At 61.6% G+C, this 87,218-nt stretch carries 87 protein-coding genes, 2 tRNA genes, 3 pseudogenes and 1 other annotated feature; of the genes and pseudogenes, 33 read left to right on the top strand and 59 right to left on the bottom strand.

The window, feature by feature from the left end; all coding sequences use genetic code 11:
- From Q0X85_RS11765 to cysS, 3 genes are all read right to left on the bottom strand, one after another.
- The coding region (locus tag Q0X85_RS11765) for a squalene/phytoene synthase family protein (protein WP_297772186.1) at window positions 1-630 on the bottom strand (630 nt) is incomplete at its 3' end.
- On the bottom strand, window positions 627-2,243 hold the full coding sequence (cimA, locus tag Q0X85_RS11760) for a citramalate synthase (protein WP_297772185.1): 1,617 nt from the start codon (window positions 2,241-2,243) through the stop codon (window positions 627-629). The genes Q0X85_RS11765 and cimA, both read right to left, overlap by 4 nt.
- 199 nt (window positions 2,244-2,442) lie before the next feature.
- Window positions 2,443-3,885, bottom strand: a complete 1,443-nt coding sequence (gene cysS, locus Q0X85_RS11755) for a cysteine--tRNA ligase (protein ID WP_297772184.1) — start codon at window positions 3,883-3,885, stop codon at window positions 2,443-2,445.
- A 388-nt stretch (window positions 3,886-4,273) separates the two neighbouring features.
- Between cysS and Q0X85_RS11750 the strand changes: the two genes are divergently transcribed.
- The 3 genes from Q0X85_RS11750 to Q0X85_RS11740 all read left to right on the top strand — a co-directional run bounded on the left by Q0X85_RS11750 (window position 4,274) and on the right by Q0X85_RS11740 (window position 8,230).
- Window positions 4,274-5,812, top strand: coding sequence for a trimethylamine methyltransferase family protein (locus tag Q0X85_RS11750; RefSeq protein ID WP_297772183.1), 1,539 nt, complete (start codon window positions 4,274-4,276; stop codon window positions 5,810-5,812).
- A gap of 232 nt (window positions 5,813-6,044) precedes the next feature.
- Window positions 6,045-6,752 carry a hypothetical protein gene (locus tag Q0X85_RS11745; protein ID WP_297772181.1) on the top strand — a complete coding sequence of 236 codons (708 nt, stop codon included), beginning with the start codon at window positions 6,045-6,047 and terminating at the stop codon, window positions 6,750-6,752.
- A gap of 32 nt (window positions 6,753-6,784) precedes the next feature.
- A complete protein-coding gene (locus Q0X85_RS11740) occupies window positions 6,785-8,230 on the top strand; it encodes a tetratricopeptide repeat protein (RefSeq protein WP_297772180.1) in 1,446 nt (481 codons plus the stop codon).
- Between the two features lie 72 nt (window positions 8,231-8,302).
- On the opposite strand, the gene ychF is transcribed toward Q0X85_RS11740, so the two are convergent.
- Window positions 8,303-9,400: a redox-regulated ATPase YchF gene (ychF, locus tag Q0X85_RS11735; protein WP_297772179.1), complete on the bottom strand. Its 1,098-nt coding sequence runs from the start codon at window positions 9,398-9,400 to the stop codon at window positions 8,303-8,305.
- Between the two features lie 127 nt (window positions 9,401-9,527).
- Between ychF and trpA the strand changes: the two genes are divergently transcribed.
- From trpA to Q0X85_RS11720, 3 genes are all read left to right on the top strand, one after another.
- Window positions 9,528-10,319, top strand: coding sequence for a tryptophan synthase subunit alpha (trpA, locus tag Q0X85_RS11730; protein ID WP_297772178.1), 792 nt, complete (start codon window positions 9,528-9,530; stop codon window positions 10,317-10,319).
- 314 nt (window positions 10,320-10,633) lie between these two features.
- Window positions 10,634-11,797: an alpha-hydroxy acid oxidase gene (locus tag Q0X85_RS11725; protein WP_297772177.1), complete on the top strand. Its 1,164-nt coding sequence runs from the start codon at window positions 10,634-10,636 to the stop codon at window positions 11,795-11,797.
- A 158-nt stretch (window positions 11,798-11,955) separates the two neighbouring features.
- Window positions 11,956-12,603 (top strand): 50S ribosomal protein L25/general stress protein Ctc, encoded by a 648-nt coding sequence (locus tag Q0X85_RS11720; protein ID WP_297772175.1) that lies wholly within the window; start codon window positions 11,956-11,958, stop codon window positions 12,601-12,603.
- A 61-nt stretch (window positions 12,604-12,664) separates the two neighbouring features.
- On the opposite strand, the gene Q0X85_RS11715 is transcribed toward Q0X85_RS11720, so the two are convergent.
- Window positions 12,665-13,345, bottom strand: a complete 681-nt coding sequence (locus Q0X85_RS11715) for an FkbM family methyltransferase (protein WP_297772174.1) — start codon at window positions 13,343-13,345, stop codon at window positions 12,665-12,667.
- 72 nt (window positions 13,346-13,417) lie between these two features.
- Here Q0X85_RS11715 and pth point away from each other — a divergent pair, with 72 nt between their 5' ends.
- Window positions 13,418-14,113, top strand: coding sequence for an aminoacyl-tRNA hydrolase (pth, locus tag Q0X85_RS11710; RefSeq protein WP_297772173.1), 696 nt, complete (start codon window positions 13,418-13,420; stop codon window positions 14,111-14,113).
- A 75-nt stretch (window positions 14,114-14,188) separates the two neighbouring features.
- Window positions 14,189-15,352, top strand: a complete 1,164-nt coding sequence (locus Q0X85_RS11705; RefSeq protein ID WP_297772172.1) for a serine hydrolase — start codon at window positions 14,189-14,191, stop codon at window positions 15,350-15,352.
- 36 nt (window positions 15,353-15,388) lie between these two features.
- Here Q0X85_RS11705 and ileS read toward each other — a convergent pair whose 3' ends face one another.
- Window positions 15,389-18,358 (bottom strand): isoleucine--tRNA ligase, encoded by a 2,970-nt coding sequence (ileS, locus tag Q0X85_RS11700; RefSeq protein WP_297772171.1) that lies wholly within the window; start codon window positions 18,356-18,358, stop codon window positions 15,389-15,391.
- 297 nt (window positions 18,359-18,655) lie between these two features.
- On the opposite strand from ileS, the gene Q0X85_RS11695 reads away from it, so the two are divergent.
- Window positions 18,656-19,066 carry a group III truncated hemoglobin gene (locus Q0X85_RS11695; RefSeq protein ID WP_297772170.1) on the top strand — a complete coding sequence of 137 codons (411 nt, stop codon included), beginning with the start codon at window positions 18,656-18,658 and terminating at the stop codon, window positions 19,064-19,066.
- Between the two features lie 9 nt (window positions 19,067-19,075).
- Here the strand turns inward: Q0X85_RS11695 and Q0X85_RS11690 are convergent, their stop codons facing one another.
- The 5 genes from Q0X85_RS11690 to recA all read right to left on the bottom strand — a co-directional run bounded on the left by Q0X85_RS11690 (window position 19,076) and on the right by recA (window position 24,294).
- Window positions 19,076-19,621, bottom strand: coding sequence for a histidine phosphatase family protein (locus Q0X85_RS11690; RefSeq protein WP_297772169.1), 546 nt, complete (start codon window positions 19,619-19,621; stop codon window positions 19,076-19,078).
- Window positions 19,622-19,804: 183 nt separating this feature from the next.
- On the bottom strand, window positions 19,805-20,092 hold the full coding sequence (locus Q0X85_RS11685; RefSeq protein WP_297772168.1) for a DUF1330 domain-containing protein: 288 nt from the start codon (window positions 20,090-20,092) through the stop codon (window positions 19,805-19,807).
- 20 nt (window positions 20,093-20,112) lie between these two features.
- Window positions 20,113-20,397 (bottom strand): DUF1330 domain-containing protein, encoded by a 285-nt coding sequence (locus Q0X85_RS11680; RefSeq protein ID WP_297772167.1) that lies wholly within the window; start codon window positions 20,395-20,397, stop codon window positions 20,113-20,115.
- Window positions 20,398-20,414: 17 nt separating this feature from the next.
- Entirely contained in the window at window positions 20,415-23,081 is a 2,667-nt protein-coding gene (gene alaS / locus Q0X85_RS11675; protein ID WP_297772166.1) for an alanine--tRNA ligase, read from the bottom strand.
- 130 nt (window positions 23,082-23,211) lie between these two features.
- Window positions 23,212-24,294, bottom strand: coding sequence for a recombinase RecA (recA, locus tag Q0X85_RS11670; RefSeq protein ID WP_297772165.1), 1,083 nt, complete (start codon window positions 24,292-24,294; stop codon window positions 23,212-23,214).
- A 191-nt stretch (window positions 24,295-24,485) separates the two neighbouring features.
- Here recA and Q0X85_RS11665 point away from each other — a divergent pair, with 191 nt between their 5' ends.
- Window positions 24,486-25,136: a gamma-glutamyl kinase gene (locus Q0X85_RS11665; protein WP_297772164.1), complete on the top strand. Its 651-nt coding sequence runs from the start codon at window positions 24,486-24,488 to the stop codon at window positions 25,134-25,136.
- A 10-nt stretch (window positions 25,137-25,146) separates the two neighbouring features.
- Here Q0X85_RS11665 and Q0X85_RS11660 read toward each other — a convergent pair whose 3' ends face one another.
- Window positions 25,147-27,375, bottom strand: coding sequence for an ATP-binding protein (locus Q0X85_RS11660; protein ID WP_297772163.1), 2,229 nt, complete (start codon window positions 27,373-27,375; stop codon window positions 25,147-25,149).
- 173 nt (window positions 27,376-27,548) lie between these two features.
- Complete coding sequence (locus Q0X85_RS11655; protein WP_366129874.1) at window positions 27,549-28,505, bottom strand: RsmB/NOP family class I SAM-dependent RNA methyltransferase; 957 nt, start codon at window positions 28,503-28,505, stop codon at window positions 27,549-27,551.
- 517 nt (window positions 28,506-29,022) lie between these two features.
- On the opposite strand from Q0X85_RS11655, the gene ppk2 reads away from it, so the two are divergent.
- From ppk2 to Q0X85_RS11635, 4 genes are all read left to right on the top strand, one after another.
- Window positions 29,023-29,940, top strand: coding sequence for a polyphosphate kinase 2 (ppk2, locus tag Q0X85_RS11650; RefSeq protein WP_297772161.1), 918 nt, complete (start codon window positions 29,023-29,025; stop codon window positions 29,938-29,940).
- A gap of 73 nt (window positions 29,941-30,013) precedes the next feature.
- Window positions 30,014-30,658 (top strand): DUF1007 family protein, encoded by a 645-nt coding sequence (locus Q0X85_RS11645; RefSeq protein WP_297772160.1) that lies wholly within the window; start codon window positions 30,014-30,016, stop codon window positions 30,656-30,658.
- Window positions 30,640-31,536 (top strand): hypothetical protein, encoded by an 897-nt coding sequence (locus Q0X85_RS11640; protein ID WP_297772159.1) that lies wholly within the window; start codon window positions 30,640-30,642, stop codon window positions 31,534-31,536. Before Q0X85_RS11645 ends, Q0X85_RS11640 begins: the two co-directional genes overlap by 19 nt.
- A gap of 42 nt (window positions 31,537-31,578) precedes the next feature.
- A complete protein-coding gene (locus Q0X85_RS11635) occupies window positions 31,579-32,934 on the top strand; it encodes an MATE family efflux transporter (RefSeq protein ID WP_297772158.1) in 1,356 nt (451 codons plus the stop codon).
- Window positions 32,935-33,173: 239 nt separating this feature from the next.
- Here the strand turns inward: Q0X85_RS11635 and Q0X85_RS11630 are convergent, their stop codons facing one another.
- On the bottom strand, window positions 33,174-33,578 hold the full coding sequence (locus Q0X85_RS11630) for a hypothetical protein (protein WP_297772156.1): 405 nt from the start codon (window positions 33,576-33,578) through the stop codon (window positions 33,174-33,176).
- Between the two features lie 8 nt (window positions 33,579-33,586).
- Window positions 33,587-34,789 carry a pyridoxal phosphate-dependent aminotransferase gene (locus tag Q0X85_RS11625; RefSeq protein WP_297772154.1) on the bottom strand — a complete coding sequence of 401 codons (1,203 nt, stop codon included), beginning with the start codon at window positions 34,787-34,789 and terminating at the stop codon, window positions 33,587-33,589.
- Between the two features lie 85 nt (window positions 34,790-34,874).
- Between Q0X85_RS11625 and Q0X85_RS11620 the strand changes: the two genes are divergently transcribed.
- The 3 genes from Q0X85_RS11620 (at window position 34,875) to Q0X85_RS11610 (ending at window position 36,144) form a co-directional block, all read left to right on the top strand.
- Window positions 34,875-35,276 carry a helix-turn-helix transcriptional regulator gene (locus Q0X85_RS11620; protein ID WP_297772153.1) on the top strand — a complete coding sequence of 134 codons (402 nt, stop codon included), beginning with the start codon at window positions 34,875-34,877 and terminating at the stop codon, window positions 35,274-35,276.
- Between the two features lie 52 nt (window positions 35,277-35,328).
- Window positions 35,329-35,553, top strand: coding sequence for a succinate dehydrogenase assembly factor 2 (locus Q0X85_RS11615; protein WP_297772187.1), 225 nt, complete (start codon window positions 35,329-35,331; stop codon window positions 35,551-35,553).
- A gap of 90 nt (window positions 35,554-35,643) precedes the next feature.
- Window positions 35,644-36,144: a winged helix DNA-binding protein gene (locus tag Q0X85_RS11610; RefSeq protein ID WP_297772152.1), complete on the top strand. Its 501-nt coding sequence runs from the start codon at window positions 35,644-35,646 to the stop codon at window positions 36,142-36,144.
- Here Q0X85_RS11610 and Q0X85_RS11605 read toward each other — a convergent pair.
- The 4 genes from Q0X85_RS11605 to Q0X85_RS11590 form a co-directional block, all read right to left on the bottom strand.
- Window positions 36,138-36,866 carry a DUF1194 domain-containing protein gene (locus tag Q0X85_RS11605; RefSeq protein WP_297772151.1) on the bottom strand — a complete coding sequence of 243 codons (729 nt, stop codon included), beginning with the start codon at window positions 36,864-36,866 and terminating at the stop codon, window positions 36,138-36,140. The two genes, Q0X85_RS11610 and Q0X85_RS11605, sit on opposite strands and share 7 nt — an antisense overlap.
- Window positions 36,833-37,261 carry a VOC family protein gene (locus Q0X85_RS11600; protein WP_297772150.1) on the bottom strand — a complete coding sequence of 143 codons (429 nt, stop codon included), beginning with the start codon at window positions 37,259-37,261 and terminating at the stop codon, window positions 36,833-36,835. The genes Q0X85_RS11605 and Q0X85_RS11600 overlap by 34 nt, the downstream gene beginning before the upstream one ends.
- Window positions 37,262-37,354: 93 nt before the next feature.
- The gene (locus Q0X85_RS11595; RefSeq protein WP_297772149.1) at window positions 37,355-38,740 is read right to left on the bottom strand and encodes a hypothetical protein; all 1,386 of its coding nucleotides are present in this window, start codon (window positions 38,738-38,740) and stop codon (window positions 37,355-37,357) included.
- Window positions 38,712-39,833, bottom strand: coding sequence for a hypothetical protein (locus Q0X85_RS11590; protein WP_297772148.1), 1,122 nt, complete (start codon window positions 39,831-39,833; stop codon window positions 38,712-38,714). Before Q0X85_RS11590 ends, Q0X85_RS11595 begins: the two co-directional genes overlap by 29 nt.
- A gap of 207 nt (window positions 39,834-40,040) precedes the next feature.
- Between Q0X85_RS11590 and thyX the strand changes: the two genes are divergently transcribed.
- Window positions 40,041-40,946, top strand: coding sequence for an FAD-dependent thymidylate synthase (thyX, locus tag Q0X85_RS11585; protein ID WP_297772147.1), 906 nt, complete (start codon window positions 40,041-40,043; stop codon window positions 40,944-40,946).
- A 163-nt stretch (window positions 40,947-41,109) separates the two neighbouring features.
- On the opposite strand, the gene Q0X85_RS11580 is transcribed toward thyX, so the two are convergent.
- The 5 genes from Q0X85_RS11580 to Q0X85_RS11560 all read right to left on the bottom strand — a co-directional run bounded on the left by Q0X85_RS11580 (window position 41,110) and on the right by Q0X85_RS11560 (window position 42,900).
- Complete coding sequence (locus Q0X85_RS11580) at window positions 41,110-41,454, bottom strand: VanZ family protein (RefSeq protein WP_297772146.1); 345 nt, start codon at window positions 41,452-41,454, stop codon at window positions 41,110-41,112.
- A 44-nt stretch (window positions 41,455-41,498) separates the two neighbouring features.
- Complete coding sequence (locus Q0X85_RS11575; RefSeq protein WP_297772145.1) at window positions 41,499-41,741, bottom strand: zf-TFIIB domain-containing protein; 243 nt, start codon at window positions 41,739-41,741, stop codon at window positions 41,499-41,501.
- Window positions 41,742-41,810: 69 nt separating this feature from the next.
- Window positions 41,811-42,218: a universal stress protein gene (locus Q0X85_RS11570; RefSeq protein WP_297772144.1), complete on the bottom strand. Its 408-nt coding sequence runs from the start codon at window positions 42,216-42,218 to the stop codon at window positions 41,811-41,813.
- A 77-nt stretch (window positions 42,219-42,295) separates the two neighbouring features.
- Window positions 42,296-42,583 carry a DUF5665 domain-containing protein gene (locus Q0X85_RS11565; RefSeq protein WP_297772143.1) on the bottom strand — a complete coding sequence of 96 codons (288 nt, stop codon included), beginning with the start codon at window positions 42,581-42,583 and terminating at the stop codon, window positions 42,296-42,298.
- Window positions 42,580-42,900, bottom strand: coding sequence for an antibiotic biosynthesis monooxygenase family protein (locus Q0X85_RS11560; protein ID WP_297772142.1), 321 nt, complete (start codon window positions 42,898-42,900; stop codon window positions 42,580-42,582). The genes Q0X85_RS11565 and Q0X85_RS11560 overlap by 4 nt, the downstream gene beginning before the upstream one ends.
- Before the next feature lie 112 nt (window positions 42,901-43,012).
- On the opposite strand from Q0X85_RS11560, the gene Q0X85_RS11555 reads away from it, so the two are divergent.
- On the top strand, window positions 43,013-43,672 hold the full coding sequence (locus tag Q0X85_RS11555) for a hypothetical protein (protein ID WP_297772141.1): 660 nt from the start codon (window positions 43,013-43,015) through the stop codon (window positions 43,670-43,672).
- A gap of 11 nt (window positions 43,673-43,683) precedes the next feature.
- Here Q0X85_RS11555 and Q0X85_RS11550 read toward each other — a convergent pair whose 3' ends face one another.
- The 4 genes from Q0X85_RS11550 to fabD all read right to left on the bottom strand — a co-directional run bounded on the left by Q0X85_RS11550 (window position 43,684) and on the right by fabD (window position 48,363).
- On the bottom strand, window positions 43,684-45,972 hold the full coding sequence (locus Q0X85_RS11550; RefSeq protein WP_297772140.1) for a glycosyl hydrolase family 28-related protein: 2,289 nt from the start codon (window positions 45,970-45,972) through the stop codon (window positions 43,684-43,686).
- 208 nt (window positions 45,973-46,180) lie between these two features.
- Window positions 46,181-46,414 carry an acyl carrier protein gene (locus Q0X85_RS11545; RefSeq protein ID WP_037243286.1) on the bottom strand — a complete coding sequence of 78 codons (234 nt, stop codon included), beginning with the start codon at window positions 46,412-46,414 and terminating at the stop codon, window positions 46,181-46,183.
- Between the two features lie 230 nt (window positions 46,415-46,644).
- Window positions 46,645-47,382: a 3-oxoacyl-[acyl-carrier-protein] reductase gene (gene fabG, locus Q0X85_RS11540; RefSeq protein WP_297772139.1), complete on the bottom strand. Its 738-nt coding sequence runs from the start codon at window positions 47,380-47,382 to the stop codon at window positions 46,645-46,647.
- Window positions 47,383-47,415: 33 nt separating this feature from the next.
- Window positions 47,416-48,363, bottom strand: a complete 948-nt coding sequence (gene fabD, locus Q0X85_RS11535; RefSeq protein ID WP_297772138.1) for an ACP S-malonyltransferase — start codon at window positions 48,361-48,363, stop codon at window positions 47,416-47,418.
- Between the two features lie 160 nt (window positions 48,364-48,523).
- Here fabD and Q0X85_RS11530 point away from each other — a divergent pair, with 160 nt between their 5' ends.
- Window positions 48,524-49,738 (top strand): cytochrome b/b6 domain-containing protein, encoded by a 1,215-nt coding sequence (locus Q0X85_RS11530; RefSeq protein ID WP_297772137.1) that lies wholly within the window; start codon window positions 48,524-48,526, stop codon window positions 49,736-49,738.
- On the opposite strand, the gene Q0X85_RS11525 is transcribed toward Q0X85_RS11530, so the two are convergent.
- The 5 genes from Q0X85_RS11525 to Q0X85_RS11505 form a co-directional block, all read right to left on the bottom strand.
- Entirely contained in the window at window positions 49,735-49,929 is a 195-nt protein-coding gene (locus Q0X85_RS11525; protein WP_297772136.1) for a Trm112 family protein, read from the bottom strand. The genes Q0X85_RS11530 and Q0X85_RS11525 overlap by 4 nt on opposite strands.
- On the bottom strand, window positions 49,926-50,573 hold the full coding sequence (locus tag Q0X85_RS11520; RefSeq protein ID WP_297772135.1) for an LON peptidase substrate-binding domain-containing protein: 648 nt from the start codon (window positions 50,571-50,573) through the stop codon (window positions 49,926-49,928). The genes Q0X85_RS11525 and Q0X85_RS11520 overlap by 4 nt, the downstream gene beginning before the upstream one ends.
- Window positions 50,574-50,599: 26 nt before the next feature.
- Window positions 50,600-51,526, bottom strand: coding sequence for a co-chaperone YbbN (locus Q0X85_RS11515; protein WP_297772134.1), 927 nt, complete (start codon window positions 51,524-51,526; stop codon window positions 50,600-50,602).
- 55 nt (window positions 51,527-51,581) lie between these two features.
- Window positions 51,582-52,370 carry an exodeoxyribonuclease III gene (locus tag Q0X85_RS11510; RefSeq protein ID WP_297772133.1) on the bottom strand — a complete coding sequence of 263 codons (789 nt, stop codon included), beginning with the start codon at window positions 52,368-52,370 and terminating at the stop codon, window positions 51,582-51,584.
- Between the two features lie 296 nt (window positions 52,371-52,666).
- Window positions 52,667-53,353: a response regulator transcription factor gene (locus tag Q0X85_RS11505; protein ID WP_297772132.1), complete on the bottom strand. Its 687-nt coding sequence runs from the start codon at window positions 53,351-53,353 to the stop codon at window positions 52,667-52,669.
- A 156-nt stretch (window positions 53,354-53,509) separates the two neighbouring features.
- Here Q0X85_RS11505 and ribA point away from each other — a divergent pair, with 156 nt between their 5' ends.
- Window positions 53,510-54,601: a GTP cyclohydrolase II gene (gene ribA, locus Q0X85_RS11500; RefSeq protein ID WP_297772131.1), complete on the top strand. Its 1,092-nt coding sequence runs from the start codon at window positions 53,510-53,512 to the stop codon at window positions 54,599-54,601.
- A 14-nt stretch (window positions 54,602-54,615) separates the two neighbouring features.
- Here ribA and yidD read toward each other — a convergent pair whose 3' ends face one another.
- From yidD to rpmH, 3 genes are read right to left on the bottom strand one after another with little or no spacing between them, the layout of a single operon-like run.
- A complete protein-coding gene (gene yidD / locus Q0X85_RS11495; RefSeq protein ID WP_297772130.1) occupies window positions 54,616-54,849 on the bottom strand; it encodes a membrane protein insertion efficiency factor YidD in 234 nt (77 codons plus the stop codon).
- The gene (gene rnpA, locus Q0X85_RS11490; protein ID WP_297772129.1) at window positions 54,846-55,256 is read right to left on the bottom strand and encodes a ribonuclease P protein component; all 411 of its coding nucleotides are present in this window, start codon (window positions 55,254-55,256) and stop codon (window positions 54,846-54,848) included. Before rnpA ends, yidD begins: the two co-directional genes overlap by 4 nt.
- 21 nt (window positions 55,257-55,277) lie before the next feature.
- Entirely contained in the window at window positions 55,278-55,412 is a 135-nt protein-coding gene (rpmH, locus tag Q0X85_RS11485; protein ID WP_012177012.1) for a 50S ribosomal protein L34, read from the bottom strand.
- 296 nt (window positions 55,413-55,708) lie between these two features.
- Between rpmH and Q0X85_RS11480 the strand changes: the two genes are divergently transcribed.
- From Q0X85_RS11480 to Q0X85_RS11465, 4 genes are all read left to right on the top strand, one after another.
- Window positions 55,709-56,440, top strand: a complete 732-nt coding sequence (locus tag Q0X85_RS11480; RefSeq protein ID WP_297772128.1) for a VTT domain-containing protein — start codon at window positions 55,709-55,711, stop codon at window positions 56,438-56,440.
- Between the two features lie 2 nt (window positions 56,441-56,442).
- Window positions 56,443-57,861, top strand: coding sequence for an FAD-dependent oxidoreductase (locus Q0X85_RS11475; protein ID WP_297772127.1), 1,419 nt, complete (start codon window positions 56,443-56,445; stop codon window positions 57,859-57,861).
- Window positions 57,862-57,887: 26 nt separating this feature from the next.
- Complete coding sequence (locus tag Q0X85_RS11470; protein ID WP_297772126.1) at window positions 57,888-59,279, top strand: HAMP domain-containing sensor histidine kinase; 1,392 nt, start codon at window positions 57,888-57,890, stop codon at window positions 59,277-59,279.
- A 56-nt stretch (window positions 59,280-59,335) separates the two neighbouring features.
- Window positions 59,336-59,412, top strand: a tRNA-Arg gene (locus Q0X85_RS11465).
- 120 nt (window positions 59,413-59,532) lie between these two features.
- On the opposite strand, the gene Q0X85_RS11460 is transcribed toward Q0X85_RS11465, so the two are convergent.
- From Q0X85_RS11460 to Q0X85_RS11450, 3 genes are read right to left on the bottom strand one after another with little or no spacing between them, the layout of a single operon-like run.
- Entirely contained in the window at window positions 59,533-60,546 is a 1,014-nt protein-coding gene (locus tag Q0X85_RS11460) for a TIGR01620 family protein (protein ID WP_297772125.1), read from the bottom strand.
- Window positions 60,543-60,986, bottom strand: coding sequence for a GNAT family N-acetyltransferase (locus Q0X85_RS11455; protein WP_297772124.1), 444 nt, complete (start codon window positions 60,984-60,986; stop codon window positions 60,543-60,545). Before Q0X85_RS11455 ends, Q0X85_RS11460 begins: the two co-directional genes overlap by 4 nt.
- Window positions 60,986-62,398: a YcjX family protein gene (locus tag Q0X85_RS11450; protein ID WP_297772123.1), complete on the bottom strand. Its 1,413-nt coding sequence runs from the start codon at window positions 62,396-62,398 to the stop codon at window positions 60,986-60,988. Before Q0X85_RS11450 ends, Q0X85_RS11455 begins: the two co-directional genes overlap by 1 nt.
- 193 nt (window positions 62,399-62,591) lie before the next feature.
- On the opposite strand from Q0X85_RS11450, the gene Q0X85_RS11445 reads away from it, so the two are divergent.
- The gene (locus Q0X85_RS11445) at window positions 62,592-63,212 is read left to right on the top strand and encodes a thiamine phosphate synthase (RefSeq protein WP_297772122.1); all 621 of its coding nucleotides are present in this window, start codon (window positions 62,592-62,594) and stop codon (window positions 63,210-63,212) included.
- Between the two features lie 25 nt (window positions 63,213-63,237).
- Here Q0X85_RS11445 and Q0X85_RS11440 read toward each other — a convergent pair whose 3' ends face one another.
- The 3 genes from Q0X85_RS11440 to Q0X85_RS11430 form a co-directional block, all read right to left on the bottom strand.
- Window positions 63,238-64,071 (bottom strand): lysophospholipid acyltransferase family protein, encoded by an 834-nt coding sequence (locus tag Q0X85_RS11440; RefSeq protein WP_297772121.1) that lies wholly within the window; start codon window positions 64,069-64,071, stop codon window positions 63,238-63,240.
- Window positions 64,068-64,835, bottom strand: a complete 768-nt coding sequence (locus tag Q0X85_RS11435) for a GNAT family N-acyltransferase (RefSeq protein ID WP_297772120.1) — start codon at window positions 64,833-64,835, stop codon at window positions 64,068-64,070. The genes Q0X85_RS11440 and Q0X85_RS11435 overlap by 4 nt, the downstream gene beginning before the upstream one ends.
- 108 nt (window positions 64,836-64,943) lie before the next feature.
- Window positions 64,944-65,126: a DUF3553 domain-containing protein gene (locus Q0X85_RS11430; RefSeq protein WP_297772119.1), complete on the bottom strand. Its 183-nt coding sequence runs from the start codon at window positions 65,124-65,126 to the stop codon at window positions 64,944-64,946.
- A gap of 29 nt (window positions 65,127-65,155) precedes the next feature.
- On the opposite strand from Q0X85_RS11430, the gene Q0X85_RS11425 reads away from it, so the two are divergent.
- Entirely contained in the window at window positions 65,156-65,758 is a 603-nt protein-coding gene (locus Q0X85_RS11425) for a histidine phosphotransferase family protein (RefSeq protein WP_297772118.1), read from the top strand.
- On the opposite strand, the gene Q0X85_RS11420 is transcribed toward Q0X85_RS11425, so the two are convergent.
- The 8 genes from Q0X85_RS11420 to Q0X85_RS11385 all read right to left on the bottom strand — a co-directional run bounded on the left by Q0X85_RS11420 (window position 65,755) and on the right by Q0X85_RS11385 (window position 72,714).
- Window positions 65,755-67,020 (bottom strand): glutamate-5-semialdehyde dehydrogenase, encoded by a 1,266-nt coding sequence (locus Q0X85_RS11420; RefSeq protein ID WP_297772117.1) that lies wholly within the window; start codon window positions 67,018-67,020, stop codon window positions 65,755-65,757. The genes Q0X85_RS11425 and Q0X85_RS11420 overlap by 4 nt on opposite strands.
- Before the next feature lie 24 nt (window positions 67,021-67,044).
- Complete coding sequence (proB, locus tag Q0X85_RS11415; protein ID WP_297772116.1) at window positions 67,045-68,151, bottom strand: glutamate 5-kinase; 1,107 nt, start codon at window positions 68,149-68,151, stop codon at window positions 67,045-67,047.
- Window positions 68,139-69,176, bottom strand: a complete 1,038-nt coding sequence (gene obgE / locus Q0X85_RS11410; RefSeq protein WP_297772115.1) for a GTPase ObgE — start codon at window positions 69,174-69,176, stop codon at window positions 68,139-68,141. Before obgE ends, proB begins: the two co-directional genes overlap by 13 nt.
- A gap of 38 nt (window positions 69,177-69,214) precedes the next feature.
- Complete coding sequence (locus Q0X85_RS11405) at window positions 69,215-69,754, bottom strand: GNAT family N-acetyltransferase (protein WP_297772114.1); 540 nt, start codon at window positions 69,752-69,754, stop codon at window positions 69,215-69,217.
- A gap of 178 nt (window positions 69,755-69,932) precedes the next feature.
- Window positions 69,933-70,202 (bottom strand): 50S ribosomal protein L27, encoded by a 270-nt coding sequence (rpmA, locus tag Q0X85_RS11400; RefSeq protein ID WP_297772113.1) that lies wholly within the window; start codon window positions 70,200-70,202, stop codon window positions 69,933-69,935.
- Window positions 70,203-70,213: 11 nt separating this feature from the next.
- On the bottom strand, window positions 70,214-70,861 hold the full coding sequence (locus Q0X85_RS11395; RefSeq protein WP_297772112.1) for a 50S ribosomal protein L21: 648 nt from the start codon (window positions 70,859-70,861) through the stop codon (window positions 70,214-70,216).
- A 201-nt stretch (window positions 70,862-71,062) separates the two neighbouring features.
- Window positions 71,063-71,866, bottom strand: a complete 804-nt coding sequence (locus tag Q0X85_RS11390; protein WP_297772111.1) for a DUF2059 domain-containing protein — start codon at window positions 71,864-71,866, stop codon at window positions 71,063-71,065.
- Window positions 71,867-71,868: 2 nt separating this feature from the next.
- Entirely contained in the window at window positions 71,869-72,714 is an 846-nt protein-coding gene (locus Q0X85_RS11385) for a DUF2059 domain-containing protein (protein ID WP_297772110.1), read from the bottom strand.
- Window positions 72,715-72,842: 128 nt separating this feature from the next.
- On the opposite strand from Q0X85_RS11385, the gene Q0X85_RS11380 reads away from it, so the two are divergent.
- Window positions 72,843-72,932: transfer RNA gene (locus Q0X85_RS11380), tRNA-Ser, on the top strand.
- Window positions 72,933-73,132: 200 nt separating this feature from the next.
- Window positions 73,133-73,708, top strand: a complete 576-nt coding sequence (locus Q0X85_RS11375) for a hypothetical protein (protein ID WP_297772109.1) — start codon at window positions 73,133-73,135, stop codon at window positions 73,706-73,708.
- Between the two features lie 128 nt (window positions 73,709-73,836).
- Here the strand turns inward: Q0X85_RS11375 and Q0X85_RS11370 are convergent.
- From Q0X85_RS11370 to Q0X85_RS11335, 8 genes and pseudogenes are all read right to left on the bottom strand, one after another.
- Window positions 73,837-74,613: pseudogene (locus tag Q0X85_RS11370) on the bottom strand (IS3 family transposase); the annotation flags it as partial.
- Window positions 74,173-74,286: a sequence feature (AL1L pseudoknot), on the bottom strand. It overlaps the preceding pseudogene by 114 nt.
- Window positions 74,614-74,773: 160 nt before the next feature.
- Window positions 74,774-74,851: pseudogene (locus Q0X85_RS11365) on the bottom strand (protocatechuate 3,4-dioxygenase subunit alpha); the annotation flags it as partial.
- A gap of 2 nt (window positions 74,852-74,853) precedes the next feature.
- Window positions 74,854-74,985 (bottom strand): annotated as a pseudogene (locus Q0X85_RS11360) (protocatechuate 3,4-dioxygenase subunit beta); the annotation flags it as partial.
- A gap of 11 nt (window positions 74,986-74,996) precedes the next feature.
- Window positions 74,997-76,883 (bottom strand): sugar phosphate isomerase/epimerase and 4-hydroxyphenylpyruvate domain-containing protein, encoded by a 1,887-nt coding sequence (locus Q0X85_RS11355; protein ID WP_297772107.1) that lies wholly within the window; start codon window positions 76,881-76,883, stop codon window positions 74,997-74,999.
- A complete protein-coding gene (locus tag Q0X85_RS11350; protein ID WP_297772106.1) occupies window positions 76,880-77,731 on the bottom strand; it encodes a shikimate dehydrogenase in 852 nt (283 codons plus the stop codon). Before Q0X85_RS11350 ends, Q0X85_RS11355 begins: the two co-directional genes overlap by 4 nt.
- A complete protein-coding gene (locus Q0X85_RS11345) occupies window positions 77,728-79,236 on the bottom strand; it encodes a tripartite tricarboxylate transporter permease (RefSeq protein WP_297772105.1) in 1,509 nt (502 codons plus the stop codon). The genes Q0X85_RS11350 and Q0X85_RS11345 overlap by 4 nt, the downstream gene beginning before the upstream one ends.
- The gene (locus tag Q0X85_RS11340; protein ID WP_297772104.1) at window positions 79,236-79,811 is read right to left on the bottom strand and encodes a tripartite tricarboxylate transporter TctB family protein; all 576 of its coding nucleotides are present in this window, start codon (window positions 79,809-79,811) and stop codon (window positions 79,236-79,238) included. The genes Q0X85_RS11345 and Q0X85_RS11340 overlap by 1 nt, the downstream gene beginning before the upstream one ends.
- 130 nt (window positions 79,812-79,941) lie before the next feature.
- A complete protein-coding gene (locus Q0X85_RS11335; protein WP_297772103.1) occupies window positions 79,942-80,946 on the bottom strand; it encodes a tripartite tricarboxylate transporter substrate binding protein in 1,005 nt (334 codons plus the stop codon).
- 97 nt (window positions 80,947-81,043) lie between these two features.
- Here Q0X85_RS11335 and Q0X85_RS11330 point away from each other — a divergent pair, with 97 nt between their 5' ends.
- The 3 genes from Q0X85_RS11330 to Q0X85_RS11320 are packed head-to-tail and all read left to right on the top strand — an operon-like array spanning window position 81,044 to window position 84,304.
- Window positions 81,044-81,793, top strand: a complete 750-nt coding sequence (locus Q0X85_RS11330) for a TetR family transcriptional regulator (protein WP_297772102.1) — start codon at window positions 81,044-81,046, stop codon at window positions 81,791-81,793.
- A 1-nt stretch (window position 81,794) separates the two neighbouring features.
- Window positions 81,795-83,480 (top strand): FAD-dependent oxidoreductase, encoded by a 1,686-nt coding sequence (locus Q0X85_RS11325; RefSeq protein WP_297772101.1) that lies wholly within the window; start codon window positions 81,795-81,797, stop codon window positions 83,478-83,480.
- Window positions 83,477-84,304 (top strand): sugar phosphate isomerase/epimerase, encoded by an 828-nt coding sequence (locus Q0X85_RS11320; RefSeq protein ID WP_297772100.1) that lies wholly within the window; start codon window positions 83,477-83,479, stop codon window positions 84,302-84,304. The genes Q0X85_RS11325 and Q0X85_RS11320 overlap by 4 nt, the downstream gene beginning before the upstream one ends.
- A 311-nt stretch (window positions 84,305-84,615) precedes the next feature.
- Here the strand turns inward: Q0X85_RS11320 and Q0X85_RS11315 are convergent, their stop codons facing one another.
- Window positions 84,616-86,460: a sulfotransferase gene (locus Q0X85_RS11315; protein WP_297772099.1), complete on the bottom strand. Its 1,845-nt coding sequence runs from the start codon at window positions 86,458-86,460 to the stop codon at window positions 84,616-84,618.
- Window positions 86,461-86,723: 263 nt separating this feature from the next.
- On the opposite strand from Q0X85_RS11315, the gene Q0X85_RS11310 reads away from it, so the two are divergent.
- On the top strand, window positions 86,724-87,218 hold a 495-nt coding region (locus Q0X85_RS11310), incomplete at its 3' end, for a tail fiber protein (protein WP_297772097.1).

Genomic DNA, 87,218 nt, shown 5'->3' with positions numbered 1-87,218 from the left:
CGCACGCGACACGCCCCCGCGCCCGGCCCGCGCCTTAGCCAGCCGACTTAGCCCCTCACGCGCCAGAGCGCGCACCGCATCCGGCCGACCGTCGGGCAAGGGCTTTCGCCCCGCCGCCTCCAGCGCCGGGATTGCCCGGAACCAGTTGGCCAGACCAAGGGCAAAGCCCGCATCTATCAGAACCGCCTCATCGGCAGGCCCAAGCGCCCGCGCCGCCGCGCGGATCAGATTGCCCGATGTGGCCTCGATATAGCGCATGAAATCCGCCTCGTCCTCGAACGGCGCACGCTCGATATCCCACCTTCGCGCCTCGATCAGATCAATGAGCAGCCCGGCCCCATCCGCATCCAGCACATGCGCCAGCGGGGTGACCACCTCGTGCCGACGCACGACACCGCCCGCGCGGATCTCCTCCAGCGCATCAACCCACCATTGCAGGCGCATCTCGGCGATCATCGGCTCGGATGTCACCCAAGGCGCGCGCGCCACCTCGACATTGAAGGCATAGAGCGGAAAGAGCACCGACCGCGCCGCCACAGGCGCCGCCATCGCCGCCTGAAACCGAGGCGCATCGGCGCGCCGCACCAGATCGGCACAGGCGGTCACATCGGCGTCGAACGCAGCGCTCAAACCGCCCCCTCATGCACCAGCTTCCAGTTGATCGCATCGAGCAGCGCCTCAAAGCTGGCATCAACGATGTTCGGGCTCACGCCCACCGTCGACCAGCGCCGCCCGGCACCGTCCTGACTGTCGATGATCACCCGCGTCACCGCCTCGGTGCCGCCTTGGGTGATGCGCACCTTGAAATCCACCAGGTGCATGTCGGCGATGTGATCCTGATAGGGCCCGAGATCCTTGGCAAGGGCCCGCGCCAACGCATTGACCGGCCCCCGGTCGCAGCCCTCGGCATCCATCGACTCTGACACCGACAGCTTTTTCTCACCATCGACCTTCACGACGACCACCGCCTCCGACAGGCTCACCATGCGGTCATACTTGTTCTTGCGCCGCTCCACCGTGACCTTGTAGCGCTTGACCTCGAAGAATTGCGGCATCTGCCCCAGTTCCTTGCGCGCGAGAATTTCGAAACTCGCCTGCGCGCTGTCATAGGTATAGCCCTGATCCTCGCGCTCCTTGATCACCTCCAGCAGTCGCGCCAACCGCGCGTCGCCCGGTGCCACCTCGATACCCGCCTCCGCCAGACGACGCCGCAGGTTCGATTGCCCGGCCTGATTGGACATCGGGATGATGCGCGCATTGCCCACGGTCTCGGGGTCGATATGCTCGTAAGTGCTGGGATCTTTCAGGATCGCGCTCGCATGCAGCCCGGCCTTGTGGGCAAAGGCCGAGGCCCCGACATAGGCCGCCTGCCGCAGCGGCACACGATTGAGGATTTCATCCAGCTGTCGGCTCACCGCCGTCAGGTTCTTCAGCCCCTCGCGGCTCACCCCGATCTCGTAGGCGTCCGCATAGGGCGGTTTCAGCATCAGCGTCGGAATGAGCGTGGTCAGGTTGGCATTGCCACAGCGCTCGCCCAGCCCGTTCAGCGTGCCCTGCACCTGCCGCGCGCCCGCATCGACGGCGGCAAGGCTTCCTGCCACGGCATTCTCGGTGTCATCATGGGTGTGAATGCCCAGACGGTCGCCGGGGATGCCCGCCGCGATGACCTCGCCCACGATGCGCCCGATCTCGGTGGGCAGCGTGCCGCCATTGGTGTCGCACAGCACGACCCACCGCGCGCCCGCCTGCATTGCGGCGCGCAGGCACGACAGAGCGTAATCGGGATTGGCGCAGTAGCCGTCAAAGAAATGCTCGGCATCGAACAGCGCCTCGCGCCCCTGCCCCACCAGATGCGCGACGGATTTGGCGATGTTCTCGACGTTTTCCTCCAGAGTGATCCCGAGCGCCTCGGTGACGTGGAAATCATGGGTCTTGCCAACGAGGCAGACGGCTTGCGTGCCCGCATTCATCACCGCCGCCAGAACGTCATCATTCTCCGCCGAGCGCCCGGCCCGCTTGGTCATGCCAAAGGCTGTCAGCATGGCGCGGGTCTGCGGTACGGCGTCGAAAAAGGCGCTGTCCGTGGGGTTCGCCCCCGGCCAGCCGCCCTCAATATAATCCACGCCCAGCCGGTCGAGCGCTTCCGCGATCTGGATCTTCTCGGGTGTGGAAAAGCTGACGCCCTGGGTCTGCTGCCCATCCCGCAGCGTGGTATCGTAGAGATAGAGGCGTTCGCGGGTCATACGGCACCCCGCGCGGAATCAAGGTGCCGCAGGCACCGCCGCGCAGCGCCCGACCGCCCCCCGGGCGGGCGCTTCTGCAACGTCGCAACCCGAACACTCGTCGAAGTAGACTTCACCATAAAGCGCGCCCCACAACCCGAGTAGCGCCCCCCCGCGGTCGGGCGCTGCGCGGCAGGCAGGCGGTGTGCGGACAGGCGCATTACTTCAACGCCTCCAGCTTGGCAGGGTCAAAATCGGGACCAACATCCCACTCGGGGCCTTGCGGTGTATCGCTTACCACAACTCCAGCTGATGTTAGCAAATCTCGAATTTGATCAGCACGAACAAAATTTCTAGATTTCTTGGCATCAACTCTTTTCCTAAGCATTGTAGCAATGAGCGCTTGTTGATCGATGGTTAATTCTGCGGTCTTATCGATCCAAAATGAGCGGGGAGTTTTGCCAAAATGCTCATTCCAGATTCCCAAGAATTTCAGATCGTGCGCTAGTTGAAGTGCCATAGCTCCATTGTCGGAACTACCGGCGTTTTTCGCGTCTAACGCGAGTTCGTGCAACCGAGAAAGAGCCAAGTGCGTGTTAAGATCGTCACTTAAAGCTTCGAGGATTGGCATGCTCACTTTTTTTTCATTAGCGAGTTCTGCATCGGCGTAGTCAGATATTATTCTGTTGTACTCCAGAAGGCGGAACTCTGCTTGCTCCGCCTTCTCCGCCGTCCAGTCCATCGGCTTCCGATAGTGCGTCGACAAAAACACGAACCGGATCACCTCCCCCGGCACGCCCTGATCCAGCAAATCCCTTACCGTAAAGAAATTGCCCAAGCTCTTGGACATCTTCTTCCCCTCGACCTGCAGCATCTCGTTGTGCAGCCAGTAGCGCGCGAACTCCCCCTCCGGATGCGCGCAGCAGCTTTGCGCGATCTCGTTCTCGTGGTGCGGGAACATCAGGTCGTTGCCGCCGCCGTGAATATCAAAGCTCTCGCCCAACAACTCATAACTCATCGCCGAGCATTCGATATGCCAGCCGGGCCGGCCCCGGCCCCAGGGGCTCTCCCATCCCGGTTGCCCCGCATCCGACGGCTTCCACAAAACGAAATCCATCGGGTTGCGCTTGTACGGCGCCACCTCGACCCGCGCGCCCGCGATCATGTCATCGACCGACCGGCCCGACAGCTTGCCATAGCCCTCGCGCCAGCTATCCACGGCAAAGAGCACATGACCCTCAGCCTCATAGGCGTGGCCCTTGGCGATCAGCCCCTCGATCATCGCCACCATCTGTGGGATATACTGCGTCGCGCGCGGCATGTGGTCGGGCGGGAGCGCGCCCAGTTCCGCCATGTCATCCAGAAACCACTGCGTCGTCTCCGCCGTGATCTCACCAATCGCGCGCCCGCTCTCCGCCGCGCGCGCGTTGATCTTGTCATCCACGTCGGTGAAGTTGCGCACATAGGTCACGTGCTCGGCCCCGTAGACATGCCGCAACAAACGATACAAAACGTCGAATACCACCACGGGCCGCGCATTGCCCAGATGCGCCCGGTCATAGACCGTCGGCCCACAGACATACATCCGCACGTCGTCCTGATCGAGAGGCGCGAACACCTCCTTCTGGCGGGTCTTGGTATTGTGCAGCTTGATCGTCGTCATCTTGTCCTCGCGCGCGGTCCCGCGGCGGGCTTAGCAACTTCGTGATCGCTTGGAAACACAAGACCGGCCCGCCTGAGAAAACTCAGCGGATAATGCAGCAAATAATGAAGCAGTCAGGTCTCATGAGATGGGCTTAGCCCCATACAACGCAGCGGTCAAGCACGGCACACCACAGCCCGTTTGCGACACGCGTCGGAAACGGAACAGACAGCGTCAACAGAATCGGGGTTCCTTTGACATGTGCCTGAGGAGACCACCATGCACCCACGCAGCAAGATCACGCTCATTGTCCGCACCATAGGCGCGGAACGGGGTCTGGCGGCGCGCGGTCGACCGGAGATTGGCTGACACGCCACCCTCCGACAATTTCTCCACAGGATATCATGACATGACAGAGACCAAAACGCGCCGCGCCGGTGGCCGCGCCGCCCGCCGCGAAGCCCGCTCCAACCCGCTTGCCGCGAACATGCGCCCGATCCGCCCCGGGCTTGAGGGCGGCACCTACCGCCCGCTCACCACTTTGCAGATGGACCGCATTCACGCAGCCGTGCTCGACGCGCTGGAACAGATCGGGCTGGCCGATGCGCCGCCCTCGGGCGTGGCCTACCTGACCGGCGCCGGGGCCGTGCAGGGCGAAGACGGGCGCCTCCGCTTTCCCCGCGCCCTGATCGAATACACCATCGCCTCGGCCAATCGCGCGCTCACGCTCTGCGGTCGCGACCCGCAGCACGATATGCTGTTGCAAGGCACCCGCGTACATTATGGCACAGCCGGCGCGGCGGTGCATCTGGTCGAGCCGCATGCCCGCACCTACCGAGAGAGCACGGTACAGGATCTGCATGACGCCGCCCGCATCGCCGATCAGCTGGACAATATCCACTTCGTCCAGCGCCCGATGGTCTGCCGTGACATCCCCGATAACCGCGAGATGGACCTCAACACCCTCTATGCCTGCTGTGCCGGGACCACCAAGCATGTCGGCGTGTCTTTCACAGAGCCAGCCTTTGTGCGTGATGCGCTCGAGATGTTGCATCTGATCGCAGGTGGCGAGGAAAAATGGCGCGCGCGCCCGTTCATCAGCAACTCCAACTGCTTCGTCGTCCCGCCGATGAAATTCGCCACCGAATCCTGCCTCGTGATGGAGGAGTGCATTCACGGCGGCATACCCGTCCTGCTGCTCTCGGCAGGGCAAGCCGGGGCCACCGCCCCTGCCCCCATCGCCGGGGCCATCGTTCAGGCCATGGCCGAATGCCTCGCCGGTCTCGTCTATGTCAACGCGGTCAAACCGGGGCATCCGGCGATCTTCGGCACATGGCCCTTCGTCAGCGATCTGCGCACCGGCGCGATGTCGGGCGGATCGGGCGAACAGGCGCTGCTGTCGGCAGGCTGCGCGCAGATGCACAAATTCTACGGCCTGCCCGGCGGTGCTGCGGCAGGCATCGCCGATGCCAAGCTGCCCGATATGCAGGCCGGGTGGGAACAGGCGATGTCGAATGTCATGGCCGGGCTCTCGGGCCTCAACATGGTCTACGAGGCGGCGGGCATGCATGCCTCGCTTCTGGGCTTCTGCCTCGAATCGCTCATCCTCGGCGATGACCTGATCGGTCAGGCCCTGCGTTGCACGCGCGGCATCGAGGTAGACGAGGACACGCTCAGCCTTGATGTGATCCGGTCCACCTGCATCGGTGGGCCCGGGCATTATCTGGGGGCGGCGCAAACCCTCGGTCGGATGCAGACCGATTATGTCTATCCCAGCCTCGCCAACCGCGTCTCGCCCAAGGAATGGGACGAGTTGGGCAAGCCCGACCTGATCGAGAAGGCCACCGAGAAGAAGATGAAGATTCTCTCGGAACGCTCGGCGGCGCGGTTCGACCCGGTCACCGACCGTGCCATTCGCGAGCGGTTTCGGATCCATCTTCCGGCGTGAGGCATGAGATGCGGTTGGGCGTGTCGAGCTTGCACGAAATGGCCTTGAACCGCCCTTGCACTCAGCCGCGCAGCGTCGCGCCGCGACGATGCGCGGCGGCCCGTTGGGCCGCGTATCGCGCGGGTGCATCAATCAAATGTCCACAACAGACCAGCCCCCCACCGCATACCCCGCACAACCCGGTTGACGCTCCAACGCAGTTGACTAATGTCCTCTACCGGAGGGTGCGGTGATGGTGGAAAAGGTATTGCACGCAGGCAACATCGCGGTTGCCTTTTCCTCGGTCGCCATGGCGGCGGACCTGACGGTCACCGGCGGTGCCGGGGCGGCGATCAGCGCCTCTCTTTCCGCGACGGATTTGTTCAAGCGCAGCAGCGACAAGGACGCCAGACCGCTGGCCACGAAAATGGCCGACCACATGCAGGACGTCCTTGACCGCAGCCATCTGAGCGCGGACCGCAAGAAAATCGTTGTACAGATGCTGAAGCGCTTTGCGCCCAGTGAAGACGAGCTTTCCGACGGAAACCGGGACGCCAGAACGATCGCGGCATACATGGCCCAGAAGATCAGGGAGTTATTCAAAGACCCGGACTGCGAGGAAGACCCCGCATTCGCCACCGCAACGGCGCTGGACGATTATACCCGCATCCTCGCCGATACGTTGGCGCCTTTCGTGGAGCCACAAGACCGGAAAGATGCGGATAACCGCGTAGCACTGAGGCGACTGGACGCGCTATTACAACAACAATCTAACGGGCAAACAGAACAAGATCGACGCCAAGCCGAAGCGAGGCAACTAATGATGCGTCACCAGTTTGAAGAAACCATGGATGAGATGAACAGCAGCTACACTGAAGTGACACAGCTTCTAATCTTGCTAATAGATGAAAATGTTTCTGTCCAAGAAGCTCGGCACATCATAGTGAGGCAAGCAAAATGAACGAACCTCTAGATCGTAGAGTCCGAGCCCTATTGCGCGCCGCCAGTCAACCCGGCCAATCCGACCGCCTCCGCAATGAAGGCATCACCGAAACCGCCATCATCCGCCTCGCACAGCGCATCGCGCGCGAGACCGACGATCTCGGCCAGGCCTGGCTCGACCTGCAGAACGCCATGGACATCGCCGTGCGGGTGCAGCAAGAGGGGCGCGTGCCCTCCAACCATGGTGATTTCGTGGATGAGGTGCTGACCCGCGTGACCGGATTGGCGGCCGAGGGCGAATATACCGCCGCAAGCGATGCCATTGCCGCCGCGCTGGAGGCGGACACCGCCCGTCGCGCCCGCCTGCTCGACAGCGGCATAAAGATCGCCATGCTCGAGGGTAACAGCGCCACCGCCGCCGAGTATCTGATCCGCAAGGCCGATCTGGAGGCGGGCGGCCGCGCCGGGTTCGGGGCGCTGCGCGCGCTACAGGACACCCATTATGTCGATGGCCGCGACAAGGGCATCGCGATCGACCTCGAGATCTCCATGGCCCTCGCCCGATTGGTCCTCACCCGCGCCCGCACAGCGGACGAACGCGGCACCGCGCTCAATGATCTGGGCGTGTCGCTGCGAATCCTCGGGGAACGCGAGAGCGGCACCGCCCGGCTCGAAGAGGCCGTCACCGCCTATCGCGCCGCCCTCGAGGAATCCAGTCGCGACCGCGTGCCGCTCGACTGGGCCAGGGCACAGATGAACCTCGGCAATGCGCTGCGCACCCTCGGGGACCGCGAGAGCGGCACCGCCCGGCTCGAAGAGGCCGTCACCGCCTACCGCGCCGCCCTCGAGGAATCCACCCGCGACCGCGTGCCGCTCGAATGGGCCAAGACCCAGATGAACATCGGCAATGCGCTGGCAACAATCGGAGAACGCGAGAGCGGCACCGACCGGCTCGAAGAGGCCGTCATCGCCTTTCGCAGCGCCCTTGAGGAACACACCCGCGACCGCGTGCCGCTCGACTGGGCCATGACCCAGATGAACCTCGGCACCGCGCTGGCAACAATCGGAGAACGCGAGAGCGGCACCGCACGGCTCGAAGAGGCCGTCACCGCCTATCGCGCCGCCCTCGAGGAATCCACCCGCGACCGCGTGCCGCTCGAATGGGCCAGGACCCAGATGAACCTCGGCACTGCGCTGGCCATCCTCGGGCAACGGGAGGTCGGCACCGCACGGCTCGAAGACGCTGACACCGCCTATCGCCATGCCCTCGAGGAATGGACCCGCGACCGCGTGCCGCTCGACTGGGCCATGACACAAGCCAACCTTGCCGATCTGGAGCGCGCCTTCTTCGACAAGACCGGCGAGGCCGCACACCTCGAGCGGGCCGAGGACCATGCGCGCGCCGCGCAGAAGGTATTCCATTCCGCCGGGGCCCGCCATTATGAAGAAATTACAGAGCGCACCCTCAGCGCCATTGCCGCACGGCGGGGCGGCTGAGGGGCGTTTTGCGCCACCGACGCGATACCGATAGAATACCGACGTGATACAGACCGCCGAAAATCGCCCCGCTCAGGTGTTGAAGAGGAAGTGCAGAACGTCGCCATCCTTGACGACATAGCCCTTGCCCTCGGCCCGCATCTTGCCCGCATCCTTGGCCTTCTGCTCGCCCCCAAGGCTCACGAAATCCTCGTAAGCGATTGTTTCCGCGCGGATAAATCCCTTCTCGAAATCGCCATGAATGACCCCCGCCGCCTTCGGCGCAGGCGTGCCGCTCGGAATGGTCCAGGCCCGCGCTTCCTTGGGCCCTACGGTGAAGTAGGTCTCCAGATGCAACAGCTCATATCCGGCCCGGATCAACCGATCCAGCCCCGCCTCTTCCAGCCCCATTTCCTCAAGGAAAACAATAGCTTCCTCAGGTTCAAGCTGGCTGATCTCTTCCTCGATCTGAGCCGAGATCACAACGCTGCCCGCCCCCTGCGCAGCCGCCATCTGAGCCACCGCTTGACTATGAGCATTGCCCTCAGCGGCATTGCTTTCCTCGACATTGCAGACATAGAGCACCGGCTTTGAGGTCAGCAATTGCAGCATCTTCCAAGCCTTGAGATCGTCATCGTCAACCTCGACAGTCCGCGCCGGATTACCCTCTTCCAGCGCCGCCTGCGCGAGCGCCAGAAGCCGGTCCGCCTGCACCGCCTCCTTGTCCCCGCCCTTCAGCTTGCGCACCAGACCAACCCGCCTTTTCTCAATGGAATCAAGGTCCGCCAGCATCAATTCGGTCTCGATCACCTCGGCATCCGCCACCGGATCGACGCGCCCCTCGACATGGGTCACGTCACCATCCTCGAAGCACCGCAGCACATGCGCGATGGCATCGACCTCGCGGATATTGGCCAGAAACTGATTGCCAAGCCCCTCGCCTTTTGACGCGCCTTTGACCAGCCCCGCGATATCGACAAAAGTCATCCGCGTCGGGATGATCTGCTTGGACCCCGCAATCGCCGCCAGCTTGTCAAGCCGGGCATCCGGCACCGCCACCTCGCCGACATTAGGCTCGATCGTGCAGAACGGAAAGTTCGCCGCCTGCGCGGCAGCCGTGCGGGTGAGCGCGTTGAAGAGCGTGGATTTGCCGACATTGGGCAGGCCCACGATTCCCATTTTAAAGCCCATGACAGCCCCTTTCCTGCGGTGAATTGCGCGCATCTACGGGTTTGCGCGGGGCAAGGTCAAGCCGGGCATTGATTTCCCGCCCGCTTTGCGCCAAACCCGCACGGACCCATTCGAAGGACAGGCCCGCATGACACGTATCGACGCGAAATTCGCAGAGTTGAAAACCGCCGGCAAAAAGGCGTTCGTCTCCTACATCATGGCGGGTGACCCGGACTACAAACGCGCGCTCGACGTGATGAAGGGGCTACCCAAAGCCGGTGTCGATATCATCGAACTGGGCGTGCCCTTTACCGATCCGATGGCCGACGGGCCGACCATCCAACTGGCCGGTCAGCGCGCTCTCGCAGGCGGCATGACGCTGGAAAAGACGTTGCAAATGGCGCGCGAGTTTCGTGAGGGTGACGACACCACGCCAATCGTGCTGATGGGCTATTACAACCCGATCTACAATCGCGGCGTGGAGCGGTTTCTGACCGACGCCAAATCCGCCGGGATCGACGGCCTGATCGTGGTCGATCTGCCCCCCGAGGAAGATGACGAGCTGTGCATTCCGGCCTCAAATGCGGGGCTCAACTTCATTCGCCTCGCCACCCCCACCACCGATGACAAGCGCCTGCCCAAGGTTCTCGAGAACACCAGCGGTTTCGTCTACTACGTCTCGATCACCGGCATCACCGGGGCCGCAGCGGCAGAGGCGGCGGACGTAGGCCCGGAAGTGACCCGCATCAAGGCGCAGACCGACCTGCCGGTGATCGTGGGCTTCGGCATCCGCAGCCCCGAAACCGCCCAGACGATTGCAAGCGTCGCCGACGGCTGCGTCGTGGGCTCGGCCATCGTTGGCGAGATCGCCAAGGGCGCGCCGGTCTCCGGCGTGCTCGATTTCGTGCGCGGGCTCGCGGAGGGCGCGCACCGGGCGTGACAGGCCTGAGGCTGCCGTTGTCGTAAGCCGCGCATCGACGGGCCGTGGTGCGGCGATCCAACGCGTGTTCGGCAGAATTTTATCTCTGCCAAGTCAGTAAAACATCCACGCGATGCGCAAGTTACGGCCAAATCGCCGTGCCGTCGGGGCGGCCCGTCGATGCGCGGCGGTCTTCGACCGCGTATCGCGCGGGTGCTTTGATCCAGTGGCAGCTCCAGGCCAAACATTCCCCCCACCCCTGCGACACCGCCAATGATTGCACGTGCGTGCCGGGGTTGGTAAAGCATATTTACCAATTTCCCGGAGTGTCGCCCATGCCCGTCATCACCAATATCTACGATCTCAAAAAGATCTACCGCCGTCGCGTGCCCAAGATGTTCTACGACTATGCTGAGTCGGGCAGTTGGACGGAACAGACCTTTCGCGAGAACACTTCCGATTTCGACCGTATTTACCTGAAACAGCGCGTTGCCATCGACATGACCGGGCGCAACCTGTCGACAAAGATGATCGGGCAGGATGTGGCGATGCCAGTGGGTCTCGCCCCCGTAGGCCTGACCGGCATGCAACATGCCGATGGCGAGATCAAGGCGGCGCGCGCGGCCGAGAAATTCGGCGTGCCCTTCACCCTCTCGACCATGTCGATCTGTTCCATCGAGGATGTGGCGGAGCACACCACCAAGCCGTTCTGGTTCCAGGTCTATACCCTTAAGGACGACGACTTCATGCAGCGCCTGTTCGACCGGGCAAAGGCGGCGAACTGTTCGGCGGCGATGATCACGGTCGATCTGCAGATGCTGGGGCAGCGGCACAAGGACCTCAAGAACGGCCTCAGCGCACCGCCCAAGCTGACACCCGCCAGCGTCGCCAACATGATGACCAAGGTGCAATGGGGGCTGGGCATGCTGGGCACCAAGCGGCGCAGCTTTGGCAATATCGTGGGCCATGCCAAGGGCGTCTCTGACCCGTCCTCGCTCAGCACATGGACGTCGGAGGCGTTCGATCAGGCGCTCGACTGGGACCGGATCCGGGTGTTTCGCAAGATGTGGGACGGGCCGCTCATCATCAAGGGTATCATGGACCCGCGCGACGCGATGGAAGCGCTCAATGTCGGCGCCGATGCAATCATCGTGTCAAACCACGGCGGGCGACAGCTCGATGGCGCACTCTCGGCCATTCGCGCCCTGCCCGCGATCATGGATGCCGTGGGCGACAAGATCGAGGTGCATCTCGACAGCGGCATCCGCTCTGGGCAGGACGTGCTCAAGGCGCTGAGCCTGGGTGCCAAGGGCACCTATATCGGGCGCGCCTTCGTCTACGGGCTTGGCGCCATGGGCGAGGCGGGCGTCACCAAGACGCTGGAGGTGATTCAAAAGGAGTTGGACACCACCATGGGCCTCTGCGGGCGGCGTGATGTGCATGATCTCGACCGCGACGTCCTGATGGTGCCCAAGGGGTTCTCGGGCGAGTGGGAGTGACGCCCGGTAGCCTGCGGCGGATTCGGGTTTTTTACCAAGAAGAAGCCTGCCACGTACCATTTGACCCTTTTCAAGGGCTCTGGCGTGGTCTATAGGCGCAGCTTCATGCGGGGCTACAGCCTTGGAGGAGCCCCGCTCTAACCTATGGAGAATTCAAAATGGCTGGAGAAATTCCTGATCTTCACGCCCAGGAACGCACGGGGACGGGCAAGGGCGCCGCTCGTGCGGTGCGCCGTGCGCACCTGGTTCCGGGTATCGTATTCGGTGGCGACAAAGAGCCGCTGCCCATCCAACTGCCCTATAACGCGCTGATCAAGCGCCTGAAGGCGGGACGGTTCAAGTCCACGCTCTTCAACCTCAAGGTTGATGGCCAAGAGGATGTGCGCGTGATCTGCCGCGACGTGCAACGCGATATCGTCAAGGACCTGCCGACGCATGTCGATTTCATGCGCCTGCGCCGGACCACCAAGATCAACCTCTTCATCCATGTCGAGTTCGAGGGCGAGGAAGAGTGCAAGGCGCTGCGTAAGGGCGGCGTTCTGACCGTCGTGCGCCCCGAGGTCGAGCTGGTGGTGACCGCCGGGGACATCCCCGAGAAGATCACCGTCGACCTGACCAAGATGGAAAATATCGGCGACACGCTGACCATTTCCATGGTCGACCTGCCCGCCGGATCAAAGCCGACCATCGACCGCGACTTCGTGATCTGCAACATCTCGGCTCCTTCGGCGCTCAAGAGCCAGGAAGACGACGAGGACGAGGATGAGGTCGAAGAGATCACCGAAGAGGCTGCGGCTGAAGAGTAAGCCCGGCCCGATTTCGGCAAAAAATCAAGACGCGGCCCCGGAAACGCGGCCGCGTTGTTCGTCAGCGCCCGCGCACTCTGCGAAAGCACAGGATGCGGCCGCGTGACGGTCCGGGATCATACGTCAATCCAGAGGCGGACATGCAATCGACGATCCGCTTGATGACGGTATCGGGGTAGCGTCCCGGATGAAGCTCCATCATCACAGAGCGGACATGTGCCGGCCAGGCGGCGGCAAAGAGGTGTTCCTCGGCACCCTCGATATCCATGATGACAAACTGAGGACGCACCGTTTGCAATAACGCATCAAGGCCAAGATCCGGAACCGTGACCGTGGTTGCGCCCGCCTTCTCCCGGTTTGCAAGCCGCGCCGCCCAAAACGCCTTGCCCGCATCGAAGGGCACGCTGGCCTGCCCGCCTGCCAGACCGCCAACCGCGCCATGCAAAAGCGTCGCCGCGCCAAATCCATTGCGGTCGAGATTGGCCCGGATCACTTCGAGCATCGCGGGATTGGCCTCGACTGTGGTGACATTTTCTGCCCCCGTCACACGCGCGCAGATTGACGCAATGAAACCGATCCCAGACCCCAGTTCCAGCACGCGCTGCCCCTCGCGCAGGCGCATCCGCGCGGCATTGGCCTCGTCGGCCTCATAGCCGCCCGATGCGAGCTTGGCCCTGATCCGCTCGTTCAACAGCGCGTCGGGCACCGAGAAGTGCAACCCGTCGATCTCGAAATCCGCCATTCCCGCTCGTCCCCGTTGATTCCGGGCGCTCGAAGCCCTAGACCATCCTCGACCAAGATGGGGGCATGGGCAATGCAGCTCTTTGTAGGGCTCGGCAATCCGGGCGCGAAATACGAGAGAAACCGGCACAATATCGGCTTTATGGCGGTGGAGCAGATCGCCGAGGATCACGGGTTCGGCCCTTGGCGGAGCAAATTTCAGGGCATGATAAGCGAGGGCGTTCTCGACGGTGAGAAGGTCATTCTGCTCAAGCCCATGACCTTCATGAACCTTAGTGGCCAGTCAGTCGGAGACGCCCTGCGGTTCTACAAGTTGACCCCCGCCGATGTGGTTGTCTTTCACGATGAGCTGGATCTCGCGCCAGCCAAGCTGCGCGTCAAGCAGGGCGGCGGCCATGCCGGCCATAACGGGCTCCGCTCGATCCATCAGCATATCGGCGAGACCTATGCGCGGGTTCGGTTGGGCATCGGCCACCCCGGTCACAAGGATCGGGTGGCGCAATACGTGCTTCAGGATTTCGCCAAGGCCGACCGCGATTGGCTCGATGACCTGTTGCGCGGGATCGGCGATGGTGCGCCCTGGCTCGCGCAGGGCAAGCCGGATCGCTTTCAGAACGCCGTGGCACAGCGCACCGCCCCCGCGCGCCCGGACAAGCCCGCCAAGCCACGGCCCGAACCGACGCAAACCGCCCGACAAACCAAATCCGCCGCGCCGCCACAAGACGAAACCCGCTCTGCTCTGCAAAAGCTTGTGGATCGTTTTCGCTGAACCAGATCCCCACGTCACGCTTGATTCCCTCACAGGCCAGTGGTGTTCTGGGCTGAGGCTGGGCAGGAGGGCAAGATGAATGGCGTTTTCAAATGGCTGGGGCGCATCGCTTTGGCCCTCATCCTTGCCGCGATTGCGGTCGGCCTATGGAAGCGGGACGAGATTACACGCCTCTGGGCGGTCAACAGCCTCTTTGATAAGGGGCGTATCGTCCAGAATTTCTCCAACATGGAGCACGCCTTTCTGACGGTGCCGGTGCCGCGTGGGACGGGACCGGTATCAAGGTTGCCGCGAGGGCCTGTGATGACCTTGCCCGAGAGGGCCGTGGACTGGATCGAGGCGCGGACCCTGACCTCGCTGATGGTGTTGCATCAAGGGGCCGTTGTGCATGAAAGCTATCATTTGGGGACCGGGCCACAGGACCGGCGGATCAGCTGGTCGATGGCCAAGAGCTTTGTCTCGGCCTTGTTCGGGGTCGTGGTGGAAGAGGGCGCAATTGAATCGTTGGACGATCCTGTGACCCGATATGCGCCCGGCCTCATCGGCAGTGCCTATGACGGTGCACGCATCCGCGACGTATTATTGATGATGAGCGGTGTCCGTTTCGACGAGGATTATCTGGACTACGACTCTGATATCAACCGCATGGGCCGCACGCTCGCGCTCGGCGGGGCGATGGATAAATTTGCCGCAGGCCTCAACGCGCGCATCGCGCCGCCCGGAAAACGCTGGCAATACGTCTCTGTCGACACCCACGTTCTGGCCATGGTGCTCAGGGGGGCCACCGGGCGCAGCTTGCCGGATCTCATGTCCGAAAAGATCATTCAGCCACTCGGGCTGGAGGTCGAGCCCTTCTTCATCACCGATGGCGAGGGCGTGGCCATTGCGCTTGGCGGGCTGAACCTGACCACACGCGATTACGCGCGGTTTGGCTTGATGGCTGCCGGGCTTGGCTCTTATCGGGGAACGCAGATCGTACCAGAGGCCTGGATGCGTGCAGCAACGGTGCCGACCGCGCCGACAGAGCCCGGCGAGCTGAAATACGGATACCAGTGGTGGATGCCGAGGGATGTCAGGGACGGCGAATATTTCGGGCACGGGATCTACGGACAATACATCTATATCGACCGCGCCAAAGACGTGGTGATCGTTGTGACCGCTGCCGATCGCGGGTTTCGTGAGGATGGCGTGCGTGATCGCAACATCGCCATGTTGCGTCGTATTGCACGCGCGCTGTGACAGGCGCGGCCCCGGAGCCGCGCCTCGCAGCGAGCGTCAGCCAAGCGCGACATCACAGCGTTTGCACGTGCCTGCATGGGCATGGTTGCCCACATCCGGCAAGATCTTCCAGCAGCGCTGACATTTCTCGCCATCCGCCTTGGCAAAGACCACACCGACCGTCTCGACCTCGGGCAGGCGAAACGCCTCATCGGGGCGCGGTACGTCGGTGAGCGTGATATCGGATGTGATGCAGATATCCTCGAAATTGACCGACTTGAGCGCCGCGAGCATATCCGGATCCCGCACATGCACGATTGGCGCTGCTTCCAGCGAGGCCCCGATCACCTTGTCGGTACGCTGCACCTCCAGCGCTGCCGTGACCACGCGACGCGCCTGACGCACCTGCGCCCACTTCGCCGCCAGCGGCTCGTTCAACCAGTCAGCGGGCGTGGCGGGGATATCGGTCAGATGCACCGAACTTTGCGTGCCGGGGAAGCGCTCCAGCCAGACCTCTTCCATGGTAAAGACCAGCACCGGCGCGAGCCACGTGGTCAGCCGGTGGAACAGAAGATCGAGCACCGTGCGCGCTGCTCGACGCCGCGCCGTGTCGCCGTCGCAATAGAGCGCATCCTTGCGGATATCGAAGTAGAAGGCCGACAGATCGATCGTAGCGAAGTTGAAAATCTGCTGAAATACCCCTTGAAAATCATAGGCTTCATAGCCTTTCTTCACCTTGTGATCGAGCTCTGCCAGCCGGTGCAGCACCCATTGCTCCAGCTCCGGCATCTCGTCAGGAGCGACCCGATCCGCCTCGCTGAAATGGCTCAATCCCCCCAGCATGAATCGCATCGTGTTGCGCAAGCGACGATAGCCATCCGCCACCCCCTTGAGGATCTCCGGCCCGATCCGCAGGTCGGCGGTATAATCCGCCTGCGCCACCCACAGCCGCAGGATATCGGCCCCATATTGCTTGGTCACATCCTCGGGGGCCACGGTATTGCCGAGCGATTTGGACATCTTGTTGCCCTTCTCGTCCAGTGTGAAGCCATGGGTCAGCACGCCGCGATAGGGCGCGTGCCCGATGGTGCCGCAGGCCTGCAGCATCGAGGAATGGAACCAGCCGCGATGCTGATCGGTGCCTTCGAGATAAAGATCGGCCATGCCGTCGTCTGACCCATCCTCGCGGTCGCGCAGCACGAAGGCGTGGGTTGAGCCGCTGTCGAACCAGACGTCGAGGATGTCATCGACCTGTTCCCAGGCCGCCGGATCGACGATTCCGTCGAGGAACCGCTCCTTGGCACCCTCTTTATACCAGGCATCCGCGCCCTCGGCCTCGAACGCCTCAAGGATGCGGGCATTCACGTCTTCATTGCGCAAAAGATATTCCGCATCAGTAGGTTGCGCGCCTCTCTTCACAAAGCACGTGAGCGGCACGCCCCAGGCACGCTGACGGCTCAGCACCCAATCCGGCCGCGCCTCAATCATCGAATAGAGCCGGTTCCGCCCGGTCTTGGGCGTCCATGTCACCAGCTCATCAATTGAGCGCAGCGCGCGCTCGCGGATGGTGGTACCATAAGCATCCTGCCCGTCGCCCACCGCGCGGTCAATGGCGGCGAACCATTGCGGGGTGTTGCGATAGATCACCGGCGCCTTGGAGCGCCAGCTATGCGGGTAAGAATGCTTGATCTTGCCGCGCGCCAGCAGCCCGCCGACCTCCACCAGCTTGTCGATGACGGATTTGTTGGCATTGCCCTCCTTGCCCTTGCGGTCAAGGATGAACGTGCCGCCAAAGAACGGCAGATCGGGGCGGAAGGAGCCATCGTCGAGCACGTTGTAGGTGATGACCTTTTCCAGCATCCCGAGACCGCGATAAAGCTCGTATTCCTCCATCCCGTGGCTCGGCGCGCAATGGACAAAGCCAGTGCCCTCCTCGTCGGTGACGAAATCGGCGGCGCGGAAATCGCGCAGGTCGTCCCATTCGCCTTTGCTGCCTTCGGCATTGGCCAGCGGGTGTTGCAGCGACAGGCCCGCCAACTCATCGGCGGTCACGTCGCGCAGGCGGGTGTACATCCCCTCCTCCAGCCGCGCGCGCGTCATCACATCACCAGCAAGCTTGTCGGCGAGGATGAATTTTTCTCCCACTTTGGCCCAGCATTCCTTAGGCGCGTCGGTGACTTCGTAGAGGCCATAGGCGATACCCTCGCCGTAAACGACCGCCTTGTTCGACGGGATCGTCCACGGCGTGGTGGTCCAGATCACGACAGACGTGTCGTCGAACTCAGAATTTGGTGCTGCACCCGGTTTGATATCCACCAGCGGTCCGCCGACCACCTCGAACTTCACCCAAACCGTAAAGCTTTCCTTGTCGTGATACTCCACCTCCGCCTCGGCGAGCGCGGTCTTCTCTATGGGCGACCACATCACCGGCTTGGAGCCCTGATAGAGCACCCCCGACATCAGAAATTTCTGAAACTCCTCCGCGATGATCCGCTCGGCGCGGAAATCCATCGTCAGATACGGCTTGTCCCATGCGCCGGTGATCCCAAGGCGCTTGAACTCGTCGCGCTGCACGTCGATCCAGCCTTCGGCGAACTTGCGGCATTCCTGACGGAAATCGACGGTATCGACCTTGTCCTTGTCCATGCCCTTGGCGCGGTACTGCTCTTCGATCTTCCATTCGATGGGCAACCCGTGGCAATCCCAGCCGGGGATATAACGCGCGTCGCGGCCCATCATCTGCTGCGAGCGCACCACCATGTCCTTGAGGATTTTATTCAGCGCGTGGCCGATATGCAGGTGCCCGTTGGCATAAGGAGGGCCGTCATGCAGGGTAAACGGCGCGCGGCTTTCCTGATTTTCGCCCGTCCGGGCGAGGGCAGCCCGCTCGCGCAGCCGGTCATAGATCCCGATTTCTTCCCAACGGGCGAGCCATTCCGGCTCGCGCTTGGGCAGGCCCGCGCGCATCGGAAACTCGGTCTTGGGCAGGTTCAGGGTGTCTTTGTAGTCGGGCATGTCAGAACACATGGGTGACGTCCTTTGTCACTGGAGTGTTGGAAATCAGGGGGTCTGGGGCGGCGCGATGGCTCAAACGCCTGTGATCCCGGCGGCTCGAGGGGGTCAGAGCGCCGGGCATGTAATTCGAATAATGATCGCTATGCGTCTCATCATGCTTCGCCTTATAGGCGCGGACCCGGCAGGCGTCCAGAGGGCGCGCGCCCGCTTTCTTGAAAAGAAAGCGCTCCGAAATCTTTTCAAGATTTCGGCCCCACCCAGCCACAAGAGGGGATTGCCTCGGCCCGCGTCCCGCGCCACATAAAGACCATGAGCATCACCCTGCCCCCACGCTTCGACATCACCCGACCCGAGATAGAGCGGGTCGTTGCCACGTTCTACGAGGCCGTGCGCAACCATCCCGGCTTGGGCCCGGTCTTTGCCGTGCATGTCGAGGACTGGCCCGCGCATGAGGCCAAGGTCGCCGATTTCTGGGCCAATTCGATCCTGCACGAGCGGGTTTATGACGGGAGTCCGATGGCGGCCCATGTGAAGGCCCGCAACGTTCAGCCGGGGATGTTCTCGACTTGGCTGGCGCTCTTTGACGCCGTAGTCGCGCGAGAGCTGCGCCCCGAGCAGGCCGCCGCGTGGTCGGCGCTGGCACATCGGATCGGCCGCAGCTTGCGCGCGGGCGTCGTCGATCGCAGCACACATGCCGACGGTGTGCCGAGACTGCGCTGAGCCGCACGTCTACGGGGCAATCAGATGACGACCGATCACATCGAGCACGTCAGATCCCCTGCGCGTTATGATGATCTCCCCAGAGCTCACGCCCCGTCCCGTCAAGGCTGTAATATTGACCTGATGCGTGACAATCAAAAGCCGCGTCTGCTCGGGCAAAGCCTGAATGAGATCGAGCGTTGCTGCAGTCTGGTCTTCCCGGTCGCCGCGCCCTGCAAAAAAGGAGTCGAGCGCGGGCTGCTCGATCACCTTACCCATCTCCATCAACTCGGCGGTATCACGCGCGCGGCACCAACGACTGCTCCAGACCTTGTCAAACGCGATCCCGGCTTCACGCAGTGCCGCGCCGGTACGACGCGCCTGCGCTCGCCCCCGCGCATCAAGATTGCGCTGCGTGGAGCAGTCCCTCAATTCAAACCCGCCCGGGTCACCCGTACCCGGCGCCAGCGCATGACGCATCATGGCAACGACACCGTCTTGGTCCAAGGCCTCTATATCTTGAGCCGCCGCAAAACTCGCGTAACTGCTCAAGATAAGCGTTAGCAATAGTCTCATGGCGCTCCCCTTTCGCGACAGGAAATAGGGCTGACCCGCGCGTTGACGAGCCCAGACGCGGCAATGAGCCTGTTTCTACTTTGAGCACCAAATGGAAACGAAGATACGAGAAGGGCGGTACTGTTTCATAGATAGTGAGCGGAAAATGAATTGGCAAACACGTCTGAGCTCAAGAATTTGCGTTTATTCACTTGTCTCTACGATTATGAGTTCCCGCTCGGACGCCCCGCGCGCGTGATCGAGCGCCTTTTGATATTCAGGGCTATGATAGCACGCCTCGGCCGCCTCAAGGCTCGGAAAACGCGCGACAACATTGCGCGCTCGTTCCTTGCCTTCGAGCTGCACATAGCGTCCACCCCGCGCAATGAACGTGCCGCCGTGCTCGGCGATGGCAGGCCCCGCGAGGGCTGCGTAGCGTCCGTACGCCTCGTCATCTGTAACGGTCACATGTGCAATCCAGAGGGCTGGCATTGTTGAATCTCCTCAAACTTTCAGATGCCGTCGACGACAACGATATCACGTTCGCTACTGCTGAGCGCAATTGGCAGGATGCGGCGGTAGGCGTCTGAATTGTACCACTCCAGCGCCGCCTCCCGGCTCGGAAACTCTATGATGACATGCCGCTCGGGGCAATTGCCCTCAAGCACGTCCTGAGACCCGCCTTTGACGAGAAACCGCCCGCCAAACCTTTCGGCCAGAGCCACAGTCTGGCTTGCATAAGCTTGATAATCTTCCGGACTCGTCACTGTGATCCGGCCAATGATATAGGCGCTCATCCAGTCTCCTCAGGCGGTCATGACCCATCGACCACGTCTGACGCAGCTGCGATGGCCGCCTCCGCAGCGTCAATGTTACTGCCGCCGCCCTGCGCCATGTCAGGACGACCGCCGCCTCCCTTGCCACCGAGCTCAGCCACGGCAGCCCGCACCATATCGACGGCCGAGAGTCGATCGGTCAGATCGGTTGTTACACCGGCCGCGACTGCCACCTTGCCGCCAGTATCCGCAATAAGCAAGACCGCACCCGAGCCGAGCCGAGCCTTCATTTCGTCAATCAGCGACGGCAAATCCTTGCCTTGCACCCCGGAAAGGACCTGCGCGATCACCTGAATGCCGCCAATATCGCGAGGTTCCGCCCCCGCTCCCTGCCCTGCACCACCCGACATCGCCAACTCGCGGCGGAGCTGGGCCACCTCATTGACCAGTGAGCGGCGCTCTTCCAGCAGAGCGTGCACGCGCTCTGGCACATCCTCGGCGCGCGCCTTCAACTCGGCAGCAGCGCGCACCAGCCGCGCATTCTGCCCGTTGAGATAATCGAATGCTGCCGCACCGGTCAGAGCCTCTATCCTGCGCACGCCCGCGCTCGACGCGACGTCGCCGAGGGCCACGAACATGCCGATGTCGCCGGTGCGGCGCACATGCGTGCCGCCGCACAATTCGATAGAATAGGTCTGACCATCAGTGCCCTTGCCAGAGCCCGCATCCTGCCCCATCGACACGACGCGCACCTCATCGCCATATTTCTCGCCAAAGAGCGCCTGCGCGCCTAGGGCCCGGGCTTCATCCGGTGTCATGATCCGGGTCTCGACCTGCGCGTTCTGCCGGATAAACTCATTCACCTCGCGCTCGACGCGTTCAAATTCCGTCGCGCTAAGTGCCTTGGAATGACTGAAATCGAAACGCAGCCGATCTTCGGCATTGAGCGAGCCCCGCTGCGCCACGTGATCGCCAAGCGCCTTGCGCAGCGCCTCGTGCAAGAGGTGTGTGGCCGAATGATTGGCGCGGATCGCACCGCGCCGATCATGGTCGACCTCGAGCTGCGCCGATTGCCCGGCAGAAATCTCGCCATCTTCGATCTCTGCATAATGGATGAACACGCCCGCAATCTTGCGGGTATCCGTAACCCGGGCGCGCCCCGTCTCGCTGCGCAAGATCCCAGTGTCCCCGACTTGCCCGCCGGACTCGGCGTAGAAAGGTGTCTGGTTCAGTACGACCTGTACGGTCTGTGCCGCCGGCGCGGCATCAACCCGCGTCCCATCCTGCACGAGAGCGACAATCTGCGCCTCGGCCACCTCCGTATCGTAGCCGAGGAAATCCGTCGTGCCCGTTTCCTCCGCGATATCGAACCAAACCGCCTGATCAGCAGCCTCACCCGACCCCGACCAGGCCGCACGCGCCTTGGCCTTCTGCTCGGCCATGGCCGAATCAAAGCCCTCCGTATCCACGTCGCGTCCACGCTCGCGCAACGCGTCTTGGGTCAGATCGAGCGGAAAACCGAATGTATCATAGAGCTTGAACGCCGTCTCGCCGGGGAGCGCAGCATCCTCTGGCAATTCCGTCAATTCATCATCGAGCAAGCGCAGCCCGCGGTCCAAAGTCTGCTTGAACCGCGTTTCCTCGAGTTTAAGCGTTTCCTCGATCATCGCCTGCGCCCGGCCAAGCTCTGGAAAGGCCTGACCCATCTGTGCGACCAGCGCCGGAACGAGCCGATGCATCACAGGGTCCTTTGCGCCCAGCATATGCGCGTGCCGCATCGCCCTGCGCATGATCCGGCGCAGAACATAGCCACGTCCCTCATTTGACGGCATCACACCGTCGGCCATCAGAAAGGATGTCGAGCGCAGATGGTCGGCAATCACCCTGTGATGGACTTGTCCCGGACCATCTGGGTCCGCGCTCGTCGCATGGGCGCTTGCCTCGATCAGGCTGCGCATGAGATCGGTATCGTAATTGTCATGCTTTCCCTGCAAAAGGGCGCCAATCCGCTCGAGCCCCATGCCGGTGTCGATCGACTGCATGTCGAGATCACGCTGCGTGCCATCCTCGAAGCGCTCATTCTGCATGAACACGAGGTTCCATATTTCTATGAAGCGATCACCGTCCTCTTCCGCGCTGCCCGGTGGCCCACCCCAGATCCCGGGTCCATGATCGTAGAAAATCTCGGTACATGGGCCGCACGGGCCTGTGGCCCCCATCGACCAGAAGTTATCGTCGGTGGCGATGCGGATAATGCGGTCATCCCCCAGACCCGCGTATTTTTTCCAGATTTCCGCCGCTTCGTCATCGGTATGATAGACTGTGACGAGCAGCTTGGATTTGTCGAGACCGAAGTCCTTGGTCAGAAGGTCCCATGCGTAAGGGATCGCCTGTTCCTTGAAATAATCGCCAAAACTGAAATTCCCCAGCATCTCGAAAAACGTATGGTGCCGCGCCGTGTAGCCGACGTTGTCGAGGTCATTGTGCTTGCCGCCCGCGCGGACGCATTTCTGACTGGTCGTGGCACGGGTATAGTCACGATGCTCCACACCTGTAAAACAGTTCTTGAACTGCACCATGCCGGAATTGGTGAACATGAGCGTCGGATCATTGCGAGGAACGAGGGGCGAGCTGTCGACCACGCGGTGATCGTTGCGTTCGAAAAAATTCAGGAACGTAGAACGAATTTCATTCAGACTGGGCATGCGTGTCTCTTTCCCGAGCGTGTGTTTGGCCTGTATCCTGTTGATGTAACGGGGCCACCGGATCATGTCCACCGCAAGAAAAAGGCCCGGACAATCGCCGGGCCTGATCACGTGTGATAGGATTATTCCTCTACGCCTCTAGAACGCCACCTTTCTCGGAGCCGTCAGAGCCCTCGGGCAGATCAAAATCGAGCCCGTGCGAGGCCCTGATCTTATCCTCGATCTCCAGTGCCATCTCAGAATGTTCGCGAAGGTATGTTTTCGCATTCTCCCGGCCCTGCCCGATCCGCTGATCGCCATAGCTGAACCAACTGCCCGACTTTTCAACAACCCCGGCCTTGACGCCAAGATCGAGCAACTCACCCATTTTCGAGATTCCTTCACCGTACATGATGTCGAATTCGACTTCCTTGAACGGAGGTGCCACCTTGTTTTTGACGACTTTCACGCGCGTCGCGTTACCAACGATCTCATCGCGATCCTTGAGTGAGCCGATACGCCGAATGTCCAGTCTGACGGAACTGTAAAACTTGAGGGCGTTTCCGCCCGTCGTGGTCTCGGGGCTACCGAACATCACGCCGATCTTCATGCGAATCTGGTTGATGAAGATCACCGTGCAATTGGTTCGACTGATCGACCCGGTCAGCTTGCGCATGGCCTTGCTCATCAGGCGCGCCTGCACACCAACGCTGCTATCACCCATTTCACCCTCAAGTTCCGACTTCGGGGTAAGAGCAGCGACCGAATCCACGACGACCAGACTGATCGCACCAGACCGCACCAGGGTGTCGACAATCTCAAGCGCCTGCTCTCCCGTGTCGGGCTGAGAAATCAGCAATTCATCAAGATCGACGCCCAGCTTGCGCGCATAAACAGGATCCAGCGCATGCTCGGCATCAACGAATGCGCAAACGCCGCCCTTCTTTTGCTCTTCAGCCACACAATGCAAGGTCAACGTCGTCTTGCCCGAACTTTCAGGGCCATAAATCTCGACGACACGGCCCTTGGGTATGCCTCCGATACCGAGGGCGATATCAAGGCCTAGGGAGCCCGTCGATGTAGATTCGATATCCCTGACGGGGTTGTCGCCGCCCATGCGCATTATCGAGCCCTTGCCAAACTGCCGTTCGATCTGAGCCAACGCGCTATCGAGCGCTTTCTGCTTGTCCGCGTTTCGCTTGTTATCCATGGATAGAAGATCTGCCGTTGCCATTTGTCGGTCCCTTATTTCACACCCTGCCGCGCGCGGCAATGATTGGCTGTGTTCCTTTTTTGTTCCCAGTTCGTTATGAAGACAAAGCACGAACACTTCAAGTAAATTATGGTATCTCCACTTTCGCCCGCAAAGATTAAGAAGTAGTTTCAGCCAACGAGCGGATCGAAGATGACATTCGAAAGGGGCGCATGCTGATTTTCTCCCAAGCAAGGCTAGTTTTGTTGTCGGTTCCCAAGACTGGCAGCACGGCATATGAGGCGGCTCTCGCACCTTTTGCGGCAATTGCGGTTTCAGCGCCGCCAGAGCTCAAGCATGCGCCTTTATTTCGATACAATCGGTTTTTCAGACCTATGGTCGAGCGATTTTTCGAGGGTTCCTTTGATGTCGCCGCGGTCATGCGCGAACCGGTTGATTGGCTTGGCAGTTGGTACAGGTATCGCCGCCGCCCCGAAATGGCTGGACATGTGAACAGCACGCAGAAATTGAGCTTCGATGCTTTCGTTGCGGCGTATTGTGCCGGCGATCAACCCAGTTACGCCAATGTCGGCAGGCAGGCTAAGTTCCTAGAACCACAGCGCAATGGCGTCCGCGTCACCCATCTGTTTCGTTATGAGGATCAAGCCGGACTCCGACAGTTCCTCGAAGCACGGCTCGGAGTGACTGTTGCGCCTGAAAGCGTCAATCGGTCACCGGTCCTGCCTCTAAATCTTTCGCCCGAATCTGCGGCGAGGCTACGCCGCAAATACGCCGACGATTTCAGCCTTTGGGGTGGGATTGGCGCAGACGGCACTTATCAGGCCCAGCCACCGAAGCCGCGACCGGAGGACCGTGCTGATTGACGTACCCCACTCACAAAATCTGGCGTTGTACGATTTCAGTCAGCTCGTTAAGTGAAAAGGGTTTTGCGAGGAAAACGGAATTTGGAATGCGCGACTGTGCGGGTCCAAATGTTTCTTCGGCATACCCGGACATAAAAACAACCCGTGCATCGGGCCGCTGCTCCAAGGCCTTCTGCACCCAGCCCGGTCCATCAATCCCCGGCATGACGACATCTGTCACGAACACATCTACGTCCAAAGTTTCATCCGTCAGCATATCCAGAGCATCTTCGGCAGAGTCCGCCTCGAGCACGGTGAACCCGCGCAACTGCAATGCGCGGCTGGCAAAGGCACGCACTGGCGCCTCGTCCTCTACCAGCAAGACCACGCCAGTTGCCGGCGCCCGCGAGGTGGCCTGCGAAGGCGGTTTGTCAAGCGGCACATAGTCCCCAAGATATGCCGGAAAGAGCAGCTTGAAGCATGTGCCCTCGCCCAGCGTGCTATCGGCGAAGATAAAACCACCGGTTTGTTTTACTATGCCGTAGGCCGTCGAAAGTCCGAGCCCAGTGCCCTCACCGGTACGTTTTGTTGTAAAAAAAGGCTCGAATACCTTTTGCAACTTGTCCGGCGCGATTCCGACGCCATCATCGCAGACTTGGACACACACATATTGTCCCGCAGCCACAAGGGCGCGATCACGGCTTAGAGGCGCGTCCAATATCAAATTCTGGGTCTCGATTCGAATATCGCCTCCCTCGGGCATGGCATCACGGGCGTTCACGACGAGGTTCATCAATACCTGTTCAAGCTGCCGCTTGTCGGCGCGGATGGGGGCCAGAGTCGGATCCTGGCGCAGGGACAAGGACACTTTCTCGCCTACCAGCCGGTTGAGGAGATGCGTCAGATCCGACAATGTGTCACGCAAGTCGATGACTTGAGGACGCAGTGTCTGCTTGCGCGAATAGGCAAGCAATTGGCTGACCAATGCGGCGGCGCGATTGGTGTTTTGATTGATCTGCATAAGGTCGCCAAAATCGTCGTCTCCCTGATCGTGCCGCAGGAGCAATAGATCGCAATGACCGGAAATAGCGGTGAGAAGATTGTTGAAATCGTGCGCGACACCGCCAGCCAGCTGGCCGATTGCTTGCATCTTCTGGCTCTGCACGAATTGGGCCTCGAGCGATTTCAGCTTTGTCGCGTCGTTCAGCACGGCAATAAGAACGACCTCTCCCTGGTCAACCGCTCGATTGAGGGTCACCTGAACAAAAACCTCGCGATCCTCGCGTTTCACACGCAAAAACTCGGAATGAACGGTACCACGTGCTGCTGCAGCGTCATCGATCCAATCGGCGATCGATCGACCGAGCCCTTCAAGCGCGTCACTCAGTCCAAGCCCCGCACGAGTTTCAATACCGAGCAGGTCTCGCGCCGGACGGTTCGACAATTCGATCATGCCGTCCCTGGCGAGTTTCAAGAGCGGCACCGGCAAGTCATCGAAAAAGGCCCAGCCATCCGGCTGGCATCCCAGTCCGACAACTCCAGGAAGCAGATAGATCTCCCGCCGTCCCGCCATGCACTCGCGCTCGGCCACCAAACAAGATAATGGACCATCCGCCGTGGTAATGGCGTTCACCTCTCCCGAACGCAGGGGCATTTCTTGACACAGCTTATCAAGCGAGCGCACGCGCTCGCCAACCAGGTCCCGCGCGGCCGGATTCATGAAAAGCACAGCATCGTTGCGCCCGACCGTGAGCATCGGCAACGGGTGCGACTCGGTATCGCGCGGCAACTGATCGGAGGCCTTCTCGATCCTCCACAACAACCACTTGTCTCCGCAGCGATGGACACTGAGCCGCAGCGCACCTGCACGGGTCAGCAGATCCTCAACCGCCGAACCTTTGGCAAGCGCGCGGGTCTCCATCCGGTAGAGAACGGCACCAGGATTGGCCAGCACCTGTCTCAGCGCACCCGCCAGCGTCGTCTCCCGATCCGCCCCGAGATCACGCGTCGCCGCAATATTGCGGTAGACAAGCTGTCCATCGATACCGGTGACTAACGTCGGGACCGGATCAGCCTCCAGCAGGTGCGCAGCCTCTGCCTCAAAATCTGAAGTCTGCCGCGCGACGCGCCGACCTATGGCCATGACCAAGACGGCAACACTTCCGATCGTGGCGGCGATCAACCACAACAACCATCGCGCATGATCTTGGGGCACCAGAAGGGAAGCCGCCCAGAAAGCGAATGCTGCGACCGAGAGCATGCCTGCTCTCGGGCCCAGACGCGTTGCCGCCTTGCCTATGGGACCGCCTGGATGGGTGGTGAATGCCACGTCGCGCGCCCTCGCCTCACGATACCTTCACCCTCTTTTTGACCACACACTTCTTAATCTAGGCTTAATGCGCGCCGGCAACTCCCGTCAAGGTTGACGATAAATCAACTATATCGCGAAAGCTCTGCGAAAAAGAAACCATCGCTCTGATCCGAGATAGGCCAATTGCGGGATTGCAGCTTGGACCACGCTGGAAAATCACATAAGAACCGATCAACAGATTCTTGATTTTCCTCAGTTAAAATGGAGCATGTTGTATAAATCAACCGCCCTCCCGGCGCGACGAGGCTGGCAGCTTCGGACAGGATTTGGCGCTGCAACTCGGTAAGCTCTCGCAGTCGCTCGGGTGTTAACGCCCATTTGGCCTCTGGATTACGTCGCCATGTTCCGCTTCCGGAACACGGCGCATCGCACAAGACCATATTGAACGGAGCCATACGTGGTAACGCAGATCCATCCAAGATCTCCACGTCAATCCCGGCCCGGCGCGCGCGCGGCGGAAGATCGGCGAGACGGGGAACAGAAATGTCATGTGCAAACCACGCGCAATCGGCAAGAGCCGCCATGGCCAGAGTCTTTCCGCCACCGCCAGCGCAATAGTCAAGGACCCGCGCGCCATCCCGCAAGTCCATGGCCTCTACCGCAGCTTGACTGCTTGCATCCTGAAGCTCAACACCACCTGATTTGAAAAGTTTTGAACTAGAAATTTTTCTCTCACCTGCAGTAACTTGCAGGGCACTCTTTGCCGTTTCCATTGGCTGCGTCATGATCCCGTCATCGACAAGGCCCGAGATCGCCTGCGCCCGGGTACAGTGCCGTAAATTGACCCTCAGAACAATGGGCGCACGGTTGCGTAGCACTTGCGCTGCGGCTTCGGCCCCCGGGCCAAGTGCTTGTTTGAAACGGGGCCAAAGCCAATCCGGCAGATCCCGCGCCGACGCGGCGTCCGGTGCTTCCCCCGCCTGCTGTTCCGCGTCGCTCAACACCGGCGGTGCATGGCCTGTGCCCGTATAAAACTCGGTTGGATCAAGCTCTTGATCGCGCAGAAGGCCAAGAAGCAAGGCTCGCCCCGTGTCGCCGCCTCCGAGTGCGGCACAGCTCCGCCAACGGCGCAAAACCGAGAAAACATGATCGCGCACAGCCGCTCGGTCGCCAGATCCCGCGTATCGGGCGCTCCTTGCCCAATTGGTCAGGGCCTTCTCTGCGGCTATCCCGGTGCGGGTCGTTTCCAGCACCGTAATCGCCGCTGCAACGCGCGCGCCCGGAGTCATGCTCTCACCTGAGATAAACCTGTCAAAATCAGAAAACTATGCTTCATAAATGACATTCTACACTTCCCCAGCTTGTTGAATCTGAAGCCGCATTCTTGCGACGTCTGCCTTGGCACGCTCTGCGCAATGGAGCAGCTTGGCCTCGACGATCAGGATAATAACAGCGCCTGTTTGACTGTGTCGGCCATAGCGGGGTGACACATGGCCGGTCAAGCCGTCCGACAGTCTATTGACACGCATCAAGGCGGCCTGCTTCGAAAAAGTGTAACCTTGGCGTCATCAATCCAGAACACCAAGGAACAGCCAATTGACAGAGACACCCGACGCCGCACAAGCGACGCCCCCCACAGCGCAGAACACAACAAGGAACCTTGAAAAAGCGACGCTGCGCCGCGCCTTCGAGACGGGTGAATATCCCTATGAAACCAAGATCAGTCGTCGCAGCTACGAGGCGCAAAAGGCCAAACTTCAAGCTGAATTGCTCAAGGTGCAGCTCTGGGCGCAGGAGAGCGGCGAGAAATTTGTGCTGCTTTTTGAAGGGCGTGACGCCGCTGGCAAGGGTGGCACGATCAAGCGCTTCACTGAGCATCTAAACCCGAGGACCGCTCGGGTCGTGGCGCTGAACAAGCCCACCGAGCAGGAAAAGGGCCAGTGGTATTTCCAGCGCTATGTCGAGCACCTGCCGACCTCAGGGGAGATCGTGCTCTATGATCGCTCATGGTACAATCGCGCCGGGGTCGAGCGCGTGATGGGCTTTTGCGAGCCGTGGGAATATCTCGAATTCATGCGCCAGACACCCGAGTGGGAGCGCATGCTGGTCCGGTCGGGTATCCGCCTCTACAAGTACTGGTTCTCGGTCAGCCAAGGCGAGCAGCGTGCCCGATTTGCCAGCCGCGAGACCGATCCGCTGAAGCATTGGAAGCTGAGCCCGATTGACCGCGCCAGCCTTGACAAATGGGAGGACTACACCGAGGCCAAGGAGGCGATGTTTTTCTACACCGACACCGCCGATGCCCCTTGGACGGTGGTGAAATCCGACGACAAGAAGCGCGCGCGTCTCAACTGCATGCAGCATTTTCTGAGTTCGCTGGATTATCCAGACAAGGACGTCAAGATCGCCCGCGCGCCTGATCCGCTGATCGTTTCGACCGCGCAGCACGTGCTGCACAAGAGCGATCATATCCTGGGCAAGTCGCTGCATCCCGACGATCGCAGGCCGCGCTGATTTTCGCGCATTGCGGGCGCGGGTGTGGCTTGCGCGCTTGCCCGTATGCCGTGACCTGCGTAATCATGCGCCCATGATCCGGACCCGTAGCACCGCGCTTGCCTTTTGCCTCTGCCTGCCCGTCGGCAATCTTGCCGCGCATCCGCATGTCTTTGTCGATGTGGCGCTGGAGTTTACCGGCGACGATCAGGGTAATCTCTCCCGCGTCGAGGTGACGTGGACCTATGACGATTTCTTCTCATTGCTCATTCTCAGCGACATGGGGCTCGACGCCGATGGCGACGGGGTGCTGACGGATGACGAACTGGCGCAGCTCAAGGGGTTTGATCTGGTGGAATGGCCCGAGGGGTTCGAGGGCGATCTCTATATGCATCACGGCGATGACAAGGTTGCGCTCGATCATCCGGTGCCGACTGGAATCGCGCTGGAGGAGGGCCGCATTGTCGCCACGCATGAGCGCACGTTTGACCCGGTACCGGGCGATGGGCTCAAGGTCGCGGCCTATGATCCGACCTATTATGTGGAGCACACGCTGACCGGCCCGATCGGCCTGCCGAAGGGGTGCAGCTACACGATCCGCGAGCCGGATCTGGACGCCTCGCAACGCGCCTTCCGCGAGCTGCTGGGCCAGCTCAGCGCCGAAGAGCAATATGAGGGCGTCGAGGTCGGCAATCTCTTTTCGCAGGCGATGGTTCTGTCATGCGCCGCCCCGTCCTGAGCTTTGCGGCCCTTTGTCTGCTGGCTCTGGTAGTCTGGCTTTGGGGGTTCGGCGGGGCCGGTGCGGTGTCAGCCTGGGCCAATGCCGGGCAGGCCGAGACGCAGCAGGCAATGGCGCGGCTGTTGCGCAGCCTGCGGGCGGGCGATCCGGGGGCTCTGACCGGCCTCATGGCGCTGTGCTTCGCCTATGGCTTTTTCCACGCCGCCGGCCCGGGGCATGGCAAGCTGTTGATCGGCGGCTATGGCATGGCCGCGCGCGTGAGCGCGCTGCGCCTGTCGAGGCTGGCGCTCGCCTCGAGCCTGGCGCAGGCGGCATCGGCGGTGGTTTTGGTTTATGCCAGCGTCTTCCTCTTTGATCTGACGCGGCAGCGCATGACCGGGCTGGCCGAGGATATCATGGCCCCCGCCAGCTATGCCGCCATCGCGGCTGTGGGCGCATGGCTCGCGCTGCGCGGGTTGCGGAGACTGCGCACTGCACGGTCGGTCAATCACACCCACGACGGCACCTGTTCCAGTTGCGGGCACAAACATGGACCCACGGCGCACGAGGCGGCATCGGTCACCGGCTGGCGCGATGCGCTGGCGCTGATTGCCGCCGTGGCAATCCGGCCCTGCACCGGGGCGCTGTTCCTGCTGATCCTGACATGGCGCATGGGGCTGGAGATGGCGGGCATCCTCGGCACCTTCGCCATGGGATTGGGCACCGCCAGCGTGACGCTTGCGGTGGCGCTGGCCTCGGTCACGCTGCGCGAGGGGGCGTTGGCGCGGCTCACCACCGGTCAGGCGGGCGGCCTTGCCCGCGCGCTGCCACTGCTGGAGCTTGCGGCGGGTGTGGTGATTGCGGCGCTGTCGCTGCAACTCATGCTGGCGGTGCTCTGACGGGGCTTGCGCGCGAGGACCGCCCCGGCTAACGCCAATTCCATGCAACCGCGTCTTTCATACCGCCAGCACGCCCGCGCCGTGATGGGGCTTGGCCTGCCGCTCGTCGGCAGCCACGTGGCGCAATTCGCCATCACCCTGACCGATGCGCTCATGCTCGGCTGGTATTCGGTCGAGGCGCTGGCCGCCGAGGTGCTGGGCGGCACGATGTTTTTCGTACTCTTCATCATGGGCTCGGGCTTTGCCTGGGCGGTGATGCCGATGGTCGCCTCCGCTGAGGCGAGCGGCGAAGGCGCGCAGGTGCGGCGCATCACCCGCATGGGGCTTTGGGTGTCGGTGCTGTTCGGCCTTGTCACCCTGCCGCTGATGCTGGGCTCCGAGACGGTGTTCGGCCTGCTGGGGCAGGCCCCGTCCACATCGGCGCTGGCCGCCGATTACCTGATCATCGCCGGTTGGGGCATCCTGCCAGCGCTGATGGTGATGGTCCTGAAATCCTATCTCGCGGCGCTCGAGCGCACGGCGGTGGTGCTGTGGATCACTCTGGCGGCGGTGGCGATGAACATCGTGGTCAACTACCTGTTGATCTTCGGCAATCTGGGCTTTCCCGAACTCGGCGTGCGCGGGGCGACCATCGCCTCGCTCACGGTGCATATCGGCTCCCTTCTGGCGCTCATGCTCTATGTGCGCCTCGTGGCCCCCGAACACGCGCTTTTCACCCGCCTATGGCGGCCTGACTGGGAGGCGCTGACAAGCGTCTTCCGCCTTGGCTGGCCCATCGGTATCACCAATCTCGCGGAGGTCGGGCTTTTCGCCGCCGCCTCTGTGATGATGGGCTGGCTGGGCACGCTGCCACTGGCCGCGCATGGCATCGCGCTGCAGGTGACATCGGTGGTGTTCATGGTGCATGTCGGCCTGTCGAATGCCGCCACGGTGCGCGCCGGGCAGGCTTACGGACGCGGCGACGGGCAGGGCTTGCGCGACGGGGCACGGGTGGTGCTGGGGCTGTCGGGGGCGGTGGCGCTGGTGACGATGACGCTGTTTCTGGCTCTGCCCGACGCGATGATCAGCCTGTTTCTGGACCCCGACGACCCGGACCGCGCGGCGGTGATCGAGATCGGGCGCGGGCTGTTGGCGGCGGCGGCGCTGTTTCAGCTGGTCGATGCGGCGCAGGTCATGGCGCTTGGCCTCTTGCGCGGGGTGCAGGATACCCGCGTGCCGATGGTGATCGCGGCGCTGAGTTACTGGGCCGTCGGCGTGCCGGTGAGCTACGTGCTGGGCTTTACCCTCGGCTATGGCGGGGCGGGCATCTGGCTTGGCCTCGCGGCCGGGCTGGCACTGGCGGGGGTGTTCATGCTGTTGCGCTTCTGGGGCTGGTCGGCGCGCGGCGTGGCGGCGTGACGGGGAATAACGGCTTCTGAATAAAGTACCCTGCGCGAATCGCGACCGTTAGGCCGCCGCGCATCGTCATGCCAGAGGCATGCCTCCGGCATGACGCCGCCCCGACGGCACGGCGATTTGGCTGCAACCTGCGCATCGCGTGAATGTTTTCCCAACTTGGCAGAGATAAAGGTCTGCCGAACGAGCGTTGGATCGCCGCACCGCGGCCCGTCGATGCGCGGCTCACGGCGACTTCCCCCTCACCCGTCCTTCAGCAATCGGTCCGCCTTCTTGCGCACCAGCACGGTGCGCAGGTCGTGCATGGCCAGCAACAGCGCATCCGTCACCTGCTCCAACTGCTCATCGGTCGCACGCGACTGCGCCCAATGGGTGGTGGTGTTGAGATAATCCACCGCCCGCAGGATATCGTCGATATCTCGATGCTCGAGGATCGTCTGCCGCTCGGTCATCCATTCGGTGATCGCGGCGATATCCGCCTCGCTCAACTCGCGGTCGCCATGCGGCTTGATCTCGGACTTGCGAATGTTGACGACGGCGATCTGGTCCATGTCTATGCGGCGCTGCCGGTTCTCGGTATCGACCCGGAACACGAAGGCCCCGTTCTCGCGCACCCTGAAGTAATAATCGGGGAGATCGCCCGCCATGTTTGTTCCTATCTCAGCCCTTCGCAGAACGCCTGTATCCGCCCGCAGGCCTCTTTCAGCGCCGTGTCGGAGGTAGCGTAGCTGACCCGAAAGTTCGGGGAAAGCCCGAAGGCCGCGCCAAAAACCACGGCGACACCGGTCTCTTCCAGAAGGGCGGTGGCGAAGGCCTCGTCATCCTCGATCAGCGCACCCCCGGCACTCGTCTTGCCGATCAGCCCCGCAATCGACGGGTAGACATAGAAGGCCCCGTTGGGCACCGGGCACTCCAAGCCGTCGATCTCGTTCAGCATCGACACGACCAGATCGCGGCGGCGCGTGAAAACGGCGTTGTTCTCGGCAATGAAGGCATGGCTGCCATTCAGCGCCTCGACCGCCGCCCATTGGCTGATCGTGCAGGGGTTGGAAGTGCTCTGGCTTTGGATCTTGCGCATGGCGGAAATCAACCGCTCCGGCCCCGCCGCATAGCCAATCCGCCAGCCGGTCATGCAATAGGCCTTGGAGACGCCATTGCAGGTCAACGTGCGCCCGTAGAGCGCCGGTTCCACCTGTGCGGGGGTGCAGAACTGAAAATCGTCATAGGCGAGGTGTTCATACATGTCATCGGTCATCACCCATACTTGGGGGTGGCGCAGCAGCACGTCGGTCAGGCCCTTCAACTCGTCCCATGTATAGCCCGCCCCGGTGGGGTTCGACGGCGAATTGAAGATGAACCAGCGGGTTTTCGGCGTGATCGCGGCCTCGAGCGCCTCTGGCGTCAGCTTGAACCCGGTCTCGATGCCCGCAGGCACCACCACCGGCTCGCCGCCCGCCAGCAAAACCATGTCGGGGTAGCTGACCCAATAGGGCGCGGGGATCACCACCTCATCGCCTGGATTGAGCGTCGCCATAAGCGCGTTGTAGAGAATCTGCTTGCCGCCCGAGGCGACGCTGACCTGAGACGGCGCATACTCCAACCCGTTGTCGCGCTTGAACTTGGCGCAAATCGCCGCCTTCAATTCGGGGATGCCATCGACGGCGGTGTATTTGGTCTTGCCCTGCTCAATGGCGAGAATGCCCGCCGCCTTGATATGGTCGGGCGTGTCGAAATCCGGCTCGCCCGCGCCAAGGCCGATCACGTCGCGCCCCGCTGCTTTCAGTTCCTGCGCCTTCGTCGTCACCGCGATGGTGGGCGATGGCTTTACGCGAGATAATGTCGCGGACAGATCGGACATAGCCGCCCCCGGTTTGAATTCACCTGACAAATCTCATAAGTTGCCGCCAAAGGTTGATCAAGGACGATCGCCGGAAAGGGATGAGATGACAACAGACACCAATGAAAGCTGGTTTGACCCCGATGCCACCACCTTCGGCGACCGCGTGGCGGGTGCCCGCGAACGCTCGGGCATGACGCAAGGCGACCTTGCCAAGCGCCTCGGCGTAAAGCTGAAGACGCTCAAGGCCTGGGAAGACGACCTTTCAGAGCCCCGCGCGAACAAGTTGTCGATGATGGCGGGGCTTCTTAATGTCTCGCTCTTGTGGCTGCTCTCCGGCGAGGGTGAAGGGCCGGGCGCACCCGAGGCTGGGGAATTATCTCCTGATGTCACTGAAATGCTGACAGAAATTCGCGATATCCGCACACAGTTGACACGGTCTACAGACCGTCTCGCGCGTCTGGAGAAGACCCTGCGCGCCAAGCTTCGGGAAGAAGCCGGTGAATGAGGCACCTGGCGCGGCACATGAGCCGCATGCGCATCGCGTGAAGCGCTTGCATATGCGGGCGATGCGCCGGGGCATCAAGGAGATGGACATCATCCTGACCCGCTTTGCCGATGCGCGGCTTGCCTCTATGGACAACGAAGCACTTGATCGGTTTGACGCGTTGCTGTGCGAAAACGATCAGGATCTCTATCAATGGGTGACGGGCCAAACGGCCCCACCTTCCAATTTCGTCGCGCTCATCGCCGAGATCACCGAGCGAGCACACGGCGAAAACTAGTGCGTATTTTAGGGGATTTCGTCAGGGTTTACCTAATGTTCGGGTTTGTCGCTCAGGTTCGGCTGCGAGCAGTATCGCACGGAGACGGACATGAGTTTTCACAGCCCCCGGAACACGCCGCCTGTCAATGATGGCTTCATAAGTGGCTATTTGGACGCGCTGTCATTGGTCGAACGGTTACATCGGCTCTTGCTTGATGTGATCAAGGACGAATTCGAGCGCGTGGGCGTGCTCGAGATCAACGCGGTACAGGCGCTCTTGCTGTTCAATATTGGCGATAACGAGGTCACCGCAGGTGAGCTCAAGACGCGTGGCTACTATCAAGGCAGCAACGTCAGTTACAACCTCAAGAAACTGGTCGAAATGGGCTATATGCACCATCAACGCTGCGAAGTGGATCGCCGATCCGTTCGGGTACGACTGACCGAGAAGGGCCGCCACATTCGGGATGTCGTCGCAGGTCTCTTCGCGCGTCATGCCGAAGGGTTGAAGGGGCGCGGAGTTCTGGGACCAGATGGCATAGATCAGATCACGGCGTCGTTGCGCCGGGTCGAAAGATACTGGGCGGATCAGATCCGCTATATTTACTGACGTGGCGCCGCCTCGGATGGTGCAAGCGCACCCAACTGGATATCGCTGATTTCACGAAATAGCTTGCGCGCCATCGCCTCTTGGAAATCTTCAAAACCCTGCGCAACCTCCAAGAACGCTCCAGGGCCGCGCAGAACCTCGCGCCGGTAATGCGCGACCACCTCGGCATCATGCCCGAGAATCACAAGCCCGTTGACGGTGACGCCATCAAAGGGAAAGTGCCTGTAGGCCAGCGCCGGCGCGAACCCCTCATTGTTGATCCCGTCACCCGAGACGTCAATCACCCGCCGGTCACAGGCAGGCGCCTGCGTCAACACTTGCGCCCCATACCCCAATGCCGAGCCAAGCGCCGTAGGGTAATCCGAGGTCGAACGCTCCATCTCCGCAAGCACCGCGACCGCGCGGTCGATATCCCCATCAGAGCGCAGGACGCTCCAATCCAGATGCCGCTTTTCCTGAAAGCGGCCACTCCATTCATAGACCGCCAACGCGACATCGCCCTGCCCACCTTGCAGTACGGCATGCCGGATTTCGGGCGCGTCGAGCGCAGCGGCCAACCCGACCCGTTGCAGCGCGTATTCCTCGTCGTCCACAGAGGACGAGACATCAAGCGCCAGTACCAGCGCGAGGCGGCAGGCCGCCTGCGCCGGGGAGGCTGCAACCGCGATCAACAATGCCGCCGCGAGCCTCACCAATGGCCGATATTCTCCATACTCGTCCATGGTTCCTTGGGCGCAAGGGCCTCCCCCTCTTGTAACAGTTCCACCGAAATATTGTCGGGGCTGCGCACAAACGCCATCCGCCCTTCTCGCGGCGGGCGATTGATTTCCACACCATTATCCATAAGATGCTGGCACATCTCGTAGATATCGCCGACAGAATAGGCCAGGTGCCCGAAGTGACGGCTATCCGACGGCAGCCCCTCGTCGCCATCCCAATTATAGGTCAGCTCGACCGGGCATTCTTCTTGCCCTTCGGGTGCCATGAAGACAAGTGTGAAACGCCCTCCATCGTTGTCCCAACGGCGCGTTTCCTTGAGCCCCAGCAGGCCAAAGAACCGCATTGTCGCTTCAAGGTCCTTTACCCTGACCATCGTGTGCAAATATCTAATGCGCATCACTTGCATTCCTCCGTCGTTGCATTTGTCCTGAGGATAGAGGCACTCGCGCGAGTGTCGAGGCAAAAACCAGAGCAAACCACCCTGCCCGTCTCAGAATTCGGAACGAATTCCGAGGCTGACTGACGTCTCTTCAACATCGAACCGGCTGATATTGGACCGGCTGCGCTCGCTCGTCACGGTGAGCGTGGGCACAAAGCCCATGTAACCCCAGTCGTTGAACGTGGCCGTCACACCACCGAACACCGACTCGTCATCGCGCCCCCCGGGCACGTTGATGAACCCCACCTGATAGCGCCCGTAATCCAGCCGGCTGACCCCAAGGGAAAACTCCAGGCTCGCCGGCCCGAGCTCGCGACCGAGGGCATAGGTTGCAATGCCGGTCCATTGGTCTGACGTGCGGTTGACACCGCTGCTGTCAGCATCTCGATATTGCAGCCGAAACCCGACACGCCCGCCCCCCTCAAGGCTCATCCCGATCCCTGCAAAGGCTCCGGAAATGGTACTGTCCGCGCCGCGCGCGGCCTCGTCCTGCTGCTCCTCCAGAGAGCCGCCAAAACTGAGCAGAAATCGCTCGTCCAGGCGCTGATACCGGGCAACGCCAAGGCGCGCGAAATCATAGAGGGGATCGCCGCCGTACCAGACGCGACCACCATCGAGATCGAATTTCCACGTCACGGTTTCACGCGAGCCGCGTAAATATTGGGTCACTCCCAGCTCTACGAGCGTCGACGACAGGTCGTCCCCGCTTAGACCGACCACGCGGTCGGAGATGTCCACCCGTCGTGCCGTGACCCGACCGCGCAGGCGGGTTTCACGCCCCTCGCTCTGCGCGATCCTGTAAGACAGCGAGCCATGCGCCTTGGTGATCACGCCAGAGAGCGCTCGTGCCGATGGGCTGAGATTGCCGACCACTGGCACGCCGTCAATCACATTCAGTGGGCTGTTTGAGCCATTATTCACGTTGTCCGAGGGTGCGGTCGACACGCGCAAATCAAAGCGCAAGGGGTTGCGCGCGCGTACATTCTGGAACGCACTGACAGTCCGCGCGCGTGCAACCTCATCGGGCGCATGATCGACCGCTCGCCGCAGCCAGAACTGCGACCCTGTCAGTCGTTCGTCGGCAAAGCTCAGCTGTGCCGCGAGATTGGCGGCCTGATAGCGCTGCTCTTCGGTGTTTGAATGCCAATAGGCGAGCGCCGCCTTCCTTTCGGCCGGACCAAACGCACGCGCCTGCGCCAATGCAAGCGCCTGATAGTAATGGGCGCGCGGATTGTCCTTGCCGGCCTCCAAGAGCCCCTTGCTGAGATCGTAGGCCAAACGCGACTCGCCCGCAGCCAAGGCCTGCGCTGCCAACGCATCCGCTTGCGCAAGAGACAGCCGGGCGGACTCGGACAAAGCCGATCCGCCCGCCATCAAGGCGACCAGAGCCGCCCCGAAAAAGGCCCGCTCAGGGCGAGGCAACGTCAGGATTGACAAGGTTGCAAAGCTCGGCATCTACGGTCTGCCCACATTGATCGAGAACGAATATGCCGGTCTCCAGCAGCTCGCCGTTCAGACCCAGATCTTCAAGCTCTGGCCCGCCACCGAGATCGTCAAGATTGATAATACCAGCCACGGCGTCGGCATTCGGCCCGCCGAACACGCCGCCATATGACCCCAGGACCGTACGCGAACCATCCGCTATCCCGTCCTCGTTAAGGTCTTCTCGGCTATCAATTTCAACGTCACCGTTGAAAGTGCCATTTCCAGCAATCGGCGAGGTCACGAGAACGACCGACGGAAGCCGGGTGTTTGTCTCCACCAAACGGCGGTCAAAGACATTACCCTCGACACTGTTATCCGCGAAATCGGCGTTGATGAACACCTTGCCATCCACTGAAACCGCCTGTGTCGGACGCAACTCTTCGGGGAACGCTTCGCTGGTCAACAGATCGACCGGGATCTCCGCCAGATCCGACCCGTTCGTGACGCCGATATTGCTGATCCCGACATAGCGCCCCGCATAGCTGACAAGACCTGTCGTTTCGCTGACCTCAGGCGGCGTGTAATCACCGTCGCGCTCGAAAAACCCGCCACGGAACCCGATATTGCGAGGTCCGCCGCTTCCGACCACCGCGGCGCGCACGGAATTGCTGTTGGACGATTCCTTGGCGAAGGCGGTGAAATGCCGGTCAAGCGGGTCATTCTGTACGCTGAACCCAACATAGCCATTCCTGTCCAGCCCCGGACGACGCCGGTAGACTGCCCTTACAGGCACATCATCGAGGTTCAGCGCTTCGACGACCAATGTCTGAGTCGCTGCGTCAAAGCTGACACTGCGCACGTTACCGGCCAGTTCTTCGGGCACCGCAACTTCTGTGTTGACCGTGGGCGAACTGTCACCATCGGTGTTGGTTTCGCCGTCTGTGCTCCCGTCATCGGTCGTCCCGCCGTCCGTGGTCCCGTCATCGGTGGTGCCACCGTCGGTTGCGCTCTCGTCTTCGGTCGCCGATCTCTCGAACGGATTTGATCCGCCTCCACAGCCGCCCAAAAGGGCAGCGGCCATAAGGCCTGCCACGATTTGTTTCATGATGAGACTGCCCTCAATATGTCATTTGTTTCTTGTTTTTCAGAAACTTCCCGCTTTAGCCTTCAAAAGTCAATCACCGATGCAGGCAGCGGTTGTAGAAAAATACACTCTGTGGCGCTCTCGCACATACTCTCTATCGGCTTTCCTCAGGGGGCATCCCCAAGATATAGTGGACTGCGACTCGCTATAGTGATGAAAGGCTCCGCTATGCCCCTCAGCCCCGAACAACAGGCCGAAATTGACGCGCAACGCGGCCAAACGCATGAAACCCGGCGTACGACATCAGCCGGGATGGAGGCGCATCTCTACACGGCCCACCCCGTGCTCGATCACGGATTTGTCCGGGTAATAGATTACATGGGCGACGATGCCGCTATCGTTCAGGCGGCGCGGGTGAGTTATGGTGCCGGCACTAAACATGTACAGAACGACGAGGGGCTGATCCGCTACCTGATGCGTCACTGGCATTCGACACCCTTCGAGATGTGCGAAATCAAGCTCCATGTCAAACTGCCCGTCTTCGTCGCGCGCCAGTGGATCCGGCACCGCACCGCCAATGTAAACGAATACTCGGCGCGCTATTCGATCCTGGACCGCGAGTTCTACATCCCGGCCCCCGATGCGCTCGCGGCGCAATCGACAACCAACAATCAGGGGCGCGGTGCGGCGCTTGAGGGCGACGAGGCGCAGCGTGTGCTGCGCATCCTGACCGAAGATGCGATGCGCTGCTATGACCACTACGAAGAGATGATCGGACAGGACGGCCAGCAAGGGCTCGCGCGCGAGCTGGCACGGATGAATCTGCCCGCCAATATCTATACGCAATGGTATTGGAAGGTCGATCTGCACAATCTTCTGCATTTCCTGCGCCTGCGCGCCGACGCCCACGCTCAATATGAAATCCGGGTCTATGCCGACGAAATCTGCCGTCTTGTCGCCGATTGGGTGCCCTATGCCTATAAGGCGTTCGAGGATTACCGGATGGGCGGCGCGACGCTCTCGGCAACGGCGCTCGAATGCGTGCGACGGATGCTAAAAGGCGAAGAGGTCACGCAGGATACCTCCGGCATGTCCAAGGGGGAATGGCGTGAATTTCAGGGGGTGATTGGATAACTGAACGCTTGCTGCGCGGCGCAAATCGAGTGATTGCGGCGCCGCGCCTTGGTTCGTTTCCGCTTGGAATAGGAACGATGGCTTCATGCCGCTGGTGCAGAGCCTTCTGCAACGGCAAGCCCTTTGCATTCCGAAACGGACTTGGCATACGAGCTGACCGCGGTCAACGCATCACATCCCCGGACGTCCAAACAAGCCTGCGTGCAGCCAGTGCCAGAGCAATCCCAATCGCCACCCCCACGCCATCGGCAAGCAGGTCCGCCCACTCAGCGCTGCGCCCGACATGCGGTTGCACGATCTCGATCAGCGCGCCATAGCACATCGCCCATAGACCGACGATGCGCCATTTGCGCGGGCGCGTGACCGATATCGGAAATACCAGCAGCAAAAACGCCACTGAATGCGCCAATTTGTCGACCCCAGGAAAGCCCGGCGGCCCCGGCATTTGCGGAGTGAGGGTCAGCAGGGCAATCAGCGCAGCAATCAGAGCGGTCAGCAAATAGGCCATGTGCGGCCCCTAGCCCCGACATGCGCCGCGATCAAGCCTTTAGCTCAGAAATCGAACAATTCCTCTAGAAACCCGCCACGCTTCTTGCGGGGCTTTTGTCCGCGCCCGTCATGGCCCCGGTCGTCGGGATCGGGCGCCGGTCCGCCGACTGCCCCGGCAGAGCGGTCAATGATCTTGTCCAGCTCGCCCCGGTCCAGCCAAACGCCACGGCATTGAGGGCAGTAGTCAATCTCGACCCCCGCACGCTCCGCCAGAACGAGTTGGGCACCATCGATTGGGCATTGCATAGGCACTCTCCTTTTGTTCACCTTTCAAGGGATGTGGGGAGTGCCTGCCCGATCCGCAACACTTGCCAATCACCGAATGACATGTACCGCGCAATTTGCGTGTCGCACGACTTTGGCCGCAGTCGACCCGAGCAGCAGATCCTGCATGCCCGGACGATGGCTGGCCAGCACGATGCAATCGGGCCCGTTCGCCTCTGCCCAGTCAAGGATGGTGCGCCCGGAATGTCCTTCGATCACATGCGAGCTGCCGTTCGGCAAGGTCGCAGCCATGGCGGCCAGCTCGGCCTCAACGGCTTTGTGCGCCTCCTTCAGATACCCCTGTGGCAAATAGGAAATCGCATAATCAGGCACGTGTTCGATAACATGCAGCAGGCTGATCTTACCGGCGTCGCCCGCCAAGAGACGCGCCGCGCTCAGCGCGCCTGCTGCGTCTCGGTCCGTATCGAAGGAAATCGGGACCAGAACGTGTTTGTACATGGGATGTCCTTTCGCATTTTGTCCACCAATACTGACGCGATGCTCGACGCCCTGCCTTGATTCAGATCACGGGCGCGTCACTCCTGCGCTGTCTGCATCTGTTGTGCGATCTGCGCCGCCCATTCACCAATGATCGGCAGAAACTCGATCTGGCTAAGCGCCCAAACCATGACCGACAACAGCACCGTAGCCCCCATCACCGTGCCAAGACCCACGGCCAGCCCGCGCGCAAAGTTGAACGCCAGCATGCGCGGCATCGAATTGTGAACCCGGATGAAGCGGTGTGCATTCAGTCGGGTCAACTCGCGTCGAAGCCCCGCCACCTCCTGCGTCAAATCTTCCGGTTGCTCGATATCTTTTTTCATCCAAAGCTCGCCACAACGTCATACATCACGGGCTCAAAGCTCTTGCACAACTCATTGATCTCGCGGTTCCGCTCCCGCATCTCGCTGCTCCGAAGCATCGCCTGAAAATCCTCGCGCGCACGCCACTTCGAATAATTGGCGATCCTGGTCTGGGCGTCATTGACATGCAGGCTGGCGGAAATAAAGCCGGGCTGTTGCGAGATGAAGTCGCTGTAAGCGGCGTTCAGCAAATCGAGGAGGTCCTCGCAAGTTCCCGGGGTCACTTCGAACGTCGTTATCACGGTCTGGTGAGCCGTGTCTGTGGTGATTTGCGGCATGACAAGCCTCCTTTGCTCCACAAGCCTAACACGCGGGCCATGCACGGTAAATTCCCGAGGGCTCTTAACCACCGCTTTACTCTTTTTAACGAGTGTTAAGGCAGAGGTAACCATGTTGAGATGCCTGCTTGTCCTTGTGATCTTGTCACCTTGGCTCGTCCTGGAGGCGCGTGCGGGGGCATGGCCGCGCGAGAAGGGTCAGGGGTTCCTCTCGGTGTCGGGCCAGATCGACCAACCGGATGACTTCGGCTTTTACAACCATTTCATTGGTCTCTATGCCGAATATGGCGCGACGGATCGCCTGACGCTCGGGCTTGATCTGGGGGGTGACACATTGCGCATGACAAAGGGAATTGCCTTTGCCCGCTGGCCACTTGGGCAGCTGGAGCGCCCGCTCAAACTCGCCGTAGAAATCGGCCTGGGTCAGGTCGATGGCCAAAACGCGCTGCGCCCCGGTCTATCGGTCGGACAGGGCTTTACGATCTGGGACCGCCACGGATGGGCGGCAGTCGATGGACGGCTCGTACTTTTCAAAAGTGGCGGCCATACTCTCGAAAGCGATATGACAATCGGTCTCAGCACCTCTCGACGCAGCAAGACCATCCTGCAAATCCAGACGGGCCGCCCGGCACACGGGCGGCCCTATACACGGCTGGCACCTTCTTTCGTCTACAGGATGAGACCCGGCGCATATCTCGAGTTTGGCCTGATCGCGCCGCTTAGCGGCAGTGGGAAACGCGGGCTCAAGTTAGGGATCTGGCGAAAGTTCTGAACGCGCAGCTCTCAGAGCGGATCGTCAATCCGCACCCGCAGGACCACCGTACCCGAAACAGGTACAGGCCAACGCAGGTTGATCCGGTCATTGTCTGGTCCCTGTTTGGCCTGAAAATAGGGCAGGACATGCGTCACCGCATCATTACCATCGCGTAAGGGCCCTGAGGGTAAAACCGATTCCACGACCTGTGCCCAAGCGCCAAACGGCAAACGCGGCGCGGGCCGAACGATCCAGGTGTTGTCCGCGCTTGCCTCTGTGTGCTGCATCAGCAATGGGTTCGCCACTGGCGTGCCGATATTGTGAAAGCTATTGTCGGCAAACGTGACATTGCGCACATTTTCATAGTTTAGATCGGCAAAGCTGGTATCGACTGTCTCGACCCGGTCCATCTCACCGATCGCCCGGAAGGTATTGCCCGTCACGATCATGCCGTTTAGAAAATGTCCCGCGCCATGCGGTTTGACAGTGATGAACGTGAACCATGGTGCCATGTCGCTGGCCAGAAAAACGTTGTCCGTGATGCTCAGAGCGCTGAACGAGAACTCGCTGGCAAATTCCGGAGCGGAGTCATGCTCGTTCGCCCATTCAATGAAACAATTATCAATGTAGTTTCCGGTGATCGTGCCCCGGTTATTTGTACGTGTCAGAACAAATCCTGCCGCGCGCACTCCATTCACCGCACTGTCTCCCTGAAACACGTGATTGCCGGAGATGATCGAGCTGCTTCCCGCAAGCACCGCGAAATGTCGAAACAATACCACCCGGTTATCGCGTATCTTGACGTCGTTGGCATTTGAATTGAGTGCTATGCTGGCACGTTCAGTCGACAGGAGCGGCCCCTCATCGGACAGGAATTGGCAGCGATCCACCATCATGCCCTGATCACCTTCGCCGTGGCTCGTGATACCACGATCCCGTGGCCGAGTGACAAAGCAATCGCGAAAATGGTTTGCAGAGCCCTGAGGCGGAAGCAAGACACCGCTGCAATCGCCCGAACATTGGAAATCAACCTCGGAGAACACCATCCTAGAGACGTCCTCGAAGCCACTGAAGTCGAGCATGTATTTGAACCGCCGGAAGGTATATGTCTGCGTGCCGGCCGCGTCAAAGAGAGGCTGGCTGATGTCGAGCCGTTGCGCACCGACATTTCGTGCAGTCACGTAAACTTCACGCCCTACGCCATTACCCTCGACCAATGATCCTACCGGAATATTGGCAACGTTGGCGACGTTGGTCAGCCGCTTGGCATTGTCCGGATCATAGCTCGCCTGGGCGGTCACCACGTCTGTTGCCCAGGCCGCGCCGGAAAACACCGAGAACTGACCGTTCTGAATGACGTGGCGCTGGTTGTAGGTGCTTCGATTGCCAACGGTGGCAGCCATGTCGACAGGCTCGCGCAGTGCCACCTTGCGCCCTGCCATGTCGAGCGTGACATGACCGGGATTGTTCAAGAGCGCCTGATAAGCTTTCTTGAACGCCAGCTCGCTATCGCCAAAGGCGTCGATATAGCTGGGCAGATCGTAATTCTTTGTCAGGGCCAGAATCGCCGCATCGGGCATCACGACGGTCCCCTCAAAGCGGATGCGATTCTGGATCGTTGTGCTTTCTCCGAGACGGTACGACCCGGCTGGCACAATGATTTCGCGGCCCTGCGCGGCGGTATCCGCCGCCTCGAATGCGCCATGGTCATCCGTGACACCATCGCCAATCGCGCCGAAGTCGCGCACGTCCACTGTGCTGATCACATCTCGCAGGAAAAAGCGGCTGACATCCTCGATCACGATGTCATCAATCCGCACGACTCCACCGCTCGGGCCGGTGAGGTCTAGACCGAAATGCCCAAAGATCGCCGCGCGCCCCCAAGGCATGTCAACGCCAACCCGCGTGCCGGTGCCGACGATTGCTTGCACCTCCAGAACCTCGCCATACGTCGTCAGCGTGGTTTGCGGGCCTGTCACTGTGACCCCAGGCAGAGGCTCTCCCCCTGCCCCACCCGCGAACGCCGCGATCCGCACATTCGGCAGATTGCCGGAGATCGCCTTGATCCGTGCGCGGATCTGCAAATAGCAGCCCGGCAGGATCGGTGTTTCGCCCATGTAGCGCAAACGCTGAACGGGTTCGGTTTTTTGCAACTCCAGCGCACCGCCAAAATCCTGATCCGCAGGCACGAATGCAGCATTCGCAGCATTCTCATAGGTGTCAGAGTTCGGTCTTCCGTCACCGCTCGACCATTGGCCCAAACCCGCCGAGAAGGGCTGGGGCATGAAAACGATGTCATCGGTAATTGCCTTGTTCATGGATATCCCTTTCCTGATCCCGCGCGGTGCGGGCGCCGCCCTCGGCTGGAGCGATGGAAAGGGGAGATATCAACAAGGCGTTAACCGCCTCTCATAGCACCGTAACGGAGCGGTGCAGGAATACGCAACGCCGTGGTCGCGCAGAGCCTAGAACCAAAAAGGCCCCGCCGAATACGGCAGGGCCCTGATGTGTCGCTGTCTGACGATATCAGGACGCGTCGGTGATGAACTTGACAGCATCGCCGAAGGTCTGGATCGTATCCGCAGCGTCGTCGGGAATCTCGATGCCGAATTCCTCCTCGAACGCCATGACCAACTCTACGGTGTCCAGGCTGTCCGCGCCGAGATCGTCAATGAAAGACGCCTTGTCGACAACTTTGTCTTCCTCGACACCCAGGTGCTCCACAACGATCTTTTTCACGCGGTCTGCGATATCGCTCATGTCTTGTTCCTCATTTTGTCTTGGGCAGTTTCGCCCGTTGTCTGCCCCCGCCCGGCCCGGGAAGCGGCGTGGATTATGCCCCATCGGGCGGTTCTCGATTGCCTGAACGGACAGGCCACCGGGAGAATCCGCAAGTTCCTCCGGCTAATCTGCGTGGCCTATAGCATATGCGAGGGCAATGGCAAATGCTTTCACTCCGCCCACTCACACCGATCTGACCCGGCGTAAACTCACAACATCGCCATGCCGCCATTGACGTGCAGGGTGGCTCCGGTCACATAGCCTGCCTCCGGGCTTGCGAGGTAGAGCACCGCGGCGGCGACCTCTTCGGGGTTGCCCATGCGCGCCATCGGGATCTGCGCGTTGAGCGCACTTTTCTGCTCATCGGTCAGCTTCTCGGTCATCGGAGTGGCGATAAAACCCGGGGCGACCATATTGGCGGTAATGCCCCGGCTCGCGACCTCGTGGGCGATGGATTTCGTAAGCCCCGTCAGCCCGGCCTTGGCAGCCGCATAATTGGCCTGCCCAGGGTTTCCGATAGCCCCCACCACAGAACCCACATTCACGATCCGACCCCAGCGAGATTTCATCATCGGGCGAACAACCGCACGGCACAGTCGCATCGCCGAGGTCAGATTGACCTCAAGCACATCATGCCAGTCACTATCTGACATCCGCATGAACAGCTGATCACGGGTAATGCCGGCGTTGTTCACCAATATGTCAAGGCCGCCCATCGCGGCGATCGCCGCCTTCGGCAACGCCTCGACAGCCTCCGCGTCGCCCAGATTGCAGGGTAGAACATGCGCACGCTCTCCCAACTCCGAAGCAAGCGTCTCCAACGGCTCCACACGCGTGCCGCTCAGCCCGACCGTCGCACCGGCACCGTGCAGCGCACGCGCGACCTCTGCCCCGATACCCCCCGACGCGCCAGTGACCAGCGCCGATTTTCCTGTCAAATCAAACATGCCTTGTCCTCTATCCTGTATCTTGTGCCGGAATCAGGCCCCGGCCAGCGCGTCTGCTGCCGCCTTGACATCGTCGGGCGTCCCGACGTTACGACAGCCTACTTCACGGTCAATGCGACGCACCATGCCAGACAGGGCCTTGCCCGCGCCAATCTCCCAGATCTCCGACACGCCCTGCGTCTTCATGTAAATTACTGCCTCGCGCCAGCGAACAGAGCCCGTTACCTGCTCGATAAGCAGCCTGCGGATCTCCGTGGGGTCTGTCACGCCACTTGCACGTACATTGGCCACGACAGGCACAACCGGCGCGCCAATCTCGACGTCGTTTAGCGCCAAAGCCATGGCCTCTGCGGCAGGTGCCATCAGAGCGCAGTGGAACGGCGCGCTCACCGGCAAGAGCATCGCGCGCTTGGCGCCTTTGGCCTTGGCGAGATCCACGGCGCGTTCCACCGCCGCTTTGTGGCCAGAGACCACGACCTGCGCTGGATCGTTGTCATTCGCCGCCTGACATACCTCGCCCTGCGCTGCGTCTTCCGCAACTGCGCGGACAGCATCAAGCTCGAGGCCAAGGATAGCCGCCATCGCGCCGACGCCCACAGGGACAGCCTGCTGCATGGCTTGGCCCCGGATACGCAGCAGGCGCGCCGTGTCTGCCACGCTGATGGCTCCGGCCGCCGCCAGAGCGGAATACTCGCCAAGAGAATGTCCCGCGACATACGCGGCCACCTCAGCCAGTTCAACGCCCTCGGCCTTCAACGCACGCACGGCCGCAAGCGAGGTCGCCATCAAGGCAGGCTGCGCATTCTCGGTCAGGGTCAGCGCCTCTTGATCGCCCTCCCAGATAAGCGCGCTCAGCTTTTCGCCAAGCGCCTCGTCCACCTCGTCAAACACCGCGCGCGCGGCCGGATAGCTCTTGGCCAGATCGGCCCCCATGCCGATCACCTGAGCGCCCTGGCCCGGAAAAACGAATGCTCGGCTCATCTACTCACCTCCCTCGAAAAGTGCCCCCGGATACATCGCCGTGCCTGCCATGGCAACGGCTTTGAAACCTCGCGCAAACATGCAGGCTCGCTGTGCGCCGGCAATCATTGCGCAGCAGTCACATCCGGCTACATTGCGTGCACCAGACGGGAGAACTTCGATGCCACTCACCAATTCCGTAACAACCTATGGCCGCGTGACCAAGAGTTTTCATTGGCTCACGGCCCTCTTGATTTTAGCGAACCTGCCGATTGGCTGGTTGGCGACGGAACTGGCCCACCAGGTCGAGGCCGCCCCGACAGAGACCCTGATCGCGCGTGCGGCATTTCTTTTTTCACTGCATAAGACGCTTGGCGTTGGGATTTTCTTTGTGGCGCTTGCCCGCATTCTGTGGGCGATCACGCAACCAAAGCCGGGCCTGTTGAATGGCGACCGCCCGCTTGAGGCATGGGCCGCAGAGACGGTGCATTGGCTGCTCTATGGCTCGCTCGTTCTCGTCCCGCTGTCCGGCTGGGTCCATCATGCGGCAACCTCGGGGTTTGCCCCGATCTGGTGGCCCTTCGGCCAGACCCTGCCTTTGGTACCCAAATCAGACTCCTTGTCTCAGATTGCCTCGACCTTGCATTTCATTTTCATGCTCGTTCTCGGCGGTGCCGTGCTTGCGCATGCGGCCGGCGCTGCCAAACATCATATTCTCGACGGGGATGCCACCCTGCGCCGCATGTTGCCCGGTCAAACCCCCGCCACACCGACCGCCCGCCAACCCGGGCATGCCTTGCCCCTCATCGCGGCCCTCATCGTTTGGGGAGGTGCTATGGGTGGAGCGACGGCGCTTGGCTGGTTCGCGGAGTCGGAGACAGCAAGCGGCGCGAAACTGGCCAGTGTCGAGAGCGACTGGCAGGTCGAGAGCGGTCAGTTGCAGCTTACGATAGAACAGATGGGCTCATCCGTGACCGGAAGCTTTGGCGAATGGACCGCCGACATCACCTACTCCGAAACACCTGACCCCCAAGGAAAACATGGCACCGTCGATGTGACTGTCGGCATTCAATCCCTGACGCTCGGCTCGGTCACAAAGCAGGCCATGGGTGCGGATTTCTTCAAGGTGAGCGAATTTCCGACAGCGACATTCACTGCTGACATTCTGAGCACGCCAAACGGCCATGTCGCCAAAGGCTCTCTCTCCATACGGGCACAATCCGTTCCTGTAGAGATGCCCTTCGATCTGAAGATCGAGGACGGCACTGCGCAGGCGAATGGCTCACTTACGCTGGACCGACGCGAGTTCAACATCGGAAATGGGGTGAGCGATGAAGGATCGCTCGCCTTTGATGTCGATGTCGGTTTTGAATTGACCGCGACACGCGCGAACTAATCCAACTTCCGCGCCTCATCTATCAACATGACAGGAATACCATTGCGGATAGGATAGGCCAGGGCCGCTGACCTGCTGATCAGCTCCTGCGTCGCGGCATCATATTCCAGAGTGTTTTGGCTCTGCGGACAGATCAACGCTTCCAGCATGCGCCTGTCAAACGCCGGAGGTGTCTGCGCATCCTCCCTCATTGCATGATATCCTCGTTGTCTCCACCGCGCAGCGCATACTCGATCAGCGTCACAAGCGTCTCGCGGCGGGTGCTCAGCGATGGCGCCTCGAGCAAGGCCTGCTTGTCTTCCGGCTCGAACCCGAGAAGCATCGAGAGGGAATTGATCAATAGCTCGTCCTCGGCCTCTTTCAGAGAATCCCAATCCGTCTGCAATTCACGGGCCTGAAAATAACGCGCGAGTATGTTCATGAAGGCGGAGCGGTCAAACCCGGGATCGCCGTCCGCCGGTCCCATGTCCCGCTCGAAGCCCGCCCAAGACACCTTGGCACGTCGGTAGGGCGTAAACCCCTCCACCTCGTCCGCGATCCGATACCGCGAGAGACCGGTCAGGGTGATCATGTAACGTCCGTCCTCAGTCTCGGAGAACTGCGTCACACGGCCTACGCAGCCTATGCTGTGCAGGCCGGTGCCACCTTCGCGCCCCGGCACACGGTTGGGCTGCACCATGCCTATGAGTCGACCGGGCGTTTTCAGCGTATCGTCAAGCATCGCAAGATAGCGCGGCTCGAACAGATGCAACGGAAGGCAAGAACGCGGCAAAAGCAGCGCGCCCGGCAAAGGAAAAATCGGAATGATCTCAGGCAGATCGAGATTGTATGTCATGATGCTGAATTAGCCCGACACGCGGCTCAGGCAAATATCATCGAACTAAGTTTGCGCCGCCCGCTCAGCAGCACCGGATCGTTCGGCTTGAGCGCCTCGAAAATCGTGAAAAGCTGCGCCTTGGCGGCCCCGTCATTCCACTCGCGATCCCGGCGGAACAACTCCAGCAACTCGTCCACCGCCTCCTGCGCGTGGCCGCTGGCATAAAGCGCCTGCGCCAGATCGAACCGCGCCTGATGATTGTCCGGATCGGCCTCCACGGCGGCGCGCAAATCACCAACGGGCCCTGCGTTTTCAGCTTGCCGCGCTAGTGCAAGCTGCGCATGCGCAGCTTCGATTTCCGGCGCCTTGCTAATCTCCGCCGGAGCCCCGTTCAGAATCGCCTCGGCCTGATCGAGATCACCCGCCGCGATCTGCGCGCGCGCCATGCCGGCAAAGGCGCGGGCGTTCTGCCCGTCCTCTTGCAGGATCGCGGCATAGGTCTGCGCGGCATCCGTCACCGCCCCCTGATCCAGCATCTCGTCGGCGGCATCGAGCGCCTCGTCCAGACCACCACCTTCGCCCTCGGCCGCGCCGCCCGAGGCCTCGACCACGCGGGCAACAAAGGCGTCGATCTCCGAGGGCGGCAACGCCCCTTGAAAGCCGTCAATCGGCTGGCCTTGCCAGAACGCATAGACCGTCGGCAGAGATTGCACCCGCAACTGACCCGCGATCATCTGGTTCTCATCGACATTGACCTTGGCCATCTTGACGGCCCCGCCAGCCTTGCTCACCGCCGCCTCTAGCGCCGGACCAAGCGTCTTGCACGGGCCGCACCACGGCGCCCAGAAGTCCACGATCACCGGCACGCTCTGCGACGCCTCGACGACCTCGGCCATAAAAGTGGCCTCCGAGACATCCTTGACCAGTTCGCCTGCCGCAGGTTTGTTCTGTCCTTGACCCAATTCAAGCATTGTCACTATCCTTCATCCTTGTGTTGGCCCCTATATGAGGGGCTGAGGCGCGGATTCAAAGGTCGAATTGCGCGAAAACCGGCGCGTGATCCGACGGTTTTTCCCAGCCGCGCGCCTCGCGCAGGATACGGCTGCCATGGGCGGCGGCGCGGATGTCGCCACTCGCCCAGACATGATCCAGCCTGCGGCCCTTGTCGGCGGCGTCCCAGTCTCGCGCGCGGTACGACCACCAGCTGTATAGCTGGCCCTCGGGAATGTCGGCCCGGGTCACGTCATGCCAGCCGCCCGCCTCCATCGCGTTGCCCAGATGCTCGACCTCGACCGGCGTGTGGCTGACGATCTTCAACAGCTGCTTGTGCGACCAGACGTCATCCTCGCGTGGAGCGATATTGAGATCGCCCACCAGGATCGCCTTTTCCGGGCGGCTGTCGCGAAACCAGTCGCGCATCCCGGTCAGGTAATCCAGCTTCTGGCCAAATTTCTCGTTCTTCTCGCGGTCGGGCACGTCGCCGCCCGCAGGCACATAGAAATTATGGATGGTGACCCCGTTCTCCAGCCGCCCCGCCACGTGGCGGGCATGACCCAATGAGGCGAAATCCATGTCGCCCGCATCCTCGATCGGCAGTTTCGACAGGATCGCCACGCCGTTATAGCCCTTCTGCCCGCGCGCAACCATGTGGCTGTAGCCAAGCGCCTGAAACTGCTCCAACGGGATCTTGTCCACCGGACTCTTGCACTCCTGAAGGCACAGGATGTCGGGCCTCTCCTCCTCCATCAGCCGCGCCACAAGCCCCTCGCGCAGGCGGACCGAATTGATGTTCCATGTGGCGAGGGTAAAGGCCATGCGTGCTCTCCTGTCTGCGTTCTCGCAGACCCTAAAGCGAGGCGCGCCGCGTTTCCAGCCGCGATTGCGCGGCGCCGCGGTTTCTTCTGGCCATAAATATCCCCGGGGGAGTCGCCGCCCCGCGGCGACGGGGGCCGCGCCCCCAAAATCCCGAGCCCGGACAGAAAAAAGCCCCGGCGCGAAGCCGGGGCCAGTCCAACAGGGAGGTTCGTGTATTAACCGTACACAATAGTATAATAGCAGATTAATCCTGATCCGCAGATACGACTTTGATACAGGTCAACAAACCGTGGCCATTACACCACAAGGCGATATCCACCCGATTCGGTTACCAGAAGGCGAGCGTTGCCCGGATCGGGCTCGATCTTCTGCCGCAATCGGTAAATATGCGTCTCCAGCGTATGCGTTGTCACCCCCGCATTATAGCCCCAGACCTCGTGCAATAGAACGTCACGCGGTACCACACCCTCTGTAGAGCGATAAAGATACTTCAGAATATTCGCCTCTTTTTCGGTCAGCCGCACCTTGCGCTCATCTTCGGTGATGAGCATCTTCATGGCTGGCTTGAACGTATAGGGCCCAAGCTGAAATACCGCATCTTCCGATTGTTCATGCTGACGTAATTGAGCGCGGATACGCGCCAGAAGCACCGGGAATTTGAACGGCTTGGTGATATAATCGTTGGCTCCCGCATCTAGCCCGAGGATCGTGTCGGCGTCGCCGTCATGGCCTGTCAGCATCACAATGGGCGCCTTGACCCCCTGCTTGCGCATCAGACGACACAGTTCGCGCCCGTCCGTATCCGGCAAACCCACATCAAGGATCACAAGATCGTAGATCATGTCCTTGATCTTGCCCATCGCAGAGGTGCCGTTCGACGCCTCGAACACATCGAAATCCTCTGTCACGACAAGCTGCTCACCCAATGCCTCGCGCAGATCATCATCGTCATCCACGAGAAGAATTTTCTTGACTTGTGCCATTGTGGTTTTCCTTCCTTTGCCGGAACATGCGCCACCGGATCGCTTGCGGCAAGATGTGCAACACGACTTTCACGCCCACGTGTTGCTGCGAGAGCGTTTCTTTTCATTCGTTACAAAAAGCTCTAGATATAGCGCATCTCACGAAATGGTATCCGCATGACACTTGCCCCCGATATAACAGAACTCACCGCGCGCGCCCGGTCCGATCTGCGAATGGGCGTGCCAGTCGTACTCTCCGGATCAAGGGGGGCCGCACTTGTCATGGCCGCCGAAACACTCGATGCACAACGGCTCGCGGATCTGCGTGCACTCGGGCACAGCCCTGTCCTGGCAATCACCGCGCGGCGGGCTGCGACACTCAAGGCGCGCGCCTATGACGGAGACCTTGCACGGGTCGTACTCCCACCGGACGTGTCGCTGGGCTGGATTCTGGCAGTGGCAGATCCGTCAGACGATCTCAAGACACCCATGAAAGGGCCGCTCACGTCCGAACGCGAAGGAGCTGCGGATCTGCACAGGCTGGCTCTTTCACTGGTCAAATCCGCCCGGCTTCTGCCCGCCGCGCTTGTTCTGACATTGCCTGACGGCGTGGAATTTGCGCGGCGCAACGGACTGACCCAGCTCGACGCGCGCGACGTCGCCCCCGAGCTTGAACAGTCCAGCGCACTGCACCCCGTGGTCAGTGCCCGACTGCCTCTCGAAGTGTCCGAGGCCGGGCGGCTGCATATCTTCCGGCCCGAAAATGGCGGAGAGGAACATTATGCAATAGAGATCGGGCAACCAGACCGTCACGCGCCGGTTCTTGCAAGACTGCATTCAGCCTGTTTCACCGGTGATCTGATGGGTAGCCTGAAATGCGATTGCGGCCCGCAATTGCGCGGTGCACTCGCCCAGATGGGGGCTGAGGGCACCGGCGTCCTGCTGTATCTCAACCAGGAGGGGCGCGGCATCGGCCTTGCCAACAAGATGCGCGCCTACTCCCTTCAGGATCAGGGGTTCGACACGGTCGAGGCCAATCACCGCCTTGGCTTTGAGGATGACGAACGGGATTTCCGCATCGGCGCCCGCATTCTCACGCTGATGGGGTTTTCTGCGGTGCGGCTATTGACCAACAATCCAGCCAAGATCGCGATGATGGAACAAAATGATATCGAGGTGGTCGAGCGCGTTCCCTTGAAGCTGGGCGAGAATATTCACAACCACGCCTATCTTGCCACAAAGGCCGCCAAATCCGGTCACCTGCTCTGAGGAAAACGGGGGGCTCACTCGTCCTTTCTGTCGGGAACCGGGTCATACCCGCATCGCCCCCAAGGATTGCAGCGCGCGATGCGTTTGAGCGCGAGCCACCCGCCCCGGACAGCACCATGACGCTCCAACGCGTCCAGTGCATATTGGCTGCATGTCGGCTGATACCGGCAATGCCAGCCAACCCAAGGGCTCAGAATCATGCGATAGCCCTTGATGGGCAAGGCCATGAACCGCGCCAGCGGGCTCACGCCCTGCCCCGCAGCTTCTTCAACGCGTGTATGAGATCTTCCCGCAACGCCCCGTAGTCCCGGGCTGCGGTCTCAACCGGACGACCGATCAGCACATAGTCCCAGCCGGGTTGCCCGTGGATGTGCAAGACCTCGCGCGCCACGGCGCGCAGACGGCGCTTGGCCCGGTTGCGCGCGACCGCGTTGCCGACCTTCTTGGAGCAGGTAAAGCCCACGCGGATCGAAGGGTCATCATCTCGCCGGTCGCGCCCCTGCACCATCATCGCGGGCGTGCCCTGCCGGCGCGCGCGGGCCGCGGCAAGAAAGTCGGCGCGTTTGCGCAGCACCTTTAATCCACCATGCGCGCATGACGAAACCGCCGGGGGCGTGTTCCCTGGCTTGCGGTCAGGGGCCTCCGGCGGTGTCATGATCGTCACAATGTGCTGCGCTTACGCGCTCAGCGACTTGCGGCCACGCGCACGACGTGCGTTCAGGATCTTGCGGCCGGCCTTTGTGGCCATGCGCGCGCGAAACCCGTGGCGGCGTTTGCGAACCAGGTTCGAGGGTTGAAAGGTGCGTTTCATCGCTCCGTCTCCGACTTTGGGGTCACGCCGCAATCGGAATCGCGCACGGCCCTGATGTATCCGAAGCCCGCTCTATAGTAGCGGTCCGCAGCCAAGTCAAACCCCTGCAACGCGTATCTGCAACAAAATCCTGCGGGATCTGTGCGATGATGTTACAAGCGATGCGAAATATCCGCGCAAAGAGGTCCCGGTCATCACCCCCGTTCACCCCCACGTGAGGCCACTGGTAGAGCGGCAAGCGACTGTGCAAGTAGAAGACAACGCAGTCAAACCCGAGCAGGATCATGGATAGCAGCATGCAGCATTCGACCGAGCAGAAATCCGGAGGCTGGGCGCGACACGCGCCGCTTGCCATCATTCTCACCGTGGCCGTCATCGGCTATTTCACCCTGCGCGACTACATCACCTTCGACACGCTGCGCGACAACCGCGAGGCGCTGCTGGCCTTTCGCGACGCCAATTTCGGGCTGATGATGCTGAGTTTCATCGCGATCTATTTCGTGATCGTGGCGTTTTCGCTGCCCGGCGCGGCGGTGGCCTCGGTCACAGGCGGGTTTCTCTTCGGCCTCGTGTCGGGCACAGCGTTCAACGTGCTCGCCGCCTCGCTCGGGGCCTTCGCGATCTTTCTGGCCGCCCGTTGGGGTCTGGGGCAGACGCTCGCCGCCCGCATCGAGACCTCCGAGGGCACACTCAAGCGGCTCAAGGCCGGGCTGCACGACAACGAGATCAGCGTTCTGTTCCTGATGCGCCTCGTGCCCGCCGTGCCGTTTTTTGTGGCCAATCTCCTGCCCGCGCTGGTGGGCGTGCGGTTCGTCAATTTCGCGATCACCACCGTGCTGGGGATCATCCCCGGAGCCATTGTCTTCACCTGGATCGGCGTTGGCCTGGGTGAGGTGTTCGACCGTGGCGACAGTCCCGACCTGTCGCTCCTGTGGGAGCCGCAGATCATCGGGCCGATCCTGGGCTTGTGCGCGCTCGCAGCACTCCCCATCCTGATCAAGAGCATTCGTGGCAAGAAGGACATTTGAGCATGCAAGAGATTAAGACGGATCTGCTGGTCATCGGCGCCGGCTCCGGCGGGCTGTCCGTCGCGGCGGGCGCGGTGCAGATGGGGGCGAGCGTGGTCTTGCTCGAAGGGCACAAGATGGGCGGCGATTGCCTGAATTACGGCTGTGTGCCCTCCAAGGCGCTGATCGCCAGCGGCAAGGCGGCCTATGCGCAATCGCATGCCGCGCCATACGGCGTGGCGAATGTGACCCCGGATGTGGATTACGCCGCCGCCAAGGATCATGTGGCCGGTGTCATTGCCCAGATCGAGCCGGTGGACAGCCAGGAACGGTTCGAGGGGCTCGGCGTGCGGGTGATCCGCGACTACGGCGCATTCATCTCGCCCAAGCAAGTGAAGGCAGGCGATCACCTGATCACCGCGCGCCGGGTGATCATCGCCACCGGCTCGTCGCCCTTCGTGCCGCCCATTCCGGGGCTCGACACGGTGCCCTATGAGACCAACGAAACGATCTTTGAGCTGCGCGAAAAGCCCGGTCACCTGCTGATCATCGGCGGCGGCCCGATCGGCATGGAAATGGCACAGGCGCATCGGCGGTTGGGTTGCGACGTGACGGTGATCGAGGGGGCCAAGGTGCTGGGTCAGGATGACCCGGAACTGGCACAGGTCGTGATCGACCGGTTCAAGGCCGAGGGAATCGGCATCGAAGAAAGCGCCATGGCCTCGGAAATTCGCGGCAAGGCGGGCGCGATCGAGGTCGAGGCCAAGGACGGGCGCGTCTTCAAGGGCACGCATCTGCTGATGGCCGTAGGTCGCCGCGCCAACACCGACAGCCTCAATCTCGACGCCGCCGGGATCGAGACCACGAAACGCGGCATCAAGGTCGACGCCTCGATGCGCACCACCAACCGTCGGGTCTACGCCATCGGCGACGTGGCGGGCGGGCTGCAATTCACCCATATGGCGGGCTATCACGCCGGGCTGATCATCCGGCAGGCATTGCTTGGCCTGCCCGCCAGGGAACGTACCGATCACGTGCCTTGGGCCACCTATACCGACCCCGAGATCGCGCATGTCGGCCTCACCGAAGAGGCCGCGCGCAAGGAACATGGCGGCAATCTCGACGTGGTGCGCTTTCCCTACACCCATAACGACCGCGCCATTGCCGAGCGCAAGACCGACGGGCTGATCAAGGTGATGGTGGTGCGCGGGCGGCCCGTGGGGGCGTCGATTGCCGGCGCGCAGGCGGGCGAGCTGATCAACCTCTGGGCCTTCATCCTCGCCAACGGGTTCAAGATGAAGCACGTCGCCAACATGGTGGCGCCCTATCCCACCTTGGGTGAGATCAACAAGCGCGTCGCCGGGGCCTATTTCTCGCCAAAGCTGTTCGACAGCCCTACGGTGAAACGTGTCGTCGGCTTCGTTCAGCGCTGGTTGCCCTGAGCGCTGCGGACCAAAGGAGGAAACGCTTGCTCAATACGCTTTCCGGACGGCTACTGATCCTCACGGCCATCTTCGTGATGCTGGCCGAAGTGCTTATTTTCGTTCCCTCCATCGCCCGCTTTCGAGAGGATTTTCTTCTAACGCGTCTGGAGCGGGCGCAGATCGCGTCGCTCGTGCTGCTGGCCGATGAAGAGGTGAACCCCGACCTGCAAGAGGAGCTATTGCGCAACGCGGGCGTGTTCAACGTGGTCCTGCGCCGTGACGAGGCGCGCCAACTTGTGCTGTCCTCGCCGGTCCCGCAACCGGTGTCCAAAACCTATGATTTGCGCGACGTGCCCGCCTTTACCCTCATTCGCGACGCGATGATGCGGCTTGCCACCCCCGATTCGCAGGTTATCCGCGTGATCGGCCAGCCCGTCCGCATGGGCGGCCTGCTCATCGAGATCACATTGCAAACCGGAGAGCTTCGTGCCGCGATGATCGACTACGGCCTGCGCATTCTGTGGCTGTCACTGGTCATTTCGGTATTTACCGCCGTCTTGCTCTTTTGGGTGGTTCAATGCTTTCTTGTGCGCCCCATCCGTCGGGTGGTGGGCAATATGCAAGCCTATGCCGATGCCCCCGAGGATGCCCGGCGGGTCATTACCCCCTCTTCCGGTATCCTTGAACTGCGAGAGGCGGAAGAAACGCTACAATCCCTGCAAACCCAACTTACAGGCTCGCTCAAGCAAAAAGAGCACTTGGCGCAATTGGGCGGCGCAGTCGCCAAGGTCAGTCATGATCTGCGCAATATCCTTACCTCGGCGCAACTCTTTACGGACCGGATCGAAACCAGTGAAGACCCTACCGTAAGACGCCTCGCACCCAAGCTGGTCAACTCGCTGACCCGTGCGGTGCACCTGTGCGAAGCGACGCTTGCCTACGGCCGCGCCGAAGAGCCCGGCCCGACCCTGTCACGCCTGCGCCTCGCAGAGCTTGTCTCGGACGTTGTCGAAAGCGAGCGGCTCGCTGCGGGGGATGCCGACGTCAGCTTTGCCGAAGATGTGCCGGGTGACTTGATGCTGCGCGCGGATTCCGAACAGCTTTATCGCGTCATCGGCAATCTGGTGCGCAACGCCCGTCAGGCAATCGTCAACAGCGGCGCACCCGGCGAGATCGACGTGATCGCGGATGAAGATGCTGACGCATGGATCATTCGCGTTGCCGACACTGGGCCCGGCCTGCCCCCCAAAGCACGCGAGCACCTCTTCAAGCCCTTTCAGGGCGGCGTCACAAAGGGCGGCACCGGCCTTGGCCTGACCATCGCGGCAGAGCTGGTACGGGGTCACGGCGGCTCGCTCTTGCTCGAGCACACTGACGAGACCGGCACCATGTTTTGCATCACTCTGCCCAAAGGAAATTTGGGCGAACCGGTCTGATTTCTGCCAAAACGCCCTTGCAATGCTCTGCGCCAGAGTCTAGATGCTGGCCTCACGGACCGATAGCTCAGCTGGATAGAGTACTTGACTACGAATCAAGGGGTCGGGGGTTCGAATCCTCCTCGGTCCGCCACTTACCCCCTTGATCCAGTTGACACTTTCCCGATCGTCTTGAATCGCACCTGCTGCGTCTTTCACTCTACGGACGCGGGTAAAGAGACAGGCAATCTTGCAGCCGGGGAGCAGGTCTCACTTAACCTTGAGCAAAAAGCCCCGTCAGCGCGCGCCGAACCACCCCTGTGACAGACGGCCGTTGGCCGCGGACATAGGGCAGCGGCCGACAAACCTCTATCGCGGCCACACCGACCCGCGCGGTCAGAGCGCCATTCACGATACCTTCGCCAAAACGCCGCGACAGCTTGGACAGGACACTGCCACCTGCGACGCTGCTGATCATGTCATCTCCCACCGCGACGGCCCCCGTGGCCAGCAAATGCGTCATGACCGCGCGTGCAAGCCGCCAACTGCCAAGAACACCCGCGCGTCCGCCGTAGATCTCGGCAACGGCACGTATCATCCGCAGGTTGGCCAGTGCCGCACCGATTACATCGGCCAACGCCAGAGGCACAAGCGCGGTCACCATGGCGACTTGCCGTGCGGCCAATTCCACCTCTCGCACCGCCAACGCGTCGAGGGGCGTCAGCACCTCTGCCTCTGCCAGACCTAACAAACCCTCCGTATCGAATTGCTCGACCTCTCGGGCCGACAAACGCTCCAGCCCCCACCGCGCCTCGGGGCGCGCCTCATAGAGGGCGCGCAGCTTGCTCACGACGGCGCGTGCGGCGCCCAGATCCTCGCCGCTGCGCGCCGCTGTTGCCTCGCGGCGCAAGGCATCGAGCCGCCCAAGCCTTGCAAACCCCGCGACTTCACGAAGGCCAATGACCAACGCAACGATCACCAACCCCGCTCCCATTGCCGCGACAACATATCCCAGCATCGGCATGCGTGCGATGAGCCCCATGGCGAAATCCCAGGTCGCCACCGACACAGCCACGCTGACCAGACCCAGAGCAAGCCCCCAAAACAGCCGTCCCAACCGCGACGGCGCGCGCCCCTGACCCGCGCCCCGCGCGATCACCGTCTGCATCGCCCCGCCCTCGGGGGCGTCGGCCATGTCCGGTATCGGCGGCGCGCGATCGGGGCCCTCATCCACGGCCTCATCCATCTCGATCAGCACCGGCCCTTTCGCCTTGCCCTCGCCACTCATGCGCGCTCTCCTTCGCTGCGCCAGATCATCAAAATATCCGGGAGCCCCTCGTCATTGCCCAAGCCCTTGCTGCGCGCGGTCTCGACAAAGCCTTGCCGCTCATAAAACGTCCGCGCAGCCGCATTCGCCTCCAGTACCCATAGCCGCAACGCATCGGTCTCAGCCTTGGCTTCCGTCAACAGCGCATGGCCCAGGCCCCGCCCGCGGTGCGCAGGACGTACATAAAGCGCGTGCAGCACGTCGCCGTCCCGCACGATGAACCCTGCCACACACCCGCGCTCGCGTATCACACGCACCCAACCCCAGCGGATCACGCGGGATAGGGCACGCAGATCATCTCTACGGCTGCGCACCAGGGGTAACCAAGGTGTCGCGCGGGTAAAACTCCACAGGATCACCGCCAGACTAGGCAAATGCCACAACTGTGCGCGCGCGGTCATCACACCCTGTCCCCGATCAGGAATTGCGCGGCCCGGTCAAGCCGGATATGCGGCGGCCCCTCGCCGGGGCGCAGGCTCAGGGGCGCGGGCGCAAATCGCATAACGCGATAGTCACGCCCGAGCCATTCGGTAGCCCCTGCCCTCGCCGGCGACAAAAGCTGTCCCGGATCCTCGGGCAACTCGCCCGCATGAAATGCTGCCTGACGACCAGTCTCCAACAGCTGCCCACGCACGCAATCCAGCATCTCGCCTTCATGGCGCACCTGCTCTTCGACAGTGGCGCGCAATGCGGCCAGTGCCATGGACTGAGTCGTTGCCCCGGCAAATTCCGCCCGGTCCCGTGCGTCGCGCAAGAGTGCGGCCATGATGCCTGTCAATCGCCCGTGTTGCGCATGGTGCAAGTGATCCGCCTTGGTCGCGGCGAACAGAATGCGCTCCACCCGTTTTCCGAGCAACAGCTGCGTCAGGAATGCATTGCGCCCGGGTCGAAACGTAGAGAGGATCTCGGCCATCGCGCGGCGCATGTCTTCCACGGCCTGTGGCCCCTTGTGGATCGCGTCCAACGCGTCAACCAGCACCACCTGCCGGTCAATCCGCGCAAAGTGATCCCGAAAGAACGGGCGCACGACTTCACGCTTGTAGGCCTCATAGCGCCGCGCCATCTCGGCGCGCAGGCTGCCACGGCCCGCCGCGCCTGCGCGCAGTGGTGCAAAGGTCACAACCGGAGAACCGGCCAGATCGCCGGGCAGAAGGAACCGCCCCGGCGTGCAATCGTAAAACCCGGCCTTTCGCGCCGCGTGCAGATACGCGGTAAAGCTTTCGGCCAGCCCTTGCGCCGCAGGTTCTTGCAGCGCGGCGGCACCATCAACCTGCGCCTCTTGCCCAAGATATGCCTCTGCCTCTGCCCGGCCCGCGATCCGGTCCAGAACCTCGCCCGACCATTGGTCATAGCTCTTGTCGAGAAGCGCCAGATCCAGCAACCACTCGCCGGGATAATCGACGATATCGAGATGCACCACGCGCGGCCCGGTCATCCCGGCCAGCAGCCCGGCAGGTCGCACCCGGAGCGACAGCCGCAATTCCGAAACCGCGCGCGTACTTTCGGGCCAATGTGGCGCCGGTCCCGTCAACGCCGCCAAATGCGACTCGTAGTCGAACCGCGGCAAGGTCACATCGGGCTGAGGCTGGAGATATGCCGCCAAGATCCGGCCCTCGGCCTCGGCCAAAAGGCCGGGCATCCGGGCGCGATCCAGCAGGTTGGCGACAAGGGAGGTGATGAATACCGTCTTGCCCGCCCGCGCAAGCCCGGTGACCCCGACCCGGATCACCGGCTCGAAAAACGCCTCGCCCACGCGTCCGCCCAACCCCTCGATGCCGCGCACCAAGTCATCTGCCATGCCTGCTATCGCCAAGACCTGCCCCTTTGCCCGCTTTCCCCCAAGATAGAGAGCCGCTCACAGGCTTTCTAGGGGCCAATTATGCCTCAGCCGCCCCGACGGCGGGCCGATTATCAGGATCTTTCAAGCAAGCAAAAGACCGCGCTTAGGCGATGGTAAAACCATGTCTTCCGCGTTATATGGGCAAAATCAATCAGGAGAGCCCAAAATGGCCGAGACAGAGCAGCCACAGATATATCTCGTCACCCCACCTGATTTCGAACTCAGCACGTTTCCAGACGCTCTGGCGCGTGTGCTCGACAGCCATGACGTCGGGTGCATCCGTCTTGCCCTCACGACCCGCGACGAGGATCGGATCGCGCGCGCCGCCGACGCCTGCCGCGAGGTGGCGCATGCCCGCGACGTGGCCCTCGTGATCGACAGCCACCTGATGCTCGTCGAACGGTTGGGGCTCGATGGCGTGCATTTGCCCGACGCCGCCCGCTCGGTGCGAGCCGCGCGCAAGGAACTGGGCGAAGATGCCATTGTCGGCTGCTTCTGCGGCACATCGCGCCATGATGGCATGACAGCAGGCGAGGCTGGCGCCGACTACGTCTCGTTCGGACCCGTTGGCGCGACCGCGCTTGACGATGGCAACCGCGCCGGGACTGACCTTTTTGACTGGTGGTCAAAGATGATCGAGTTGCCGGTCGTGGCAGAGGGTGCGCTAACCGTCGAGCTGGTTGCGCAACTCACGCCCGTGACGGACTTTTTCGCTTTCGGCGAGGAGATCTGGCAAGCGGATGATCCGGCGGCGGCGCTTGCCCGTCTTGTCGCCGCGATGCGCTGAGGTTGTCCGGGTCCGCAAGCGGCGCTCACTGCCCCTGACACGTTTCGGGCATACCCGTCCTTACCCGGCTCTCAGCCCAGGCCGCAAGCGTCTTTCTGTTTCCGAATTCCTCAACCTTTGCAGGGGAATGGTAGACAATCCTGACACGTCCCTGTCGCCGCACGGCCAAGACCCGTAGCAAGTGAGAGCCAAAATCCATATCGCCCCACCAGCCGTAAAACCTCGGATCTTGATCAGGTGGTGCGACGTAAACGACCGATACGGGTTGTACTTGAATATCGTGCTTAAGATGTTCGCTGAAGAACGCCTGAAAAAGCGTTGATTTAAAAGAAAGAACTCTCATTCCATCCGTTGAGCTGCCTTCCGGAAAAAACAGCAGTTTATGCCCTGCCAAAAGACGCGCTTCAAAGACATCAGTCTGCGTCCTCGCCTGTTTTGGGTCTCGCGCGATGAAAACCGTCCCGGTCAACCGCGCCAACGCCCCGATGCCGGGCCAACCCGCGACCTCTGACTTGGAGACGAAATACACGCGCTTGCACGCGTTCAGCGCAAAAATATCCAGCCACGACACGTGGTTCGAGACGACAGCACCCGCCGAGGTCATGGGCGTTCCGATCACCTCACGGCGCAACCCGAGGATGCGGAAAAAGGCCCGACAGACCGCTTGAGTGACATACGGTGTCCATGGTCTGTTCAACCCGTACAGCGGCTGTTCCACAAGCCGCAACACGAGGCTCGCAACGGCCCCGATGAGGATCAGCGCAAAAATCGCGCTGCCCCGCAGAGCAATGCGAAGCCACCCACAGGGCGAGATGTGGAATTCGGGCGGATCAGCCTCTGATCTCCACGTGAAGTTCAAACGCCAACCCCTTGTTGATAAATTATTTTTTGCTTTTCCGTCAGGCGGTCCATGTCGACAATGAGACAAATGTCCGTCGTATTGAATTGATGGTCCACAAAGGCCCCGTCGCCGACATACCCGCCAAGCCGAAGATAGGCCTTTATCAGGGCCGGTACTTGTTTCATGGCCGCGCGGTGATCCAGATCGTCATTCGAAACCAGGTCCATTCGTTGAAAATGCTCGGCACGCGCCCGAACACGGAGCGCCTCTGGCGCCAAGTGACGCGCATGCAGCAAGCTGAGTGGTTCGGAGAGAAGGGCAACATCCGTACCGTGAAAACTGGCGACCCCAAAAAGGATTTCAATCCTGTGATCGGTCACATAGCGCCCCAGACCACTCCATAGGTGGTACATGCCCGGCCCCCCGCGATAGGTTTTGGCCAGGCACGATCGCCCAAGCTCCATCAACCGCCGACCACTGGATTTGAGCGCCGCGAGGTCATATTCATCCTCGGAGTAAAACTGACCGATACGGGCCGCTTGGTCGTCACGTAGCAGCCTGTAAACCCCTACCACACAATCATTTTTAGACTGATCCAGAAGCAGGAGATGATCGAAGAACGGATCGAACCTGTCGCACTCCAGCCGCGCCTGATGATCAACAAGCGGTCCATCGCCACCCAACTCTTCCACAAAGACCTCGTAACGCAATCGTTGTGCTGCGCGTAACTCTTTGTCTGTTTCCGCCAGCTTCACTCGAAAGGTAGGTGGGCTATGGGTCATTGGCCTCGTCTCCGCACTCTCGCGCGGTTGTAGGCAAGCCTGATACAAAGTGCAACGCTGGGGGACGCGACGAAGCCTTGGCAGATCTTTAGAATTTGATAACCTAGATCATGGATCAAGTACGGGGACGAGTTCAACACGTCCGCCGTCGATGACAACCTTGCCCTCTTCGCGAAAGTTGACCGTGATGCGCCCGCCGATATTAGACTGCACCTGCCCGACACCCCAATCCGGGCGCTCGGGATGTTCAACCAGCATCCCCGGCTCGAGGAATGAATTCATGTCCGTCATCTTTCCCCCTGACGCGGAGGCCCGACCCGATGTCACAGGATGATACCGCAATCGCCACGCTCGTAGGCTCTCGCATATGTCACGATCTGGCAAGCCCCATTGGTGCAATCGCCAATGGTCTCGAACTCCTCGCGCTCTCCTCGTCGGGGAGAAGCCCGGAACTCGCCCTTGTCGAGGACAGCCTGCGCGGCGCAAGGGCCGCGCTCGACATCTCCCGCCTTGCCTTTGGCTACGCGAGTGGCGCCGAAAATGTCAGCGCCGAGGGGCTGAATGCCGTCTTGTCCGCGTATTATGCGGGCAAACCGCGCCTCACCCTTGATTGCCGTCTGTCTGGCAGCCTCGCGCGCGCCCACGCGCGGGTCATCACGCTTGCCTGTCTCGGCATTGAAACGGTCCTGCCGCGCGGTGGGGGGCTGAGCATTTCAGGCACCCCAGAGGCGACCACGATCACGGCAACGTCTGAGCATCTCGTCGCGGACACCGCACTTTGGGAAGGTCTCCAACGCGACGCGCCCCTGCCCGCTGACGATCCACGTCACGTTCAGTTTCACATGCTGCGCCACTGCCTGGCCGCGCGGGGCATGGTCCTAGAGCATCGCGTTACGGCGAATGCCTTTACCATCACCTTCTAGGCTCGCGTCGCGCCATCGCCCTCGACCAGATACTTGAAACTCGTAAGTTGCGCCGCGCCCACCGGTCCGCGCGCGTGCATCTTGCCGGTGGCGATGCCGATCTCCGCCCCCATCCCGAACTCGCCGCCATCGGCGAATTGCGTCGAGGCGTTGCGCATCAGGATTGCGCTGTCGAGCCGGGCAAAGAACGCCCCTGCCGCCGCGTCATCCTCGGTCACGATGCAATCGGTGTGGCTGGAGCCATAGCGCCGGATATGGGCAATCGCGCCGTCGATGTCGTCCACCACCTTCGCCGCGATGATACTGTCCAGGTATTCGCAGCCCCAATCCTCGGGGCTTGCGGGCACGGTGCCGTCGATGCCCGAGAGCGCCTCGTCGGCGCGCACCTCGACGCCCGCGTCGATCAGCGCCCGGATCACCCCCTGCCCGAGGGTCTCCACCAGATCGCGGTGGATCAGCAGGCATTCCGCCGCGCCGCAAATCCCCGTCCGCCGTGTCTTGGCATTGAGCACCACGCGCAGCGCTTTTTCCGGGTCAGCCGCCGCATCGAGATAGATATGCACAATCCCTTCGAGATGGGCAAAGACCGGGACCCGCGCCTCGCGCTGCACAAGACCGACCAGCCCCTTGCCGCCACGCGGCACGATCACATCAATCGTGTCGGTCATGGTCAGCATCTCCTGCACCGCGGCACGATCCCGGGTCGGCACGCGCTGAATCGCGTCCTCGGGCAAACCGGCGGCGCGCAGCCCCTCGACCAGACAAGCATGGATCGCGCCCGAAGAATGAAAGCTCTCGGAGCCGCCGCGCAAGATCACCGCATTGCCGGATTTCAGGCACAGCGCACCGGCATCCGCCGTCACGTTGGGGCGGCTCTCGTAGATCACGCCGATCACACCGAGGGGCGTGCGCACGCGGCGGATGTGAATGCCCGAAGGCTGATCCCATTCCGCCAGAACCTCGCCCACCGGGTCCTCCTGTGCCGCGACGGCGCGCAGCCCTTCGACCATGGCCGTGATGCGGGCCTCATCGAGCGCCAGCCGGTCCATCATTGCCGCTGACAACCCCTTGTCGCGGCCAAGCGCCAGATCCTCGGCATTGGCGGTCAGGATCGACTCGCGCCCCTGCCAGACCGCATCGGCGGCAGCCTCCAGAGCGCGGCGCTTGGTGGCGGGATCGGCCACGGCCAGCTCAGCGGCGGCGGCGCGCGCCCGCGCGCCGATCTCGGCCATCAGCGCGGCAATATCGGTCTGGTCTTTCATGGTCTCGCCCCCTGCAAACACGTCTCAGATTGCCATATCGTCGCGGTGGATCAAAGGCCCGCGCGCCGGATAGCCCAGCACATCCTCGATCTGGTCCGAACGCAGATGCTTGATCCGGTCGGCATCGCCCGCGTCATAGCGGGTCAGCCCTTGCCCCAGAACACGGCCCGTCTCATCGGCGACCTCTACCGGATCGCCCCGACCAAAGACACCTGAGACCTGCACGACCCCGGCGGGCAACAGACTGCTGCCCTTGGCCAGCGCACCCGCCGCCCCAGCATCGACGGTAAACCGCCCCTTGGGCTTCATCGCCGCGATCCAGGCCTTGCGCTTTTGCTGCGGATCGCCCTGCGCCAGGAACCACGTCGCCGCCGCACCCTCTTCCAGCGCGCGCACCGGGTGCAGCACGCCGCCTTGGGTGATCGCCATGTCGCAGCCCCCCGCCGTGGCGGTCTTGGCGGCCATCAGCTTGGTCTTCATCCCGCCCTTGCTCAGCCCCGACCCGGCATCGCCCGCCATCGCCTCGATCGCCGGAGTGATCGCCTCGATCACGTCGAACCGGCGGGCGTCCGCGTCCTGCATCGGGTTGGCGGAATAGAACCCGTCGACATCCGACAACAGGATCAGCTGATCCGCCCCCGCCGTCACTGCCACCTGCGCCGCCATCCGGTCATTGTCGCCATAGCGGATCTCGTCCGTCGCGACGGTGTCATTCTCGTTGACGATCGGCACCGCCCCAAGGCGCAACAACTGCTCCAGCGTGGCGCGGGAATTGAGATAGCGGCGGCGGTCGGCGCTGTCTTCCAGTGTCACCAGCACCTGCGCCGAGGTCAGCCCATGGCGGGCGAGCGCGGCGTCATAGGCGCCGGCAAGGCGGATTTGCCCCACGGCAGCGGCGGCCTGGCTTTGCTCCAGGCTCAGGTCGGTCGCAGGCAGGCCCAGCACCCCGCGCCCGAGCGCGATGGAGCCCGACGACACAAGGATCACATCCGTCCCGCGCGCCCGCAGCCGCGCCACATCCTCGGCCAGTGAGGCCAGCCAATCGGCCCGCAATGCGCCGCTTGCCCGGTCCACCAAAAGGGCCGAGCCGATCTTGATCACCAGCCGTTTCGCGTCTCTTACGGTTGCCACGGCGCGTCGTCATCCTCTGCCGATCTGTGCCTTAGACGATCCGCGTCGATCCGCGCGCGCAGCGCCCGCAGCACCTCGGTCACGCCCTCGCCCGACACGCCCGACATCAGCATCACCGGCGTGCCACAGGCGGCCTCCAGCTCCTCGCGCAGGAACACGCGTTCCTCCTCGTCCATCGTGTCGATCTTGTTGAGCACGGTCAGGCGCGGCTTTTGCGCCAGCCCCTCGCCATAGGCCTCCAACTCATGGATGATGGTCTGATAATCGGCCACGAGATCGCCCGAGCTGCCATCCACCAGATGCAACAGCACCGCACAACGCTCAACATGACCAAGGAAAAGATCGCCCAGGCCCCGCCCCTCGGACGCCCCGTCGATCAGCCCGGGAATATCGGCCACGACAAATTCGACATTGTCCACGCCCACAACGCCCAGATTGGGGTGCAGCGTTGTAAACGGGTAATCCGCAATCTTGGGCCGGGCATTGGACGTGGTGGCAAGAAAGGTCGATTTGCCCGCGTTAGGCAGCCCCAACAGCCCCACATCGGCAATCAGCTTGAGCCGCAGCCAGATCGTGCGCTCGACGCCCTCCTGCCCGGGGTTGGCGCGGCGCGGGGCCCGGTTGGTCGAGGTCGTGAACCTCAGATTGCCCCAGCCGCCATTGCCACCCTTGGCGAGTTGCACCTTCTGGCCAATCTCGGTCATGTCAGCGATGACCGTTTCCTCGTCTTCGTCGAGAATCTCGGTGCCCACCGGCACCCGCAGAACGATATCATCACCGGTATGACCGGTGCGCTGACGCCCCATGCCGGGCCGACCGTTATCGGCAAAGAAATGCTGCTGATAGCGAAAATCAATCAACGTATTGAGACCGTCCACCGCCTCGGCCCAGACCGAACCGCCATGCCCGCCATCGCCACCATCCGGCCCACCATATTCGATGAACTTCTCGCGGCGAAAGCTGACACAGCCCGCACCACCCGAACCGGAGCGGATATAAACCTTTGCCAGATCGAGAAATTTCATGTGTCGTCCTTACGCAAAGGCCACGCCCCGGGCGGACCTCATATCATTTTCTTGCTATAGGTCCAGGTCGGCACATTGGCCGCGCGCGCCACGCAATAGCTCTCGGCATCCCCAAGATACTGAAAGCCGCAATTCGTCAAGACCCGGGCCGAGGCTGCATTCTCCTGAAACACGCTGGCGAAAATCGCCTGCGCCTCGTGCGGATTGGCGGCAAGAACCGCCTCTACCGCCGCCGAGGCGACGCCGGTATTCCAATAGGCAGGCGCCACCCAATAGGCGATTTCCGAGCGGCCCACATCGACACGGGTGAGGCTCAAGAGCCCCATAACCTCGGCGCGGCCCGATTTGGTGCCGTCAATCACCCAGATATCCTCGACCCGGTCCTCGGATTGCGCCCGCGCAATCAGCGCCTCGGTGCTGCCCGGCGGCAGAGGGTGCGGGATCGAGGACGTGGCCCGCGCCACCCGCGCGTCGCCCGCATTATGCGAGATCAGCCCCGCATCCGACACGCGCAATGGCCGCAAGTCGAACCGCTCGGCTTCGATAACCGGCTGATTGACGATGATCTCCAATTTCATGCGTTCCTCCTCATGCTCCTCGCGCGTCGCGTGCCTCATCCAGATGGGGGCACCGATCCGCGTCACAAGATGGCGTACTCCTCCGCGCACCGCATTGTGACGCATCCTTGACCGGAAACGGAAAAGGGGACCGGCCGCTTCGCCGATCCCCTCATGTCATTGACCTGTCAAGGACGGCTTATTCTGCGGCCTCCGCCACTGGCAGAACCGAAATGAACGTGCGGCCCTTGATCCCCTTGTGGAACTTCACGGCACCCTCGGCAACGGCAAAGATGGTGTGATCCTTGCCCTGCCCCACGCCCGCACCGGGCCAGAACTTGTTGCCGCGCTGACGCGCGATGATGTTGCCAGGATTGACGGCTTCGCCGCCATATTTCTTGACGCCAAGGCGGCGACCGGCAGAGTCGCGACCGTTACGGGATGAACCGCCTGCTTTTTTATGTGCCATTTGGTCTCTCCTTAGCCTTTGGTCAGATCTTTGGCCTGGTCGATCCAGCCTTCACGCTCGATCCGGCCCTTGAACGACAGTTTTTCGTCCATATCAGCAACGTCGGCCTCCGTCCATGCCGCGATCTGGGCAAAGGACGTGATACCGGCTTCGTGCAATTTCTTCTCAAGCGCGGGCCCGACGCCCGACAGCTTCTTGAGATCGTCACCACCCGCATCGGCTTTGGCGGCCTCCGCTTTGGGTGCGGCAGCTTTCTTGGCAGGTTTCTTCGCCTCGGTGGCGACGACAGCAACGGCTCCGACGGAACCCGCGCCAACGGCGGCCTTTACGCCCGACTTGTCCGCGCCATCGGCGAGGATCTCGGTCACACGCAGCAGCGTGAGTTGCTGGCGGTGGCCACGTGTGCGCTGCGAGCCGTGCTTGCGGCGGCGCTTGACGAAGTTGATGACCTTGTCACCCTTGACCTGATCGACGACCTCGGCCTGCACGGCAGCCCCATCGACAAGCGGGGCACCGATCACCGGCGCGTCACCGCCCAGCATCAGCACTTCATTGAATTGAACTTTTTCACCGGCATCCGCTGCAAGCTTTTCGACACGGAGCATGTCACCCGACTGCACCTTGTACTGCTTGCCACCGGTCTTGAGGACCGCAAACATGGGCTCTTCCTTTTTCATCCGCGCTCTGTGGTCCCTGCCTTGGCAGGCGTTTCCGGCCCCTTGGCCACCTCGAACGGCGCACCCTCTGTGGGTGTCTTTCAAAGACAAACCCGGCAAGATCATCCCGCCGGGTTGCGTGCACATGCCGCAATAGCCCCGCGAAGTCAAGAGGGCGACCATGCGAAAAAGTCACGCTGCGGGCTACAAATCCTCGCCTTTCATCTGCAAGGCGACCGCGCGCCCCAACTGATAGGAAAGTTTTTCATACATCGCATCGAAAGCCTCGAACAATCCATTGTTGAGGGCCCGCCCTTCAGGGCTTTGGTAAAGCTTGATATAGGCATCAAGCAGTTCTGGCGGCATCGGCTGGTAGGCCATGGTCAGATATGCCTGCATCCAGTCCCGGGTCTGTGTCCGCATCTCCTCTTCCTGTGCCCAGATATCTGCAAGGATCTCGCTCTCGCTCAGATCGAGCCCACCCTCTACTGAAAGACCGCGATAGAAATCCAGGTTGGCGTTCAGTGCACCGGACACATTGCGCTCGACGAGGTCACTATCCGAGATCAGCCGTTCGACCTGATCGACCAGCCGCGCACCTCCCGCGGCGAGCTCTGCATAACGCGCTTCTGCGGCTGTCTCGACCTCATCGTCCAGAAGCGCGCGGCGCGCGGCGATCTCCAGTGTCACGATCTCAGCACCCTGCCCCTCGAAAAACGCCAGCAGAGGCGCCGTGTCGACCCCATCCATCGCCTCTGTGAAATTGGCCCGAACAAGCGACAGCATCGCCTCGGCCTCATAGACCCTCTTTAGCACACGGTCCCAACGCCCGCGCTCGGCGGCACTCAGCATCTCGTCACCGACGTCTCCACCATAGCGCAGCCCTTCGGCGCGCATGATGTCGACCGTGGCAGACAGCTGCAATGCCGCCATCAAACGATCAATATCAGCCGCCTTGAGCGGCAAGGCGAGCACGAGAAGCGTCAGAGTCGCTGCCAGAAAGCGCATCCTCAGAGATCCTGCGCGGGCTGCATATCGGCCAATCGCGCGGCCAGAACCTCGAACCGGCTGGCCATGATCTCGTATTGAACCGCATTCATCAACTCATAGACACGTGCCATCACAGGGTGCTCGAGGGCCTCGACATAGGCGCGCAGGTTCTTTGTCGAGATGGATGCATAGGTCGCCGCAGCCCCGGCCAGAGCGGACGCCCTTATCTCGGCGCGCAGCGCGTCCTCCCCCTCGGCCAGCAGCGCCCGCAACGCGCCCTCGTCCAATTCCTGATCGAGCATTCCGGCATAAGACGCGGCAAGCAGAAAGCGCAGCTGAATCTCCTGCACCGCGCGCACAGCCGTACCGGTGGTGTCAATGGCACGGTTCATGTCGCGCAGCACCGAGCGCCGCTCGGCACTCATATCCGCCAACAGGTTCAGCCCCTCGGCCCGCTTGGCCGCATCGTCCTCCTGCATGTGCGATGCGTTCTCGACTGCGACCAGTCTCTGACCGAGATCAGAGGCATAAAACTGCGCAGCATGTGCAAGCATCTCGTCACTCAACGTCTCGGATAGGATGTCGAGCGCCGTGTCGCGCATCCTGTCGGTATCAAAGACCTCTTCGGCAACGCGCTCCCAATCCGCACCGAAATCACTGGCCGACAGGCCGAGCATGGCCGGCGCGTCAGTCGCAGCCAACGCGATGCTGTCCAGCGCCACACCAAACCCCGTGACATCTAGAAACGCCTGCAATCGGTCCGTCTCGGCTGCGCGTGGCGACGCGGCGGCGAACAGCAGGACACACAGCGCCATGACGGCACCGACCGAGACCCGTTTGAACAGCGAGGCTGGCATCGTCATCATGAGGGATCACCCTTTCAAAACGCCTTCAGGGACACGCAAATCAACCTAATGAATTTATCTTGCGAAACAATGCAAAACCCCTTGCCCCCCTCGGCAAAGACAATTAAACGCCACCTCCAGACCCCCGCGGAGAGGTGCCGGAGTGGTCGAACGGGGCGGTCTCGAAAACCGTTGACCCTTCACGGGGTCCCAGGGTTCGAATCCCTGTCTCTCCGCCATAATACCATTTAAGTTATTGTTTCTACTGCATAAACCTGGGGTCGATTGTCGATTTGCATGTTGCGTTGCATGTCGTGGGATTGACTGGAAACAGCGACGCTCCAAACCGAACCGCTCACGCATTCGTGAACCTTCGGCTTGCCCTGCGCGGCTATTGCGCTGCGTAGTCGGGCGAATTATTGGTCGAAGGATTGTTGAAATGTGGTTTGAAAATGCCGTCGCGTGGTTCACCGAAGCGGCAAACATCCTTTCCTTTGCGCAATTGGTTGCCGCGTTCGTCACAGCTATCGCAACCTTTGCCCTTTGGCGTGTAACTCGCGTTCTTGCCGTCGAAACGCAGACCCTTGCCGCAATGACTTCCCGGCCTTTCGTCGTTTGCGGCATTGAATCCAGCCTCGCAGATGCAACTGCGCTAAACTTGGTTCTTCGAAACACTGGCAACGCGACAGCCTTCGACGTTAAGGCGAAAATTACGCCGCCATTGCCAAAGCCCAACGGACAGCCTGTCGAAAACGCAACGGAAACCTTGCTAGACGTTTCGTTCCTGCCACCCGGCCTAGTTCTTCCGCGCAAGGGTGTCATGTCTAGGGACATTCCAGAAACAACGTTTAGCGTTGAAGTTAGCTGGTCATTGATGCCCGGCGCGACCAATCGCGAAACCCTAACCTATACGATGGAAGCTAAAGACGGCTTTCGCGGCGGATGGGGCGAAAAGGGGCTGCACCAAATTGCACAAGAACTTGAAAAAGTTCGGAAGTTGCAGGAAAAGAACTAAAAAAGACCCCCGAAACATCGCAGTAACCGGGGTCAGTAGGCTTCCAAGTGGCCCAAGGAAGATCGTTAGAAACAGGCTGCGGGAATACCCACAATCAAGCGGTCGGCGTCGGGGTCAACGCCCGCAACGTCGCTGACCCAGGGCAGGTTCGGGGCTGGTGCCCGGAACACGCGGTTCAACTTGTCACGCGGACAGGGGGCTGACGTGTCAGGGATCGTTGTCTTGACCACCTTTCCACGCACAGCGCCACGGATGCCGATCTGTTTCATCAGGCGCTCCTCGGTGCAACGCGCGAGCGTAAAGCCCTCACGCTTCAGCTGGTGCCATGCCTTGCGCACCCCGTAGACCTGATAGTTTTCATCCCAGACACGCTTGATCTCCGGGCACAGCTCCGTATCCCGCTGATGCCGGGCCGAAGCTTTGGCCGGATCGGCTTGGCACGCCAATCGGTGGTCGTATGTCGACGGCGCAATCGGCAGAACCCTGCAGATCGCACAGACGCCATAGACAACGCGCTGATCTTCAATGAAGGCGATCATCGCTTCAGTGGGCGGTCGAGTTCCGCCTGCGCAAAGTCGAACCTGTCACGCCATCGGTCCGAGTGGCAGGTGAGACGCGCTCGCCTTGCGCAGGATCTCATTCGCCTGGCGCAACTCGCGCACCTCACGTTCCAGGGCTTTGATCCGGTCCCTTTCGTCGGTCGTGACACCGTCGCGCATGTAGCTGTCTTTCTCGGCCGGCTTGACCCATTCGCGCAGGGTCTGGGGAATACAGCCAATCTTGGGTGCAATGGCCGCAATCGCGCCCGCCTGCGTCTCATAAGAGCCTTGATGCTCAAAAACCATCCGGACCGCACGTGCGCGGACCTCGGGCGAGTAGCGATTTGCCATTTTGCTTGTCGTCACAACCATCATCCTTACTTGAGTTGATGGTCTCCGGTAAACTCGGGGCGATTCAGGTGACACCGTAGGCGGTGGTGCCGTCCTGAGCCTCCCACTGGCTCTGACGGATCGTCCCGCGCGCGTGGACGATATCGCCAGGGCGGACGTTGGCCTTGGCCCAGGCCGGCGCAAGCCCGATATGGACATAAGGCCCTGCCGTCTGCGAGGCGGATTGCTTGAGGTAGTTTAATGCCTGCACCATGATCAATTCCCCTCCGGACGGTTCTCGAAAAAGGTCGAGCGATGCCCGCGCAACACGATGTCGAACTTGTAGGCGATGGCATCGAGCGGCACCGTCGGGTTGAGATCGAGCGCCGCGACCAACTGATCAACCGAGCGTTGGTCGGTCATCGCTTGGGTATCCCCTTCTGGCGCATCAGTCGTTTCTGCGCGGCTATGCGGAAGGGCGCATTGGGCGCGCCATAGCCCGCATAGCCGCCGCGCCGCTCGACGATCTCGAAGAACATGCCGCCCGCATAGGGGCACGAATAAAGCTGAAAGAACGCGCCCTGCGCGTCCTCGTCATAGAGGATGTTGCCGTCTCTGAGCCGCGCCAGCATGTCCGGGGCCAGATCGAAGCGCGCGGCAAGATCGGCATAGTAATTATCCGACATGGGCAGGGGGGTGAACCCGCGTGCGACAAGTGCGTCCGAGGTGGCGAAGATATCATCGCTCGCCAGCGCGATATGCTGCACCGAGGCCCCGAAACTGTCGGCCAGGAAATGCCCCGCCATGGTGCGATGCGTTTCCGCGCCGTTGAGCGTGATCCGGAACGCGCCATCCCGGGCCTCGAGCGCCTGACTGCGCACCAGACCATCGGGATCGACCACATCGACCATCGGCGATTTGCGCATCTCGAACAGCGTGGTGTAGAACAGCGACCAGCTGAGCATTTCGTCATAGCTCATGGTCTGCGCCAGATGGTCGATCCGCCGCAGCCCCGCATCCGTGCCACCGGTTTGCGTCTTGGTGAATTCGACGGACCACACATCGCTCAGCCCGCTGGCCTCGTCGATGAAATGCAGCACGCTGCCGCTGAGGCCCCGGATTGCCGGGATATCCAGCTCTCCCGGGCCGATGGGCTGCCCGAACGGATCGGCCCCGAGCCGCCCTGCCCGGTCCACCGTATCCGCCGCGTCCTCGACCGCGATCCCTACGTCGCAAACCGTGGTGCCGTGCATGGCATAGGCGCTGCTGGCAAAGCCGGTGGTCTCGCGGTTGACCAAGATGCGGATTTCGCCTTGGGTCCAGAGCGTGAGCGCCTTGGCGATATGCGTGCCGGAGTGCCGAAATCCGAGCGTTTCCAGCATGCTCTCCAGCGCCTCGGCCTCGTCACCGCGCGTGGCGAATTCCACGAAGGACACGCCGCCCACCCGTGACCGTGCCGGTATCGGAGGCAGATCGGAGGCAATGGAAGGCTCCGCGCGGCGCACGTCGTCCATCATGGCGATCAAAGAGCGATATCCGTCGCGGGCGATACCACGCGGCAACCCGCCCCGGAACTGATCGTTGAAAATCTCAAGGCTGACCGGCCCGGCATAGCCGGTGGCCATCACCGCCATCATGAACCCGGTCACATCGAGATCGCCCTCTCCGGGCATGTTGCGGAAATGCCGGGACCAGTAGAGCAGGTCCATGTCGATGCGCGGCGCATCGGCGAGTTGCACAAAGAAAATCCTGTCACCGGGGATGCGCCGGATGGTATCGGGGTCAATCCCGCGCCCGAGCGTGTGAAAGCTGTCGAGGATCAGCCCGACATTGGGCTGATCGGCGCGGCGCACGATTTCCCAGGCGTCGCGGTGATCGTTGACGTGGTGCCCCCAGGCCAGCGCCTCAAACCCGACACGCAGGCCCCTTTTCGCCGCCCGTTCGCCCAGTTCGGCAACGTCGGCCGACGCGCGGTCGATCCCGCCTAACGCCTCCGGGTGGCAGGACGAGCAGACCAGCACCAGATCGGTGCCCAGCTCCTGCATCAGGTCGAACTTGCGCTCGGCGCGCTCAAACGCCTTGGCGCGCAACCGCTCCGGCAGGCCCTCGAAATCGCGGAACGGCTGAAACAAGGTGATATCGAGCCCCATGGAGCGGATCAACTCACCCACCTCGCGCGGGGTGCCGTCATGGGCGATGAAATCCTGCTCGAAGATTTCGATCCCGTCGAACCCGGCGGCGGCAATCGCCTCCAGCTTCTCGACGAGGTTGCCGGAAATCGACACCGTGGCGATCGAGGTTTTCATTGCTCGTCCTCCTGAATGGCGGCGCGCAAAGCGGCATGATCGAGCGGAGTACCGGTAAAGATGTCCCAGGCGTCGACGCCCTGCCCGAGGAACAACTCGTAGCCGGAGATCACCGTCAGCCCGGCGCGGGCGGCGTCTTGCAGAAATGGCGTGTCGACGGGGGTGTAGACCGCATCGAACACCCATTTCGCGCCTGCCATCGCCCCGAAGTGCAGGGGCGAGCCGCCGATGCCAACCATACCCAAAGGTGTACAGTTGATGATCCCGTCAACACCGGCCGCAGCGACAGCGGCCTCGCTGGCCGTTTCGACTTTGGTGTCCGAGCCAAGGGCGCGCAGGGCGTCTGCCAATGCTTCGGCCTTGGCAGGGTCGAGATCGACGCAGCGGATGACGTCGGCCTTCAGCCCGATCAGACCGAACGCCACCGCTTTGCCCACACCACCGGTGCCGATCAGGCAGACAATGCCCGGCGGCGCATTGCCGCGCACAGTTCGATAGGCTCTTATGAACCCGGTGTAGTCGGTGTTGAACCCCTTGGCGCCACCCGCGTCGAAAACCACCGTGTTGACCGCCCCGATGGCACGCACCAGCGGATCGTCGACAGTCACTTTTGACGCCACATTCTCCTTGTAGGGATAGGTCACGTTGATGCCGCGAAAGCCCGAGGCGCGGGCCTGCTCGAACACCTCGTCAAAGGTCAGGCCCATATCCTTGGGGATCAGCCGGTCGTAGGTCACATGTTGCCCGGTCAGGCGTCCGGCGGTGCGATGCAGGCGCGGAGATTTCGACCGGGTGATATTGTCGCCGATCAGGCCAAGCTTTACCTGGCTGGTTCCAATGGCGGTCATGACGTTGCCTTTCTGAAGACGCGTTTCTTCATGGTGGTCCAGAGCGGTGTCTGGCTGACGAAGATCAGGATCACCGCGAGGAAGAGCGTCAGCGACAGCGGGCTGGCGACGATGCCCTCAAAGAAGCGCCCAAGGTCTTCGCGCTCCGAGATGATGGCGCGCCGCCAGTTGTCATCCAGCAGCCGCGACAGGATCACGCCGAGGATGACAGGCCCGAGCGGGTAGCCGTAGTGGCGCATGAAATAGCCGAAGACGCCGAAGCCGAGCATCCAGTAGACATCTGACACCCGGTTGTTCACCGCGTAGGCCCCGACGATCGACAAAAGCAGGATCAGCGGGATGATCACAGAGCGCGGCATCTCGACGATCCTGGTGAAAATCCTGATGCCGGTCAGGCCAAAGATCAGCATGAACACATTGGCCGTCAGAAGCGCGCCGACGATGAACCAGAACATGTCCGGCTGCTCGATCATCAGCATCGGCCCGGGGTTCAGCCCGTGGATAAACAGCGCCCCGATCATGATCGCGGTCACCGCATCGCCGGGAATGCCCAGTGTCATCATCGGGATAAAAGCCCCGCCGACGGCGGCGTTATTGGCGGTCTCGGGGGCGACAAGCCCCTCCATCGCGCCTTCGCCAAAGGGCACTGCGGGGTCTTTCGTGATCCGCTTGGCATGATCATAGGCCATCAGCGCGGCGATATCCCCACCAGTGCCCGGAAGCGCGCCGATGATCACCCCGATGGAGGAGGTTTGCAGCGACAGCGGCAGGTATTTGCGGATGGTCCCGAATGAGGGCACGATCTTGTCGATCTTCTGGCGCACCGCCTTGAGCCCGACATTCTGAAGCTGCAACAGCGCCTCGGAGACACCGAACATCCCGATCATCACCGCGATGAAGGAAATCCCGCCCTCCATCAGTTGCAGGTCAAACGTGAACCGCTCGGTAAAGGTCAGCGGATCGCGGCCCACGACCCCGATGGCAATGCCGAGTGCCCCGGCAAATATCCCCTTGACCAGCGACCCGGTAGAGAGCGAGCCGACCAGCAAGATGCCAAGCACCGCCAGCAGCATGTAGTCGCGCGGCTGGAAGGTCAGCGCGAAATCCGCCACGTAGGGCGCTGCCAGCGCCAGCACCAGAATGCCGATCAGCCCGCCAAAGAACGACATCACCGTGGTCACGCCGATGGCCTGCCCCGCCTCGCCGCGCTGCGCCATCGGATAGCCGTCCATCGCCGTGGCGATGGCCGAGGGCGCGCCCGGGATGTTCAGCAGGATCGCCGTGCGCGACCCGCCATAGACGCCGCCCATGAAGATGCCGACCATCAGCGAAATCGCCGGATAGACATCCCATGAGAAGGTAAAAGAGATCAGGATCGACACCGCCATGGTGACCGACAGTCCGGGGATCGCCCCGATATAGATGCCCGCGAAGGTGCCCGCGCCGACAAGCAGCAGCAGTTCGGGTTGCGTGAAAATCGTAAGAATGGCAAGCAGCGTGTCCATCACGACGCCCCTCCAGAGAGAAGGCCACGGAAAAACTGGATGACTTCAGCCTCGGGCAGGATGCCGGCGGGCAAGAGAACCGTGAAAACGACCCGGAACACGATCCAGATCACGATCAGCGAGCCGAGCGCCACCGCAAGCGTATAGCCCCAGCCCCGGTGCGCCAGCACCTTGATCGCCAGCGTCAGGAAAAGCGCCGCCGTCGGCACGAAACCAAGCGGTTTCAAAAGCAGGCCGAAAAGGATCAGAAAGCCGGTGAAGAGGATCACCATCGGTGGCAGGATATCGCGGCTCAGCGTTTCAGTAGTGATCCGTGGCAGACGCCAGGTGCGCAGCGTCACGATCCCCGCCGCCACCACCATGACAAAGGTCGTGGCCATCGGCACCGCTCCGGGACCGGACAGGGCAGTGAACCCGGAAATGCCATAGGCACTGTAGAGCAGGCAGAGGCTGGCCGCGGTGAGAATGATGGCAAAGCCCAGTTCGCCGGGTCTGCGTCCTTGGGTGTAGCCGCCGGGCGTCGCATCCGATGTGCCATCGTGATGGTCGCTGTCGCCTCTGAAATCCGGGTCCATGATGCCCTCCTCCGTTTGGGATGATCCGGGTCTCCTCTCCCGGAACGCAAAGCGCCGCCCAGCCATTTTTCGGCGCGGGCGGCGCCATGTTCGCCGGGCCCGAAGACCCGCACTCGACAGGTTCTAGGCGTTACTCGCCCGGACGCGCGATGCCGAACTCTTCCGGCGAGGTCTTGGTCAGCCCGGCATCGTGCAACAGCCACGCGGTGCCCTGCTGCCATTTGCTCAGAAACGCCTCGGCCTCGTCGCCGCTGATCGCCATCATGGTGAACCCGCGGCTGTCCATCAGGTTGACGAAGTCGGGATGCTCCGCGCCTGTGGCATAGGCATCGCTCAGCTTGGCCACCACGTCATCCGGCGTGCCCTTGGGGACAAAGACGCCAAAGAACGGGCCCCACGGCAGGTAGGTGGCATAGTCCTCGTTGAACGACGTGACCGCAGGCACCTCGGGCAGCTTGTCGCTCGGCGCGGTATCGAACAGCACCAACGGCTTCATCGTGCTCCCGCGAATGCCCTCGATGGCGGCCCCCAGAACGGCGGGCATCACGTCGATCGCCCCGCCCTGAAGCGCGGTCAGCGCCGGGCCGTCACCGTCATAGGGCACGGCGATCACATCGAGATCGCCCTCGACCGTGTTCATCATCGCGGTCACCACCGACGGCACGCCGCCCGGCCCGGTGGAGCCGATGCGCAATTCGCCGGGGTTCTCGGCGATATAGGCCATCATGCCGGCATAATCGTCGAACGGGGCCTCGTTGTTGGCCACCAGGATCGGCGTGCCCCGCGCCAGGATGTTGATCGGCACGAATTCCGAGTAATCCTTTTCGCCCAGACCCATGATCTTGTAGAGCATCGGGTTTTCCGCGCCCATCAGCAGGGTATAGCCGTCGGCGGGCGCGCTTGCGACATGGTTCAGCGCGATGGCTCCCACGGCCCCGGTCATGTTCTGCATGACGACGGTGCCGCCAAGCGCGTCCTCTGCATGCGGCGTGACCGAGCGCATGACCGTATCGGTCGAGCCGCCTGCGCCCCACTGGATGATGCCCTGAATTTCCTTGGCTGGGTAGTCCTGAGCCATTGCGACGCTTGCGCTCAGTCCGAACGCAACGAATGCGCCAATCAGTTTGCGAGACATTTCTGTCCTCCCTTGGTGTTTGTTCGACCAACGATTCGCTCCTCGCATCGCCAGCCCTGTGGCGTTATGTACCCTGAGGTTAATTCAGTCAATAAAAATGTACCGCTGGGTTAATTATGTGCTATTGGGGGAGGGAAAACAACCAGAATCATGGGGAACAGCCATGGACGGAGCCGCAGAGCGTCCAAAGAAAACCCGTAAGACGTCGTGGAAGAAGGACCCGAAAGCGGTCCGGGAAGACATCCTCACCATCGCCACTGAAGAGTTCGCGGCGCACGGGCTTTCGGGGGCGAATATCAACGAAATCGCTCGGAAAACGTCGACCTCCAAGCGCATGATCTATTACTACTTCGAGGATAAAGAGGGCCTTTATTGCGCGGTGCTCGAAAGGATCTATGCCTCTTTGCGCCGCAGCGAGGAATTGCTGGATGTTGCAGGCTTGTCACCGGTTCAGGCGTTGCGTTGTCTTGTCGAAGCCACCTTTGAAGCCCACGCGAACGCGCCGCATTTCATCCGGCTGGTGATGATCGAGAATATTCACAACGGCGAATACCTGCAAAAGTCGGAATTTATCCCCAAGCTGAACCGCTCCATCATCGACAAGCTGGAAGATGTCTGCGCGCGGGGCAAGGCAGAAGGGGTGTTTCGAGACGGTGCGGATGCGCTGGAACTTCACTGGCTGATCAGTTCCTTCAGTTTCTACAACGTGTCCAACAGGCCGACCTTTTCGGCGTCTTTCGGCGAGGCCATCTTTTCCGAGCAGCGTCAGGCGGACCTGAAAGAACGCGCAACGGATATGGTTCTTGCGGCGGTTGTCATCGGTCATGACCCGAAATCCTGGAACTGACATGGCTGCGCAAGAGACCTGCGACCTCGTCGTGATCGGCTCCGGTGCCGCCGGCCTGTCAGCGGCGGTCACGGCGGCCCATCAAGGTCTGAAGGTGATTGTTCTGGAAAAAGCGCCGGTTCTTGGCGGCACCACGGCATGGTCCGGTGGCTGGATGTGGGTGCCGCGTAATCCGCTGGCGGTCAGCGCAGGGATTGTCGAAGACATCAGCGCACCGCGGACCTACCTGGAACACGTTCTCGGCAACAATTTCGATGCGGCCCGGGCCGATGCCTTTTTGCGCGCAGCGCCCGAAATGGTCGGTTTCTTTCAATCGTCAACTGCATTGCAGTTCGAATGCGGCACGCAAATCCCTGACACCTATGGCAATCTGCCCGGCGCGGGACAAGGCGGGCGATCCGTGATTGCCGCGCCGTTTGATGCCCGCGCTCTGGGCACGGACATCGCCAACCTTCGCAAACCGTTGCCAGAGACGACGTTCATGGGAATGACCATTCAGGCCGGGCCCGATCTGCGGGCTTTCATGTCAATGACCCGTTCACCGAGAGCCTTTGTGCATGTAACCAGACGGTTTGCCCGGCATCTTTCGGATCTGGTGCTTTACCGGCGCGGCATGGACTTGCGGAACGGCCTCGCTCTGGTGGCGCGATTGATGAGGTCGGCACGGGATGCCACCGTCGATCTCAGAACGTCTGCGGTGGTCACTGCGCTTATGTCAGACGCAGACCGTGTGACAGGCGTCGAGATCGAAACCGCCGCCGGTCCCGCGACAATCAAGGCGCGCTGCGGTGTCATCTTGGCGACCGGCGGCGTGCCGCACGAGGCCGCGCGCCTCGATCCGCTCTCGCATGGAAACAGGTCCCCCAGGTCACTGGCGACGCCTTTCAGTACAGGCGCAGGTGCGTCACTTGCCGAATCTGTCGGCGCGGCTTTTGACACCACGTCCGCCTCGGCATCCGCCTATTGTCCGGTGTCCGAAGTTCCAAACAAGACCGGCACGACGACGTTGTTTCCGCACATCATAGAACGCGGCAAACCCGGCATCATCGGTGTCTTGCAAAATGGCCGCCGGTTCTGCAACGAAGGCAACGGCTATCATGACTACGTCGCCGCCATGTTGGACGCCACGCCCCAAGGCGAGGACCCGCAATCGTGGCTGATCTGCACCGGGGCGTTCCAGCGCCGCTACGGATTGGGGATGTCGCGGCCCAGCCCGGTGCCGGCCGGGCCTTACCTGCGCTCGGGGTACATCAAATCCGGAAAGACCATTGCGGACCTCGCCAAAGCCTGCGGCATCGATCCCGACGGGCTTGGCCAAACGCTCCAAACCTACAACAAGCACGCAAAATCGGGCGAAGATCCGGAATTCAGCCGGGGCGAAACGCCCTACAACCGGCTTCAGGGCGACCCGACGCAAAAGCCCAACCCCTGCGTCGCGCCCATCGAGACCGGGCCGTTCTTTGCCGTCCGGGTCATCCCCGGCAGTTTCGGCACTTTCGCCGGCCTGAAGACCAACGAACATGCGCAGGTCCTGCGCGCGGACGGCGCGGCGATTGATGGCCTCTATGCGGCGGGCGCCGACATGGCGAGTGTCATGGGCGGATTTTACCCGGCGGGTGGTATCAATCTTGGGCCGGCGATGACCTTTGGCTACATCGCCGGACGCCATGCCGCGGGGCAGTCATGATGCCGCCGCTTTCCCTTGCGCATCTCAGCTTCCTGGATCTGCCGCCGCCGGAGTTCATACAGGTCGCTGCTGAAGCCGGGTTTGCCTCGGTCGGACTTCGGCTGATCGCGGTGACAGAGACGACGCCCGGATACGCCTTGATGACAGACAGCCAGATGATGCGCGACACCTTGAAAGCGTTGAAGGCCACGGGCATCACCGTCAACGATATCGAGTTTGTCACATTGACGCCGGGCTTTGACGCCGGATCGCTTGATCCGTTTCTTGCCACCGGGGCGGAGCTGGGCGCGAAATACATCATCACCGCACCTTATGATCCGGACCTCAGACGCATGACCGAAAATCTCGACGCGTTCGGAGCACGCGCCGCGAGTTTCGGCCTGTCCCCTGTGCTTGAGTTCTTTCCGTGGACCAATGTGCCCGATTTCGCCGCGGCAATGGACATTGCGACCGCGACCGGAGATCCGTCCATTGGCGTATTACTGGATACGCTGCATTTTGACCGGTCCGGCAGTGATTTGAGGGACGTTGCAAAGGCCGGCAAATCGCGACTTCCCTTTATCCATCTTTGTGACGCGGACGTCAGGCCCACCTATTCCGAGGCCGAGTTGTTGCACACCGCGCGGGCCGCCCGGTTGTTGCCGGGCGAAGGCGGGATCGCGCTGACGGAAATCCTCGCACTCTTGCCCGGTGACGCCGGGATTGCGCTGGAAATCCCGCAGCTTGCGCAGCCGGGGCGTTTGCCGGCAGAGCAACGCGCGCGGCGCATGTACGACGTCACCCAAGACTATCTGAACCGCGCGTATGAGAAATTATTGAACTGACCGAGGCTTGAGAATGCTGAATATCGGATTGTTCGAATGCGGCGAATTCGAAAATCAAAATCGTCGGAAAAGTAGCGCGGCCAAGAGCCAGGGCTGAGCGCCGACGCGTTGACCGCGCCCTTTGGGCAGGGCAGACAAATGAGCTGGGCCGCGTAGGGAGATCATTCCATCCGAAGAATGGAGTGCGCCCCTGGGGGTGGACTCCAGCGGCGGCGCAAAACCGGGCCAGTGGCGGGACGCCACGCGCCAGGGCGCGCGCCTGAGGGTGCGGCAAATCAAAGGGGCACGAGGTCACTCGGGGCTGAACAGGCCTAATTCACGCCGCAATAGGCCAGATCATCGTCCGAAAGGTAATCAGACAATGGCGCAGCCAGCCCTTTCAGGTTTGTGCCGTAGTTTTTCCAACGCGCCACGGCACGCGTATAAATCGGCTCACGCACCTGCGCCATCGAGGCTGTGTTCACCTGCCGCGACGACGATTTGTAATTCAAGACCTCCGGGTCCCAGTCCAGTCCGACCCACTCCAGCACATTGCGCATCTGGCCTTCGACATCGGCGGTGACATCCTCATAGTTCACCACCCGCACCCTTTCGGGGATCACCTCGCTCCAGTAGTTCACCATGGTGTCGAACTCGCGGTAGACCAAAGCCAGATTTTGGAAATCCGTGCTGAACGGCTGGTTCTGTCCGAAATGCTGCATGTAATTCGACAACAGACAATCCAGCGGATGCCGCCGCATAAAGATGATCTTGGCCCGGGGCAGTGCCAGAGAGATCATCCCGGCATACAGGTAATTCGACGGCATCTTGTCCGACACGTATTCCGACTTGATACCCTCGGCGCGCACCCCGTCCATATACGTCTCACCCAACCGCGTGAAATCATCCGGCCCGATCTCTTCTACAGGGCGCTCCTCCTGAAGCGCGTCGCGCAGGCGGCTTGCCTGATGCATCGCGGCGGGCATCGCCCGCAGCTCGCCACCCGCCATCACCCTGGGATGGCGGGAAAACATCTGATCCATCAAAGTCGTTCCCGACCTCGGCATGCCGCTGATGAAGATCGGGGCCAGATCCTTGACGCCCGCGCCGTCGCAGCGTTTCAAGAGCGCCGGGCTGGCAAATTCGCGCAGCCGCTCGGCACGCGCGACATAGGCCTCCGCGTCAAACGGATAAATCTCTTTGCTGATTTCGTTGGCCTTGTGAAAATGTTCGAAGGCCGTGTCATACTCGCCGAGGTCGTCAAATGCCTTGCCTGCGGCGAAATGCACCGTCGATCGCGCCTCGTCCGCAAGGCTGTCGACCCGGCTCAGATACTGGTCGAGGATCTGCATTTCCGGCGCATCCGCCTTGGTCTTGCGCAGGTGGATCAACCGCGACATCGCCGGCACGCCAACCGGCGGACGCCCCGCCACGGACAACAGGGCATCGGCGGCCTCATCCATCTTGCCCGCCGACCCGAGGGCATTGCCCAGGTTCAGATAAGCCTCGGCCGCCTTGGGTTCCAGTTCGATCGCCCGACGGGCATGGTGCTCGGCAGTGTCATGGCGTTCAATCCGGTAAAGCGCCGCTGACAGCTGGATATGCGCCCGCACACTCAGTGGATCGATCGAAAGCGCCTTGTACAGGACCTCGACTGCCTTTTTGTGCTGATTGGTCTGACTATACGCGATACCCAGATTGGTGTGCGCATCAAGCAGGCTGCCTTCCAGCTCAATGGCCTTCTCAAGATGGTACACCGCCTCGCCGAATTTCTTTTCCAACACAAGCGCGCCACCCAGATTGGAGTGCGCCACGCCAAAATTCGGGGCCAAATCTACGGCCTCGCGGAAATGATGGATGGCATCATCCAAACGGTTCGACTGTGCCAGCAGCACACCAAGATCAGCATGCTGAAGCGGGTCTTCGGGCGCCTTGTCCAGCCCCTCCCGCATCAGCTTTTCGGCCTCCTCGCGCTGACCGGCCATTGCCAGGTTCAGACCCTTGTAATGCAGCAGCCGCGGCATCTCTCCGCGCTCTTTGATCAAGCCGTCCAGCAGTTTGCGCGCCTCGTCCAGCCGCCCCGCGCTCTGGTGTCGTGCGATGCGGTCCAGTACCTCTTGCGTGGCGTCCTTGCCGTTGCTGCGCTGCGCCGCTGCCTCTGCCTGACCGTTTGCCATAAAGGCCTCCGTTTCGCCTTGGTTACCCCACTCGCGTCGCGGCGCCGCCAGAAATCCCGGCCCACCATCGACACGCCGCAACGTTAACGACATCCCGTCCCGCACCACAAGCGCGACGACACTGCAAATGCAAAATATGACTAAAGATGCTAATTTACTTTGCGATAGTGTCGTGATGTGTCATCAATTACTCGTTGTATTTCATAGTACCAGTTTTTTGGCGCCCGTCGCGCCCAACGACACTCATTGATCAAGGACAACGCATGTTAAAATCCACCACGCTTCTCGCAACTCTCGCAGCCGCGACAATCGGCTTTCAATCAGCCCCGGCCAAGGCTCAGGATTTTTGGCTCGGCCAGATCGTCTTAGGCGGCTGGAATTTCTGCCCCCGCTTCACCACGCCGGCCAGCGGTCAATTGTTAGCGATTTCCCAATTCTCAGCGCTCTTCTCGCTTTACGGCACCCAGTACGGCGGCGATGGCCGGACCACCTTCGCCCTGCCCGATCTGCGCGGGCGTGCGGCGGTCAATAATGGCACCGGCCCGGGCCTCTCCCAGGTGAGAATTGGTGAAAGAACCGGTCGCGAATCCTTCACGCCCAGCATCCCCACCATGGCCAATCACACGCACAGCATCGTCAACAACACCTCGGCCTCGGCCTATGTCGGCCCCGGTGGCAGCGGCACGTTCGACGCGGGCGATCATCTGGCCGCCAGCGCGTCCGCCTATTCGGCAACCGGCGCGCCCAACCAGGCCCTT

The organism is uncultured Roseovarius sp., assembly GCF_947259555.1.
Taxonomy (GTDB): Bacteria; Pseudomonadota; Alphaproteobacteria; order Rhodobacterales; family Rhodobacteraceae; genus Roseovarius.
Note: the sequence above shows the minus strand (reverse complement) of the source record. Positions and strands in the feature narration are given on the sequence as shown.

Coding starts and splice junctions, on each gene's coding strand:
- cimA (WP_297772185.1), bottom strand. CDS start 2,243: ATGACCCGCGAACGCCTCTATCTCTACGATACCACGCTGCGGGATGGG.
- cysS (WP_297772184.1), bottom strand. CDS start 3,885: ATGACGACGATCAAGCTGCACAATACCAAGACCCGCCAGAAGGAGGTG.
- Q0X85_RS11750 (WP_297772183.1), top strand. CDS start 4,274: ATGACAGAGACCAAAACGCGCCGCGCCGGTGGCCGCGCCGCCCGCCGC.
- Q0X85_RS11745 (WP_297772181.1), top strand. CDS start 6,045: ATGGTGGAAAAGGTATTGCACGCAGGCAACATCGCGGTTGCCTTTTCC.
- ychF (WP_297772179.1), bottom strand. CDS start 9,400: ATGGGCTTTAAAATGGGAATCGTGGGCCTGCCCAATGTCGGCAAATCC.
- trpA (WP_297772178.1), top strand. CDS start 9,528: ATGACACGTATCGACGCGAAATTCGCAGAGTTGAAAACCGCCGGCAAA.
- Q0X85_RS11725 (WP_297772177.1), top strand. CDS start 10,634: ATGCCCGTCATCACCAATATCTACGATCTCAAAAAGATCTACCGCCGT.
- Q0X85_RS11720 (WP_297772175.1), top strand. CDS start 11,956: ATGGCTGGAGAAATTCCTGATCTTCACGCCCAGGAACGCACGGGGACG.
- Q0X85_RS11715 (WP_297772174.1), bottom strand. CDS start 13,345: ATGGCGGATTTCGAGATCGACGGGTTGCACTTCTCGGTGCCCGACGCG.
- pth (WP_297772173.1), top strand. CDS start 13,418: ATGCAGCTCTTTGTAGGGCTCGGCAATCCGGGCGCGAAATACGAGAGA.
- Q0X85_RS11705 (WP_297772172.1), top strand. CDS start 14,189: ATGAATGGCGTTTTCAAATGGCTGGGGCGCATCGCTTTGGCCCTCATC.
- ileS (WP_297772171.1), bottom strand. CDS start 18,358: ATGTGTTCTGACATGCCCGACTACAAAGACACCCTGAACCTGCCCAAG.
- Q0X85_RS11695 (WP_297772170.1), top strand. CDS start 18,656: ATGAGCATCACCCTGCCCCCACGCTTCGACATCACCCGACCCGAGATA.
- Q0X85_RS11690 (WP_297772169.1), bottom strand. CDS start 19,621: ATGAGACTATTGCTAACGCTTATCTTGAGCAGTTACGCGAGTTTTGCG.
- Q0X85_RS11685 (WP_297772168.1), bottom strand. CDS start 20,092: ATGCCAGCCCTCTGGATTGCACATGTGACCGTTACAGATGACGAGGCG.
- Q0X85_RS11680 (WP_297772167.1), bottom strand. CDS start 20,397: ATGAGCGCCTATATCATTGGCCGGATCACAGTGACGAGTCCGGAAGAT.
- alaS (WP_297772166.1), bottom strand. CDS start 23,081: ATGCCCAGTCTGAATGAAATTCGTTCTACGTTCCTGAATTTTTTCGAA.
- recA (WP_297772165.1), bottom strand. CDS start 24,294: ATGGCAACGGCAGATCTTCTATCCATGGATAACAAGCGAAACGCGGAC.
- Q0X85_RS11665 (WP_297772164.1), top strand. CDS start 24,486: ATGCTGATTTTCTCCCAAGCAAGGCTAGTTTTGTTGTCGGTTCCCAAG.
- Q0X85_RS11660 (WP_297772163.1), bottom strand. CDS start 27,375: ATGCTCTCGGTCGCAGCATTCGCTTTCTGGGCGGCTTCCCTTCTGGTG.
- Q0X85_RS11645 (WP_297772160.1), top strand. CDS start 30,014: ATGATCCGGACCCGTAGCACCGCGCTTGCCTTTTGCCTCTGCCTGCCC.
- Q0X85_RS11640 (WP_297772159.1), top strand. CDS start 30,640: ATGCGCCGCCCCGTCCTGAGCTTTGCGGCCCTTTGTCTGCTGGCTCTG.
- Q0X85_RS11635 (WP_297772158.1), top strand. CDS start 31,579: ATGCAACCGCGTCTTTCATACCGCCAGCACGCCCGCGCCGTGATGGGG.
- Q0X85_RS11630 (WP_297772156.1), bottom strand. CDS start 33,578: ATGGCGGGCGATCTCCCCGATTATTACTTCAGGGTGCGCGAGAACGGG.
- Q0X85_RS11625 (WP_297772154.1), bottom strand. CDS start 34,789: ATGTCCGATCTGTCCGCGACATTATCTCGCGTAAAGCCATCGCCCACC.
- Q0X85_RS11620 (WP_297772153.1), top strand. CDS start 34,875: ATGACAACAGACACCAATGAAAGCTGGTTTGACCCCGATGCCACCACC.
- Q0X85_RS11615 (WP_297772187.1), top strand. CDS start 35,329: ATGCGGGCGATGCGCCGGGGCATCAAGGAGATGGACATCATCCTGACC.
- Q0X85_RS11610 (WP_297772152.1), top strand. CDS start 35,644: ATGAGTTTTCACAGCCCCCGGAACACGCCGCCTGTCAATGATGGCTTC.
- Q0X85_RS11605 (WP_297772151.1), bottom strand. CDS start 36,866: ATGGACGAGTATGGAGAATATCGGCCATTGGTGAGGCTCGCGGCGGCA.
- Q0X85_RS11600 (WP_297772150.1), bottom strand. CDS start 37,261: ATGCGCATTAGATATTTGCACACGATGGTCAGGGTAAAGGACCTTGAA.
- Q0X85_RS11590 (WP_297772148.1), bottom strand. CDS start 39,833: ATGAAACAAATCGTGGCAGGCCTTATGGCCGCTGCCCTTTTGGGCGGC.
- thyX (WP_297772147.1), top strand. CDS start 40,041: ATGCCCCTCAGCCCCGAACAACAGGCCGAAATTGACGCGCAACGCGGC.
- Q0X85_RS11580 (WP_297772146.1), bottom strand. CDS start 41,454: ATGGCCTATTTGCTGACCGCTCTGATTGCTGCGCTGATTGCCCTGCTG.
- Q0X85_RS11575 (WP_297772145.1), bottom strand. CDS start 41,741: ATGCAATGCCCAATCGATGGTGCCCAACTCGTTCTGGCGGAGCGTGCG.
- Q0X85_RS11570 (WP_297772144.1), bottom strand. CDS start 42,218: ATGTACAAACACGTTCTGGTCCCGATTTCCTTCGATACGGACCGAGAC.
- Q0X85_RS11565 (WP_297772143.1), bottom strand. CDS start 42,583: ATGAAAAAAGATATCGAGCAACCGGAAGATTTGACGCAGGAGGTGGCG.
- Q0X85_RS11560 (WP_297772142.1), bottom strand. CDS start 42,900: ATGCCGCAAATCACCACAGACACGGCTCACCAGACCGTGATAACGACG.
- Q0X85_RS11555 (WP_297772141.1), top strand. CDS start 43,013: ATGTTGAGATGCCTGCTTGTCCTTGTGATCTTGTCACCTTGGCTCGTC.
- Q0X85_RS11550 (WP_297772140.1), bottom strand. CDS start 45,972: ATGAACAAGGCAATTACCGATGACATCGTTTTCATGCCCCAGCCCTTC.
- Q0X85_RS11545 (WP_037243286.1), bottom strand. CDS start 46,414: ATGAGCGATATCGCAGACCGCGTGAAAAAGATCGTTGTGGAGCACCTG.
- fabG (WP_297772139.1), bottom strand. CDS start 47,382: ATGTTTGATTTGACAGGAAAATCGGCGCTGGTCACTGGCGCGTCGGGG.
- fabD (WP_297772138.1), bottom strand. CDS start 48,363: ATGAGCCGAGCATTCGTTTTTCCGGGCCAGGGCGCTCAGGTGATCGGC.
- Q0X85_RS11530 (WP_297772137.1), top strand. CDS start 48,524: ATGCCACTCACCAATTCCGTAACAACCTATGGCCGCGTGACCAAGAGT.
- Q0X85_RS11525 (WP_297772136.1), bottom strand. CDS start 49,929: ATGAGGGAGGATGCGCAGACACCTCCGGCGTTTGACAGGCGCATGCTG.
- Q0X85_RS11520 (WP_297772135.1), bottom strand. CDS start 50,573: ATGACATACAATCTCGATCTGCCTGAGATCATTCCGATTTTTCCTTTG.
- Q0X85_RS11515 (WP_297772134.1), bottom strand. CDS start 51,526: ATGCTTGAATTGGGTCAAGGACAGAACAAACCTGCGGCAGGCGAACTG.
- Q0X85_RS11510 (WP_297772133.1), bottom strand. CDS start 52,370: ATGGCCTTTACCCTCGCCACATGGAACATCAATTCGGTCCGCCTGCGC.
- Q0X85_RS11505 (WP_297772132.1), bottom strand. CDS start 53,353: ATGGCACAAGTCAAGAAAATTCTTCTCGTGGATGACGATGATGATCTG.
- ribA (WP_297772131.1), top strand. CDS start 53,510: ATGACACTTGCCCCCGATATAACAGAACTCACCGCGCGCGCCCGGTCC.
- rnpA (WP_297772129.1), bottom strand. CDS start 55,256: ATGACACCGCCGGAGGCCCCTGACCGCAAGCCAGGGAACACGCCCCCG.
- rpmH (WP_012177012.1), bottom strand. CDS start 55,412: ATGAAACGCACCTTTCAACCCTCGAACCTGGTTCGCAAACGCCGCCAC.
- Q0X85_RS11480 (WP_297772128.1), top strand. CDS start 55,709: ATGCAGCATTCGACCGAGCAGAAATCCGGAGGCTGGGCGCGACACGCG.
- Q0X85_RS11475 (WP_297772127.1), top strand. CDS start 56,443: ATGCAAGAGATTAAGACGGATCTGCTGGTCATCGGCGCCGGCTCCGGC.
- Q0X85_RS11460 (WP_297772125.1), bottom strand. CDS start 60,546: ATGAGTGGCGAGGGCAAGGCGAAAGGGCCGGTGCTGATCGAGATGGAT.
- Q0X85_RS11455 (WP_297772124.1), bottom strand. CDS start 60,986: ATGACCGCGCGCGCACAGTTGTGGCATTTGCCTAGTCTGGCGGTGATC.
- Q0X85_RS11445 (WP_297772122.1), top strand. CDS start 62,592: ATGGCCGAGACAGAGCAGCCACAGATATATCTCGTCACCCCACCTGAT.
- Q0X85_RS11435 (WP_297772120.1), bottom strand. CDS start 64,835: ATGACCCATAGCCCACCTACCTTTCGAGTGAAGCTGGCGGAAACAGAC.
- Q0X85_RS11430 (WP_297772119.1), bottom strand. CDS start 65,126: ATGACGGACATGAATTCATTCCTCGAGCCGGGGATGCTGGTTGAACAT.
- Q0X85_RS11425 (WP_297772118.1), top strand. CDS start 65,156: ATGTCACAGGATGATACCGCAATCGCCACGCTCGTAGGCTCTCGCATA.
- Q0X85_RS11420 (WP_297772117.1), bottom strand. CDS start 67,020: ATGAAAGACCAGACCGATATTGCCGCGCTGATGGCCGAGATCGGCGCG.
- obgE (WP_297772115.1), bottom strand. CDS start 69,176: ATGAAATTTCTCGATCTGGCAAAGGTTTATATCCGCTCCGGTTCGGGT.
- Q0X85_RS11405 (WP_297772114.1), bottom strand. CDS start 69,754: ATGAAATTGGAGATCATCGTCAATCAGCCGGTTATCGAAGCCGAGCGG.
- rpmA (WP_297772113.1), bottom strand. CDS start 70,202: ATGGCACATAAAAAAGCAGGCGGTTCATCCCGTAACGGTCGCGACTCT.
- Q0X85_RS11395 (WP_297772112.1), bottom strand. CDS start 70,861: ATGTTTGCGGTCCTCAAGACCGGTGGCAAGCAGTACAAGGTGCAGTCG.
- Q0X85_RS11390 (WP_297772111.1), bottom strand. CDS start 71,866: ATGCGCTTTCTGGCAGCGACTCTGACGCTTCTCGTGCTCGCCTTGCCG.
- Q0X85_RS11385 (WP_297772110.1), bottom strand. CDS start 72,714: ATGATGACGATGCCAGCCTCGCTGTTCAAACGGGTCTCGGTCGGTGCC.
- Q0X85_RS11375 (WP_297772109.1), top strand. CDS start 73,133: ATGTGGTTTGAAAATGCCGTCGCGTGGTTCACCGAAGCGGCAAACATC.
- Q0X85_RS11355 (WP_297772107.1), bottom strand. CDS start 76,883: ATGAAAACCTCGATCGCCACGGTGTCGATTTCCGGCAACCTCGTCGAG.
- Q0X85_RS11350 (WP_297772106.1), bottom strand. CDS start 77,731: ATGACCGCCATTGGAACCAGCCAGGTAAAGCTTGGCCTGATCGGCGAC.
- Q0X85_RS11345 (WP_297772105.1), bottom strand. CDS start 79,236: ATGGACACGCTGCTTGCCATTCTTACGATTTTCACGCAACCCGAACTG.
- Q0X85_RS11340 (WP_297772104.1), bottom strand. CDS start 79,811: ATGGACCCGGATTTCAGAGGCGACAGCGACCATCACGATGGCACATCG.
- Q0X85_RS11335 (WP_297772103.1), bottom strand. CDS start 80,946: ATGTCTCGCAAACTGATTGGCGCATTCGTTGCGTTCGGACTGAGCGCA.
- Q0X85_RS11330 (WP_297772102.1), top strand. CDS start 81,044: ATGTACCGCTGGGTTAATTATGTGCTATTGGGGGAGGGAAAACAACCA.
- Q0X85_RS11325 (WP_297772101.1), top strand. CDS start 81,795: ATGGCTGCGCAAGAGACCTGCGACCTCGTCGTGATCGGCTCCGGTGCC.
- Q0X85_RS11320 (WP_297772100.1), top strand. CDS start 83,477: ATGATGCCGCCGCTTTCCCTTGCGCATCTCAGCTTCCTGGATCTGCCG.
- Q0X85_RS11315 (WP_297772099.1), bottom strand. CDS start 86,460: ATGGCAAACGGTCAGGCAGAGGCAGCGGCGCAGCGCAGCAACGGCAAG.